The following is a 101,347-nucleotide window of genomic DNA, read 5'->3' on the forward strand; positions in this document are numbered from 1 at the left end:
CGGAGCATAGTGTGCCTTGGTTTACCGCATGGTGGTGCGGTTAGATCGGGATTCCATCCACACGTTTTGTCCTATAACCCGCTTCAGAAGCGAACTGTGACCGGGGCTGATCCACCCCGCCGCGGCCGCATGTCCTGGCCCAGATTGGTACCCTAAACGTATGAACCTCACTTCGGAGCACCGGGCCAACCGCCCGGCCGGCTCCCGGCTCGACCGAGAGCCGGCCGAGGGGGCCGCGAGCAGCACAGCACCCGGCCGCACCGATGCCGGCGAGAGCCGCAAAGCCCTCGCCGCCCGCATCAGACAAGAACACCAGCGCGGCAGCGGCAAGAAGGGCCTCGGCGTGAAAGCACTCGTCGCAGGGCTCGTCATCGCAGCCTGTGCCGCACTTGTCTGGTTCCAACTCCTCTCGTCCGAACGCTCGGCCGACAACGTCGCGGTGCCGCAGCATGCGACCGACAGCTACGGGTTCGTGCTCACCGCAGAGAATACGGACGCCGACAGCACGGCGGCTGAGGCGAGTCTCGTTCCCGTCGTGCTCTACGAGGACTTCCTGTGCGCATCGTGCGGCTTCTTCCACGAGCAAGCCGACACACTGCTCTCTTCACAGGTTGCCGACGGCACGATCAGCCTCGAGTACCGCCCATTCGCCTTTCTCGCCAGCGCTTCAGGTGACGAGTACTCGCAGCGCGCCGCAAACGCCGCGGTGTGCGTGGCTGACCTCGCGGGGGTACCGGCCTTCGTGACGATGCACGACCTCCTGTTTGAGCATCAGCCGGCGCCGGGCGCTACCGGCCCGAATGACGCTGAGCTCACCGCGTTCGCAGAGACCGCCGGAGCCGCGGACGCTGCGAGCTGCATCACCGAACGCACGTTCGACGGCTGGGTCGCGCAGGCGCTCAACGCGGCAGTCAACGCGGGCGTTTCGTCCACACCGACTGTCTGGGTCGACGGCGTACCGATCGTGAAGAGCACAGACGGCCGGGAGTCGATGCCGGGCCCCGAAGAGCTACAGTTCATGATCGAGAAGGCGACCGGATGAGTCCGCACGATAGTTCCTCAGACTCCCGCGTCTCATGGGAGACCGAGCGAGAGGGGATACCTGAGCGCCCAGGATTCGCCTGGGGTCTGCCCGTCGAGGAACGCATCGCACGCCCGCGCAGGCTCGTCGTTGCCATGGTGCTTGCGTGCGTCGACGTTCTGCTCGTCGCCGCAGCGGTGCTGGTAGGCGCGCTGCAGTTCGAGACGCTCGGCAGCGCACCCATCGAAGCGCTCCCCGAGGACCTCTCGGCGGAGTATTCAGCCGAGGATATCGACAAGGCCGTGCTGGTGCTGTTCGGGGCGCTCGCTGGGCTCTCCCTGGTGCTCGCGCTGCTGCAGGCGCTGAGCATGCGAACGCTGGTGACACACCGCCGACCGGGGGCGCGGGTGACGTACCTGGTCTTCGTCGCGCTCACTGTCGCTGTGCTTGCCGTCGGGATACTCGTACGCGGAGCCGACACCCTCGACCTCGCGCTCGCAGGAGGGGCGGCGCTCAGCATGCTAGTCGCCGCAACCCTATCCTTCACCCCGAGAGCCTCGCGGTGGCTGCACCAGCCCGATGCGCGCCGCTCACTCCCGATCGCTGCCCCCTAACAAGGCTCAGGCAGCCCGCCGCAAGGCTCAGGCAGCCGCGAGGCGACTGTGGCCCATCAGGGCGAGGATGAGGCGCTCGCAGCTCTGTTCTGCGACGGCGCAGGCCCTCGCTGTCTCGCGATCGAGCAGTGGGTTGTCGAGCAGTTCGCGCCAGCGCAGGAGGTGCTTCGTTGCCTCGTCGAGCAGCTGTTCGGTGCTCGGGCGGCCACCGCCGAGCACACCGTATCTGCCTGACGCGCCTGACTTCCCGTGCACCCGATCGTCTATGAGCCCAAGCCGCACGGCAGGATCGCTCCCCCGGCCACCGAGGAGCCGCTCCAGCTCCGCCGCACGTTCGTCAGACAGCGACAGGCGACCGCTCGCGATGCGCCCGACGAGCTGCATCTCCGTGGAGGTGTGGGAGGCGGCCATGCGCTGATCCACATCGATGAGCAACTCTTCTGAGCCGGCAACAGCGCGCTGACGCAGCAGCTGGTGCAGCGCCAGCATGACCGAGTGCGCCTTGAGCTCCGCCGTCCGTTGCGTGAAGTGCACATCGATCACTCGCCGCAGCTCTTCGAGGCCGCTGCGGCGCAGCAGTTCCGCCGAGAGCTCTGGTGCGTCCTTGATGCCGCCGCGCAGCAGTGCGATGGCGAGACGGATCCCGTACATCCCAAAGCGGTCGACGAGGTCGATGCGCACGCGCTCCGCAGGGAGACCCTGGTCGAGGGAGGTGATGAAACGCTCGGCGCTAATGAAGAGCCGTTCGGTCTCGGTGGAGGGCACGGCGGCGAGCGCAGCGAAGGCGGCGAAGTCAGCCTGACGCAGCATCATGGCACCCATTCCGAGGAGGCCGGCGACGGGCACGACAGTCTCGCACACGCCTTCGAGCTCCGGCGAGTTCCGCAGTCGTTGTGCGCTCTCGTTGATCGACACCATCGCCGTGAGTCTCCCCGACGCGAGCTCGTCCGCGCGCGACAGCACCGCAATCGACCCGATCGTCGCGTTGCCGTGTCGGGTACGTTCCGTGAGCGCCCGCATGTACTGCACATCAGACTCGTGCAGCGAGCGCAGCAGGTAGATCACCGCGTCCGCACCCGCCGCGCCCTCGTCCGGCAGGAGAAACCTGTCGGTCTCGCGAGACACGTCGTGGGAGGCCGATGCAATGCCCGGGGTGTCGATAAGCGTAATGTGCCCGATGCCCGGCACCGGCCAGGTCACGTCAATACGGTCGACATCATCAGAGCTCAGCCCCGCGAGGTCGAGCTCGAGGCGTTCGCGCTGCCGTTTCGCGGGCAGCGCCGCGCTCTCCCCGTTCGTGAGGTGCGCGCGCACGCGCGGTGTCGCACCGTGGTGGTACCAGGTGACAATGCGTGTGCACTCGCGAGAATCTGTCGGCGCGATCCGCTCACCGAGCAGTCCGTTCAGCAGCGTCGACTTGCCCGCCTTCACCGAGCCTACAAGGGCCACCCGCAGGGGCTCGTCGAGGCGGCGCTCGAGCACCTCAATCTGCTCGTACGCATCGGCGTGGAGGTGGTAGAGCTGCTTGGCTGCGGCAAGCAGCTCCTGCGCGGTCGCTCGCTGCTGTGTCATCGTGCACTCCGTACTGATTCGGGGGTTGGTGCGGCTAGCGCAGGATCTGGGGCCGCTGGCGTTGAAGCTGCGGTGACGGGGACTGCGGTCACGGGGCCCGCGGACGCGGCCGCTCGGGTGGGTGAGGGTGCACCGACCTCCATCGCCCGGTCGCCGAGCGCACGCAGGGCTCGCAGTTCGGAGGCGACGGCCGCCGCGCGCACGCTGCGCTCGCTCGGGGGCAGGGCCGCGCTGCGCTTCGCAGAGCGGATCGACTCGGCGAGTGACTGTTTGAAGTGCTCGGCGACGGAGACGAAGTGATCGCGCAGCACCCGCTTGACCGTGTTCAGGCGGTCACGCGATTCCTTGCTCACCTGGAAAATCGCCTCATCGATGAGTTTGCGCACCGCGACCTTCGCCTCGGCTCGGCGCTGTTCGAGACGCTGCTTTGCGTCCTGCTTGTACGCGAACCCTCCCATAATGAGGCCGGCCACGACAGAGATCGGGTTCACGAGGGCCATGCCCGCAAGGGTGGTCATGAGCCCAAACATGAGCACGCCGCCGTACGAGCCCTTGAGCCCGATCATGAGTTTTTGACCGGCGGAGAGCGAACCAGAGCGGACGTAGTCGAGGTCTCCGATCGCCCGCAGCGCACGCTCTGTGCTCGGGAGCGAGAGATCCGGCACGGACGAGCGGCCGTCGAGCACGAAGTGCTTGGAGACGACGTCGGCGAGGTGCATGCTGCGCGTGTGCGCCCACACGAAGTTGTCAGAAACTGCCTGCGTGACGGATTCGGCGAGCCACGTGCCCGTGTCCTCCCATGAACGACCGGGATCGCTCGAGTCAATGAGCTGCTCGGCCTCTCGACCGACCTGGCGAAGCCGGTCGCGAAGATCGAACTCAATGTCGTCGATGAGCTCGCTCGTACCGTCGGCGAGGGTCTGCTGCCAACGTGCCGAATGCAGGGTGAGGCGTTCAGCCGTCTCCTCGGCCTGCCTGAGGTCCTGAATGATCTCCTCGCCATTTTCGGGGTTACCGATCACCTCAAGTTCCGTGCTGAACACCATCGCGAGCAGTTCGCCGACGGTGTGGATCTCGGAGGCGATGGCGCGGTGCCGTTCAGCGAGCACATCGGCGTGCACGCGGTGCAGGTGTTTCGCGAGCGTGTGGATCCCGGCCTCCTCAATGAGCTCGTTGTCGCGCTGTTGCACAGCGAGTTCGTGCATGAGGGACGAGGTGACGAGGAGTGGGACGTCGATGCCCACGGCGGCGAGGTGTTCGGTATCGGCCGCGACAATGTTGCGCCAGTCGTGTTGCAGGTCGCTCTTGCTGACGACGAAGGTGAGGCGCGAGCAGAGCTCGGATGCCTGCCCAAGGAAGACGAGCTCGGGGTCGGTGAGCTCCTGCGTTGCATCGCTCACCATCACGAGAGCATCGGCCTGCGGGAGGAGAGCGAGGTTCGAGGAGGCGCGGACCTGCGCCCTTCCGAAGCCGGGTGTGTCGATGAGTGTCAGGCCACCGGCGAGCAGGCGCCGCGGCAACGCGACGTCGGCGTGCAGGGTACCGAAGATCCCGGAGTCACCCGCGAGCTCGGTGACGTGCGCGCGGAGCTCCCCCGGGTCGATGGCGGTGCGGATCGCCTGCTGTTCACCGGAGAGCTCCGTCACGAGCGCGGCAGTGGCCTGCTCCCCCCAGCGAACCACCGTGGGTACGGAGGTAGCGATGACATCATCAACCGGGCAGACGGGGGCCGAGACGAGGGCGTTCACGAGGGCGCTCTTGCCCTGTTTGAATTGGCCGACGACAACGACACGCACTCCCACATTGCCGAGATCCTGTCTCGCCTGCTCGAGCCGCTCAGCGAGATCGGGCCGGCTCGCGCGCTGGGCGACGTCGATCATCTGCCGGGCGATCATCTCGAGCTGCCGGGCTACGGGCTCGGGGTGGGGAGATGCCATGCGGTCCTCATTTCTCGGGGCTGTGCGGGAAGATACGCGGTGCCGGAAGCGCAGTACCGGATGTGCGGGGAGGGCACATCCGGCACTGCGCTTCAGTGGCCGCGCGGGCTACATCACAGTGATGTCGGCCGCCCCATCGGTGCCGCCCGTCTCCGCGGCGACGTCAGCGGCACCGTAGGAGTCGCCATAACCGTACGAGTGGTCGTCGTACGTGTAGCTGTAGCCGGAAATCTCCTCTGCCGGCCCCTCGGTCACGGTGTCCTCGACGGCCGGTGCCTGCGGCACCGAGACATCGCCCACGACCGAAGAGTGATCGTCGATGACATCACCGGAGTTCACAGAATGATCGTCGTAACTCGTAGCATCGCCAACGATCGATGAGTGATCGTCGATAACATCACCCGAGTTCACAGAATGATCGTCAATGACGTCACCGGAGGTCACGGAATGATCGTCGGTTACGTCACCCGAAGTCACTGAATGATCATCAACGGTTGAGTTGTCTGAGTTGTTTGACAGGTCTACCGCGACGGAGCCAACGTTGATCGACTGGTCGTTGGTCTCGGTGAGCGTGACGGTGTTGCCGGAGTCAACAGTGTTGCCCGAGTGGCGGTTGTCAGTCACTTCGTTACCAATGCCACCGACGTTTGAACCGTCTTCCCAGTAGTCGCCGCCCACTGAGTGGTCTTCCGAGAAGTCGACCGAGTTGTCGTTCCCGGTGTTCTCGGCACTGTTCTGGTTCCCACCCACGATCGTCGAGCTGTCGGAGCTCTCCGAGTTGTCGGAGTGATCAGAGTTGTCGGAGTGATCAGAGTTGTCGGAGTGGTCCGAATTGTCGGAGTTGTCAGAGTTATCCGAATGATCGGAGTTATCCGAGTTGTCGGAATTGTCATTCCCCGTGTTCTCAGCATTGTTCTGGTTACCCCCGACAGTGGTCGAGTGATCGTCGGAGTTGTCAGAATGATCCGAGTTGTCCGAGTGATCCGAGTTCTCCGAGTGATCCGAGTTGTCCGACTGATCCGAGTTGTCAGAGTGGTCCGAGTTGTCATTCCCCGTGTTCTCGGCACTGTTCTGGTTGCCCCCGACAGAGGTCGAGTGGTCGTCCGAGTTGTCAGAGTGGTCCGAGTTGTCGTTCCCGGTGTTCTCAGCGTTGTGCTGGTTTCCACCTACGGTCGTCGAATTGTCCGAGTGATCAGAGTTGTCAGAGTTGTCCGAGAGATCGACAGACACATCGCTGACGGTGATCGACTGATCGTGGGTGGTCGTGTTGCCGGTGTTCCCGGCGTTGTTCTGGTTTCCACCAACGCTCACGGACTGATCCTGCGTGGTCGTGTTGCCGCTGTTCTCGGCGTTGTTCTGATTCCCGCCGACGTGCACAGAGTTATCGTTGCCGGTGTTCTCAGCCTTGTTGTTGTTGCCGCCGACCTTGTCGCCCTGGGCGATCGCGTCGCCGCCGGCGATGACGCCGTCGTCCTGCGCGATGGTCTGGGGGCCACCGAGCGCGAGGTTACCGTCGCCCTGGTTCTGGATCGTGTCGCGGCCCGAAGCCTGCGCGGTGTCGGTTGCGACGATGTTCCCGTCACCGGTGATAATAGGGTCGTCAGTCACCAGGTCGCCACCGAGTGCGAGGCCACCCTTGCCCGCGAAGGCCTGCTGCACATCGCCGTCGCTCCAGATGTTCTGAATGACGCCACTGTTGTCGAAGTTCGAGACAGCCACGTTCTTCACGATGTGCTGCACCATTTCGGCTGGCGTCGCGCCACCACCAGCAATGGCGACCGCTCCGCCCGCTGCGTTCGCGATAACGGGGGTGATGGCGTCGACGTCTGCGCAAGAGACGCCGCCGAGGCCAGCGGATGCCATCACTGCGGAGGGATCCGCCATGAAGTCTTCGGCCTTCGTCGGATCGCCGAGCAGACTCAGAATGAAACGGAGAAGCTCCGTCGAGGTTACAGCCATGAATAGCTCCTAGAGACACAGCTCACCGAGGGTCGACGAGCGTTACATTCACCGTAAGTTCCAGGCCCACCCCCATGCGACGGGGCGGATCCCCCTGATGCGTGCCCTAGTTGCCGTTTCCAGAGGTGCCCTTCGGCCGGGGGCGATTAGGGGATGGATTAGGGGATTTGGCGTCGGGTATCGGCGATCTCCCCTATGAACTCCGGAGTAGGGTGGGGAAGGAAATTCCCGTGGTTGCGGTGTGATCACGGTACAGAAGACAGCGGGGAATCAATGACCATCAGTGCGGGAGCGACCGGTGCCGGAATCGTCGGCATCGAAGCCGGCGCGACTGGGCTCGAGTTCAGCTCCGGGGAGCGCGTCGACTTCGATCCCGCCGGAGCCCCAGCGGATTTGCTGCAGCGCATCGCCGACGGGGTTCCGTATGTACGCGTGGTCGACGGCACAAGCGAGGTCATCGAATCAGTCGGGCTGTACGCGTCGATGGTCGCAGAGGCAATTCGAGGTCGCGGGGTCACCGAACCGGTCGCACTCGCGGTGCCTGGGTGGTGGCCACCGCAGGTCGTGGCTGAGCTCGCGAACGCCCTCGCTGGGCTCGGCGTCTACGCGGACCTCGTAAACGATGCCGAGGCCGCGGTCGCTGGTTATCAGGCGAGCATCGAACCCCTTCCCGACACCGTGGCCGTCGTGAGCCTGCGCAGCCGGCTCACGAGCCTGGTCGTCGTGCGCGATTGCGCGACACGCCCGCGCGCCGTGCCAAGCCCGCGGCTGGTGAGTAGTGAGGGTGGTGAGCACCTCGATGCCGCCGTGCTGCAACACCTCGTGCGGGGGCTCACTGATCTCGGGGATGAGATCGACGTGACGAGTCCCGAGACGCTTCGGGCCGCCCGCGAGGCGCTCGAGCAGTGCCGTAACTTGCGCGAGACGCTCTCTCGCAGCGCCATGGCCTCGGTTCAGCCCAGATTGCCGGGGGCGGAGCGGAAGCTCCTGCTCGTGCGCAGCGAACTCGACGAACTCGCCGATCCGTGGCTCGAGACAATACTGCGGATGCTGCGCACCGCGATCGAGCAGTCCGATGAGGAGATCGGTGCGGTGCTCCTCACCGGTGGGCTCGCCGTCATGCCAGTGATCAGCCAACGGCTCTCAGCTGACCTCGGGCTCGCGGTCCACGTCCCAGATGATCTGCGCCTCACCGCAGCAAGGGGTGCAATCTCGCTGCGCCCCGGCCCTCGACGGCGACCCTCGGGGCTGCGGAGCTGGTGGCACAAACTGCGACCGCCGCACAGCGCTCACGGCGCGGAAGCGCCTCCTGGCTCGGGGATTCCGACAAGGGCCAGTGCGCTGGTGCAGCGATGAGCGCGGGGGGCACGGACACGACCGCGGTGGATCGCGAACGCGAGTTCCGCACGCTGCTCCTGCACATCGCGGTGAGCTGCCCGTACGACGCGGGCGAACTCTCGACCCGCATCTCACGGCCGCAGCAGGCGATCCACGAGGACCTGACCGCGCTCATGCAGGAGGGCTCGGTGCACCTGTACGACGGCGTGCTGCGCACCTCGGCGGCGGCCCGCCTGGTCGCAGAGTCTGCGGGCACGGAGCTGCGCGAGGTGCAGGAGCAGGTGCTTGCGGAGCTCAGGACCGGTGTGGCCGTTCGCCCGACAACGCTCATCGCCCTCGCTGAGTCCGGGTGCGCAGCGGAGGCGCTCATTGACCTGCTCATCCGCGCGACCAGCACGCACCCCGACGAGGCCGGCCTCGCCGCAGCACTCGGGATGGTCGCGCGTGCTCGTGGCGAGAGCGACGACACGCTCATGCTGCGCCGCGCAGCTGATGCGGCCGCTCGGAGCCGGCCAGACGAGGTGCTCGCACTCACTGAGAAGCTCCTCGACTCTCCGTCTTCGGATACCGCGACCCAAACCAGCGCAGCTCTCCTCGCTGCCGCCGCCCATATTCAGAGCAACCGCCTCGAGCGCGCGCTCGCGCTGTATCGCCACGTCGGCGAGGAGCGGATCGGAGTCGACGCAGCCTGGGCCGTAGTCGCAGCCATCGGCCGCGGCGACCTTCCCGCGGCCCGACAGTGGCGTGAGGCGATGGCGCAGAACGGCCTCACGAACAGGGCTGCGGGACTCACCGATTTCGCTGATGGCCTGATCGCGAGCACTGAGGGCTTTGGGGACCGCGCACTCGAGCTCCTCGCCGGGTCAGTGTCAACGCTTGCGTCCCTCGGCGACGAGGTGCTGCTGCCGGAGACCCCGGCCGCGATCGCGGCCATCGTCGCGTTCGGTCGCGGGGAGCCTGCCGCCGCCGAGATCGTGCTCGAGCGCGCCCTGCGCCTTGAGCTCGGCGGTGAGCCAGGTCGCCGCAGGCACCTGCTGCTCATCGCCTGGGGGCTCATGATGCGCGGCGGGCTCGATACGGCAGAACGCAGGATCGCCGAGCTCCAAGATCCCCGCGAGCTGTGCGACCGTGACCTCCTGCTCTACTGGTGCCTGCGCGGCGGGCTTGCGCGACGGCGCAGCGATCTGCCAGCGATGCGGGAGGCCTGGCGAGAGATTCGCAGACACAGTTTCGGGCTGCAGATCACCCTGTACGACCTGCTCCCGTTCGGGGAAATGCTGGTGCTCGCCGCAAGGCTCAGGGATTCCGCGCACATCGCCCGCATGCTGCAGGCGGCGACCGAACTGCTCGCGACGATGGGCGAGCCGGTCGTGTGGTCGACGCCGCTGCACTGGCACGGCGTACAGGCAGCGTTTCAGGCTGAGGACCCCGCCGCGCTCATCCCCTACGCGAACGCGCTCGTACGTGCGGGCGAAGCCAGCCGCTACGCGGCGACACTTGCGGTGGCTGGGGGCACCTGGCTCGACGTGCTTAGGGGGGAGGTCGATTTCGACTCCGTGGCAGCGAGTGCCCGCGCCCTCGCTGGCAGCGGGCACACCTGGGAGGCATCGCGGCTCGCGGGGCAGGCCGCGCTGCAGCACCCCGAGCGCGAGAGCGCGCTCTCGATGATGCAGCTCGCCCGCGAGATCATCAAGGAGCAGGGTGGCAGCGAGGGACGACCCGCTACGTCGCCCTCGGTGCTCACTGCGCGCGAGGTTGAGGTCGCGAGTCTCGTGCTCGAGGGGCAGGGCTACCGCGCGATCGGCGAGCAGCTATTCATCTCGCCGAAGACTGTCGAACACCACATCGCACGCATCCGCACGCGGATCGGCGCGTCAAGCCGGGCGGATCTCCTCGAGAAGCTGCACGATCTGCTGAGCGAGCGCGGCTGAGCGCGGCTAGACCTGCGGATCCGCCGCCTCCCGCATAAGCCTGACGACCTCGCCGCGGGAGGAGAGCCTGAGCTTGCGCAGCACGTTTGAAACGTGCGAACGCACCGTCGCGACCGACACGACGAACGACTCGGCGATCTGATTGTTCGAGCGCCCCTTCACGAGCTGCGCGACGATCTGCCGCTCGCGTTCGGTGAGGCTCCCGAGCAGGGCCGCGCCCGATCCACCGTGTGCTTCGGCAGTCTGCTGGAGCAGTGTGCGTGCACGAGGGAGGTATCCGTCGGCTCCGATCCGCTCAAATTCGCGCACGGCCTCGTCGAGCCGCTCGGCGGCCTGGGTGCGCCGCCCCGCCTGCAGCAGGAGGTTTCCGTAGTCCGTGAGTGCGAGGCCGAGCGCGAGCGGGAACGCCCGGTTCCGCACCGCGGCCTCGTAGTGCCACATCGCTACCTGAGTGTCGCCCTGGGCCTCAGCGAGCCGGGCCTGCAGCCAGTCGAGCGTGCCCCAGTATTCGAGCCAGCGCGTGCCTCGCCACTCGGCGAGCTGGTCGACGAGTTCTTTCGCCTCGTCGAGCTTGCTCGTGTGGATCAGTGCCTCGGCGCGATAGGTGAGGAACCCGTGTCGGGTGTTGCGAACCCGATCCGCCCACTGCCCCGAACTCGCCGCGAGCACTCCCTCGTCGTCGCCGCGAGCCCGCGAGGCCTCGCAGTCGGCAATGAGTGTGAGGTCGGGCTCGTAGCCCTCCCAGTTCATCTCACGCTGGCGTCGCGCCTGCTCAACGTGCGCGCTCGCATCATTCTCGTTGGTGATCGCGGATACCCACACGCGCAGTGCGGACATGCTCAGCCGCGCCTCGACATCCATCGTGATGTAGGCGAGCTCCTCGGTGAGATCCATGAACTCGATGGCAGCGTCGTAGTCGCCCTGCAGCATCATGCAGTTCAGGAGAATGATGCGAGCCGTACCCGCGGCCCAGGGCAGACTGACGTGTTCGAGCAGGTCAACGGACCGCTGCGCGCGATCACGCGCGGTGTCGAGCGCACCGATCGAGACTTCGGCCCCAGCGATGGCGACGAACGCATCAACCTTTGAGGCGCTGTCCGCGAGCCCCTCGGCCCGCTCGATGAGACCGGGCAGTGCCTGCCGCACCGCGGCGGAGTCGGCGTGTGCCTGGTTGTGCACCATCTGATAGCAATCGAGCAGCAGCAGTTGGCCGGTCTTGTCGAGCATCCAGCCGATGCGGGGGTTCGAGAGCTCGGCCGGGTCGTCGGGCATGCGCGCGACAAGCATCTGTGCGAGTGCGATGAATTGCGGCAGCTCGTCGTGCTCTGAGCTGCGCATCGTCAGGATCACGACCATGAACGCGAAGTAGGCGAGCACGACCCGCTCGTCGGCCGTCGCCGGTTGCATTGCGAGGAGCTGCTGTACCCGGGCGGCGGGGAGTTCTCGCCCGACCTCGTGCGCAGCGAGCACGATCCCGAGCACTTCGTGCAAAATGCTCAGCGGGAGCCCCTCAACCTCGGCGAGCAGATCGAGGGCGAAGTAGCTCGTCTTCGCCTGCATGTGCACGAGAAGCAGGTCTTCGATGAGCCGGGTGCGTGCGTCCGAGGTGGTGGCGAGCGCGAGGGCCTCGCGCAGGATTTCAGCAGCGTTCGCGAGGCGGCCCTGATCGACTGCGGCGTCAACATAGGTGTCGACTGCTGCGTGCAGCGCAGCTTCCCAGTGGTCCGCTCCGCGGATGAGGTGGAGCAGCGAACGGTGCCCGCTCGTCACCGCGGCGAGCGCCAGGTGCATCGGTTTCGCCCGCTCGGTCGGCACGGTGTCCGCGATCGCCTCCGCGAGCAGCGCGTGGCGGGGCATAATCGTGTCGCCGTACCCCGATTCGACGAGCACTTGGGCGGTGAGGGCCTCCTCGAGTGACAACTCCGATCCGAGCATCTCGGAAGCTTCGCGCAGGCTCGCCCGCGGCAGCTCGTGCCCCGCGAGGCAGACGAGCTCACTGGTGACCTGCGCTCCGGGGCTCAGCTGCGCGAACCGGTGGAGCAGCGGGCTGTCGCTCTCCATGGTGACGTGAATCGTCGTATCCCAGGTGAGGTGCTGGCGCGCGATCTCGCGTTCCGAGATCGATGAGAGCACGCTGTCGACGCCAAGAAATGTGCCGCCGGTGGCTTCGAGGATGCGTCTGGCGGACCGGTCGGAAATGCCAACACCGTGGAGTTCCAGCGTGAGCGCGGAGATCTCGGGTGCCGTGAGCGGGTCGAGGTGGTGCGACACGTCGAGGGGGCTGTCGATCGCGAGGCCCGTAAGAAACTCCCCGAAGGAGCCAGGAAGGTTCGGGCTCCGCACGCCGAACACGAGCAGCGTGCCTCTGCGAATGAGGCGGGGGATCATGTAGCGCAGCACCCTCTCGGACTCCGCATCGACCCAATGAGCGTCATCAATCACGAGCACACGGCCGCCGCTGTGCCCATCGCCCTCGGCGAGGAGGCGCTGCACACACTCACGGGCGAGTTCGACAGGGTTGGTGTGCGAATCTGGCACAAAATGCCAGTCGGATACCGGCCCGCTTGCGATGAAGCGCTCCATGAAGCTGTATGGCTCGTTGCGCTCAATCTCGTCGGCTCTTGCGAAGGTCGCCTGCCAGTCGTCGTCCGCCACCGCAGCGCTCACGAGCTCCCGGAGCAGTACGGTCTTACCCATGCCCGCGTCGCCATCGACAACGAGCAGCATGCCGTTCTGCTGTTTCGCGCGCTCGAGCGTGTTTCCGACGAAAGCCTGTCGCCTCACACGCGGAGACATACGCCTGGCTCGACGCAGGTTCTTCTCTGTCTCCATGCGCGCTTTCGTCCTCCTGCGTAGGGGCGGACCGGCTCGTCAGCAGCAGAGAGTGGCCCGACCCAAAAATCCTCACCAAACACAGTACCGCTGTCGCGCGGCGGGTGGTTCCGTGCCGGGTCCGAAACTCACAGGTTGGGCGATCCACATCGCGCTACGCGATCTGGACGTGACACCCGACCCGGAGAGCAGCCTAGGTGCTCAGGAGCACCGCAGCCGCGGCCCGCACCTGCGATGAGAACGATCATTCTCTACGCCAGCAGACCAGACGAGAACGTTGTTTCTGGAGGATCCCAGGAGCATCATGAAGCGGCTGATCCCGCCGCCCAAGGCCCCGCGCGTCCACCCCTGCGCGCAGCACTTGCAGCGACGCTTACCTCGACCGCCGCTCTCACGGCACTCGTTGCCCTCAGGACAGTGAGCGGCCGCCTCTTCTTCGTTCCGTCGATGGCCGCCATCGGGGCAACCCCGACCGAAGCCCAACTGGGCCTCGTCGTGTGCGCCGGGCTCGCAGCCGTGGTGCTCGTGCTCTCCGGGGTGGTTAGGGCAGCCGGAATGAGCGCAACGTATCCCTCGTATTGGGATGAGCCGGCTAAGCGCTCCGGGACTGCCCAGCCGGCTCTGAGCTCCAGCTAGCGCCCGGCCGCTGCGGCCCGCTCCCGCTCGCGGGCGCGAAGATCCTTGCGGAGGATCTTGCCAGCGCTCGACTTCGGGATCACATCCGTGAACTCGACCTGCCGCACCTTCTTGTAGGGCGCGACGCGCTCCGCGACGAAGGCCATGAGATCGTCCGCGGAGAGCTCGCTGCCCGCGGCGCGCACCGCGAACGCCTTCGGAACCTCCTCGCCGTCCTCGATCAGCACCCCGATCACGGCGGCGTCCGCGATCTCCGGATGGGTGAGCAGCAGCGCCTCAAGCTCCGCCGGCGCGATCTGGTAGCCCTTGTACTTGATGAGCTCCTTCGCGCGATCCACGATCGAGTACCAGCCCTCCTCCGAGCGCACCGCGATGTCGCCCGTGCGCAGGTAGCCGTCCTCGGTGAAGGTCTCGGCCGTCGCGTCCGGTCGCCCGAGGTAGCCGACCATCACGTTCGGCCCCTTGAGCCACAGCTCACCCGGGCGGATGAGCCCCTGCTCGTCGTACTCGGTGATCTCCTCGCCGGTCTCCAGGTCAACGAGCCTGCACGTGATATTCGGAAGCGACAGCCCGATCGAGGAGCGCGGAATATCGTCGCGGCCTGCCGGAATCATGTGCGACACGGGCGACAGCTCGCTCATGCCGAAGCCCTGCAGCACCTGCGTGCCGAGTCGCTTCGCCGCGCGTTCCGCGGTCGCCCCGTCGAGCGGCGCGGCCCCCGAGAGCAGCGTGCGGACGCTCGAGATGTCGTACTGATCCACGACAGGGTGCTTGGAGAGCGCGACCATGATCGGCGGGGCGACGAACACGTACGTGCACGCGTAGGTCTGGATGTACTCGAGGAACTGGACGAGGTCAAACCTCGGCATCGTCACGAGCGATGCGCGGGTGTGCAGTGCGATGTTCAGCAGCACCGTCATTCCATAGATGTGGAAGAACGGCAGCACGGCGAGCACGCGGTCGTCACGCGTGAGGTCCATCACGTGCCGGCTCTGCGCCACGTTTGCGACGAGGTTGCGGTGCGTGAGCATCACGCCCTTCGGCACGCCCGTCGTGCCCGATGAGTACGGGAACACCGCGATCGTCTCGGCCGGGTCGATCTCGAGCGTCGGTGCCGCCTCGCCCGCGCCGAGCAGCTCGCCGAGGCTCGTGTGCCCCTCCGCGCCATCGATCACGACGAGCTTGTCCGTGCCGATCCCCGCGCCCTCGGCACCGGCGGTCGCCTGCGGGAGCAGCGGCGAGATCGTGAACAGCCACGTCGCCTTCGCGTCGACGAGCTGCTTCTCGATCTCACCCGCCGTGTACAGCGCGTTGAGCGTCGTCACGGTCGCGCCCGCCCGCAGCGCCCCGTGGAACACTGTCGCGAACTCGGGGATGTTCGGGCTGAGGAGCCCAACGACCGAGCCGGGCCCAACGCCGCGTGCTGCGAGCGCACCGGCGAACGCCTCGATGTCGTCACGGAGCTTCCCGTACGACGTCTCGACGCCTGTCGCCGGGTTGATGAGCGCCACGCGGTCGAGATCCTCGGGCGCGAGGCTGCCAAACAGGTAGTCGAAGATTGTGAGATTCGGGATCTCGACGTCTGGGTAGTGGCTCGGGAACATGCGTCTTTCTCCTTTGAATTACAGTTCACGCAGGCCAGCACGCGCGGGGCGCTCGCTGGAATAGCCGTCGGCGGAGCAACCGCTCACCTCTGACAGCGTCGTACCCACGACCTGCCCGCTCGTTGAGCTGCTCCTCCGCCGGACGCCACCTGTGTTCCTGCACAGTCTGGCCCGCACCCCAGGCCCTTCGCTAGAGGCGAGTGCTCAAGGATTCAACGCTTTCACTGTGCAGGCTCACAAATTCGCAGATCAGCGCGGGCTAGAATCGGCGCATGGTCACAATGGAGTCGCCCACCCAGCCGTCAACGCAAGCGGTCGATACCCCGTGGTTTCTGCTGCAAATATCCGCGCGCCGCGACCTTCTCGTCACACGCGTCGTCGACGAGATCGTCGCCAACGACCCTGCCTACCGCGAGCATCGTGTGAGCTTGGAGCTGCCGGAGATCGTTGCGGCGAACGTCACTGCGCTGTTGTCCGAACTCTGCGGCGGTGCCGAGGAGGCGGAGCCGGCACGCTGGGCGGGCCGCACCAAGGCCGAGAGCGAGGTCTCGATGGCCAGCCTTCTCCACGCATACCGACTGGCGGGGCTCGCAATTCTCGATGAGATCCGCGAGGTCACTGCCGGCACATCGGAGACCGATGCAGCCTTCGGCGCCGTCGCTGCGCTGTGGCAAGTACTCGACCGTTATTCAATGGTGGCCGTCGAGGCCTATAAAGAGGTCACCGATGCGCGGGAGCGGCGCACGGGGCAGTCGAGCCGCGTACACCTGCTCGCGCTGCTCTCGGGAACCGCGCATCCGGCGCACACGGAACGTCTGCTCGGTCTACCAGACGCCGGCTGGTACGCCGTGGTCGTTGCCGCGCTCGGAAGCTCCGGCGAAGACCCAGAACCCGACTGTGGATCGGCGCATCGCATCGCACGGGTCGCCTGGACACAAGACGCCGGTATGCACACGGGCATGGTCGGAGCGAGAACCCGAGAAGACCTTGAGCTCGCTCTCACGGAGATCGGTGACTGTGCAACTACGCGCACGGGGGCCAGCGCACCCTTCGAACGCCTCTCCGAAGCCCCGACCGGTGCGATCGAGGCCCGCCGCGCACTGCGCTGCCTCCCGCCAGGTGCCCAGACCCTGAGCAGGTATGGCGATAGACCGCTTGAGCTCGCCATCTCTTCGGGCCCCGACGTCGCACAGCAGCTCACCGATTCGGTGCTCGGCGGGATCCTCGCCCTCGGCCCCGCGGCCGCCGGGCCTCTGCTCGCAACGCTCGGCGCGTGGATCGAGGCCGGCGGCTCAACCCCCAAGTCCGCGAAGCTGCTGCACTGCCACCGCAACACGGTGCTCTACCGTATGCAGCGCATCACCGAACTCACCGGTCGCACCTTCTCGCACCCAGCTGCAGCCGCCGAACTTGTCGTCGCATTTCGGGCACTTCAGCTGCAGGGCGACGTGCGCAGCGAGCCGGGCGCCAACGGCTCAACCGGGTGAGGGCTGCGGCCAAGACCGATCACGCAGTCACGCAGTCGGCCTCGCTGAGCACGTCGGCGCCGAAGAGATCCGCCATCGTGACCGCGCCGAGCGTCGGCTGCTCGGTCGCCCTGACTGCGGCGAGCGCGGCGAACTCGCCCGTCGCCCGCGATTGCCCGAAGCCCGCGGCCTCGAGCATGCGGCTGGTTCGCCTGTTCGTTGCGGCAACCCGCCACCTGTCGTCGCCCCAGTGGGGCGCGGCCGCGAGAATTCCCCTGAGCGCTGGCACCGCGCCGACGAGGGCAAGGCCAGCGGTCGCGAGCGGGCTACCGAGGGTGAGGTAGGTCCTGATCGTTGCGCCTGTCGCGTCGAGCAGCACGTGGTCGGGGAAGTCCGTGCGCAGGTGCATGCGCGGGCGGCCGTCGACGTCCATGCGGCGACGCTCGCGGTAGTTCGCGATGGGTTCGCCCTCCGGGGCCCGGTGGAGGGAGCGGCCGGCGAGGTCGGCTGTCCAGGCAACCGCGGCTGGGCCGTGTGCCTCGCCGGTTCCAAGCAGCACGGAAATGTCGATCTCGTCGCCGGGTTGCGGGTCGAGGGCCGCCGCGAGCACCGTGCTCACGCCAGGGGCGATCCCGGCGCCGACCACCCGTGTCGCTGAGCCGGGGAGGTGGCGCAGCCCATCGAGGTAGGCCGTGCCTGCGGACGTGTCGACGTAGGGAGTGCCGGCGACGGCGAGGGCGCGCGCGAGCTCAAGGTCCTCGCGGCCCGACGCGTTGATCACCACGTCGCAGCCGCTGGCCGTGTCGACCATGCGGTCTCGCCCCGCGGCTGTGGTGAGATCGAGCTGCACGCTGCCCGGTTCGGCGGCGGCCCTGCGGCTCCCCTTCAGCACCTCGTGCCCCCGCGCTGCAAGTGCCGCACCGGTGGCAAGCCCGACCGCTCCGGTGCCGCCGAGGATCAAGGCCCTCACGCGGTGGCCGCCGCAGCTGCTTCAGGCGGCGTTGTGGACTGGATGTGGATCATGGTTTCTCCAAACGATCGTTTGGGGTTGAGCATATTGCGCGCAGGTACCCAAAAACAAACGCTCGTTTGGAATTGGGCTACGATGGACGCATGGCCTGGGATACCGAGCAGACACAGCGGCAACTCCTCGACGCTGGAGCGACGCTCTTCGCACGCCACGGCTTCGCGGGAACGACGATGGATGCCATCGGCCGAGAGTCCGGCATCAACAAGGAGCGGGTCTACTCCTACTTCGGCTCGAAGAGCGGGTTCTTTACCGCTGTACTCGACGACCAGCTCGCCGAGCTCCTCGAGCAGCTCCCCGTCGAGGGCACCGGCCCGGAGGCCGTCGGCGGCTACGCCGTCGCGCTCTTCGATCGGCTCGAGTCGCGCCCCGAGCTCGCGAGGCTGCTCGCGTGGGAAAGCCTCGAACTCACCGAGGCCGTCGCCGTCGACTGCCGCTCGCTGAGCTGCGCGAGCATCGCAACGGGCATCGTCGCCGCTCTCCCAGACACTACGCGCGAGGGCGCCGAGCAGCTCCTCCTCTCGGTCATCACGCTCGTCGTCGGCTGGTGGACCCTCTCCCGGGTTGCCGACACCGTACTCACTGGCCACATCACGCCCGACACCCGGCGCGAGACGATCCGCGCCGACGCCGAGGCCCTCGCCGCCGCGCGCAGCTAGAGCTGGCACTGGCCCTGCGGATCCCGAGCCAGATCCGCCTGTGTCTGCCGCGCCAGCTAGGCTTGTCACATGCGCATCGCTACCTGGAACGTGAACTCGATCCGCACTCGATTCGGTCGCGTCGTCGACTGGCTGCAGCGCGAGGATATTGATGTCCTCGCCATGCAGGAAATCAAGTGCCGCCCCGACCAGTTCCCCATTGAGGCCTTCGAGCAGGCGGGCTACCATCTCGAGATCAATGGGCTGAACCAGTGGAACGGGGTCGCGTTCGCCAGCCGCCACGAGATGACCGACGTCGCACGCGGCTTCGACGGCATGCCCGGCTTCGGCAAGCGCATCAAGGGCCAGGAAGAGGTGCAGGGCACGGGGCCGAACGGCCTCCCGCTCGAGGCGCGCGCACTCGGCGTCACCGTCGGCGACCTGCGACTCTGGAGCCTGTATGTTCCCAATGGTCGCTCGCTTGAGGATCCGCACCTCGAATACAAGCTCGACTGGCTCGCCGCACTCCGCAACAACACGGAGGCGTGGCTCGACGAGGATCCCGAGCTCGCGCTCGCCCTCATGGGCGACTGGAACGTCGCCCCGCTCGACGCCGACATGGGCGACCCGTCGTTCGTGCTCGGCCGTTCCACCCACGTCTCCCCCGCCGAGCGCGCCGCATTTGAGGCGTTCGCACCACACGTCGCCGACGTCGTGCGGCCCATCGTTCCCGAGGGCTACACATTCTGGGATTACAAGGCCGGCCGCTTCCAGAAGGACGAGGGCATGCGCATCGACTTCATCCTGGGGTCCGAGGCGTTTGCCGACACTGTGACGGGCGCGAGCATCCACCGCGACGAGCGACGCGGCGACGCCCCCAGCGACCACGTCCCGGTCGTCGTCGACATCGATCCGAGCCTGCTCGGCGGCACGTTCGAGGACGAGTACGACCGCCCGATGGTGTTCTAGCGGGGCCCTCCCCGCCCTGATCCACCCCTTCCGGTCAGGACCCCCACCCCTCCGCGCGCCGCAACCGCGGGGTGTTACGAACGCGCGCGAAACCCCGGGAATAGTTCTCAGCTTTTCCCGTTACATTTATATGCAAGCGCATATAAATGTATGGATCGGGGCGCAGCCCAAGGTTCGCGCCGGCGCACAGCACGCACAGACCGCACCACACGCAACAACCCCAGGAGCACACAATGGAATTCGGGATCTTCTCCGTCTCCGACGTCACGCGCGACCCCGTGAGCGGAGACACCCCAAGCGAGGCCGCACGCATCAAGGGCCTCGCCAAGATTGCAACGCACGCCGAGGAGGTGGGCTTCGACGTCTTCGCCATCGGCGAGCACCACAACCCCCCGTTCTTCTCCTCGAGTCCCACGACGTTCCTCGCGCACATCGCGGCGCTCACGAAAACGTTGAAGCTCTCGACGAGCACGACGCTCATCACCACGAACGACCCCGTGCGCATCGCCGAAGAGTACGCGATGCTGCAGCACCTCGCCGACGGCCGCATGGACCTCATGCTCGGCCGCGGCAACACCGCGCCCGTCTACCCGTGGTTCGGCAAGGACATCCGCTCGGCACTGCCGCTCGCGCTCGAAAACTACAACCTGCTGCACCGCCTGTGGCGCGAGGACGTCGTCGACTACGAGGGCAACTTCCGTACCCCGCTGCAGGGCTTCACCTCGACGCCCCGCCCGCTCGACGACGTGCCGCCCTTCGTCTGGCACGGCTCGATCCGCACCCCCGAAATCGCCGAGCAAGCAGCCTTCCACGGCGACGGCTTCTTCTCGAACCACATCTTCGCCCCGTCGGCACACTCGCTGCGCCTCGTGAACTTCTACCGCCAGCGCTACGAGCACTACGGGCACGGCAAGGCGAAGCAGGCGATCGTCGGCCTCGGCGGGCAGGCGTACGTCGCGAAGAATTCGCAGGATGCGGCGCGCGAGTTCCGCCCCTACTTCAACGAGGCGCCCGTCTACGGCCACGGCCCCTCGATGGAAGACTTCACGAGCCAGACGCCGCTGAGCGTCGGCAGCCCGCAGGAGATCATCGATAAGACCCTCTCGTTCCGCGACATGTTCGGCGACTACCAGCGCCAGATGTTCCTCGTGGATCACGCGGGCCTGCCGACCGACACCGTGCTCAAGCAGCTCGATCTGCTCGGCTCAGAGGTGCTCCCGGTGCTGCGCGCCGAGCTCGCCAAGCTGCGCGACCCCGAGGTGCCAGAGTCGCCGTCACACGCAGACCTCGTGAAGGCGAAGTACGGTGATGGTGAAGTGCGGCAGCCCCGCCCGAACCCGAACCGCGGCGACAACGTCACCGGCGGCTCGCCCTACCAGGACAGCCCGGCGGCCGCAGGCGCCGCGTTCGGCCTCTAACATCCATCCACCGCAGTCGTCCGAGAGGAGCTTCCCGTGAGCACGAACAGAACCGATATCCGGCTCGCCATCGAGGTGTGGGAGTCGATCATGACCGCGCACGCGCGACTCTCGGGCGACTTCGGCGCCCGCCCGATCTGGAGCGAGGCGAGCATGCGTGAGTACGATGTGCTCTACACGCTCGTCAAGCGAGGCGAGGCAATGCGGCTCTGCGATCTCCAGGAGGATGTGCTCCTCAGCCAGCCCGCACTCTCGCGCATGGTGGATCGGCTGGTCACGCGAGGCCTGCTCGTGCGCAAGCCCGACCCGGAGGACGGCCGCGCCGTCCTCGTTGAGCTCAGCACCGAGGGAGCCCGCGTACAGCGCGAGGTGGGGCGCGCGCATGGCCGCGACATCGGCCAGGCCATGCGCGCCCTCTCCCCAGAGGAACTCCGCGAGGCGAAGCGTCTCATGCACAAACTTCTCGCGGCCAGGCCCGAGTAACCCCGTCAGTCTTCTCTGAGAAAGCAGCACCATGTCAGACATCAAGCAGCTCGTCATCGTCAACGCCGGGACGAGTGACCCCTCGACCACGCGCCTCCTCGCGGATCGCGCAACGACGAAGGCCCTCTCCGGGGCGAAGCGACGCGGCATTGAGATGGAGGCGCGCGTCATCGATCTGCGCCCACTCGCTGGCGACATCATGGCGGCACTCACCACACAGCTTGTCTCCGCAGAGCTTGAGCGGGCAACCGAGATCCTCCGCGACGCAGACGCCATCATTGCGGCGACGCCGGTGTACAAGGCCGCGGCAAGCGGGCTCTTTACCGCCTTCTTCCAGGCGCTCGACAACGATCTCCTCATTGGCACGCCGGTGCTGCTCGCCGCCACAGCAGGAAGTCCGCGACACTCACTCGTCGTAGACGATCAGCTTCGTGGGTTCTTTGCGTACCTGCGCACGGTCACGGCCCCCACGTCGCTCGTGAGCTCGCCAGATGATTGGACGAGCAGTGAGTTCGGCAAGCGGGTGGATCGGGCCGCAACGGAGCTCGTCGCACTCGTCGCCAGCGGGTTCCGCGAGAACGCACGCGGCGAGGGCTGGGATGCCTACCAGCACTCGTACGGCAGCGCGGGCGGCACCGAGCTCGGGATCAATCTCGATTCGGATCTCATGCGCCTCGCGGCCGGCGGAAAGTAGCTCCCCGCCTCACACAAAGCGGGAGCGCACGCTTGCTCTCGCTAACTGGCGTCACCAGCGGCAATCGCACTCGCTTCAGCGATGCCCTCGGGTGCCAGTGTTGGGTGATTGTCGGCGCCGATGTGTGCCAGGGGCTTGCCGCGCACCGCCAGCACGAGGATCGCCGTCAGCACGGCGCAGGCGCCGAGCCAGTAGGGGGCCGCCGCTCCAAGCGACGCGGCCAGCGGTCCGGCTACGGCTGGTGCGATCGCGCCCCCGATGAACCGCACGCCCGAATAGGTCGAAGAGGCGACACTTCGCGGCAGGTCAGTGGCCTCCATCACCGCTTCGGTGAGCGCCGTGTTCATGACGCCCAGCAGTAGGCCACTGACGATGACAAGCGTGATGAGCGTCGGCAGCGACGCGACACCGACAGCGAGGGCGGCGAGACAGAGCGCAAATAGCGCCAGCATGGTGAACAGCACCGGACGCAACCCACAGCGGCGGGTGAGCAGCGGCGCGACGACCACCGAGGTGACTGCGAGCGCGAGCCCCCATCCAAAGAAGACGAGCCCAAGCTCACGCGCACCGAAGTGCTGCCCCGCGGCGCCCGCGGCAGCTTCGATCGGGTATGGACTGTAGGCCAGGAGCGTAAAGAAGCCGAAGTTGTAGCAGACGGCCACGAGCGACAGTGACAGCAGCGCCGGATGCCGCAACGCACGGAACCCTGCCAGCACGTCCGGTCGTTCAGTGCGGGCCGCGGCACGCTCTGCCGCGCTGAGCCTCGGAAGCCGAAGCAACACGAGGATCGCAACGAGGGCGACTGCCATGAGCGCGGCGGTGCCGAAGAACGGTCCACGCCACGAGAGCTCCCCGAGTGCGCCACCGACGAGCGGCCCGACGGCCATACCCACCCCAAGCGCTGCCTCGTAGAGCACGATGGCCTGCCGTGAACCGCCCGATGCGGCGCCGACGATTGCGGCGAGCGCAGTCGAGAGGAAGAGCGCGTTGCCGAGGCCCCAGCCGGCCCTGAATCCGATGATCGCGTCCACCGATCCAGCGAAACCCGCAAGGCCCGCGAACACCACGATGAGGACAAGGCCGGCGATGAGCGTCCACTTCACCCCGATCCGACCTGACACCCAGCTGGTGAAGAACATGGCGATGCCAGTCACAAACAGGTAGCTGGTGAACAGCAGCATCGTCTCGCTCGGGGTGGCGTTGAGGTCAGCGCTGATCTTTGTCAGAATCGGATCGACGAGCCCGATCCCCATGAAGGAGATTGCGCAGGCGAACGCGATCGCCCACACTGCGGTGGGTTGACGGAATATTGACGGGCGTGGCTCGGCAGTGTTCGTAAGCGTTCCTTTGTTCGGTGCGGGCGAAGCCCTGGGGCTACACGGCGTTGGCGATGCTCAGCATGAGTTCTGCGGCACGAGCGAGCGCAGCGCGGTCTGCCGCGTCGAGCTCCGCGAGCTTCGGGGTGATGAGGTTCGCTGCACCCCTGCGGTACGCGGCGAGCGCAGCGACGCCACGGGCGGTGATGCCGACAAGCGTTGCGCGCCGGTCAGCCGGGTCGACTACTCGATCCACCCAGCCTTCGCCCTCGAGCCGCTGCACGAGGGTCGTCATCGTGGGTTGGGCGACCCGCTGGGCTGCCGCAAGGTCGGTCACTCGCGTCGCCCCCTCGCGTTCGATGTCTGCGAGCACGCGCCACGCGATCGAGGAGTAGGTGACGCCGGAGATTGTGCTGGCGGCACGCGTCAATCTCGCAGCAGAACGCACGAGGTCGAGCGCGAGCTCGGAGTGCGCGTGTGCTGCCGACGATTGCTGCGTGAGATCACTCATGGATACCACCGTACCAGAATTACATAGCATGGCTATGTAATTTCGAGTCAATAGCTCCAGGCACCCGCCAAGCCCCATCGCCTACGATCGCACTATGAGCGAACGCATCGACGCATCGGAGCCAGGCCTCCTCATCAGCGCCCGCGAGCTGCAGGCGGTGCTCGCCGCAGAGGCGGGAACCACCGACGGGCCGCGCACCCGGGTACTCGATGTCCGCTGGACGCTCACCGAACCTGCCGGCCATCGGGCGTATCTCGCGGGCCATATCCCCGGCGCCGTGTATGTCGATCTCGAATCCGAACTCTCGGATCACGGCCCCGCGACACTCGGGCGGCACCCGCTCCCCGGCGGCGAGGCGCTCACCCACTCCGCACGCAGGTGGGGGCTCCACCCCGATGACACCGTCATCGCCTACGACGGCGGCGGAAACTTCGCGGCGCGCGACTCTGGTGGCTACTGCGCGACGCAGGTTTCACCCGGGTCCGCCTGCTCGACGGCGCGCTCCCCGCGTGGGAGGCCGCAGGGTTCCCCCTTGAGCAGGCGGAGCCAACGCCAGCGCCCGGTTCAGTCACCTTCTTTCCCGGCCAGTCACCCACGCTCGACCTTGCTGACGCAGGCCGCTTCGCGCGCGAGCACACGCTGCTCGACGCCCGCGCCGCCGAGCGTTACTCGGGCGAAACCGAGCCCATGGACCCCGTCGCCGGCCATATCCCGGGTGCCAAGAACCTGCCAACCTCAGGCAACCTCGACGCACACGGCCACTTCCTGCCAGCGGAGGCACTGCGCGAACGATTCGCAGCGGTCACCTCCGATGGGCCGCATGTTGGTTTCTACTGCGGATCCGGCATCACCGCGAGCCACGCGCTCTTCGCGTTCGCGCTCACCGGCGGCGAGGGTGCGCTGTTCCCGGGCTCCTGGTCGCAGTGGTCGAATCACCCGGACATGCCGGTTGCGACGGGGCCCACCCCGTAGCCGACGGATCAGCCGAGCAGCACCGTCGCGAGAAACAGGATCGGCACGCATCCGATGGTCGTGATCAGCACGGTGTCGCGCGCCACCGCCTCACCGACCCCGAAGTGTTGGGCGTAGTTGAAGACGTTCTGGGCCGAGGGCAACGCGGCGAGCACGACGACGATCAGCACTTCCCCCGGTACGAGCCCGAAGACGTATGTCGCACTCAGCCAAGCAATGGCTGGCATCACGAGAAGCTTCAGCCCGCTGGCGAGCATCACCTCGCCCCGGTGCGGGCCCGCGCTGAGCACACGGCGCCCATGGAGCGACACCCCGAAGCTGATGAGCAGCACCGGAACGCACGCGTTGGCGATGAACTCGATCGGCGCAAACACGATCGTCGGAAGGGTCATGCCGCTCACCGAGACCGCAACCCCGAGTGCCGAGCCCACGATGATGGGGTTGCGCAGCGCACGCCAAATCGCACCGATCTGGAAGCGACCACCGGCCGCCGCTTCAAGGATGGAGAGCGAGACCGGGGTGAGGATGAGCAACTGGAACAGCACAATCGGGGCTGGGTAGGCCGCGCTTCCCAAAATGTACAGCGAGAGCGGGATGCCGATGTTGTTCGCGTTCACTTGCCCTGCCGCCAGTGCCCCGATGAGGGTCTCGGCTGCAGACCGCTTCCACACCAGCTTCGTCACCAGCGCGTACACGCCAATGACGGCGAGCGCGGCAACAGCAGAAACCGGCAGCAGCGAGGAGAACAGCATGTCGACCTCGGCCTGCGACAGCACGACGAAGAGCAGCGCAGGCGAGAGCACCCAGAACACGAGTTGGCTCATCGTTGCGCGCGAGGACGCGTCGAGCACGCCCGTTCGGCCGAGGATCCACCCGACGAAGATGGCGAACCCAACCACGACAAAGCCTGTCAGCGCGTCAAGCAACGGTGCCTCTCTGGGGTGCGTTCTCTCCCAGCCTACCCTTCGCGCCCCGCGCCCCGCTCAGTCCATATCGACTCAGCACAAGAGTTGGGCCAGCAGGGGGCTCGGCCAGCAAAGGGCTGGGGCAGCAGGGGCTGCGCGAGCTAGCCTCCGAAGACTCCGAGCTTGCCGTAGTGCGCCGCCAGGAGGTAGTAGACGGTCAGGCGCTGCTTGTGGCCTGGTACCTGGTCCCCGACCGTGGCAATCGCTTCGTCGATGGACGCGTCGGAGTCGGTGACACCAAGCTTGCCCTTCACGAAGCTCTCGCGCACGCGGGCGAGCTCCGCGGGGTCGCTGTAGGAGACGAGACGAGCGTCGGCGTTCGTCAGCGCAAGCGCGTACGTCTTCTCCATATTCGCAACGACTGCTTCGCTCGCGTCCGGGGCGTACTTCTGAATGTCTTCGAGAGCGCTCATGAGAACGGATCCTTCCTTGGAAACCTATCCCCCGTCTTTGGGGTGCCTTTCCCATTCTGGCGCGGCTCTCGAAAAAGATATAGAGGGGAGCACAAGAGGGGCCTGGTTTTGTCAACCAGACCCCTCTTGAGAACAGAACTACTTGCCGGTGTAGTAGCTATCCGCAACGTCGAGCGCCGCATCAATGATGTCGAGCCCCCGCACGAGATCGGCTTCGCTGATCACCAGCGGCGGTGCGATCTGCAGCCGGTTGCCGGCCGCGAACGGCCAGAGCCCAGCCGACTTGCACGCAGCAACGACTGCGTTAAACGGGGCCGCAGCCTCGCCCGCAGCGTTGAATGGCACGAGCGGCTCGTGGGTCTCGCGATCCACGACGAGCTCAAGAGCCCAGAAGAGACCCTTGCCGCGGTACTCGCCAACCGACTTGTGCTTCTCAGCGAACTCGCGCAGCCGCGGCTCGATGACACGCGAGCCGAGATCGCGCACGCGCTCGATGATGCCCTCTTCTTCAAAGATGTCGAAGGTGGCAACGCCGGCAGCACACGCGAGTGGGTGACCCGAGTAGGTGAGACCGCCGGGGAATGCGCGGTCAACGAACGCGTTGTGCACGTCTTCCGAGATCACGACGCCGCCGAGCGGCACGTAGCCCGAGTTCACGCCCTTCGCGAAGGTCACCAGGTCGGGCTTCACGTCGAAGCCCTGGTATGCGAACCACTCACCGGTGCGGCCGAAGCCGACCATCACCTCGTCGCAGATCAGCAGGATCCCGTACTTATCGCAGAGCTCGCGGACGCCGGGAAGGTACCCGGGCGGCGGCACGAGCACGCCGTTGGTGCCAGTGACGGTCTCGAGCACGATCGCCGCGATGGTGCTCGCACCCTCGAGCTGAATCTGCTGCTCGAGGTGCGCGAGTGCACGCTCGGTCTCTTCCTCCGGCGTGGTCGCCCAGAAGGCGCTGCGGTAGAGGAAGGGGCCGAAGAAGTGTACGACCTCGCCGTCGATGACGTCGTTCGCCCAGCGGCGCGGTTCACCGGTCATGGTGATCGCGGTGCCGGTCGAGCCGTGGTACGAGCGGTAGCGCGAGAGGATCTTGCGCTTGCCCGTCGACTGCCGCGCCATGCGCACGGCGTACTCGATCGCCTCGGCGCCGCCGTTCGTGAAGAACACCGAGCGGGCACCCTCGAAAGAGTGCTCGACGATGCGCTTCGCAAGCTCGCCGCGCACGTCGTTTGCCATCGCGGGCTGGATCGTCGCGAGACGTCCCGCCTGCTCCTGGATGGCCTTGACGAGTCCGGGGTGCTGGTGCCCGAGGTTCAGGTTCACGAGCTGCGACGAGAAGTCGAGGAACTCGTTGCCGTCGTAGTCCCAGAAGGTTGCGCCCTCGCCCTTGGCGATGGGCAGCGGGTTGATCGCGCCCTGTGCCGACCACGAGTGGAAGACGTAGTCGCGGTCGTTTGCGCGCACCTCGCGCTGGGCGTCGGTGTCGCCGAAGCTCTGCTCGCCGCCATTGAGGTCGATGTAATCAGCCATGTTCGTAATGCTCCTTTGCTCGTGCAGTGAGGTTAGCTGTTGCTCGGGAAGCCGAGGTCAACCTTCGACGGCTCTGCGTTCGGCCAGCGGGTCGTAACGACCTTCGAACGAGTGTAGAAGTGGATCGACTCGGGGCCGTAAATGTGGGAGTCGCCGAAGAGCGAATCCTTCCAGCCACCGAAGGAGAACGAGCCGACGGGAACGGGGATCGGCACGTTGATGCCTACCATGCCGGCCTCAACCTCGAACTCGAACTGGCGCGCGACGCCACCGTCGCGGGTGAAGATCGCGGTGCCGTTGCCGAACTGGTGGTCGTTGATGAGCTGCAGCCCGTCCTCGTAGCTGTCGACGCGGACGACCGCGAGGACCGGCCCGAAGATCTCGTCGCGGTACACCTTGCTGTTCGTCTGCACGTGATCGATGAGCGAGACGCCCGTGAAGAATCCGCCGCCTGCGAACTCAGCCTCACGGCCATCGACGACGACGGTTGCGCCCTCGGCTGCCGCGCCTGCGACGTACGACTCGACGCGATCCTTCGCGTCCTGCGTGATGAGCGGGCCCATCTCGGATGCGGGGTCGGTGCCGTCACCGATCTTCAGGTCTGCCATGCGGTCAGCGATCTTCTGCACGAGCGCGTCGCCGACGTCGCCGACTGCGACGACAACCGAGACCGCCATGCAGCGCTCGCCTGCCGAGCCGTATGCTGCCGAGACTGCGGCGTCTGCCGTCATGTCGAGGTCTGCGTCGGGCATCACGAGCATGTGGTTCTTCGCGCCACCGAGCGCCTGTACGCGCTTGCCGTTGCCGGCCGCGCGCTCGTAGATGTACTTCGCAATTGGGGTGGATCCGACGAAGCTGATCGCCTTGACCTCGGGGGCGTCGAGGAGGGTGTCGACAGCGACCTTGTCGCCGTGGACCACGTTGAGTACGCCGTCGGGCAGGCCTGCCTCGCGGAAGAGGTCAGCGATGAAGACCGATGCGGAGGGATCGCGCTCCGAAGGCTTGAGCACAACCGTGTTGCCGCAGGCGATTGCCGAGGCGATCATCCACAGCGGCACCATGACCGGGAAGTTGAAGGGGGTGATGCAGGCGACAACGCCGACCGGCTGCTTCACGGAGTGCACGTCGACGCCGGTCGAGACCTGCTCGTCGCGCTCTCCCTTGAGGAGGTGCAGCAGTCCTGAGGCGAACTCGACGTTCTCGAGGCCGCGGGCGATCTCGCCTGCCGCGTCCGAGAGCACCTTGCCGTGCTCGCTCGTGACGATTGCCGCGAGCTCTGGGGTGCGCTGCTTGAGCAGCTGGCGGAGGTTGAAGAAGACATCCGCACGCTTGGTGAGGCTGGTCTTGCGCCACATCGGCAGGGCTGCCTGCGCGGCGGCGACTGCGCGCTCGACGGTCTCGACCGAGGCGATGCCGAGCTCGTGCTGCTGTTCGCCGGTTGCCGGGTTAAAGATGGGCTGGGTCCGCTCAGCGGCCTCGATCTTCTCGCCGCCGATGACATGGGGGATGTGCGCCATTGTTGCTCTACCTCTCGAGTTGCTGTGTTCAAGCAATATGTTCGGGCGTCAATGCCCGCGTTGTTCCCAGTATTTCAGGGGTCTTTGCCCGCAGCACCCGGCAAACCATCGCAACTTCACGCATTTTCCGTACACTTTGTATGTGAGCGAAACTCTTGAGCCGTACCCCAGCATCAGCGACGTCCTCGGGATCGCCGAGCTCACGGCCGGCGCCCCCGAGCTTGTGACGGGCGACACGGGGCTCGAGCGTCGCGTCCGATGGGCGCACGTCGTGGCTGGCCGCGAAGCACCCGCACTGCTCGACGGTGGCGAACTCGTCCTCACGACCGGTGCGGGCTGGCCCGCAGGCCCCGGGGAGGCCGCCGAACTCAACACGCTCATGCGCACCCTCGTCGCCACCGACCCCGCCGGAATCGTGTTTGAGTTGGGCACCCACTTCGACGCGACGCCCCCAGCGCTGACCGAGGCGTGCATCGCACACGGCATCCCGCTCATCGTGCTGCACCGCGTTGTCCGCTTCGTGCAGATCACCCAGCGCGTGCACCAACGTGTCCTTGCAGCGCAGAATGAGGCGCTCGAAGCACGCGCCGAGGTCCACGCGATGCTCACCGAGCTCGGCCTCAACCGCAGCCCGGTGGACTACGTTGTGGATCGCATCGCTGCGACGCTCGGCTCCGAGGTCGTACTCGAGGACGCCGGCTACCGGGTCGTCGCCTGGTCAGGGGCCGATGCCTCTGTGCTCGATCACTGGGCAGCGCCGGAACACCTTGTGCGCGGCGCTGCGCCCGAGCTGCCGGACGGCGCGACCCGCGTCCCGGTCGAGGCGCAGGGTACGAAATGGGGCTCACTGACAGCCCTCCCCGGCCCGCCCCACCCGGCCGGACGCGCGACGGTGCTCGAGCTCGGCGCGTTCGCGCTCGCACTCGCGCGGCTTGCTGACGCCGACGGCGACACCTGGCTCGATCTCGGCTCGAAACGGCTCTTCGACGCGGTACTCTCAGGCCGTTACACCGGAGAGCGCGAGCTCGCCAGCCAGCTGGCGGCGGGCGGCCTCCCACTCGAGGGGCGAGTGCTGCTCGGCGCGACGCTCACCGGCACCGGGGATTTCGGCGCGCACGAGTCGCTTGAGGCGGCGATCCTGCAGACGGCGCTCCGCCGCGCCGTCGCCCCAGAGGCCCGCGTCGTGCTCGCACCGGCCCCCGAGGCGTTCGCGGGCCAACGCACGCTCCTCGCGCTCGTCTCGTTCCCGCCAGACGATCCGCGCCTCGCACCGGGGCCAACCCCGCAGCAGCATCCCCTCGCCGCCCGCCTCTCCCACGAGCTCAGCATGATGCTGCCTGAGACGACGCCCCAGTCGTGGCGTGCGCACCTGAGCATCGGGGTGAGCGCGACCCGACCGCGCGCACTGATCTCATCACTCGAACGCGTCGCGGCAGTCGGGATCGCCCCGGGCAGCGCTTCCCAGGGCCACCGGAATGCGCGGGTGACCGTGCAGGTCGCGGAGGAACGGCCGCTGGCATACCTCATTCGCGGGCTCGCCGGGGTGCCTGAACTCCAGGAGTTCGCTGAGGCCATGCTCGATCCGCTGTTCGCGCACGATCGCGCGAGCGGCACCGGTCACAGCGGCGACCTCGTGCTCGTGCTCGCCGCGTATCTTGCCTACCCCACGAACCGCTCACTCGCCGCGCAACAGGCGCGGCTCTCCCGCTCAGTGTTCTATCAGCGCATCGCGCTCATCGAGGAGCTCATCGGGGTGGATCTCGCGGACGGTGAGACCATCGCCGCCCTCACGGTCGCACTGCTCGCGCGCGGGGAGATGTAACGCCGAACCCCTCACCCTACTCCGGGAGCCTCTCAACGCACACACCCGTGATCGGCAGGATGGGGCCATGGAAGACGCAGACATGCAGCTCGACACCCTCGCGGTGCACGCGGGCAGAGCAGACCTCGCACGCCTCGGGGTGCACGCGCTCCCCATCGACCTGTCGACGACCAACCCGTTGCCGGATCTGCTCAGCGGTGGTGACTCTTACGAGGCCCTCGCCTCGGGCGGCACGATCCCTGAGGGCGGCAGCGCCGTCTACGGCCGGCTCTGGAACCCGACCGTAGCGCGATTCGAGTCGGGGCTCGCTGCGCTTGAGCACGCAGAGACCGCCGTGGCGTTTGCGAGCGGCATGGCGGCGCTTTCGGCAGCGCTGCTCGCGTTCGCAGGCAGCGATGGGAGCCGGCATGTCGTCGCGGTCAGGCCGCTCTACGGCGGCTCCGACCATCTGCTCGCCACGGGCCTGCTCGGCACGGAGGTGACCTTTTGCGATCCGGACGGGGTGCGCGACGCCTGCCGCGACGACACCGGGCTCGTGCTGCTCGAAACGCCGGCGAATCCCACGCTCGAACTCGTGAATATCGCGGATGTCGTCGAGCAGGCTGGCGACGTACCGGTGCTCGTCGACAACACCTTCGCGACCCCCGTGCTGCAGAACCCGCTCGATCACGGCGCCGCACTTGTCATGCACAGCGCAACGAAGTACTTGGGAGGTCACGGCGACGTCTTGGGCGGGGTCATCGCCTGCTCTGAGGCCCATGCAAACCGACTCCGCCCGATCCGAGCGATCACGGGCGCGGTACTGCACCCGCTCGCCGCGTACCTGCTACACCGCGGCCTCACGACGCTCCCGCTCAGGGTGCGCGCGCAGCAGGCATCAGCGCGCGCGGTCGCTGAGTGGCTCACGACACAAACTGACGTGTCCGAGGTGTTCTACCCCGGCCTGCGGGAAGACCCGTCAGGGGCGCTCGGCACCCAGTTCACCGGAACCGGCGCCATGCTCGCGGTGCGTCTGGGCGGCGGCGCCGCGGCGGTCGAGGCACTCACGAAGCGAGTGCGGATCTTCACCCACGCCGTCTCGCTCGGCGGCGTGGACTCGCTCATCGAGAGCCCTGCCGCTCTCACCCACCGCCCGGTCAGCGCGGATGCGAAGCCAGACGCCGGCATCGTGCGAATGTCGATCGGGCTCGAGGATCCACGCGACCTCATCGCCGATCTCGCGCAAGCGCTCGGCGCGGACGCCACCGCGCGCTAAGCGGTTACCGGAGAGCCCGATCTTTTCCTACCCCCGCTCCCATTGAGGAGACCCCCGCAAAAACCATTTGCGGGGGTCTCCTCAATCGGAACAGGACTTTCTACTGGACAGCTACAAACACCTTGTCACCCAACATATGGGCGGTTACTGCGAGGACACCTTCGCCCGCGGTTGCAGTAGGAACCTCGAAGGCATAGTTGCCTGTCGTCGATGCCCCTGCGTAGAGAACCCCAAGGGAATCGAACTGCTCGGGCGGGATGATCATCTTGTCGTAACTGTTGATCGTATTTCCCTCAGAGGTGACGTATGCAATTCCCGGCACTGGCATCTCTCCGTCTGCGTTGTCGCCGTTGTACGTTACCGTGACATTCGCCATGAGGTACTGGGATCCCTCAGCCGGTGCATCATTGAACATGTTCTCACTGGTGAGTGCTTCGGTTGCGTCGAGGGTAACGCTGTTAACAACAAGCGTCCAGTCTCCGTCAGTGATGACCGACCCAATCGGGTACGGTGCGTCGCGCGTGCCTTCTTCGGCAGGTTTCGTATCTTCAGCTGGCTTGGATCCATCTGTCGTTTCTGCGACGTCACCTGACGGCGTATCGACAGTGGGTGCGGAGCTACAGCCCGTCATAACAAAGAGGCCGACCAACGCGGCAACAAGCAGTTTCTTCATAGTTGAATGATCTCAGTTAGGTGTGACATTTCCGTTAACTATGAAGAATTCGTGATTGATATGTTGTGCAGGGGGTTATAGGCCCCCGCGCGCTAAGCGGTTACCGGCGAACCGCCGCTCCACAGCGCGGTGTAGTCGTGCCCGAGTTCGCGCACGAGGCGTCGCAGCTCAGGCAACGACAGGCCGATGACGCAGCTCGGCGCGCCCTCGATGCGCTCGATGAAGGCGCCGGCAAGGCCGTCGATCGCGAATCCACCTGCGAGCTTCAACGGCTCGCCGGTCTCGACGTACGCTGCAAGCTCCGCGTCTGTGACGTCAGCCGCGAGCGTCACCGTCGCCGTGTCGACTCCGCCGACGGCTGGCGCGACAGCGGCGAGGCCAGTGCAGTCGATAAGCCAGTGCCCCGAGTGCAGCACACCGGTCTTGCCCCGGTGCTGCTTCGACCGCTCGAGGGCAACATCTGGGACGTGCGGCTTGCCGAGCACCTCGCCGTCGAGCAGAAACATCGAGTCGCCGCCGAGCACAAGCCCGCCTCCGAGCTCAGCGATGTCGGCAGCGTGGCGGCGCACGACGTCCTCAGCCTTCAACCGGCCCAGATACTCGGTGAGCTCCGGCGCCGTGAGCGCCCGTCCGATCTCGGTCTCGCGCGCACGCACTTCCGCATCCTCGTCGACCTCCGGGGCAAAGCACACTGGCTCGATGCCAGCTCCCCTGAGCACTGAGAGTCGAGCGGGCGAGGTCGAGGCAAGGATCAAACGCATAGTCGCAAGCCTATGCAATTTGCGCCGCGGACTCGTGCTGCGGGCGCAGGTTCGTTACCGTTAGAGCATGAAGCTCTCACGTACAGCCTCCGTTACCGCCTCCCTTCTCCTCGCAGGCGGGCTCGTGCTCACCGGCTGCAGTTCCCCGGGCGCGACAAGTGAGGGCAACGCTGGCGGCTCATCGTCGAACGTCGCTGAGGCGCAGGGAGCCCTCACGAAGGAGAACTTCGCTGACCGCATGTCCAAGGCACAGCTCGAAGCTGGCTCCGTGCACATCACGATGGACATGGGTGACTCGGTGGAAGGCACGATCGAGGCCGACATGGTCGTGAATGAGGATCCGCAAAAGGTGCAGATGCAGATGCAGATGAACGCGGGCGGCATGGACGCAGATATTCGCCTCGTCGACGGCAAGATGTTCATGAACATGGGCGAGCTCTCGCAGGGCAAGTTCTTCGATCTGTCCACCATGCCCGGCGGCGCAGGTGATATTAGCGCGATGCTCGACCAGATGAACCCGGGCGCTCAGGTCGCCGGGTTCGGCGATGCGCTCACCGATTTCAAGGCGGATCCCAAGGGACCGGAGATCGACGGCGTTGCAACCACGCAGCTCACGCTGACACTCGATACGAAGAAGATGTTCGAAGCCCAGCCGCAGGAGGGTGTCAACATCGACGACATCGTCGCCGCGCTCGGCGAGACCACCGTCTACGACATGTTCGTCGGCCCGGATGACCTGCCACGTCGCATCGTTATGCCGAACGTCGGCGGGGTGGGCACCCTCTCGCAGGAGTTCACTGCGTGGGGCGAACCCGTCACGGTACAGGCTCCCGCCGCTGACGAGATCGCTGACGCTTCGGCCCTCCAGGGTTAGCCACAGTTTTTCTCTCACGGCTGCACAGCCCAGCCGTGGGAGAATAGTGGGTATGTCTGAACAGCGCGAAAGCACGCCCCTCGAAATCGGCTCCGAGATCGAGCTCGAAATCACCGGTATGGCCCACGGCGGGGTGAGTGTTGCACGCCACGACGGGCGTGTGGTGTTCGTCGCCGACGCGATCCCTGGCGAGCGCGTGCTCGCCAGGATCACCGACCAGAAGAAGAAGTCGTTCGCTCGCGCCGCGGTCACCCGCGTGCTCGAGGCATCGGCGGATCGCCGCGACCACGTCTGGGATGAGGCGTCAGTCGCGCGGGATCCGGCCGATCGTGCGGGCGGCGCCGAGTTCGGTCACATCGACCTCGCGCGCCAGCGCGTGCTCAAGGCCGAGGTGCTCGTCGATTCGATGGCCCGCTTCGGCGACATCGAGCTCGCGAGCGAGGAGGGCGAGGACTTCGCCGAGACCCTCGCCGAGCTCGTCGAGGCAGCACCGGGCGACGACGAGGCGAACGGCCTCGGCTACCGCACCCGCGTGCGCTTGCACGTCGATCCCGAGACCGGCGCGGCTGGCCCGTACGCTGCGCGCAGTCGCACCGTGATCCCCGTCTCCTCGCTGCCGCTCGCAACCGAGGGCGTGAACCAGATTGCTCCGCTGTTCGAGGCGATGCGCGGCCTGCAGACCATCGACCTCATTGATCCCTCGAACGACGACCCCCGCATGCTCTTCACCGAGGTGGGGGCGAAGGAGCGGCGCGGCGAGAAGGATCTCGTCGGCGAGCTCGTCGAGGATCGCGGCTTCATGGTGCGCGCCGGCGGCTTTTGGCAGGTCCACCGTGAGGCACCCTCGATGCTGTTCGGCGCGGTGCACGACGCAATCGCAGAGCTCATCGAGGCCGGCGAGTTCGATCCGGCTGCGGCCAACCTTGACCTGTACGGCGGCGCCGGTCTCCTCGCGGCCGCCATGGCTGAGGCCGCAGGCCCCGGCCTGAAGATCACCTCGGTCGAGTCCGACCCGGCAGCGACCGATAACGCCGCAGAGAATCTCTCGGAGATCGTCGGCGCACGCGCCATCACCGCCCGCGTAGATCGTCACCTGGCTGAGCTGCTCGACGCTGCCGCGCCCGTGCGCGACAGGCTGCGTCGCGGCACCGTCGTGCTCGATCCGCCCCGCTCGGGCGCTGGCGGAGATGTCACCGCGCAGCTCGCCCAGCTCTCGCCCGCGAACATCGTCTACGTCGCCTGTGATCCGGTAGCGCTCGCACGCGACACGAAGTCGCTGCTCGACTCAGGCTACGACCTGCTCGAGCTGCGGGCGTTCGACATCTTCCCGCACACGCACCACTTCGAGTCACTCGCGGTGTTTAGCCGCGGCGAGTAGCGCGCACACACAACAGCGCCGCTGGAGGGATTCCCTCCAGCGGCGCTGTTGTGTGTGCGGCGCGAATCGACATGGCCGGCGCTAGCCGAAAAGATCCTTGCGGCTTTCAATGCCGAGCTTCTGCAGCACGTTCGAGACGTGGGTCTTTACTGTCGGGATACCAACGAAGAGCTCACGTGCGATCTCGGCGTTTGTGTAGCGCTGCAGCATGAAGCCGAGCACCTCCTGCTCGCGTGCGGTGAGTGCAGAGCCCTGCACGCGCTCCTCAATGTTGCGGGCACTCGCCCCGGTATCGGTCGTGACATTCCAGACCCGGCTCCCGCGCGCGGTCGCGCGCACTGTCTCGACGAGGCGGCCCTCGGGGTGGTCCTTGGTGAGGAAGCTGTCGGCGCCCGAGAGGAACGCGAGTGTGGCGTCCGTGTGCCCCGTGTACGACGTGTACATCATGACCCGCGGGCCCTGGTGGAGCGACTTGATCTCCCGGCAGAGCTCAAGCCCGTCGCGCACTCCCCCGAGCCGCAACGGCAGAATCACCAGGTCCGGCATGGTCTCAGCAATGGCAGCCAACGCCCCGACCGAGTCGGCGGCTTCGGCGACGACACCGAGATCGTCGTGGGCGCCAAGCACCGTCGACAGGCCGAGCCGCACGATCGGGTGATCCTCAACGAGTACGATCTTCAGCGCCTCAGTCACACTGTGCCTGTTCGAACAGCACCGTTGGGCACCACTCCCGCGGAATCGTGAGCCGTGCAGTGACCAACGGGTTCACCGCCTGGCTCACCTCGGTTCGCACGATGAGACTCGACAGCCGATAGGCGTCGTCCCAGCTGAGCGCTCGCCAGCCGCGCACGAGATCGACGATCTCAGCAAACCCGAGCCGCACGGCGACGTCGAGCGTCCCGGCGCTCGCGAGGACGCTGAGCCCGTCTGCGTGCAGCAACACGGGAAAATGACCCAGGGCTGCCAGAGCACCCTCACCAGCAGCATCGCTCACGCGCTCGATCCGCAGCCGAACACGGCCGGAGATCTCGACGCCAGTCCCGCCAAGCTCGCCGTCGCCCTGCACCGCGTGGAGATCACCAACTGCGAGGAGTGCGCCGTCGTGTCTCGCGCGCAGCACCAGCGAGGTTCCAGCCTGCAGCAGCCGTGTGTCGAGGTTGCCACCGTGTTCGCCCGGCCACGACGAGCTCACTGGATCCCCTGCTGGAGCAACCCCCAGCACACCAATCATCGGCGCGATCGGGACCGGAGTCTCCGGGGTGACCCAGGCCCTCCCGTCTCGTACGGGGACAATGCGCGTATCCGGGGTCGAGATCCGGTCACCAAGCACGCCGAGACCCGGAGAGAGCGCCATGACGCCCGCCTCACCGATCTCGATCGCCTCGATCTCAACCCGGATCACGTCACCAGCACGCACGCCCTCGACTCGCACCGGGCCAGTAGCCCGATTGAAGTGCGCCATGTCGATGTGCGGGCGCAGTACAGTTTCAGAGGTGATTTGCCCTGCGTAACAGTCCTGAGTTTCACACTCGAATGCTTCGCCAAGCGCGACCACGGCGACCGGCTCGTGCTGAGCCGAGAACGCCGTGATCGCGGAGCTCGCGGGAATGCGAAGCATTACGCCCAACCGTCGGGGACGAGGCCGAAGGCGGAAACGAGGGAGTACACGAAGGCAAGTCCAAACACCGTGATGAGAAGGCCCTGAATAATCGGGTGAGACACCCATCCGGCCTTCCAAGCAGGCTCCTGGTCACCAAACTTGCGGGCGCGGTGCAGCATCAGGACGGGGATGATGGACATAATCGCACCGGCAAACCCACCGGCGTAGCCCAGCGCCGACACGAAGCCGGCAAGCTTGAAGACTCCGATGAGGAATGCGGGGACAGCGACAAGTACGATCGCGGCGACACGGTAACCGGGCGCACCCTCAGAAGGCCACTTGAAGCGGTCGAAAATGTTCGACATGAGAGTGAGCGCGATCGCCCAGAATGAGGTCATCATCGCGAGTACAGCGAAGATGTTTGCGAGGTAGTACGCGGCCGAGCCGAGCTGTTGGCCCCAGGCCACCGTCACAACTTCGGTGATGCCGTCGGGGCCCATCATGCCGAGGGCAGCGAGCGGAACAAGCGCGAGCAGGAACCCGGTGGCGCACATGCCGACGATGATCGAGCGAGGCAACGCACGGGGGCTGCTCGCGGCCAGACCGCGTGCGAGCTCAGGGACGGTGTACTGCGCGATGAAGGCGAATACTGCCAGGTTCACAATCGGGATGATGAAGTACGGCTGAACGTATGTGAGGTTCGTCACGTCGATGCCGGGGCCGACGAAGGTCCAGCCGCAGAGCACCAAGATGAGCACGAGCATCGCGATAGTAATCGCCTGCTCAGAACGGCCAGTTGCTTTGAGTCCCAGCCACACAACGAGCACGCCGGGAATGAAGAAGAGCAAGCTTCCTACTGCTTCGGGAAGACCCAGCAGCTCTGACAAGATCCTGCCGCTACCTGAGGTGTAGGCAATCAGTGCACCAAGTCCGTTTACGGCGACACCGGCGAAAACCAGCCACGATCCGGTATTGCCCAGGTATTTCTTTGCGAGCCCGGCAAGCTGCAACGGTTCCTTCGTACGGAGCGCCACCTCAGCTACGTAGAGCATGGATGCGGTGGTGAGAAAGCCAGCGACGACGAGCGCGATGAGTAGGGCGGGGAAGCCACCGCTGCGGGCACCGTACGGCAGCGCCAGAATTCCAGCACCGATGTTTGCGCCGAAGATGATGGCGACGCCCTGCCAAAACGTGATCGTGGTGCTGTGCGGCTTGGCCGTCACCGTCTGGGCGGCTGCGCCCTGGTGGGAAGCGGTTGTCATTTCGTGTCTTTCTTCGTGAGTTCTCGAGCCCCAGGCGCATGGCTATCACCATGAGTGGGCGCAGCGATGCGCACACAAGAGGGCCCTGCCCATGCAGCTCCGCCGGGCACAGTTCACCATATGGGCTGCGTTGCTACGCCTTCTCATACCAAGAGGATGATTTCAGGCGAGAACTCATCCCCCAGGATGGATCTGCTATCAAACGAACAATCCTAGCCTGTGCTGAGGGGCAGATATCGCCAGAGCGCGGTCCCGCACACCACGAGTTTGAGAGCGCAGCACAGCACATCATGAGCGATTCCGCACGACGGTCACACATCCTTACCGGGGCCCTGGAGCAGGGCCTTCTGCACGCAGAGCACGCACCGCTCGTCGCTTTCCTCGACTGGGAGCGGGTTCGGCTCAATGTTGCTCACCTCATGCGCGCGTTCCCGGCTGACATCCCGGTGCTCCACGCATTCGCGGTGAAGGCAAATCCGCTGGTTCCTGTCCTCGAACGCCTGGGCGAACTTGGCATGGGCGCCGAGGTCGCGAGTGACGGGGAATTCACCGCTGCCATCAGCGCTGGGATCGACCCGAGCCGGCTCGTCTTTGACTCCCCCGCCAAGTCGTGGGGCGAGCTCCGCCGTGCGCTCGGCCACGGAGCGGCACTCAATGTCGACAACTTTCAGGAGCTCGCACGCGTGCGATCGATACTCGCCGAGACCGGATCGGAATCCGAGATCGGGATCCGGCTCAACCCGCAGGTCGGGGCCGGCGCGATTGCGGCGATGAGCACGGCGAGCGCACACTCGAAATTTGGTGTCCCGCTCCGCGATCCTGGCATGCGCGAGCAGCTCATCGAGGCCTACCTTGCCTCGCCCTGGCTCCGTCGCGCGCACACTCACGTCGGCTCACAGGGCTGCCCGCTGCCGCTCATTGCAGAGGGAGTGCATGAGCTGGTGCGCTTCGCCGACGAGGTCAACACGCGTGCGGGGTACGCGCAGATCCGCACCCTCGACATCGGCGGCGGGCTGCCGGTCGACTTCGAGACCGACAACCCGGTCTCAGCCTTTGGCGACTACGTTGCTGCCCTTGAGGAGGGTGCGCCGCGGTTGTTCTCGGGCGACTATGAGCTCGTGACCGAGTTCGGCCGGAGCATCCTCGCGAAGCACGGCTTCATCGCCGCACACGTCGAGTACACCAAGGAGGTCGGTGGCCGCCGCGTCGCGATCACCCACGCCGGTGCACAGATCGCCACGCGCACCGTCTTCATGCCAGATGCCTGGCCGCTCAGGGTCGAGGGCTTCGGACCGGGCGGGGCGGTGAAGACCACCGCGCAGACCGCAGTGCACGATGTTGCGGGGCCCTGCTGTTTTGCCGGCGACCTCGTTGCTCGCGGGCGGGAGCTCCCGCTGCTCGAACAGGGCGATATCGTCGCGCTGCTCGATACCGGGGCGTACTACGCGAGCAATCCGTTTCACTACAACTCACTGCCGGTGCCGCCGGTGTACGGCGTCGAGCTCGATGGCGCGGTCGCCGAGTTCTCGACCATCCGGGCGGCGGACTTCGCCACGGTGTAGCCCCGACATGCGATGCCGTGAACCGGCCGCCGCAGGTATGTCCCTGCGGCGGCCGGTTCACGAGATGCCGTTGCTGGCTATCTGAGCGAGGTGTGGCGATCCACCGAGCGCGCGCCCCACCACCAGAGCAGCACCGCCGCGATGAGCGGCATGATAACCACACCGAGGCCGATCACGTTGGGCGTCGCGTTCGGGTCGGCGATCGCGGCCATGAAGTCCGTGAGCATCCCCTCGGCAACCAGGCTGCCCGCGTCCGGCCCCGTCAATCGAACACCGAGCGGGATGAACAGCAGCGCCGCGAGGTTCACGAGCTGCATGACGAAGTACAGGATGATGGTGCCGATCACCGGGGCACCGAAGCCCAGGTGGTTAAAGCGCCCCTCGGCGCCGACCGACATCATGGTTGCTCCCGCGATCACCGAGAACACGAGTTGCAGCACGAGTGCCCCGCCGATGAACCAACCCATCTGTGGATCCAACGTCGTCACCGCCTCCCGCAGGAACTCGAGGGCGCCCTGGCCCTTCATGAGCGCAAACGCGATCGCTGCGAGCACCAGGCCGCCAAGGGTGATGGCGAGCGCTGCGAGACTCACAACGAGCCCGTGCAGCACCTTCGCCGCGTAGAGCGTGCGGCCGCGCACCGGCAGCGTCAGCGTGAAGTAGCCCTCGGCGCCGTACATCGTGCGCCAGTAGTTCGCGACGAGCACGGCGAGCACGACCGGGGTGAACACGAGCGTCACGCCGATCCCGAGTCCGAAGGCGAAGCCATCGACGAACGGCACGCGGAGCGCCGCGGCGCCGAAGCACACGAGGATTGCGACAAGCATGATGCCGACCGCGGGCAGCAGGGTCCGCCGACTCGTGCGGAACTCCTGCGCGAAGAGCGTGCCGATCATGCTGCGTACACCTTTCTAAAGAGGGCGTCGAGGCTGACGCCGTGTTCTGCGCGCAGCTCGTCTGCGTCGCCCTGCAGCAGTACCTGGCCGCCGCGGAGGAAGACGACCGAGTCGACGATCGACTCGACGTCTTGGATGAGGTGGGTGGAGACGAACATGAGTGCGTCGTCGGCGAAGTTCGAGATGATCCCGCGGAGGATCACGTCGCGCGACGCCGGGTCGACGCCCGAGATCGGCTCATCGAGGAGGTAGACGTGCGCGCGGCGGCTCATCGCGAGCGACACCTGGAGCTTCTCGCGCATGCCCTTCGACATCTCCTTCAGGCTGCGATCCCACGGCAGGCCGAAGAAGTCGACCATCTCGCGAGCCTTCGCCTCGTCGAAGTCGGTGAAGAACCTCGCGTACTGCGCGATCGAGTCCTGCGGCTTGTGGTAGTCGGGCAGGAACGAGGCGTCGGGCAGGAACGACACGAGTGCCTTGGATTCGGCTCCCGGCACGTGGCCCGCGATGCGCGCTTCACCCTCCCAGTCGGCGAGCACGCCGGCGAGGATCTTCAACAGCGTCGTCTTCCCGGAGCCGTTGTCGCCCATGAGGCCGACGATCTGGCCCGCTGCGAGGCTGAGGTCGAGGTTGTGCAGGGCCGGGCGGCCGCGATAGGCCTTCGTGAGGCCGCGCACCTCGATGGCAGGCGGGGCCGCCAGCAGTTGCTCCTCGGTCATCAGGTGTCCTTTCGGTCTGCGCCGGGTGCGGTGTGCGCGGTCTGCGCCGCCCAGCGTGCTGCAAGTAGTTGGGTGGTTTCAGTGAGACTCATGCCGAGCCCGCTCGCGGTGTCGACGAGGGTGTCGGCGGTGGCTGCGGCGAGCGCGACGCGTGCCGCCTCGATCGCGAGGAGGTCGCTCGTCACGAAGCGGCCGGCGGTGCGCTCGGGCACCGTGAGGCCGAGCCGGTCGACCTCGCCGAGCGCCTTCTGCACGGTGTTCGGGTTCACGCCGAGCTCAAGCGCGAGCTCGCGCACCGACGGCACCTTCAGGCCACTGAGCCACTCGCCGGACGCGATCCGCCGCCGGAACTCGTCGACGAGCTGCGCCCAGATGGGCCGGGAATCGTCGAGCTGCATAGTGCGGTCCTTTCCTGCGGGGTGTGGATCACGACCCCCGTCATGTATCACTGTATTGCGACAGTGATACAGTTTGCAAGTGCCGATTCGGATACGGTGGATCCGTGAGCAGCTCAGACCTCGACGCAACGATCCCCTGCCCCTGCGGGCTCGGGAGCCCCTACGCGGCGTGCTGCGGCCCGATCCACGACGGTAGGCCGGCCCCGACGGCGAGCCAGCTCATGCGCTCCCGCTACAGCGCCTTCGCGCTCGGTCTGAGCGACTATCTGCTCCGCAGCTGGCACGCGAGCACGCGCCCGAGCGAACTCGAGCTCGACGCCGACACCAGGTGGCTGCGGCTCATCATCGAGTCCGCCGAGCACGGCGGCCCCTTCGACGCCGCAGGCACGGTCACGTTCGCCGCGATCGGCCGGACACCCGAGGGCAGATTCGAGCAGCGCGAGCGCAGCCGCTTCGTGCGCGAGGGCGGCAACTGGTTCTACGTCGACGGCGACGAGCCGCAGGCATAACGCCGTAAACCCTCAAGAAGCGCACAGAGACCCTAGCCAGGCCCCATCGATCCACCTAGGCTCGTTCCATGGCAACGATCAGTGATCTCATTGCGACCTGGGGCGACACGTTCTGGACCTGGCTCGTTCTCCCCGTAGTAGTCCTGCTCGGCCTGTACCTCACGGTGCGCTCGGGAGTCGTGCAGTTCCGACTCATCCCGGACATGTTCCGCACGCTCACCGACAAGACCCCGAAGGGCGAAGACGGTAAGCCGCAGTCGGTCTCCGCGTTCCAGGCCTTCACGATCTCCGCGGCCTCCCGCGTCGGCGCCGGCAACATCGCAGGCGTCGGCACCGCGATTGCCGTCGGCGGCCCCGGAGCCGTCTTCTGGATGTGGCTCATGGCTTTCATTGGCGGTGCCTCCTCCTTCGTCGAGTCCTCGCTCGCGCAGCTCTACAAAACGAAGGACGCGACGGGCTTCCGTGGCGGCCCCGCGTACTACATGGAGCGCGGCCTCGGTGCCCGCTGGATGGGCGTGCTCTTCTCGGCGGTCCTCATCGTCTGCTTCCCCATCGCGTTCTCGTCGCTCCAGGCCAACACGATCCAGGCGACGCTCTCAGGCAGCTTCGGCGGCGAGACCCCCTCCTGGCTGCCGCTCGTCACGGGCGCCACCCTCGCGATCCTCATGGCGGCAGTGATCTTCGGCGGCGTCAGGCGTATCGCGTCGGTTACCCAGACTCTCGTACCGCTCATGGCCCTGCTCTACCTCCTCCTCGGCCTCATCATTGTTGGCCTGAACATTCAGGAGATCCCCGGCGTCTTCGCGACCATCTTCACCTCGGCGTTCGGCGCACAGCAGGTGACGGGCGCTGCGCTCGGCTACGTGATCCTCACCGGCATCAAGCGCGGTATGTTCTCGAACGAGGCTGGCCTCGGCTCGGCCCCGAATGCGGGTGCGTCTGCCGCGGTGACGCACCCGGTGAAGCAGGGACTCGTGCAGACCCTCGGCGTCTACTGCGACACCTTCTTGATCTGCTCGATCACCGCGTTCATCGTGCTTGTCGGCACCCCCGACCTCGCGGGAGCAGCGAAGGGGATCGTGCTCACGCAAAACGCGATCTCGGGGGCACTCGGGCCGTGGGCGAACGTGCTCCTCACGGTGATCATCTTCCTGCTCGCGTTCTCATCGATCCTCGGCAACTACTACTACGGTGAGTCGAACATCGAGTTCCTCAGCGCCGGCAAGCGCGTGCTCACCGGGTATCGCGTCTTCGCTGTTGCCGCGGTATTCGCCGGCGCGATCGTCTCGGCCGACATCGTCTGGAACCTTGCGGACGGCATCATGGGGGTCATGGCGCTCATCAACCTCGTCGCGATCGCGCTGCTCTCGGGCGTCGCGTTCAAGCTGCTGCGCGACTACACGCAGCAGCGGCGGGGGGGCAAGGATCCCGTGTTCACTCGCGACAGGCTCCCCGAGCTGCGCGGCGTCGAGCAGTGGGCAGACGAGCGCTCGGTCACCGGCCGCGTCGATCTCCCATCGCCCGGGCGGGCACCCGGGTCCGCTCACTGAGCTCCTGCCCGAGCGGGAACTACATGTCGCGGACGGCGTTCCGCAGGGTGCCAAGCAGCCGGCACAGAGCAGCGTAGTCCTCGTCCGAAAGCTCGATCGAGCTCGCGATGTCGAGCGGCACGAGCAGCACCTGTTCCTTGAGGTGCTGGCCGCGTTCCGTGCAGAACACGCGCACCTGACGACCGTCCGTCCCGACGCGCTCACGGGCGATGAATCCCTCCGCTTCAAGGCGGGCGAGGATCGGAGACACCGTGCCGGAATCAAGGTCGAGCTCCGCACACAGCTCAGAGACGGTGCGGCCGTCGAGCTCCCACACAGCGTGCATCGTCAGGTACTGCGGGTACGTGAGATCAAACTCGAGGAGCTTTCTTCGGTACGCACCGACCATGGCGCGTGAGGCCACGTACAACTGAAAACTCAGTCGGTCTGCCAGCGCAGCCGGCACCTGGATCTGGTCTGCTTTCTTCACAGCGTTCCCCCTTCAGCAGTACGTTAGCTGACTGCGGTTTCCCCAAACCACTGCCAGCACACGTTTGCGTGTGTCACTGAGACTATCGGGTGCCGCCCGAACGCGTTAGCCGTGCAGCGCCTCTCGCGTGGTCACCTCGGGTCTGAGATCCAGCCGCCGGAGCAGCTGCGCATTCAGTGCGACCACCACCGTCGAGAGCGACATGAGGATCGCACCGACCGACATCGGCAATACGAAGCCGACCGGGGCCAGCACCCCGGCTGCCAACGGCACGGCGAGCAGGTTGTATCCGGCCGCCCACCACAGGTTCTGGCGCATCTTTCGGTATGTCGCCTTCGAGAGCTCGATCACCGACACGACTGAACGCGGGTCGTCACTCGCAAGGATCACACCCGCCGACGCAATCGCGACATCAGTTCCCGCACCAATCGCAAGCCCGACGTCTGCCTGCGCGAGCGCTGGCGCGTCGTTCACGCCATCGCCAACCATCGCGACCCGCCGCCCCTCGGTCTGCAGCTTGAGCACCTCCGCGGCCTTGTCCTCGGGCCGCACGCCCGCGAGCACCCGGTCGATGCCAAGCTCTTGCGCGACCGTGTTCGCAACCGCCTCAGCGTCCCCCGTGATCATCACGACCTGGACACCGAGGGCGTGCAGTGCACGAACCGCGTCGCGGGACTCCTCGCGGATCTCATCGCTGAGCGCGAGCGCACCGATGACCTCGCCGTCGCGCAGCACGTGCAGGATGATCGCGCCCCGCTCGCGCCAGCTGTCTGCCACGCCAAGCTCGCCGGCGCCCTCCTCCTCGAGCAGGTACGGACCGCCAACGCGCACGACGTCGCCTCCGACAGTTGCGGTGACGCCAACCGCCGGCGAGGAGCCGAAGTCCGTCGACGCCGGCACCTCGAGGCCACGATCACGCGCGGCGCGCACGATGGCCTGGGCCAGCGGGTGCTCGCTGTCCTGCTCCGCGGCAGCGGCAAGCGCGAGCACCTGGTCCTCGCTGTGGCCTCCCGAGGTCTCGACCTGAGTGACAACGGGCTCACCCTTCGTGAGGGTGCCGGTCTTGTCAAACAACACGGAGTCGACGAGTCGCATGCTCTCCAGCGCGAGCCGATCCTTCACGAGAATGCCGGCGCGTGCAGCACGCTCGGTCGCGATCGACACGACGAGAGGGATCGCGAGCCCGAGCGCGTGCGGGCAGGCAATCACGAGCACGGTGATGGTGCGCACGATGGCGTCGTCGGGGTTGCCCACGAGCGTCCACACGATCGCCGTGATCACGGCGGCCCCGAGCGCAAACCAGAACAGCCAGCCCGCTGCCGTGTCGGCAAGGCGCTGCGCGCGCGACGACGAGTTCTGTGCCTCGGTGACGAGCCGCTGAATTCCGGCGAGCGCGGTATCGTCACCGATCGCTGTTACCTCGATGCGCACACCCGAATCGGTCGCAACGGTGCCGGCGGACACCGCGTCGCCGACCGAGCGACCGACGGTGCGCGACTCACCGGTCACCATCGATTCGTCGAACGAGGCGCGCCCGTCAACGACCCGCCCGTCTGCAGGCACGCTGCCGCCCGGCCGCACAACGACAACGTCGCCGACCCGAAGATCACTCGGTGAGATCTTCACGATCTCGCCGTGTTCGACCCGCTCAGCCTCGTCCGGCAGCAGCGCCGCGAGGGAGTCGAGTGCCGAGGTCGTCTGCGCGAGCGAGCGCATCTCAATCCAGTGGCCGAGCAGCATGATCACGACCAGGAGCGCGAGCTCCCACCAGAAGTCGAGCTCGTGGCTGATGATCCCGAGGGTCGCCGCCCACGAGGCGAAGAACGCCACCGTGATCGCAAGCGCGATGAGGAGCATCATGCCTGGCTTGCGCGCCTTGATCTCGTCAACGGCGCCCGTCAGGAACGGCTTGCCACCCCAGACATACATGACCGTGCCGAGCGCAGGCGAGACCCACGCGAGCCACGCGACGTCGGGCAGCTGGTATCCGACGATCGACGCGAACATGCCGGAGAGCGCAACCGTGGGGATCGCAAGCACGAGCATGATCCAGAACATCCGGCGATACTCTGCGACGTGCCCCTCGTGGCCGCCGTGCCCCGCGTGGTCATCGTGCCCCGCGTGGTCATCGTGGCCAGCGCCGTGTCCGGCGTGAGTGTCGTGAGCGTCGTGAGCGTCGCGGCTGGAGGCGTGCTCCGGGTGCGCTGCGTGCTGGGCATGGCCGTCGTGGTCCGCGTGCCCATCGTGTCCTGTCGTCATGGTTCCCCCTCGCGATGCTGTCGACACCCCCACCGTACCCCCTGGGGGTATTATTCGCGAGAGTCGCCCTGCCCCGAGGCTATTCCTATGCGCTGGCTTCGGCTAGCCCTAGGATCAAAGAATGGAGACTTCTGCGTTTAGCTGCATCCTCTGGGACGTCGATGGAACGATCGCCGATGCCTCCAAGGGCATGTTCGCCCGACTCACTGCCGTGCTCGAGACGTTCGGCCACGACACCCCGTCGACCGCGGAGCTGTCCCTGTGGATGGGCCCGCCCATGCTCGAGTCCTTCCAGGTCCGTGCAGGCATGAACCCCGAAGACGCGCAGACAGCACTCACGCAGTACCGCGAGCTCGCCTCCCGCGAGGGCTACGCGAGCTCGGTCGAGCTGTACGCTGGCGTCCCCGAGATCGTGCGCGCGGTCGCCGCGGCCGACATCCCCCAGTCGACCGCGAGCACCAAGCCGGAGGTGCAGGTGCGGGCGATTCTCGACCACTTCGGCTTGCTCCCGGAATTCACTGCCATTTCAGGCGCCCGCTCCGGGCCCGAGGGGCAGCTCGACAGCAAAGCGTTCGTGATCGAGCGCGCCCTTGAGCGCCTCGCAGCAGCGGGTGCAGACATCTCACGGCCCGTACTCATCGGCGACAGGCACCACGACGTGGAGGGCGGTGCAGCACACGGTATCCCCGTCATCTTCGCCGACTGGGGCTTCGGCCTCAACGAGGAGGCCGAAGCGGCCGCGCATCACGCGATGACCCCGGCAGAGCTGCGCGGCCTCATTCTCACCGCAGCCCAGGCAGCCAGTTAACCGTCGACTGTTGCCCCGAAGTGGGCCGCGAAGGTCTCCGCGAGGAGCGCGACCTGTTCGTGACTGAGTAGCGCCCCGCGCAGCCCCTCGAGCCCCTCGATCTCGTGAAACTCGAGCCCCCGCAGATCCAGGGCGCCCGACTTCGACTTCGTCAGGTTGAGCTTCTCAGCGACGCAGCCCTCGAACGCTACCCGAGCGGTTGTTGCGCCACCGAAATCGATCTCATCGAACGTGCAGTTGCGAAACAGCACGTCCTGGAGGTTCGCGCCGCGTAGGTTCACCCAGCCGAGCTTTGACCCCTCAACGACAACCCGGCGAAGCTCGGAGTCGCTGAGCTCAAGTGCCCCAATCCGCGATTCAATGACCTCCGCGTCGCGCCAGGTGCTGCCGTGCGCGGAAACGCTCGGAGCAGAGCAGCGCGAAACCCTGCTCTCGAGCAGTCGTGCACCGCGCAATTCCAGTCGGTCCTCAGTGACCTCGGTCAGCTCGCACTCGAGCAGCGTGACGCCGGCGAGCGAGCGCGGCAGCACGGGTCGCTCGAATCGCAGCCCGTCGAGATCCGCCCCGGGCAGTAGATCCCCCGACTCCCCCTCGGCAAGGTTCCGCAGCACCAGCGGGTCGATTCTCGGAGCGGTCGCGGACTGTCGTTTTGCCATGCGGCCACCCTACGGGGCTCCCCCGACAGCGCACCGGCGGAACCCCAAGCGCACTCTGCTACCCGCTCCTGGCCGCTCGGAATCCCAAAACCTCGGGCACGGAAGTTTCACGTAAAACATACTGTTCGGCATGCCGAACATTATTTGTTCGGCGTGTCGTACATTCTTTCACCCGGCGAGTGTCAATACTAGATCTGGGCCGCCACACCGATCGCGGCACTGCATCTAGTGGTCGGAATTGTCTTGACCACGCGCTACCCGGGAGGCGGTTTCCCCCAATGCCAGCACACCCACAGGCTCCGCAGTTCAGCACAACCGTGCTCAGCGGCGACGATTCGCCCGATCTTGTGTATTTTTCGAGCGTGTCTGAGAACACCAGACGCTTCGTCGAACGACTCGACCGTCCGGCAGCACGCATCCCGCTCCGGCCGCGGCTTGAGGGCACCATTCAGGTCACGCGCCCCTACGCGCTCGTCCTCCCAACCTACGGCGGCGGTGAGCGGGCGGGCGCGATCCCCAAGCAGGTCAAAACGTTCCTCAACGACCCGGCGAACCGGGCCCTCCTCCGCGGCGTCATCACCGCGGGCAACACCAACTTCGGCGAGCACTACTGCATCGCCGGTCCGATCATTGCCGCGAAGTGTGCGGTGCCAGAGCTCTACCGCTTCGAGCTCCTCGGCACCGAGCGCGACGTGGATCAGGTTCGCAACGGCCTCGCCCAGTTCTGGGATGACGCTTCAGAGAGAAGGAAGACAGCATGACACTCACCGACACCCTCAGTGCCGCGCCAGCCGGCATCGGCACCCGCAGGGAAGACCACGCACTGAACGCCGGACTCAACCTCTACGCGCCAGACGGCACGATCCAGTTCGAGAAGGATCGCGAGGCCGTGCGCGAGTACCTGAGCCAGCACGTCGCACCCAACACCAAGCACTTCGACAGCGTCACCGATCGCCTGAACTGGCTGATTGCCAACGACTACTACGAGGCCGAGTTCCTTGCCGCCTACACGCCAGACTTCGTCGTCGATCTGCATGAGCGCGCACACCGCGCAGGCCACAGCTTCGAGACCTTCCTCGGCGCGTTCAAGTTCTTCTCCGCCTACGCGCTGAAGACCTTCGACGGCGACACCTATCTCGAGGGCTTCGAGGAGCGAGTCGCTGCGACCGCACTCTTCCTCGGCCGCGGCGATGAGCGGCTCGCGCAGCGACTCCTTGAGGAGATGCTGACCGGACGTTTCCAGCCAGCCACTCCCACCTTCCTCAACGCCGGCAAGGCGCAGCGCGGGGAGCTCGTCTCCTGTTTCCTGCTGCGTCTCGAGGACAACCTCGAATCGATCGGCCGCAGCGTGAACTCGGCGCTGCAGCTCTCGAAGCGGGGCGGCGGGGTCGCACTCCTCCTCACTAACCTCCGCGAAACCGGCGCCCCGATCAAGCGCATCGAGAACCAGGCCTCCGGGGTCGTTCCAGTGATGAAGATTCTCGAGGACTCGTTCTCCTACGCGAACCAGCTCGGCGCCAGGCAGGGCGCCGGCGCCGTCTACCTGCACGCGCACCACCCTGACATCCTCCGGTTCCTCGACACGAAGCGGGAGAACGCCGACGAGAAAATCCGCATCAAGACACTCTCCCTCGGCGTCGTCATCCCCGACATCACGTTCCAGCTCGCCAGGGACAACCTCGACATGCAGCTCTTCAGCCCGTACGACGTCGAACGGGAGTACGGTGTGCCGCTCTCGGACATCGCCGTCAACGACCGCTACGACGAGCTCGTCGCGAACCCCAGGGTGCGCAAGACCGCGATCAGTGCCCGCGGCTTTTTCAAGACGCTCGCCGAGCTGCAGTTCGAGTCGGGCTACCCGTACGTGATGTTCGAGGACACCGTGAACCGCGCGAACCCGCTGAGCGGACACATCAACATGTCGAACCTGTGCAGCGAGATCCTGCAGGTGAATACGCCCTCCCGCTACGACGCAGCGATCGGCTACGAGATCGTCGGCCGCGACATCTCGTGCAATCTCGGCTCGCTGAACATCGCGCGCGCGATGGCATCCCCCGATTTCGGCCGCACCATCGAAACCGCGGTGCGGGCGCTCACGAGCGTCTCCGACCAAACCGATGTCGCCGCTGTCCCCTCGGTCGCGGCGGGCAACGACGCGTCGCACGCGATCGGACTCGGGCAGATGAATCTGCACGGCTATCTGGGCTCCGAGCGGATCCACTACGGCAGCGCCGAAGGCATCGATTTCACGGACATCTACTTCCTTACCGTGAGCTACCACGCGCTGCGCGCTTCGAACCGGATCGCGCGCGAGCGCGGGGCGCGCTTCGCAGGGTTCGAGACTTCCGCGTACGCTGACGGTTCATACTTCGACCGCTACGTCGAACGTGACTGGCAGCCGGCCACCGAGCGAGTGCGCGAGCTGTTCGCGCGCGCCGGCATCCCGATCCCCTCGCAACAGGATTGGGCGAAGCTCCGGGACGACATCCGCGAGCACGGCATCTACAACGCCTACCTGCAGGCGGTCCCACCGACCGGTTCGATCTCGTACGTCAACAACGCGACGGCCTCGATCCACCCGATCGCCGCGAAGATCGAGATCCGCAAGGAGGGCAAGCTCGGCCTGGTGTACTACCCCGCGCCGCACATGACCGACGAGAACGTCGAGTTCTTCGCCGACGCCTACGAGATCGGCTACGAGAAGATCATCGACACCTACGCTGCCGCAACACAGCATGTCGACCAGGGGCTGTCGCTCACGCTGTTCTTCCACGACGCCGCGACCACCCGCGACATCAACCGGGCGCAGATCTACGCGTGGCGTGCCGGCATCAAATCCCTCTATTACATCCGACTCCGCCAGCCCGCGCTTGAGGGCACCGAGATTGAGGGCTGCGTCTCGTGCGCGCTCTAACCCACCCACCGTTCAACGCAGAAAGCAGCAGCATGACTCTTCTCGACCGCTCAGTCACCCCACCCGCATTCCGCCACGACCCCACCGCGCCCCTCCGCCCGATCAACTGGAACCGAGTCGGCACGACAAGGATCTTGAGGTGTGGAACCGGCTTACCGCGAACTTCTGGCTCCCCGAGAAGGTGCCGCTGTCGAACGATATCCCCTCGTGGGCGAAGCTCACGCAGGAGGAGCGCACGCTCACCATGCGCGTGTTCACCGGCCTCACCATGCTCGACACGGTACAGGCGAGCGTCGGGGAGATCAGTCAGATCCAAGACGCGCACACCGAGCACGAGGAGGCCGTCTATACCAATATCGCGTTCATGCAGGCCGTGCACGCCCGCTCGTACTCATCCGTGTTCTCGACGCTCACGAGCACCCCAGAGATCGATGACGCCTACCGCTGGGCCGTGGGCAACGAACTGCTGCAGGAGCGCGCGAAGAAAGTGCTGGCCCACTACTTCGGCAACGACCCGCTCAAGCGGAAGGTCGCGTCCACGCTGCTGTCGTCACTGCTGCTGTACGCCGGGTTCTACCTGCCGTTGCACTTCTCCGTGCACGCGACGCTCACGAACACGGCAGACATGATCCGGCTCATTCTTCGCGACAAGGCCGTGCACGGCTACTACTCGGGCTACAAGTACCAGCGCGGCCTCGAAACCCAATCCCACAAGACGCAGGAGCACATGCGCGAGTTCACGTACGCGCTACTCGAAGAGCTCTACGAGCTCGAGCTCGCCTACTCGGGAGAGCTCTACGAGCCGCTCGGGCTCATGGACGACGTTGCCGTGTTCGTGCGCTACAACGCGAACAAGGCGCTCATGAACCTTGGCTACCCGGCACGCTTCTCCGCCGAGGAGACCGAGGTCAACCCCGAGATCCTCGCCGCGCTCTCCCCCGGCTCCGATGAGAACCACGACTTCTTCTCCGGCTCGGGATCCTCATACGTCATCGGCAAGGCTGAGGACACGAGCGATGCCGACTGGGATTTCTAGACCGTATCGAAGAAAGGACACCACGTGATTCACCGGATTTCAGTACTCGTCGGAAGCCTGCGCAGGCACTCAACCGCGCGCAAGATCGCCATCAATGCGATCGGCTCATTCCCCGACGACTTCGACGCCAGGCTCGTCGAAATCCGTAAGCTTCCGCTCTACGATTTCGACTTCGACGACCCATCGGTCACCGATAAACAGACGCCGCCCGAGTACACGCGCTTCCGCGAGACCATCAAGGCATCAGCGGGCGTGCTCTTCGTGACCCCGGAGAATAACCGTACGGTCCCCGCCTGCCTGAAGAACGCCGTTGACATCGGCTCGAAACCCAACGCGGACGTCGCCTGGACGGGGCTGCCCGCCGGGATCATCAGCCATTCAGTAGGCAGAATGGGCGGGTACAGCTCGCAGAAGAACCTGCGACTGGCGCTCTCCTACTTCGACATGCCTGCCCCTGGCCAACCAGAGGTGCACATCGGCCGGTCACACGAGGTGGTGGCTGCCAACGGGCTCTTCGTCGACGAGTCGACTGACGCATTCGTCAGTGACTACGTGACGCGGTTCGCGGATCTCGTGCGCGCGAGCGCGCGCGGCTGAGCGGCCCCATAACCGCGTGAGGGGTGAGGATCGGTATCATTTCCGATCCTCACCCCTCACGCGGTTTGCGTCAGCCTCGCGCGGCTACTCGTTCGTCACGCGTCGCGCGCGCAGCACGACCAGTACCGCGCCGAGGAGCACGAGGCCACCACCGGCGAACAGCCAGCCGAGCGGGAGCTCGCCACCGGTGCCCGGAAGCTTCGGCTTGTCGCCGTCACCCGGCTTCTCGCCGCCCTCGTCTACCGGCGGAACCGGCGGATCGAGCGGGAACTCGTTGACAACCGTGAGCTCGATGACCTCGTCAGCGACCACCGTCGCGGTGCCGACTGTCGCATCACCAGAGTTCCGCGTGATCGTGACGCTGGCTGCGCCAGCAGCCTCGGCCTCGCGGAGCTCACACTCTGCGCCAACCGGGAGGCCCTCGTAGCTGGCTACGAGCCCGCCTTCAAGCGACAGTTCGCGGTCCGCGCCGCCCGGGATGAGGAGCTCGGTTGCGCCACCGTCGACGGAGCAGGCGAGCGCGACGGTGAAGGTCTTGTCTGCGGCGAGGCTTGCCCCGTCTCCGACGATCTCCTTTGTCACCTGCAGCGCACCGGCGTCGTAGGTGTTCACGGCGGTGAAGCGGACAGGCTCGGTCAGCGAACCAGCAAGCACCGGCTCCTCCGACGTATCAGGCGTCACAACCGAACTCGTCGCACCACCCGTACCCGTCTCCGTCACACCACACTTGGCACCAGCCGGCAGCGTATCCACGCGCACAACCTTGCCCTCGAGCGCCTCAGCCTTCGTGATCTCGAACGTGTCCGTGAACACATCCTCGCCCTCGAACGTACACAGCACATCAAACGTGAACGTCGTGTCATCGGCAAGCGCCGCAACACCATCGCCCTCGAGCTGCTTCACGATCTCAAACGCAGCCAGCGTGAACGTGTTCACAGCGGTGAACGTGGCCTTCGCGCCGTCCTCAACAACGACCGGCTGCTCCGGTGTCATCGTGGCAGACGTTGCGCCGCCGTCGTCAGTTTCAGTGAAGCCGCACTCAGCGCCCGCAGGCAGCTTGGTGATCGTGTGCTTCTTGCCTGCGACAACATCAGCCTTTGTGAGCTGAACGGTGTCTTCGTACACGGTCTCGCCCTCGAACGTGCACAGCACGTCGAAGGTGAACTTCGTGTCGTCAGCCAGCGCTGCTACGCCGTCGCCCTCGAGCTTCTTCGTCAGCTCGATCGCGCCGGTAGCGAAGGTGTTCTCGAGCTGGAGCTGAAGATCGGGTGCATCATTCGTGATCTCAAACGTCCACGACCCATCCTCGTTCTCTTCCAACGGTGTCCCGCCGCTCGTGAGCTGCGCAGCGGCACCGTTCGAGTTTGTCTCGGTGAAGGTACAGATCGCCCCGATCGGCAGGTTGTTCACGAGCCATGCCGGGCCGCCGGCGGTGAGCTCGGTCTCGGTAACTGGGAGATCGAGCGGTTCACCCTGGAAGGTGCATGCTGTTGCAACGCTGAAGCTTCCGTAATCCTGCGGATCCCCTGCAGCGTTCACCGCACCGTCAACCGTCTTCGCGACGGTGAATGAGCCGAGATCGTAGCGGTTCTCGAGCTCGAGCAATGCTACGGGCTCGCCGTCACGTCCGGCGGCGACTGTTCCTCCTAGGATCTCCGACGAGCTTTCACCGTTTGCGCCTGGCTTGTCCTGCACGGTGCACCTCGCACCGAATGGCAACGGCTGCTCCAGCGTGTAGGTCTCATCGGCCTGCACGGTGATCCCGATCGGATCGAGTGCAACCTTGAGCTCGGGGTTATCGGGGCTCTGCACCGTACACAGCACCTCGAGGTCGAAAGTGTCGGGAGCGAAGCCTTCCGCCCCCTCGCCCACGACCGTCTTCAACACCGAGAGCGGCCCGGTCGCGAGCGCTACGCCCACGCGCAGTCCCTCGGTCGGGAGCACACTGGCGCGCTTCTGTCCGTCAGACGACACCGTCTGCGCTCCGACGCCGATCGAGTTCCACGCGACGGTGTCGGCGGTCATCTTCGGAGCCTGCGCTGGCGTGCGGGTTTCGAAGGTGTAGGCGAGCCGCTCGCCCGGCTGCAACTCCTTGCCCTTCGGGAACTCGAAGACCATCTTTACGTGGCGCACATCCTTCGGGTCAATGCCTGCAGCGTTCAGATCGTCTGGGAGTGGCTGCCAGTAACCGGCGTCGCACTGCTGCTCGGTCGGCTTCAAATCGGCGACACACGCTGGATCCTCAGAATTCGAGTAGTAGCGCGTCGGCATGACGTCGTCACGGTACTTCGCTCCGTCGGGAGCGGTGTCCGTCACCACGCCAATGTTGCCTTCCCAGCTCGGTCGCCACTCTGACTTGCGTGGCAGGAGCACAATTGCACCCTGATCGCCCACATCGGGGAGCGAATCGATGGTGACGACCTTGTCCATCGCGAGCGTGCCAGTGTTCTGCATCTCCTCGCGCCACGTCTCTTTGCCAAGCGGCTTCGTGATCGGCACGGAGTTGCCCGCAAAATAGCCGGTGTCCGTGTCCCCAAAGTGCGGAACGTGTGGCAGGCCCGCGTTCGGGTTCGGAACGTCAGCGAGGCCGAGTTCGTTGTCGTTCGCTCGCACGTACTTCTTACCGCGCAGCGCGCCCGCCTCGGTCGGGTAAACCTCAGTGGTCGTTCCACACTCATCGACCTGCGGGTCAAGTTCGGTCTCGAAATTACAGCCCGCAAACTTCTCACCGAGTCCCGAAGAGACACCAAACTGGTTGGTCAGGCCGTTCTCGGAGCCGGCAAGCACACCGGGGCGGAACATCATGTTCGCCGTGATCGTGTAGACCTCTCCCGGATACAGGTTCGTGCCCTTGGGGAACTCGAACTTGATCATCACGGGCTCAGCACCGTCGACGACCGGCTTCTCGTCCTTGTCGAGGTAGCTGACTGTGACGCCTGTGGGGTTTGTCGGCAACACTGATGTCGCGGGGGCCATGCGGTTCTCGAGCTCGTATGAGAATCGCTTCGACTCTTCCATATCGGGGTCGAACACCAGCTGCGGTTTGCCATTTGTGCCGACAGGGAGCCGGTCGATGATCACGGGCTGGCCGATAGCATTCGCGCTGTTGATCTCGTTGTCTTCAACGCGCACCACGGTGTTCGTGGTCTTCAGTTTGAAGGGGATCACCGATCCGGGGGCCTGAGCACCGAGCGGAGTCTTCTCGACGGCGACCTCAATGCCAGCATCCACATAGTAGATCTTCGTGGTCGCTTGGGTCGATGCGACGAGCGGCAGCAGGTCGTCGGAGCCCGCGACCGGGAACTTCATAAAGCTCTCGACGTTGGCATCCACGGTGTTCGTGAACACGCCACCGTTCCCATCTGCAGGCTCGCCCGGTGCAACCGGAAGCGCGGTGTACGGCACAGGGGTGTCCGTAGGCGTCACGAGGAACGCGCGGCGCTTCATGTGCAGGTCGATCTTCGCATGCGGGTTCGCAGGGTTCTCGAATGCGATTGCCTCGCCTTCGCTGTCGACCGCAGTGTAGGTGAAGCGAATGCCGCGCACCTTGTCAAAGTCCTGAGGAACAATATCCGCGAGTAGGGTAGCCGCAGCATTTTCCACCTTGCCACCCTTGACGGTGACAGGGGAAGCGGTGCCGGCCTTCCAGCCCTCGACGCCGGCGGAGACATCCGCCGTGAAATCGAGCGTGTTCGCTTCTTCGTCAAAGGTGTACTCGCCGAAGAGCAGCTCAACCTGTACTCGGTTAATCGGGTTCGGCACGGCGAGCGTGTCTCCCGTGAAGCCCTCGAAACGGTAGGCGTTCCAGAAGCTCTCGGCGGAGCCAGCGTCTGCCGAGCGATTCGCACCGGAGTCGGTGACGACGAGCTTGTCTGCTCGGGCTGTACCGGTCGGGCGACCGGTCAGCTCCATGCTGATTGCAGCCCAATCTTCCTCAGCGTAGCTTTCCTCTCCCGGCAAGATCTCAGCGACCTGCGTATCGGGGGTGAACTTCTTCGTCGTGAGCACACCGAGTTCGAAGGTGTCGACCTTGATCTGCGCGTCATCGGAGGAGTCAACCGAGTGCTCCTGCTCGAGGCCAAGCAGGTCGGTGACGGACGCGGTGGTGCCGTTCTTGACGGGTGAATCAACGACGGTCACGGGCTTGGACGGATCGCTGCGGTGCGTCTTGCGCAGCTGCAGATCGAGCTGGCGGGTTGCGGTTGCGGTTGCGCCGGAGACGATACGGCCCTCGTGGCGCAGCTCGATCTTCACAACGTCGGCGAGCTCGGCGGGGGTCATCGCGATGGCCTGGCCAGGCGTTGCGCCGCCCTTGCCGGTCGGATTGATGATGCTGCCATCGCTCTTCGTCAACACGACGAGCGTCTTGTCGGCGTCGCCGCCCTCAACGGGGTGCGGTGCCTTCACGATGCTCCGCAGCGTGAAGATCTCGAACGGGCTCGCCTTCCCCTCACCGGGGTCGACGATCGTGAGCTGATCAACCTTCTGCTGCGACGTGTTCTTAGCGCTGATGGTGACGCGGCTCGTCGGGTACGACGAGGCTGGTACGTCGAGCGCGGGCACACCCAGCGGGCCGCCCGACCAACCCTTCGACACAGTGACGCCCAGCGGGCGCGGCACGATCGTGATGTCGTCGTCTTCCTGGTCGTGCTCGACGCCGCCACCTGGCTGCTCGCCGGTGGCGCTGCCCCAGTTCTTTACCAAGCCTTCTTCGCCTGCGACGTTGAAGATCTCGCTGGCGATGACTGCCTTCGCGGGGTTGCTGCGACGCACATCGCGCAGCTCCCACTCAAGGTCGACCTTGCGGTCGCGACCCATCGATTTGGTGAGCCCGGTGCCGGGGGCGGGGGCATCTGAGGAGGTGCGACCCTCGCGGTTCTCTTCGAGTACGATCCGCACAGCCGTAGCGTCCCGCTGCTCGTCGGCAGTGAGTTCGATGTCGCTCATCGTCTTCGTGAAGGGCAGGCCGGTCGCGTTCGCTGCGGGTACCCATGCTCCATCGATCCACAGATCGATCGCGGTGATCATATCCCAGCCCTTGGTGAAGCCGGTGTCCTTCGTGACAGCCTTCACTGCCACGAGGTTGAATGCTTCGAAGGTGGTGTCAGCCACGGCGTCAGCCGGTCCTGCTCCGGGGATCTTGCCCAGGCGGGTCTCACCGAGCGTCATCCGGTCGAAGGCGAGGTTCTCGGTCGACCAGTGCAGGCGTGTGGTGGCGTGATCGCCCGAGCGCTGCACGATCTGCGCGGGATTGCCCGCGTCGACCCAGGTCTTGTCGAAGAGGTCGTACTCGCCTGGAACCGGGGCGTTCACCGTGATGTCATCGCACGAGGGCGCGTCTGTGACGTCCTCGATCGGGTTGCCCTCAGTGGTTGCGGAGTCCGAGGAGGTCGCGCAGTTTGCGAGCTCGAGCGGCTTGTCACCCTCATACTTCTCGTCGAGGGTTGCGGTGAAGCTCGGGTTGACGTTGAACTCGCCGGCCTCGTGCGGCTCGAAGCCTGGGTCCGGCTTCGTGAACGCAAACTGGATGCCGCCCATCTTCTTGCGGATCTCTTCAGGGATGTCCTTGGTGACTACGCCAGTCAGCGCGTCGAAACCGGGGATCGTGCGCCACTCCTCCGCCTCGGTGTCCCAGTAGCGCACGGTGAGCGTGGCCCCCGCGGGCACATCCGTGTTCGTGACTGCCTGGGGAGTGAAATGATCCCAGAAGCCTGAGGAGTCAACGGGTTTGCCGTCTGAGTACTGTGCGGGGTCGCTCACGATGATCTCGTTCGCTGGCACATTCGAGCCGGGCTTTACCACGGTGGTGGGCAGCTGAACGAGCACGCCCTCGCCCGGGTAGCCCCAGATCTCCCCTGGGGAAAGCTTCTTCTCCGTAACGATCTCGAGCTTCTTCTCGCTAAAGGTGACGTCGGCTTCTGCGGTGTCATTGGCAGGCTTCGAGCCTGCAGTGCCGTCGACACCAACGACGTTGGTCACCTTCTTGGAAGGTTCTGCCTGCTCGTTTGCCTCGGCGGTGAACTTGATCTCGCTCGAACTGCCGGGCTCCACTGGGCCGGTGAAGTCGAGCTGGAAGTGCTTCAGTGATCCGAAGTCTGCGGGGAGCGCGGGGAAGTCGCTCCCGTCTGTAAGGTCGGCGGTGAACGTCTGCTCCGCGCCGGTCTTGTCAAGGTAGACAAAGGTGATCTCGCCGCTCTGAGCGGTCTTAGGGAACTGCACCTTCGAGGTGAACTTCTTGAAGTCGAGCTCGGCAGCGAAGTCGCCGCTCGCGGGCTCACGAATCGAGAAGGTGTCGAGGTTCAGTGCGCTCGTATTGGTGCCTTTGAGGGTGACCGTGGTCTGTTGTCCCTCGATTAGTTCGTTCGGGGAGAATGACTTCTCCGCCTGCACGGAAAGCGCCTCCGTGAGAATCGTGTAATCGGCCTCGTCGTCGGCGACCGCGGTGTCCCCACCGAGCCCTACTTCACTCTCGACGGTGTTGTTCACGACCGTCTTTTCCTTAAGCTCTTCAACATCATTGCGCTGCTCGAGGTTCAGCACAAAACCACCACCGGCGTTGGTGGGGATCTTTGAACCGTCTGCAGCGGTGAACGTGACGCGCACGCCCTTGGCGTCGCCGGGCGGTGCGTGTGGCATAGCACTGGCAGACAGCACCTCTGAGACCCATTCGCCGTCGATGAAGTACTCGACCGTTGCGGTGTCCTGCGCACCTTCGGGGAAGGTGAGGGAATCGATTGTCGCGATCTTGAGCAGGTCAAACGGGTTCGGTGAGGCGGTCGGATCGGTGGGGTCCGTGAGCGTGAGCGTCCCGCCGCCCGCGTTCGCCTTGTTCGTGCCGTTCACGGTGAGTTGCGTCTTCGAGCCGGGCTCAGCCTGGCCGGAGGTGGGGTTGTAGAACTTCTCAGCCTCGGTGACGAGCTTCTTCTCCACTACTGGGACGACCTCGACGACATCCGAAACCTCGACAGCATTTTCTGCATCAGCCGTCGCGGTGTTCACGATTGGCTTGCCATTTGCCTCATAAGGGAGGTCTTCGCGCAGGCGCACCTGAATGGTCACCACCGCGTCGGCGTTCTCAACCAGACCGACACTGCCATCACCGAGTGGGTCGGTGAACTCGACGGTGACCTGGTTGCCTTCGACAACCGGAGGATTTGACTTCGCGTTACTCACCGACACGCTGTCGGGAATGATCTCGAACTCGGCAGGGATCAGATCGGAAAGCGTCGCGCCGCGGCAGCCGAGATCTGAAATCGTCGAACAGCCGAGTTCAATGCGGTACTCCATGACCTCGCCGGGCTTGAGCGATTCCTTCGAAGCGGACTTCGTGATCTCGAGCACCGAGGTGGTTTCGGCCGCGAGTCCCGCTTGCGGCGTGGTGATAACCATGCCCAATCCGAGGGCAACGCCCACTGTGAGCGCGATGCTCCGCGCACCGGATTTCGTAAGTTTTCCTAAGCGGCCCACGTTAGTCCCCATCCCTCATGAGCATGTCGTCACACCAAAACCCCCGAACGACACATTTTGGCTCCACAGAAATCTATGAACCGCTTTTGCGCACCCTGAGCTTGGGAGACTTCGGTATTTCCACCCGTTCCACGCCATTTCCCTGCCAGAAACGCATACAGGGCCCGCACCTTTCGGTACGGGCCCTGTATGGGGTGCGACTAGTAACTTAGCCGCAAGGCGTCAGCCTTAGGCGTTCTGCCCGTTGCGGCGACGTGCCAGCAGCAGTGCGCCAGCGCCAAGCACCAGCAGGCCTGCTGCACCAGCAGCGTAGCCCCACTCAAACGAGCCACCCGTTGCGGGGAGCTTGCCGAGCGGCACGGAGCCTTCCGGCTGCTCAGGCGTCACGCCCGGCACGACCGGCGTGGTCTCGTTGACGATGACGCCAGCGTCCCACGTCGGGTCGATGCCCTGCGTTGCCTTGATGCCGCCGACGAGATCGCCGTACTGGTAGTCAAGCGTGAGCTCAGCGTTGGAATCGTCAAGGACGATCCAGGTGCTGAAGCCCTGTGCTCCGGCGTTCGAGTCAAGCGAGGTGTCGCCACCGTCGGTCTTCGTGAACGAGTAGAGCTTCGCCTGAGCAGGAGTCAGCTCGAACTGCACACGGTACTTGCCCGCGCGAAGCTCGTCGAAGACGTACAGCCCATTCTCATCGGTGGTGGTTTCTGCGACCAGGGTGCCCTGCTCGTCGAAGAGGCGCACAATGACGTCCTTGAGCGTGTGCTCAGTTTCGCTCTGCAGGCCATCCTTGTTGCATCAATCCAAACAACGTCGCCAATCGCGTAGGTCTTCGGCTTGAACCCGAAGTCGAGCGACGGATCACGATCCCCGTCGTTCACGAGATCGGTGCGCGACTCAGCGGTCCACCCCGACGAATCAAGCTCACGGTCGTCCGTGCCCTCAACCTTCGTGGGGATGAGCCCCTCGAGTGCCTTCTGGGTGCCCTCATCGTCCTGATCGATGGTGACCGTGTAGGTCTCGCCATCCTTCAGAGCGGGGAGGTCAGTGAACTCGTAGAAGCCGTTCTCGTCGGTGACGACAGGCTTCACCTCGTTGCCGAACACGTCAGTAACGGGCTTGCCGTTCGGACCGGTCACGACCAGCTTTACGCCGGGGAGCGGCTTCTCGTCGGGGCTGGTGCCCTGCACGCCGTCGCCGTCCACGTCAAGCCAGACGTAGTCGCCAACGGAGACCTTCTTCGAGTGGAACCCGAAATCGAGCGAGTAATCCTTGTCGCCGTCGTTGACGAGATCGTCACGCGAGACAGCGGTCCACTTCGAGGAATCCTTCTCGCGGTCATCGGTGCCCTCGGTCTTGGTCGGAACCAAGCCCTCAAGCGCCTTCTGCGTGCCCTTGTCCTCGCGGTCGATCGAAACCGTGTAGGTCTCGCCAGCCTTCAGAGCGGGGAGGTCGGTGAACTCGTAGAAGCCATCGTCGTTCGTCACGACCGGCGCTACCTCGTTGCCGAACACATCGGTCACGGGCTTGCCATCGGGGCCGGTGAGCACGAGCTTGACACCCTCAATAGGAGTCTCGCCCTTGTCAGTGCCCTGGATGCCGTCACCGTCGATGTCGAGCCAGACGTAGTCACCCACAGAGACCGACTTCGAGTGGAAGCCGAAGTCGAGCGTCGGGTCACGATCGCCGTCGTTGACGAGATCATCACGCGAAACAGCCGTCCAGGTCGAGGAGTCAAGTGCACGATCATCGGTGCCGTTCTCCTTGGTGGGAACGAGGCCCTCGAGCGCCTTCACGGTGCTCTTATCGTCCTGCACGATCGAAACCGTGTAGGTCTGGCCCTCTTCAAGCGCCGGCAGGTCCGTGAACTCGTAGAATCCGTTGGCGTCCGTAACCGTCGGCTCGACAGCATTGCCGTCGATGTCGCTCACTGGCTGGCCGTTCGGGCCGGTCAGCTTGAGCTTGACACCCTCGATGGGGGTCTCGCCCGCATCCTGGATACCGTCACGGTTTGCATCGAGCCACACGTAGTCGCCGACAGATACCTTCTTCACCGCGCTGCGCGGGGTGTTGAAGAACTTGGTCTCCTGCGAGGTGCCGTCCTCGTCAACGACGAGCACAACCGGTTCGGTCTTCTTCACGAAGTCCTTGGGCGCCTTGAGCTCGTGCACGGTGTACGTGCCCGCGGTCTTCACCGTCGGCACCGCGTCGAACTTCTTGCCATCCTTCTCGCCTGCAAGACGGAGCTTGCCACCGACGATGTACATGTCCTCGATGACGACCTTGCCGGCAGCGTCACGCAGCTCGAAGCGCGCGTCACGGTCGGTGATGGGGTCGCCCGTCGGATCCATCTCGTTGATCTTGGAGATATCGAGCGGCATGTCGTTTGTCGGGGTGATCGTGACCTTCTCGGGGCCGATGGCGTTCTCCACGCCCTCGCCGTCGACGAAGTCCTTGATCTTCACCTTGAAGAACAGCACGGTGATCTTGCCGCCTTCGATCTTCTGATCCTTGGCGACAGTGATGCGGTTGTCTGCTTCGCTGAACTTCGCGGTCAGTTCCGTACCGGGGATCCGGTAGTCGCCCTTGCCCGCGGTCGCGCCGTCCTCAACCTGATCAGGATTCACGAATCCAACGAACTCAAGGTTGTCGACGAGCTGGTCGTTGATGTCGTAGAGCATCTTCGAGTAGCCGAGCGTCGGAATGAACTCGATACGGTACACAAACTCATCGGTGACGAGCGAACCGTCCGAGGCGAGTTCGGCACGGAGGTTCGTAGTGAACTTGCCCTTTGCCGGGTTGTACACGGTTTTCTTGACGTCAATCTCGCGGCCACCGATGCCTGCCGAAGACTGCGTCTTCGACGTAAACACGGTCTCCGAGTCCTCGCCCAGGTAGGACGCAGAGTTCTTCACGACTACTGCTTCATTGCCTTCGAGCGGCTTCGTCGGGAATGTAACCGTGAACTTGTAGCCCTTGTCGAGCGGCTGCGAGGCGGGCCCAGAGCCCTTGGGCAGCGGGAAAGCATCCGTCGGGGTGAACACCAGGTCATTCGCCTCGTTCAGAGACAGCTCGAAGCTGGTGCCGTCAAGGTCGTACGACTCGTCGTACTTTCCGGTGATCGACGCCTTGATGTCCGCCAGCGTTCCCGCCCGGACGTCGAGGAGATTGTGGTCGATGTGATCGACAACGGCCGACTTCGCCGCGTCGCCCAGGCCGTAGCCCACGGTAAACGTGAACGGGATCTCCGCGACCTTCTGGCCTTCTTCAAGAACGATGGGCTGGGTGCTGCCCTCCTTCTTGAACTTGGTCTTGTCGTTGACGCTTTCGCCGGGCTTCTTGCCGGTGCCGACCTTGTGTTCGACACCGCTCCAGTAACCGTCACCCTTCGCGTAGTCGAAGCGCGCGTTGTTCTTGATCCCCGTGAACAGCGCGGAGAAGTACGGGTTGTTCTCAGGGTCGTCAGTCTTAACCGCATCTTCGACGTGGACAAGCTGCGCCTTCACCTTGATGGCGTGCTTCTGCTCGGTGTCCTTGCCAACGTTGATCCGCAGGGTTTGTCCGTCGAGCATGTACTTGCCGACGTACGCGTCGCCCGCGAACTCTTCGGGAGTCACACCAGCAACGGGTGCGTACGGTGCCGAGATGAAATCCTCGTCGCTTACGAGCCACTCAAGGTTCTTTGGCAGGTCGTCAGTGATGACAACGTTACGCTTCAGCTCGTGTTTCGTACCGACAAAATCCTTGAACTGCGTCAGGTCAGCGCGGAAGTTGTAGGTCACCGGAAGGGCGGGATCGAGCGTGACACCGTCTTCCTTGAGCGTGATCTTGGTGTTCTCCGGAAGGTCGGTGCCCTTGTTGAACGCGTCCCCGATGCCGGGTGAGGGCGCAGTGGGTGTCTCCCCCGCGATGTAGTAGCTCTTCCAACTCTCAGCACCGGCAATCGTCGCAGTGTTCTTGAGTTCGATGCTGTAGGTCTTGCCCTCGGTGAGCTCGCCGTTATCTTCCTTGAATTTGTCGAGCTCAATCTGAAGCGCGTCGCGGAGCTTCGCGAGTGCGCGCTCATCAGCGATCTTGGCCTTGTACCTCAGCGTGTACATCGAGTTCTGCTCAGCGTTGATGGTGTGCTCGAAAGAGGTGCCCTCATAGCCAGCGATCTCCACGGCCTCAGACTGCTTAGGCGGATTCAACTGGTCGTCGCAACACCTCGAACACGGAGGTGTGGAATGGCCCGAAGACAACAGGACGCGGACCGGGCGGTCCGTCCGAAGCTCAGGTCCCCAGGGCATCCGAAGTTTCAGCGACAGGTTGAGGCTGGGTTCTGGGTGGAGATCGCGAAAGGGCTGCTGCCTGCAGAAGCTGCCATAGCGGTTGGTGTGTCGCAGCCGGTGGGGCAACGCTGGTTCCATAATGCTGGAGGAATGCCACCATTTGATCTGACACATCAACTCTCGGGCCGATATTTGTCGTTTGTGGAACGTGAGGAGATCGCGTTGCTTCGCGTGCAAGGCAGAGGGGTACGTGAGATTGCTCGCGCGATCGGTCGCGATCCTGGAACGATCTCCAGGGAGCTGCGCCGTAATACTGCAACTCGCAACACGAATAGTGGGTATCGGGCATCTGTTGCCCAATGGAAAGCAGACATGGTCGCGAAGCGACCCAAGGTTGCGAAGCTCGTTGCGAACCCGCGACTACATGCGTATGTGCAAGAACGGCTCGCGGGGCAGATCCAGCACCCGGAAGGTGCGGTTATAGCCCGTCCGCAGTCGCCGAGGTTTACTGGCAACAACAAGCCACATCGGAAGGATCGGGCGTGGGTATGGGCGTGGAGCCCGGAGCAGATCGCGAACCGGCTCCGGGTTGATTTCCCCGATGATGAGAGTATGCGAATCAGTCACGAAGCGATCTACCAGTCGCTGTATATCGAGGGGCGTGGCGCGCTGAAGCGTGAGCTGGTGTGGTGTTTGCGGACTGGGAGAGCGTTGCGGGTGCCGCGGGAGCGGTCGCGTCGGAAGACGTGGGCGCATGTCACCCCGGAAACGCTGATCAGTGAGCGTCCTGCAGAGGTGGCTGACCGCGCGGTTCCTGGTCATTGGGAGGGTGATTTGCTTATCGGTCTGGAACGTTCGGCGATTGGCACTGTGGTCGAGCGGAAGACGAGATACACCAAGCTGGTGCACCTGCCGCGCGAAGAGGGATACCGGCATAAGGAGACCCCGAAGAATGGGCCAGCGCTTGGCGGGTACGGGGCAATCACGATGAAGAACGCCCTCGCGGACAGTATGTCGGTACTGCCGACTGAGCTGGTGAGGTCGCTTACCTGGGATCGTGGGAAGGAGATGTCGGCGCATGCCCAGTTCAGGGTGGAAACTGGGATTCCGGTATTTTTCGCTGACCCGCAGTCGCCGTGGCAGCGCGGCACGAATGAGAACACGAACGGGCTCCTGAGACAGTACTTCCCGAAAGGGACGAATCTCTCCAGGTGGGGTGCTGAAGCTCTTGAGGCGGTGGCTCATGCGTTGAACAGCAGGCCTCGGAAATCTCTTGGGTGGAAGACACCGACAGAAGCATTCAACGAGCAGCTACTCTTGGTTCAACAAGCCGGTGTTGCATCGACCGGTTGAACCTGGTCATTTACACCTACGTGGTCTGCGGCGGACTCTTGGGTGTGGCCAGCGTCGCGCAGCGCGAGGTACTCAGATTTCCGTTCGTGGGGAAGCCGGCGCGAGGTGATCCCGGATTGCCGGGCCCAAGTATGCCCGGTGTGGCGATTGATGCCGAGTTCTCAGGCGACGGCGGTTACTGACCCAATCTCGGACATCCGGTCGAGGAACAGGGGTTTGAGTGCCGCGAGTTCTTTCCTGGTAAACGACATGATGGCCGCAACTCCCTAAATGGTTAGGGTGTTGCGACCATCACTAGAACCCAAGCTTATTCAGGCCCTTCGCGTCCCACCAGATTTTGCTCAGCGAGAATGAGCCGGAAACGAGCGTCATTCCTTCGGCGAGGGTGTCTGTGATGACAACGTCCCGAGCATCCTTGCTGTTCACTGAGATTGCGTATGCAATTTCCTTGCCCAAGAATGCCTCAGGGTCGAGAACGACGATGCCGTCCTTACCAATGACCGGGCGAGGGAAGGGATATGTGTCATCCTTCTCGAGCCCACTCTTCCAGCCCTTATCATCGACCTCGCGGATCTCGTCAGCGCTGTCCTTGAAGATGATGGTCTGCGAGGTCTCGTTGCCGTTGACCCCCCACGTGATCGTCTGTTCAGACGATTCCGTGATCGTGTCAACAGTGAACTTCAGGTCGATCGCGCCGTTTGCGACCGGGATCGGGTCCTTGAACTTGATCGTCAGGGTGCCGTTGCCGAGCGTGAACTCCTGCACCGCGGTATTCGCAGCGGGAGCTTCCTTGATGGTGAAGCCCTTGGGCACCGAGATAACGGCGACGTGACCCGCCGGAATCTGGTCGCGGTTGTACTTGATCGTGAGAGTGTACGACTCCCCTTCGATGTACACGGGCTGCCCGTTATGGTTCGCACTGCCGGTCGGGAACTCAATGTCCACCGTGCCGTTCGCGGCCATCGCGGGCGTGGCATTGAAGCCAGTCACCACTAATAGTGCAGTTAATAGGCCCGCGAGCAGGGCAGAAAACCCGCTCCAGCGCCTTTTGGGCGCAGCAATGACGCCCGGATATGCCGTAGGCATAGATCCCCCAAATATTTTGTTCCGGCGCACCAAATAGACCGGCGCACCGGATACCCCTTTGTGTGTGCGAGAAACTGGGTTCGTTATCCGAACACCTCTGCTGCGCGATCCCCCCGGCGCACAGCGAGTAACCCCCACGGGCGTAATTGCCCATTGAAACCCTAGCAGAGTCGGGTAGCACACATTGGCTCGCTCGGGCAGAGTTCGCCGAGGGCGATGACGGCGGGCCAGAACAGCCCCTCAACACCGCAGAAACGACGGCAGAAACACCGTTGGCCGGACCCTTTCGGATCCGGCCAACTGTGACTACTCGTGCGCAAGGGGGGACTTGAACCCCCACGCCCTTGCGGGCACTGGCACCTGAAGCCAGCGCGTCTACCATTCCGCCACTTGCGCGAGTCTGTTCCCTGCGCAGCAATCACGCGGACAACTCGTATAGCTTAGCAGCACTCGGTTATCTAAAACAAAGCGAGTAAACTTGCACAGAAATAGCAGCATGATACGTTCGCTATATTTTGCGGTTTCGCGGGCCTCCCGCGGAGCGAGGTTGACAGAAAGGAGCGGGACATGGGTTTTCTCGACAGCGTCGAACGGTCTCTCGAACGCGCCGTGAATGGGGCCTTCGCTCGCACATTCCGTTCCGGGGTGCAGCCCGTAGAGATTGGTTCGGCACTCAAACGAGAGCTCGATATCGGGGCCGTGGTCGTCGACCGCGACCGAGTACTCACCCCGAATCGCTTCGTGGTGCGAGTGGCCCCGCAGGATGCGGATCGGCTACTCAAGCTGGGTGATGCACTCGAGAGCGAGCTTCGCGACATTGTTCGCAAGCATGCGACCCGACAGAATTATCAGTTCCTCGGCGAGCCCGACGTCGAGATCCGCTCCGATGATTCCCTCACCGGTGGGGTGCTGCAGGTCGACGCCACCCAGGTAGAGGGCGGGGTGTCCTGGGTCGCGGCAATCGATGTCGACGGTTACCGACACGAGCTGCCCCGCGGCGTGACGCTCGTCGGTCGCGGATCAGATTGCGGTATCCGCATCACTGACAACGCCGCTTCCCGTAAACATCTGGAGATCGTGTGGGACGGCACGAATGCGCTCGCGCGCGATCTCGGATCGACGAACGGCTCCAAGATCGAAGGCCAACGATTCCGAGAAGCACGCCTCCAAACAGGCACCGTCATCATGATTGGGCAGACTGCGCTACGCTTCCAACTGGTGCCTGGACGTACCAAGGCGCCGAGGCAGAGCACTTCAGCGGGGTCATCGACGCGCGGCTCCGCCAGTGTCGACCAAGATTTCTGGGGGGCCAATTGAGCGAAACAACGTTGCTCATCGTGCGCATCGGCTTTCTGCTGCTGCTTTGGTTTTTCATCTTCTCGATTGTGTACGCGTTGCGGAGCGACCTGTTCGGCGCACCGGCTCGGAAGCTACGGAGCGAGGGCCCGACCGTTCAACCGGCCGCCGCGGTCGCTCAGCAGTCAGCCACGGCACCCCAGACGGCCCGTCCGCCGGTCATCACCCCGTCGGGAGGTGCCCTCCCCACAGCGGGAGCGACTGGCCCCGCACGATCCCTCGTGATCACGTCCGGCGTTGCGACCGGAACCTCCATCCCGCTCGATGAAGACTTCGTCACGATCGGCCGGAGCTCAGATTCGACACTCGTCATTGTTGATGAGTACACCTCCACCTACCACGCCCGCCTCGCCCGATCGGGCGGCGAATGGGTGCTCACTGATCTTGATTCAACCAACGGCACGCTGCTCGACGGCACGAAGGTTCGTAACCCCATCACGGTGCCACTTTTCACGCCCGTCACAATCGGCAAAACCACCTTCGAGCTGAGGCCTTAGCCGTGTCATACGGATACGCGAGTGCGGTCGCCTCGCACGTCGGCATGGTTCGCGCGAACAACCAGGATTCGGGCTACGCCGGCGATTATCTTTTCCTCGTAGCTGACGGCATGGGCGGCCACGCGGGCGGCGACGTTGCCTCCGCACTCGTCACCCGCGACCTCGCAAAGCTCGACGAAGCCCCGGTCGGCTCCCCCGAGCAGGCCGCAGAGCGCCTCCGTGAGTCCCTCTTGGCAGCGAACACGATGCTACGGGACACGGTGAAGGATCACCACGAGCTTGCGGGTCTCGGCACCACGTTTGTCGGCTTTCTCACCGTGGGCGAACGGCTGGCCCTCGCCCACATCGGAGACTCACGGCTGTACCTCTTTCGCGACGGCGCCCTCAGGCAGGTCACGAAGGATCACACCTTCGTGCAGCGGCTCGTCGATAGCGGCAGAATCACTGAGGAAGAAGCGCAGTTCCACCCGCGCCGGTCCGTGCTGATGCGCGTGTTGGGCGACGTCGAGTCAGCCCCAGAGGTCGACACGATGGTGCTCGACACTCAACCCGATGACATCTGGCTGCTGTGCTCGGATGGGCTCTGCGGCTACGTCGACGACGACGACATTGAGAAGATACTGCGCCGACGCCGCTCCCTGCAGGGGGCAGTTGACGACCTCATCGACAAGAGCCTCTCCCACGGCGCCCCCGATAACGTCACGGTTGTCCTCGTAGAAACCACCACTGCCGCCGAAGCGGAAGAGCTTGAGCTTGACGCTCCGCCTTCGGCGCAGCGCCCGGGTGACACGCTTGAAATCGGCGGTCGGTTGTTCGAGGACGACGATCCGCTCCCCGCGCACGCAGACACCGGCGTCCCGCTTCAGGGTCCGCGCAATCCCCGGTTTGTCGGCTCCGCAGCGAATGCGCCGCTGCTGCGCGACGGCACGACAAACACCGCGCGCACCCGGCTCGCGAGCCGCCGCCGCATCCGCCGGCTCCCCGCCGTCGAGGAAAGCCACTTCGAGGCGCGCGCCGACGAGTACCTGGCCGAGCTCCTCGCCGAGACCCGCCGAAGCAACCGTAGGCGTCGGGTGATGTGGCTCCTGGGCGTCATCGCTGTGCTCGCTGCGATCGGCAGCGCGCTGCTGTTCGGCTACCAGTGGACCCAAACCCGCTACTTCGTCGGCACCGACGGCGACACTGTGGTGATCTACCAGGGCGTCCATCAGGATCTGGGCTCATTCTCATTGTATTCGGACGCCGAACACACCGGGATTCCGCTCGACGCGCTTGATGGCCTGGAGCGCCGGGCGATCGAGCGAACGATCGGGGCGAGTTCGCTCCAGGAAGCACGCGAGATCGTCGAGCGACTGGGGGATACGCCAGATGCCGAATAAAGCCAAGGGGCCGAAGCCACGCAGCTTCGAGGACAACCGAACCAGCGAAACCGTACTGCACCGCATCACGGCCATCCGCGCGCCGCGCAAGCTGCGTTCGTTGGAAACCGCGCTCCTCATTTTCGCACTCGCGATCGGCGTAGCAGCGGTCGTCATTATTGATTTGACGGTGCAGCAGGAGATCACACCAGCGCTGCTCCCCACTGGCATTCCGTTTGTGCTCGCAGTCTTCGGACTGCACCTGCTCGTCAGGCGCATCGCTCCCGACTCCGATCCCCTCATCATGCCCATCGCGGTCATGCTGAACTCCATCGGGGTCGCCATGATCTACCGGATCGATCTCGCAAACGGCACGAGCGGATGGGGCGCCACGAGCGTGCGTCAGCTGCTCTGGTCGACGATTGCGATCGTCGTCGCCGGCGTCGTGCTCTTCTTCGTGAAGAATCACCTCGTGCTCTACCGCTACACCTACCTGTTTGGGCTCGGCGCGCTCGTCCTGCTACTCCTCCCGATGCTGCCGTTCATCGGGCACGAGGAGTGGGGTGCCCGTGTGTGGATCAAGCTGGGGAGCTTCTCCTTCCAGCCCGGGGAGATCGCGAAGATTTTCCTCTCGATCTTCTTCGCCGGGTATTTGGTTCGGAACCGCGACGCGCTCTCGATGGTGGGCAAGAAGTTCGCCGGGATCCGCTTCCCGCGTGGCCGCGACCTCGGGCCACTGCTCGCATTCTGGCTCGTCGCCATGGCTGTCCTCGTCTTCCAGCGCGACCTCGGCACCTCCCTGCTCTACTTCGGGCTGTTCCTCTCGATGCTGTACCTGGCGACCGGTCGCATCGGGTGGATCGTGTTGGGCGTCGGCCTGTTCCTCGTCGGCGGTATCGCCGCGAGTCAGACGCTCTCGTACGTGCAGCGCCGCTTCGAAAACTGGCTCGACCCCTTCGCTGACCCGTTCGACACGGGTCTCCAGATGGTGTCTGGCCTGTTCGGGATGGCGAACGGCGGTATGACCGGCACCGGCCTCGGCCAGGGGTATCCCCAGGACCCCCCCGTCGCCCAGAGCGACTACATTCTGCCGAGCATCGGCGAGGAACTCGGACTCATCGGTCTGTTTGTCGTCCTCGCGGCGTATTTGCTGCTCGTTGGCCGCGCCCTGCGCATCGGCTTCGCGGGTCAGGACGACTTTGGAAAGCTTCTCGCAGCCGGATTGGGCTTTGCGATCGCACTCCAGGTCTTCGTTGTCGCTGGCGGAGTCACCCGAGTGATCCCGCTCACCGGCCTCACCGCCCCGTTCCTGGCGGCGGGTGGTTCATCGCTTGTCTCGAACTGGATCATCGTCGTGCTCCTCTTACTTCTCTCGAACTCGGTGCGCAACCGGCCTAAGTTGGTGATCCGTTCATGAACAAACAGTTGAAGTTCCTCTCGCGTACGGTGTTTGCGATGTTCATCGTGCTGTTCTTCTCGGTCACGATGATCCAGTTCGTGAGCGCCGATGAGCTCCGAAATAATCCGCTTAACCAGCGCACGATCAAGAACGGCTACAAGGTTGAGCGCGGGTCGATCATCATCGATGGCGATCCGATTGCGTTCTCGACACCGACGAATGATTCGTTTAAGTATCTGCGCAGCTACGATCCCGGCACGATGTATGCGCCGGTGACCGGTCACTACTCACGCCAGCAGGGCATGACGGGCCTCGAAGCGGCGATGAACAAGGAGCTGTCCGGCAACGCCGACGCTCAGTTCTTCACCCGCATCCAGAACACGCTCAACGGGGTCAAGCCACAGGGGAGCTCGGTCGACACCACCATCAACCCGAAAGCCCAGCGGGCTGCGTACGAGGCGATGCAGGAGTTCTCGTTTGAGGGCGCCGTGGTCGCGCTCGAGCCGGGAACGGGCAATATCCTTGCGCTCGTTTCTACGCCGACCTACGACCCGAACCTGCTGTCCTCGAACGACGACAGCGAGATCATCGCGAACTACGATGCGCTCAACGCAGATGAGCTGCAGCCACTCGTCAACCGCGCAATCGCCGGAGATCTCTACGCACCGGGCTCCGTCTACAAACTCGTCACTGCCGCCGCGGCGATCGAGAGCGGCGCCGCGAAGCCGTCGACCGAGTTCTCCAACCCGGCGAGCCTGACGCTCCCGCAGTCGAGCCACGTCATGCGCAACTCCGACCAGCAGACGTGCGGATCGGGCGCGAAGGCCTCGCTCGAGACCGCGATCATCTATTCCTGCAACATTCCTTTTGCCGAGATGGCGATGGATATGGATAAAGATGAGGTGCCAAAGATGGCTCGCGCCTTCGGGTTCGACCAGGAACTCGCAATTCCCACCGAAGTGACCCCGAGCGTCGCACCAGCTCCGCTGGACCAGGCACAGGTCGCTCTCTCGTCGATTGGGCAGCTCGATGTGCGAACCACCCCGTTGCAGGTCGCGATGGTCTCTGCCGCGATCGCAAACGGCGGAAAGCTCATGAAGCCGGAGCTGGTGGATCGTGTCATCGCCCCAGATCTGCGCGTGGAGCACGAGACCAAGCCCGAAGAGATGAGCCAGCCCATTTCTCCAGAAACCGCAAAGGCAATCACTGGGATGATGGAGAAGGGCGTGTCCGATTCAACGGGCTTCGCGCACCTCTCCGCCATCGACGGCGTGCGCGTCGCCGGGAAAACCGGTACGGCACAAAACGGAATCGACACCAACGGGAACGATCTTCCCTATACCCTTTGGTATACAGGCTTTGCGCCAGTCGACGACCCCAAGGTTGCCGTAGCTGTCGTCATCGCTAATGGGGGCGGGGCAAGCTTTGATTATCAGGGGGGTTCGTATGAACTCCCGACAGCAGTTGGAAAACGAGTCATGGAAGCGGTGTTGAACGGATGAGGCCAGCGGCAGGGATCACATTCGGCGGGCGCTACGAGCTGAGCTCCCGCATCGCCGTCGGAGGCATGGGCGAGGTCTGGAAGGCGAGCGACAGCATTATTGGTCGCACCGTCGCCATCAAAATCCTCAAAGACGAGTACATGGGCGACCCCGGCTTCCTCGAGCGCTTCCGCGCGGAAGCGCGACACGCCGCACTCGTCAATCACGAGGGCATCGCGAACGTGTTCGATTACGGCGAAGAGCAGGGCTCTGCGTACATCGTCATGGAGCTCGTTCCCGGTGAAGCCCTCTCAGCGATCATTGACCGCGAGGGCCGCCTGCCGGCGAACCGCGTGGTCGGGATTGTTGCGCAGGTCGCGACCTCGCTGCAGGCAGCCCACGACGCTGGACTCGTGCACCGCGACATCAAGCCAGGCAACCTACTCATCACCCCCGAAGGTCGGGTGAAGATCACCGACTTCGGCATCGCCCGCATCGCCGACCAGGTCCCGCTCACCGCGACCGGCCAGGTCATGGGCACCGTGCAGTACCTCGCGCCCGAGCAGGCAAGCGGTCACGCTGCCACGCCGTCGACCGATATTTACTCGCTCGGCATTGTTGCTTACGAGTGCCTTGCGGGCAAGCGTCCGTTCACCGGCGAGTCGCAGGTCGCCATCGCGATGGCGCAGATCAATGACACGCCGCCCGAGCTTCCCGCGGATGTTCCGGAGCCGGTGCGCAACCTCGTCATGGCGTGCCTCTCGAAGGACGCAGCGAGCCGGCCAGAGTCGTCGGCAAAGCTCGCGCAGGCTGCAGCAGCGCTGCACCGTGGGAACATCGAGCTCGCGGCAAGCTACGTCCCGCAGATCCTCGGGGACGCTGTCGACCCCACCGCAACCGTCGTTATGCCGCAGCAGCCGGGATCGGACGCCGCAACGACCGCGCTCCCGCGCACCCAGGCGATGGATCCGACCATGGCGCTCACCGACACGGAGCTCGAGGGCGATGAGCTTGAGGAAGACGAGAAGAAGCGTAGCCGGTGGAAGTGGCCGCTCATCACGCTCCTCGCGCTGCTGCTGCTCATCGGTGGCGGCACCGCCTTCGCGCTACTCAGCGGGAACGGCGATGACGCTAAGCCGACCGAAAGCAGCAAGACCTCGTCGAAGACCACGAAGCCCCCGACGACGCCGACCACTTCCTCGCCCGCACCTGTCACCAGTGCGACCATCGATGCGAGTCAGGTCGTCGGGAAGAGCTTCGAAGAGGCCAAGGGGTACCTCGAGGGACTGAAGTTCACCAATGTCGCTCGCAAGGACGGCTCAGCAGTACCTGACGATCAGGTTGGCCTCGTCTCAGACGTCTCGCCGCAGGGGAACACCGAGTTCAACGAGCTCATCACCCTCACCGTGAACATCAGCTACGGCTCGATCGCCGCTCCGGGGGCACCTTCCACCGCGAACTCCACGGTGACCGTGGGCGACCCAATCGTTCTCCAGGGCTTCGCATCCGCGTGCCCCGCGGGCCTGCAGCTCGGCGCATACGAGGTCCAGCTCAGCGATTCGAAGCTCGCACAGCTCACGAATAACGCTTCCGCAAGCGGTGTGACCCTCCGGGCAACCGCCGAGGGAACGCTGAATGTCACTTATAGCTACCGCTGCGAGGGACCCCAGCAGCGCATCTCCGAGGTTTCCGCTCCGGTCACCATCACGATTCAGCCACAAGCACCGGCAGAAGAGGACGAAAGCTAGTCGTTCGGGCCTTTGATCAGGGGCTCAAGCAATAGACTTTGACTCAGTTATGTCGGCGAGTGCGGAAGAGGTGAACATGTCGGAAGACGCGGGCGCGGGAAACTCGCGGGTTCTTGCGGGGCGCTACGCCATCGGCGAGTTCATCGGGCAGGGTGGCATGGCCACCGTATACCGAGGCACCGATATCAAACTCGGGCGCCAGGTCGCCATCAAGGTGATGAAGTCCGAGCTGTCGAACGACGAGTCGTTTCGCTCTCGCTTCCGCCAGGAGGCCCAGTCGGCCTCCCGAATGGCTCACCCGACGGTCGTCCGTGTCTTTGACGCCGGCGACGACCTCATCCAGACAGCAGAGGGCGCGAAGCGACTCCCGTTCATTGTGATGGAGTACGTCGAGGGGACCAACCTTCGGCAGTTCATCGAGGAGAACGAACTCTCACAGACCGAGGCGGCTCGCATCGTCGAGTCGGTGCTGACCGCACTCGAGTACTCGCATCGAGCTGGCATCGTGCACCGCGACATTAAGCCCGCGAACATCATGATCACCAAGTCCGGCCAGGTCAAGGTGATGGACTTCGGTATCGCGCGTGCCGTGTCAGAAACTTCCTCAACGCTGCAGCAGACCACCGCGATTCTCGGCACTGCCGCGTATTTTTCGCCGGAGCAGGCAAAGGGCGAGTCGGTTGACGCGCGCACCGACCTGTATTCGACCGCCGTCCTGCTGTATGAACTCCTCGCGCGGGAGGTCCCGTTCCGCGGAGACACTGCGGTGGCGGTGGCCTATCAGCACGTCAGCGAACGCCCGACCCCGCCGAGTGAGCGCAATCCCGAGATTCCGCCGGAGCTCGATCGCGTTGTGCTCTACGGGCTCGGCAAGGATCGCGCGCGTCGCTTCCAGACAGCCGCTGAGTTTCGCGATGCGCTCAGCATCGCCGCGAGTGGCAAGATGCCCGATCTACCGACCCACGACACCCAGAACACGGTGCTGTTTTCTGGCGGCGAAGAGGTTTCAGAGTCCGATCTCGCGCTCCGGCAGCTCGCCGAGGGCGGCGGAAGCCGCACACAGAGCCGCCCGCCGGTGATGTGGACGTGGGCAGCGATCCTCACGATCGCCGCAATTGTGATCGCCGTGGTGTTTTGGCTCGTGAACCTCGTTCCGAACGAGATTTCGCCGTCGAACGTGCGCGAGATCCCCGAGCTTACGAACAAGACGCGTGCTGAGGCCGTCGAGATCCTCACGGAGCTCGATCTTGAGATCATCCAGGTTGAACAAACAGACGAGAAGGTGGCCGAGGACCACGTGATTTCGTCGGATCCTGAGGCTGGGACGACGGTGAATATCGGTGAGGAAGTGACCCTGCTCATCTCGTCCGGCCCGGTGCAGGCGGTTGTGCCTGACTTCGCCGGTCAATCACAGGCGAAGTACACGGCAACCCTCGAAGATCTGGGGCTTACGGTCGGCAAGGTGACGTCCAAGGACGACCCGGTGGCCCCGGCGGACCGCGTCATTAGCATTTCCCCCGAGGTTGGTTCGAAGATTCCTTCCGGAGGGGCCGTGAGCGTCACGGTCGCCACCGGCAAAGTCGATATCCCTGACGTCATCGGGCAGGCGCTCGACACCGCTCAGAACGCGCTGAGCGGACTTGGGCTCGACCTCACAATCGATGCACAGATGACGTCGGTCACCGGCTGCGTCTTCAACGAGCAGCTACTCATTAGCGGTCAGACCCTCGTGGGTTCCAACCCGCAGGGCTCACAGCTCACGCTGAGCTACTGCGCCGGCTAACGTCGCCGTTCCACCCAGACGAGACTCTCAGCCTGGTCAGTCCGTCACGATAAGCGGAGAGAGCGTCGCAGCGACTGCCGCGGCGTTCTCGAGCCCCACCACGCGCAGCCAGTTGCCGAGCTGCTGGTAGCCGCCCTCGGTGAGTACGGACTCCGGGTGGTACTGCACGCCAAAGATTGGCAGCTCACGGTGCCGAAGGCCCATGACCACGCCTCCGGCGGTCTCGGCGGTGATGGTGAGGCTGTCAGGCACTGTGCTCCGCACAACGGCTAGCGAGTGGTACCTGGTGGCATCGAACTCTTCGGGTACACCGGTGAAGAACTCATCGTGTGAGTGCCGCACGCGCGATACCTTGCCGTGCATGAGTTCGGCAGCGTGGGTGACGGTGCCTCCCAGGGCCTCTGCGATCGCCTGATGTCCGAGGCACACGCCCAATAGCGGCACCCCGTGCTTGATGGCGATGCCGACCATGGGAATAGAGACTCCGGCCGCGGCGGGCGTTCCGGGCCCTGGCGAGATGAGCACGCCGTCGAATTCCCGCACGAGGTGTTCGAGCTCGCCGACGCTCACGTCGTCGTTGCGGATCACCCGGGTCTCTGCCCCGAGCTGCTGCAAGTAGCCGTTTAGCGTGTAGACAAAGCTGTCGTAGTTGTCGATCACGAGTACACGGGTCATGTTCCCACCGTCGATTCTTGTTCGGGCAGCATTTCGAGCGCCCACGGATAGACATAGGTAATGAGCGCCCAGACGAGCGCAACCGCTGCGCCCAGCAGCACGATGACGCGAAGCCAGGCCGGGCCCGGAAAGAACCGCCAGATGAGTGAAAACACTATGCCGCTCCTTCGACGATCGCAGGATTGAGTTCGATGAGTTCCGCGGGAGGTCCGTCAGACCTCGGCTGGAAGCTTTCAAAGATGGAATAGGCGATCGCCCGCTCATCGGTGCCCCAGTTTTTCGGGTGGCACGTGGTGAGCGTCATCACCTGATCCGTGGGGTCTATGCCGTCCATGCGGGGGAAGGCGTTCAGCACCTCTCCCTCGGTCGGCCAGACGTATTCGAGGGAGCGGAAGCGATAGGTGTACCACCCGTCAGCCGTTTCGAAGAAGAGCGGGTCTCCGACGCGGAGGTTCATGACCTCCTTGAACGGCGTGATGTAGCCTCCCGAGCGATGGGCAGCAAGGGCGAAGTTGCCGGCTTCACCCGGCATGGAGCTGTCGGGGTACCGGCCGATGCCCTTGTCCTCGTAGTTCAGCGTCTCCCACCAGCCAGTGCCTTCCGCAACGCTGTTGGCAAATGTGGTGCCAAATGCAGGAACGTGTAGCTGTCCGAAGACCTCTCCGATGGCCGGAACCTCCGGGATCGGGACGGTGCCGTCGAACGGTGGCCGCTCGGCTGCCTGCGCGTCCCAGTCAGCCGACGCGGACTGGGTCAGTTCAAGCTGTTTGCCCGTCACGACGAAGCCGGTGTGCCAGGGCTGCCACACGATGTATCCGAACACGGCAAGCCCACCCACGATGAGCAGCTCACCGATGACGGTCAGCGGACTCAATCGTGCGCGACGTCGGCGGCCTCGAGGCGAGTGTGCTTGGTTCATTTGTAGCCATTCTAGGACGAGCACACTGGGCACACACTACGAACTGGGTAGACTGTAGGCATGGCAGCAGCTGGTAAAGACGTGAGCAAGCGCAACGCGGCAGAGATCGCGGCACAACGCGAGCAGAGAGAAGCCGCCCGGAGGGACGCACCCAACCCGGTGTGGTTCAAGCCGGTGATGTTCGGCTTCATGCTTCTCGGACTCATTTGGATCGTACTGTTCTACATCACGAGCTCGAACTTGCAGCTCCCGATTCCGCAGCTGGGTCAGGCGAATATCTTCGTCGGCTTCGGCTTCGTGCTCATCGGGTTCCTCATGACTCCGTGGTGGAAGTAATCCACAGGCTCCCCCGAACTACATCGGTGTAATTCTCCCCAGGTGGGGAGAACCCTGTGGATAACTTTTCACAGGCGGGTGGATCGCGACAGGGGTGTTCACCGAGCCGGTTTCACCCCGCATTGTGACGCCGCTTTGCTGTGCCCGCGCGAGTTACAGCGGCGACACCACGAGGTATGCGCAGGACAGTGCAATGAGCACTGCCGCGACGACGGACATCGAAACGATCTGCCGCGTCTTGAGTCGCGGACCGCGGGTCTGCACGACGATCCACATGGTGAGCGCGCCCACAATCATGCCCCCGAGGTGCGCCTGCCAAGAGATGTTGGCCCCCGGCATGAATCCGATACCAAAGTTGATGCCGAGCAGCACGATGAGTGACGTGACGTTCGCGTTCATCGACCGGGAAGGCGACGACCGTGGCGGCCATGACCCCGAAGATCGCACCTGATGCGCCAACGGTCGGAGTAAAGATCGTGCTCGTGTCTGCGTACCCCCAGAGCATGACGCCCAGGGAGCCGCCGATGCCGGCGAACACGTAGAGCGCGAGGAATCGCCACTTGCCGATGATCTGTTCAAGGTTGCGCCCGAACATGTACAGGGCGAGCATGTTGAACAGAATGTGCGGCAGGAATCCCACCGAGTGCGTGAACATCACCGTGAGCATGCGCCACGGCTGGAACTCGGCGCTGAGCAGCGCACCCTCGGGATACCCAGGCAGCGTACCGGGGGCAACCTGGTGCACGCCGTCTGCAAGGGAGTACGTCGGGACGTACCAGAGCGCGCCAGTCACCCCGTTGCTGCCGAAGTAATTGCTCAGCAGCTGCAGCGCGAAGACAACGACGTTGATCGCAATGATCGACATCGTCACCGGGTAGTCCAGCGCCGCAAATCGGCGCCCGGCAACCCGAGCTGAACGACCGACGCGCGCGACCCCCTTGGGGCCCCCGCTCGTCTGCTTCACGCAGTCACGGCACAGCACTCCAACCGGCGACTCGATCTGGCATTCCGCGCAGATCGTTCGCCCGCAGCGCTGACACAGCGTGAAGCTCTGTCGTCCGGGGTGGCGGTAGCAGACATCGCTCTCGCCATACTCAGCCCGCTCCCCAAAGCTCGGGCCGCTCGACACCAAGGTTAGACCGTGACGATGTCGACGCCGGTCATCACGACGTCCTCGACGGGACGGTCGGCTGCGCCGGTCTGTACTGCGGAGATCGTGTCGACGACAGCCTTCGACCCATCGTCAGCGACCTCACCGAAGATGGTGTGCTTGCCGTTGAGCCAGTCGGGAGCGATCGTGGTGACGAAGAACTGCGAGCCGTTGGTGCCCGCCATGCGGCCAGTCATGTCCGGGCGCTTGCCAGCGTTCGCCATTGCGAGCTGGTACGGCTTCGAGAAGGTGAGCTCTGGGTGGATCTCATCGTCGAAGTTGTAGCCGGGGCCGCCGGTGCCGGTGCCGGTGGGGTCGCCACCCTGGATCATGAAGTTCGGGATGATGCGGTGGAAGATCACCCCGTCGTAGAATCCCTTCTCTGCGAGGTCAACGAAGTTCTTCACCGTCTTGGGTGCATGGTCACCAAAGAGGTTGATAACGATGTCGCCGTGGTTGGTGTGGATAGTCGCTACTGCGGTGTGAATGGTCATGTCACAAGTGTACGGTGTAGCGTGGGAAGCCAAGTGGGCGCGTCCCGTGCTACTTGAAGGAGGATCCGAATGAAACTCTCACGCAAGCGTCGTCGCGAGCTCCGTGGCCTGCGCTCTGACGCTCAGGAACTGCTGGATCAGCAGTTGTTTGTGCTCGGAAACGCAGGTGCGGTAATCAAGGACGCAGGTCACCAGGCCTGGCTGCTGAGCGATGAGCACGTCGCTCCTCGCGTGGATCAGGCCGTCGATCGTGTCCGTCCGGTTGTGGATCGCGGCGTCGCCTCAGCACGCAATGCGGCGCGCACCGTGAAGCGCGCAACCGCTCCGGCGGGCGCGAATGCACTCGCGTCAACCATTCGCACGCTCGACGAGATCGAGAACCCGAAGGCTGCCGCGCAGGTGCGCGACTTCGGTGTGCGCACCGGCTACCTCGAGCCAGTGAAGAAGAAGCGCAATGTTGGCGGCATCGTCGCTATTGCGCTGGGCGCCGCTGCCGCCGTTGGCGTCGGCTATGCACTGTGGCAGGCGTTCCGCACCGACGACGAGCTCTGGGTCGCCCCGGAGGTTTAGTCTTCTCCGGCTTTTCGAGCCGGGCGGCTAGCGCCGCGTGACTTTGAGCGTCCTGAGCTCGAGCGCGTGGCGCTAGCCTTTGGCGTGCCACCGGACTGCGCGCCGCCACCCTTGGCGCTATTAGGTTTCTGCGCACCCTGCTTCGCACCGCCCGACTTCGCACCGCCCGAACGCCCTTGCCCGCCCCGGCCCGATCCGCTGTTCCCGCGGCGAGCAATGCCCGCCATCCGCAGACCGGTCTGGACGAGCGACAGCGTCTTCAGCGAGTTCACGTCTTTGAGCGAGACCCACCGCGCCTCATCCGAGGAGCCATCGACCTCGTTCTGCAGCGGTCCGTCCTGCACTGTCGCTCGATACACGATGCGGATCGTATGCATTTCCGGGTCGGTCCCCTCGGGAACCTCCTCGCGCACCATCACCCGGGAGTCGACGCCGAGGAGCTTGCCAACGCGAGCGTTGAGCCCGGTTTCTTCGAGCACTTCCCGGACCACCGCGTCCTTGGGATCCTCGCCTGCCTCGAGACCGCCGCCGGGCAGCGTCCAGCCGTGCAAGTGCCCGCGGCGCCAATGGGTCAGCAGGATCTTGCCGCGGCGCTCAATGACCGCGTAGGCCGCTACCCGAAGATCCATACAGTGAGCCTACCGCGCGGCTCAGTCAATCGCTCTGCGCCACCCCTTGCCCCAGCGGTCGAGCCGAGCGTATGCGTCAGCACGCGGTCCGCTGGCCGACATGAAGATGTCGTGCAGGGCGCCGTCAATCCGTTCGAGCGTCACTGACGAGCCAAGTCGCAGCGCGGCACGTGCGATGTCGTCGACGTCGAGCACTGAGTCTGCCCGGGTGAGCTCGTCGCTCCATCGTGCGGGAAGCGCGGAACGTGCCGAGAGCATCCCGCAGACGGGCACATCGATGTGCAGCCCACGGTAGACCAGGTCATGCCCAGCGAGGATGGCCCGCAGCCAACCGTTGTGCACAGGATGACTCTTTTCCGGTTTCCACTCGGTGTTGATTCGGGCGACCTCATCCGGCGGCCCAACCTCCTGCACCGCACGCGCGTAGAATCCGTAGTCGAGCTGCGGGATACCCTCAAGCGGGCTATACCGCGCACCGAGGTTCACGATGGGCGCGATCACCTGTCTGCCACGGGCGGAGAGCTGGAGTTCGAGCCACGGGCTGTTGAGCACGAGCGCGTCTGCAACACCGGGGTGCCTGTTCGCCCACAGGCTCAGCACAAGCCCGCCAGTGGAGTGGCCGAGGAGCACAAGCTTGCGTTCTGTCTCGTTGCGCGGCACCGAGGAGCGCATCTCAGCGAGCGCGAACTCGATCTCGGCGTCGTAGTCGCCGAGATCGGCGATGTAGCCCGGCGTCTGTCCCGGGCGCAGGCTTCGCCCATACCGCCTGAGATCGATCGCAAAGAAGCGCGCGCCACGGTCCGTCCAGAACTTCGCGAGCTCTGTCTGGAAGAAGTAGTCCGACCAGCCATGCACGTAGAGGACATCGACATCTTCACAGTCACGCTGCTGCGACGTGAGTCGTTGCCAGAACGTCAGTGGATTGGGCAGCGATCTCACGAGGGTCGCGACGAGCCTACGGGCGTCGAGTGGCCCCTCCTGGTTGTCAGCAGCGGGCGCCGCCAGCCCCGGGTCGTCGTCGGCCCCGAGTTCGAACGTGAGGTACTCAAAGCCTTCGCCGAGCACATCGGCGCGCCACTGGATCATGCTGCCAGTCTACGAGCGGAGGCGCAGTTTTGTGCGGAGGTGCGGGGCAGCACGGTAGTGCAGGTCAGCGACGCACCCGCACTGCATTCGTTGAGGTGACGAGCACATTGCTGACGACGACGAGGGCGATGCCCAGCATCTCGTTCACAGCAAGCTGCTGCCCAAGTATCACGAGCCCGACGAGCGCCGCCCACACCGGGTGCATGCTCTGCAGCGTGCTGAAGAGCCCTGCCGGCAACAGCCGGAGCGCAATCACATCGACCGAGAACGGCAACACCGAGGAAGCGAGCGCACAGAGCACCGCGAGCCCCAGTGCCCACAGTGGCAGCGGGTGGTGTGAGAACCACGCGATCGCGATCGGGATCCATATGACCCCCGAGATGAGACTCGCTGTTGCGGTGCCCTGCACCCCCGGGAGGCGCTGGCCGATATGGCGATTGAGCAGGATGTACGCTGCCCACGCCCCGGCTGACACGAGACCGATCGCAACACCGAGAAGATCCGAGCTCGGCCCCGGGTTCACGAGGATGACCACTCCCACGACGGCAAGCAGGCCACCCAGCAGATCGACGAGCCTGCGCGCACTCAGGATCACCAGCGCGAGCGGGCCGAGGAATTCCAGGGTGATAGCGAGGCCAAGGCCGAGCCGGTCGATCGCGACGTACACCGAGGTGTTCATGATGCTGAACACAAGCGCGAGGGCCGTCACAGCTATCCAGTCCCCGCGCTGCATCGTGCGGAAGTTTGGGCGCCCGATCGGCACGAGCACGGCCGCTGCGACCAACTGCCGCACCGCCACCACGCCAATCGGACCGATCGCAGGGAAGGCGAGCGCACCCGTCGCCGCGCCGAGCTGATTCCCGAGGGAGGCAACCTGTGTGAGTGCAATGCCGCGCCCGAGCGACGCACCGGTCGCGGCATGCACTGTGGCGCCCTGCACGGGGATATTCTGTGTGGTCACGGCTCCACCATAGGCCGATTCCTGGATTTCACATTGTGCAAGTTTCGTCCTTTACATACGCTTACCGTATGGAATGGTCACTGCGGGAAATGCGCTGCTTTGTGCTGGCTGCAAGCTTCGGCACGATTACTGATGCGGCCATCGAACTCCACATCTCACAGGCCTCCGCTTCGCGGGCAATTTCGAGCCTGGAGCGGGCGCTCGGGCAACGGGTACTCAGGCGGGGGCGACACGGCTGCGAACCCACAGCGTTTGGGGAAGCGCTACTGCCACAGGCGCGTAGGCTTCTCGCGCAGGTCGACACCGTCAATACGCTGGCAGAGCGCGAACACGACCGGCTTCGCCTCGGCTATGCCTGGTCTGCGCTCGGCAAGCACACCACAAGCGTGCTGCGCGAATGGCGGGCGCAGTACCCCAACACCGAACTGCACTTCTCGCAGCACAGCACACCGACCTCGGGCCTCGCCGAGGGACGTTGCGACGTCGCCATCATGCGCATCCCGCCCGATGCTGCGCGGTTCTCAAGCGCCGTCATAGGTCTCGAACGACGCTTCGCAGTGTTCTCGGCCGACGACCCCCAGTGGGCCAAGCGCCGGACACTGCGCATGCGCGAATTTGCCGGGCGCACAGTCGCCGCAGAACCCCGTTCGGGCACCACCAAGCGCGAACTCTGGGACGGCGGCCCCGCGCCAGACACATTCATTGCGGTCACCGATACGGAGGACTGGCTGAACACCCTCTCCGCAGGAGAGGCCGTCGGTGTGACCGCAGAGGCGACATCGGTGCACCACGCCCGCAGCGGTATCCGGTTCATCCCCATCACAGACGCCCCGCGCATCGCGGTTCGGCTGGTCTGGTGGCGCGACGAGGCCCCGAACGGAATCGAGGCGCTCGTCGAGCTCGCAACGCGGCTCTACGCCCGCAACTAGCGTTGAGGCCTCTTACGCGTCGACGTTCGCGTCGCGAATCGTGTTGATGATCCCCGAGAAATCCTGATGGGCGCCCGGGCCCGAAGCAAACTCCGCATACCGGCTCTGTGCGAGCAGCCCGAGCTGAGCGTCAACGCCGGTGAGCGCGATCATCTGCTCGGCGAGGCCGAGATCCTTCGCCATGAGCGCGCCGGCAAAGCCCGGCTCGTAGTCGTTGTTCGCGGGGCTTGTCGGCACCGGCCCGGGCACCGGGCAGTTCGTGGTGAGCGCCCAGCACTGGCCCGAGGCATTGCTCGCGACGTCGAACAGCGCCTGGTGAGATAGCCCGAGGCGCTCACCCAGCACAAAGGCCTCTGCCACCGCGATCTGCGTCACACCCAGAATCATGTTGTTACACACCTTCGCGGCCTGCCCGAGGCCGGCGCTGCCGCAGTGCACAATGCGCCCGCCCATCGCTTCGAGGGCAGGTTTAGCGGCGGCAAAGTCTGCTGCCTCTCCCCCGACCATGAAGGCGAGCGTGCCGTTCTCCGCACCGACCACACCGCCCGAGACGGGCGCGTCCAACGCGCGGTGGCCCGCGGCAACCGCAAGCGCAGCTGCGCTCCGCGCTTCATCTACGGCGATCGTCGAGCAGTCGAGGAACAGCGTGCCTGGTCGAGCTGCGCCGAGCAGGCCAGGTGAATCCCCGCCCTCGTACGCTGCGAGCACGTGTTTCCCTGCCGGCAGCATCGTGATGACGATGTCCGCATCCGTCACCGCGTCGGCGGCTGACGGCGCGATCTCCACCCCGGCCGCCCGTGCCGCGTCGCAGAGCTCCGGGACCAGGTCGAACCCGCGGACGGCAAAGCCCGCGGTCGCGAGGTTCGCCGCCATTGGCCGCCCCATGTGTCCGAGCCCGATGAACGCAATCGTTGTCATGTTCTCTCCTTCGCTTGCCGCAGCGGTCACCGCGGGCCGTGAGCTATCGCTTGCCACCCTGCAGCAGCCCACGCCCGATGATCGTGCGCATAATTTCGTTGGTTCCTTCAAGGATCTGGTGCACCCGCAGGTCGCGAACCACCCGCTCGATCCCGTACTCGTGCAGGTAGCCATAGCCGCCGTGCAACTGCAACGCCTTGTTCGCAGCGTCAAACGCCGCGTCCGTTGCGAAGCGTTTCGCGAGCGCGCACGCGACGGCGGTGTCGCTCGCATTACTGTCCATCTTCGTCGCGGCTCGTTCGAGCAGCGCGCGTGCGGCCTGCAGGTCGGTTTCGATGTCCGCGAGCGCGAACACGATCGACTGGTTCGCCGCAAGTGGGGCACCAAACGCGTGCCGTTCCTGCACGTAGGCCGTCGCGCGCTCGAGCGCCCACTGGGCTCCTCCGACCGAACACGCGCCGATGTTGACCCGGCCACCGTTCAGGCCCTTCATCGCGATCCGGAAGCCGTCGCCCTCCTCGCTCAGCCGGTTACCGACCGGGACTCGAACGTCCTCGAAAATCACCTGGCGAGTGGGCTGCGCGTTCCAGCCCATCTTGTGCTCGTTCGGTCCGAAGCTCAGCCCGGGGGTATCCTTCTCGACGACCACGGTGCTGATCCCACTGGCCCCGGGGCCACCGGTGCGCACCATCACGACGTACACTGCCGCGGCGCCCGCGCCCGAGATGAACTGCTTGGTGCCGTTGATGACGTACTCGTCGCCCTCACGGCGCGCGCTCGTGGTGATCGCGGCCGCATCGGACCCGGCGCCGGGCTCCGTGAGACAGTAGGCGCCGAGATCCCGCATCGATGTCATCCCAGGCAGCCACCGTGCCCGCTGTTCAGCCGACCCGAAGGTGTCGATCATCCACGCGGTCATGTTGTGGATCGAGATGTACGCCGCGACCGCGGTGTCACCCTTCGCAAGCTCCTCGAAGATCGCGACAGCATCGAGGCGCGACAGGCCAGAGCCGTACTCGTCTCCGACATAGATGCCGCCGAGACCGAGCTCGCCCGCTGCGGCCAGCGCTTCGACGGGGAAGATCTTCCCCGCGTCGCGCTCGGCCGCAAACGGGGCGAGCTCAGCATTCGCAAAATCGCGAACGGCCTCAACCAGCGCTGCCCGCTCTTCCATAGCTGTGTCATTCATGGCGTGTTAGTCCATCGTCGGAATGACGAAGCTTGCTCCCTCTTTGGTGCCGGACGGCCAACGGCTCGTGACGGTCTTCGTCTTCGTGTAGAACCTAAACGAATCGGGCCCATGCTGGTTGAGGTCGCCGAAGCCCGAACGCTTCCAGCCGCCAAACGTGTGGTACGCGATCGGCACCGGAATCGGCACGTTCACGCCGACCATGCCAACGTTCACGCGCGCGGTGAAGTCCCGTGCGGTGTCGCCGTCTCGGGTAAAGATCGCAACACCGTTGCCGTACTCGTGGTCACTCGCAAGCGCCAGCGCCTCTTCGTAAGTCTCGGCCCGGGTAATCACGAGCACCGGTCCGAAGACCTCCTCGAGGTAGATCTTCATCGTGGGGGTGACGTGGTCGAACAGCGTTGGGCCGAGGTAGTAGCCATTCTCGTAGCCCTCAACAACGTGGCCGCGTCCGTCAGCGAGCAGCGTCGCGCCCTCGTCGACACCGAGCTGAATGTAGTGTTCGACGCGCGCCTTCGCATCGGCGGAGACGAGCGGTCCGTAATCGGCGGTCTCGTCGAGCGCCGGTCCGATCTTGAGCTCCTTCACGCGCTCGCTGAGCTTCGCTGCCAGCGCTTCCGCGGTGGCCTCGCCGACCGGCACCGCGACGGAGATCGCCATGCAGCGCTCCCCCGCCGAGCCGTAGCCCGCGCCGATGAGCGCATCAGCGACCTGATCGAGATCAGCGTCGGGCATGACAATCATGTGGTTCTTAGCGCCGCCAAAGCACTGTGCCCGCTTGCCCTGCATCGCAGCGGTTTCGTAGATGTACTGTGCGATCGGGGTGGATCCAACGAACCCGATTGCGCGAACGCGATCGTCGTGGAGCAGCGCGTCGACGGCCTCCTTGTCGCCGTTGACGACGTTGAAGACCCCTGGCGGCAGGCCCGCCTCGAGCAGCAGCTCGGCAATGCGCAGCGGCACCGACGGATCGCGCTCAGACGGCTTCAGAATGAATGAGTTGCCGGCGGCAAGCGCGGGGCCTGCCTTCCAGAGCGGGATCATGGCCGGGAAGTTAAACGGGGTGATCCCAGCGACCACGCCGAGCGGCTGCCGCATCGAGTAGACGTCGACGCCGGTGCCAACACCGTTGGAGTATTCACCCTTGAGCAGGTGCGGGCCGCCAACCGCAAACTCGATGACCTCGACGCCGCGCTGGATATCACCGATCGCGTCGGGAACGGTCTTTCCGTGCTCGCGGGAGAGCATCTTCGCGAGTTCCGGCGTATCCCGTGCGATGAGGTCGAGGAAACGCAGGAGCACGCGCGCGCGCCGCTGCGGGTTGAGCGCCGCCCAGGCCACCTGCGCTTCGGCAGCGTTATCGATCACCGCGGTGACCTCGGCGGTGGTTGCGAGCGGCACCCTCGCCTGAACGATTCCGACGCTCGGGTCGTAGACGTCGCCAAAGCGTCCCGAGGTTCCCGCAACGTGTTCCCCACCGACAAAGTGAGTGAGTTCCCGTACTTCCCCGGGGTGGTGTGGGTGTGCAGCAGCAGTCATGTGGGCGCTCCTTCGGGCCATTCGACGAAAACCGCAGGAGGCATTCTGGTGATTCGCGCTCCCCGGCTGCTTCGAGCGTAAACGAACGATCGTTCAAATACAACCGGCCGCCCCTCAGGCCGAGCGCGCTAGGCTCCGCGAGCTACGCTCGGATTGCCACCGCGCCGACCATGTCGAGCGACATCCGCGCGTAGCGTTCGGCGAGGCCGTGCGGCGTAATGTCCCCATCAAGCCGGTACCAGGTGGCAACCGCGATGCCCATGTTGATGATCGCGCGCGCCGCCTCCCGCGGGTACGGCGTCGTAAACACGCCGAGGCGCGTTCCTCGCTCGACAACCTCGACAAACAGGTCCTCTTGCTCGTCGCGCAGGGCGATGACCCGTTCACGGCCGTCGCCCTCAAGACAGTGCACCGCAGAAGCGCCGACGCGGGCCTCCTCCTGGCGAACGGTGTGGAACTCGACCCACGCTCGCACGAGACCGGCGAGCTGCTCGACCGGGTCGCCGTCGGGCGCTGCGGCAACGCGTGCTCGGGTGCTCGCGAGCACATCCTGCAGCGTCATCGTCATCACAGCCTGCAACAGCTCCTGTTTACTGGCGAAGTGGTGGTAGATTCCCGCGATCGCAATATCGGCCTCAGCGGCAATGTCGCGCATGGACGCGCCAAAGTAGCCACGTGCGGCAAAGCTCTTCAGGGCTGCCGCGATGACCGCTCCCCGAGCGTCCCCATTGCGTGGCCGACCGCGCTGCGGCCGCTTCTCTGCGGTGATATCTTCGGCGCTACTCACGCACACACACTATCGCGGCGAAGGTTTTGCGCTAGTGAGTGTCCCGTGAATCCTCTCGCAAGACGCGACGAAGGATCTTCCCGGTCACCGTTTTCGGCAGCTCGTCGGGCACCTCAACGAGCCGGGGGTATTTGTAGGCGGCCATCCGCTGCCTCGCGTATTCGATGAGCTCACCCGGTTCGAGACTCGATCCTGCGGTGATGGACACGTATGCCTTCACGGTCTCACCGCGGTACGCATCGGGCACACCAACCACGGCGGCCTCGCGCACCGGGGGGTGTTGATAGAGCACGTCTTCGACCTCCCGCGGCCACACTTTGTAGCCGGAGACATTAATCATGTCCTTCTTGCGGTCGACAATAAACAACCATCCTGCGTCGTTCACGAAGCCGACATCGCCCGTGCGCAGCTCGCCGCCTGGGAGCGCGGCTCGGCTCGATTGCGGATCGTGCCAGTAGCCGGGGACGACCTGCGGGCCCGCGATCGCGATCTCCCCGATCTCGCCCGGTGGGAGTGGCTCCCCCGAGTCGTCGAGGATACGCGTCGTCGTGTTGAACACGGCGACCCCGACAGATAGCGCGCCGCTGTCCGGATCGACGGGGGCCCGCACCCCGCCCGGCACGCAGTGGGCCGGGGAATTAGTCTCCGTCAGCCCGTAGGCGTTGTGCGGATACTGCCCTGTCGCCCGCTCAAACTGCTCGGCGATCGCCGGCGCAATCGGCGCCCCGCCTGAGAACACCGCGCGGAACGACTCCCAGTCGGCCCGCGAGGCGCTCGGATGAAGCATCAGTGCCATGAGCGCGGTGATCGCCGCGACAACGTAGGTGGGACGATGTTCACGCATCACATCGAGTACCGTCCCCGGCTCGAAGCGGTGGGCAAGTAGCAGCGGGCAGCCGATGAGCAGAGAGGCGGCAACGTGGCCGATAATGCCGGTGATGTGAAAGAGCGGTGCGATCCCTAAGATTCGGTCGGCCGGGGTCAGGCCCATCCAATCCCGGTACACCTGCGCGGTTCATGCCATGTTGCCGTGACTACTCATCGACCCTTTCGGCATGCCGGTCGTGCCCGACGTGTAGACGAGCATCGCAGTGTCAGACGCGGCAAGCGGTTCCGGCGTCGGTCGACGCCCGGGGAACCCTGCGACGAGCGCCGAAAGATCGCACCTCTCGTGCGTGAGGGCGCCACGCCCGCTGAGAGCACTCGTCACCTCGGGCGGGAATACTCGCGCGTCCCCACGCGTCTGGTCATCCCGCGGCGAACAGGTAATGACGGTCGCCACCGTACTGCCGTCCCGTTCGACGACCGAGCGAGCGACCCGCTCGTACAGCTCATCGAGGCACAGCAGCACGCGGGCTCCAGAGTCACCGAGGACGTGTGCGAGCTCCCGTTCCAGGTTCATCGGGTTGACCGCGACGGCAATTCCACCGGCTTTCCAGGCAGCGATCAGCCCGACGACGAACGCGGGATTGTTCTGCAGGTAGAGCGCGAGCCGATCGCCGCGGCTGAAGCCCCGCTCCTGCAATGCAACCGCGAGCGCATCAGAGCGCTCGTCGAGGTCGCGAAAACTCAGTGCGCCATCGAAATAGTGAATGGCGGTGGCGGCTGGATTCCGCTCCACGGTTGCTGCAAACGCGGCGAGTACCGATGCATACTCAACTGAGATCTCGTGCGGCAGTCCTTCGGAGTCACTCCCCCGCCACGGCTGTGCTGCGGTCGCCATGACGTCACCTACAGAATTGCGATCGGGTTGACAGGAGCACCCGTCGCCCCGTGTATCTTGAGCGGCGCAGCCACATAGAGGAACGTGTATTGGCCGTGCTCTGCACAAGCATCAGCGAGGGCCTCCAGGTCACAGAGTTCGGTGAGAGTCACGCCTAGATTGCGCATGAGTGCGCTGTGCAGCGGGAGCGCGATCCCCGACTCCGGATCAATCGTCACCTCGTTAGCAATCGTGTCGGTGACAAGATTCGGAAGCTCTATCTCGTGAAACCACCGAACGAGTTCGGTGCTGTGCGTCAACCCTGGTTCGCAGAAGTCCTCATAGAACGCGTCGCCCAAGTCAAAAAAGCGCTGGAGAAAATTCGTCCGGATGATGAGGATGTCGTGTTTCTCGATGGTGACGCCCTGCGCAGCAGCGCACGCGAGCAGGTCTTCATGCGTAAACGTCTCCGCAGGCTCGAGGGCGGCCTTCGAACGGAATCGCGCCATATCCAGCAGAATCCCTCGGCCGACGATGCCCCGATCCGCAATGGGTCGAATGCTCGCCCGATCGAGGCCACCGATGGTCGTTCTGGCGTCGTAGCCGTTCCACAACTGGCCGTCGTACCAGGCGTGACCGAGCGCGTCGTACTGCGTCGACCCCTGCAGAAATGCCTCGAGCTTGTCGTCAGCGTAATGAGCGCCTCCCGGATACTGTGGCGCATCCGCTGAGTCCCAGGTCGATTCGTCGGAGACCATCGTGCGCACCGCTGGCGTGCGCGACGGCCAGACCGGGTCGCCCTTCGGGTCACCGATGAGCCGCTGCAGCGTCACCACGTTCCCGGACACCACGTGCCCGATGCCGCGAAGCACTTCGTCGCGGGTGAGGTAGTTGAGCGAGCCGACTTCGTCGTCCGGCCCCCACTTTCCCCAGTTGGATGGCGAGTCGCGCAGATATTCCGTGAGCTCGGGTACGGGGTGGGGTGTCGACGTTGACATGGTTTGTCCCTCGGTCTGCAAGCGTGGTCTCGGGGCGCCGGGCCCGACGTCCCTCTCCCTTCGAGTATGAAATCACAAAGCAACACCTGTCAACCAATAGATTGTTGAGCTCCGGTCACAGCCGTCCGCCGGCACACTGTGCACTTCTGCCCTGCCCAGACGCCACGCAATCTGAGATGCTGGGGTCGAGATTGATCACGCAACGGAGCCCTGTGATGCATCACGCGTTCCTTGCACACCACTGTGAGGAGACACCACCGTGAATACTTCTGAGAGAGTCGCAATTATTGCGGGAGCTCGCACGCCTATCGGGAGCTTCGGAAAGGCGTTTCGCGATACCGAAGCGCACGAACTGGGCGCGTTCGCGGTGCGGGAAGCGCTCATCCGGGCCGGCATCTCCGGCGATGAGGTCGGCGAGGTCGTCATGGGCAATATCGGTCAGATCGGAGCAGACGCCTACAATGCTCGGCGGGTCGCGCTCGGGGCCGGCCTGCACACCCGCGTGCCAGCGTTCACGGTGAACCGGCTGTGCGGATCGGGGCTGCAGGCGATCTGGTCAGGTGCACAACAACTCCTCTGGGGCGGCGTGGACGTCGTCGTTGCCGGCGGCGACGAGAACATGACGAGGCTCCCGTTCTACGACTACAACGCCCGGTTCAACGACCGGCTCGGCGACCGCACCCTAGTTGACGGGACGTTGCAGATGCTCAGCGATCCGTTCACCGGAAAGCACATGGGCACCACCGCCGAGAACGTCGCAGAACGCTTCGGCGTGAGCCGCGAGGATCAGGACGCGTTCGCGGTTGAGAGCCAGCGCCGCGCCGCGCTTCCCGAGTCCCAGGCGGTGTTCGCGGAAGAGATCGTGCCGGTCACCACCTCGGGCCGCAAGCCCGTGACGGTCTCCGTCGATGAGCACCCCAAGCCAGGAACAACGCAGGAGGTGCTCGCTGGGCTGCGCCCCGCCTTCCGCGAGGGCGGATCGGTGACCGCAGGCAACGCTTCAGGCATCAACGACGGCGCAGGCGCGGTCGTGCTTATGCGCGAATCCGATGCCCGTGAGCGCGGGCTCTCGCCGCTCGCGACCATCGAGGCGGTCACCACTGCCGGGATCGAGCCTGAGATCATGGGCTACGCACCGACGCTCGCGCTCGCGAAACTGTTCGAGCAGACTGGGCTGTCGCCCGACGAGATCGGACACACCGAGATGAACGAGGCGTTCGCATCGCAGGCCCTCGCGGTGATCCGCGATTCCGGCCTCGATCCGGCCCGGACGAACCCGTACGGCGGCGCAATCGCGCTCGGTCACCCGGTCGGCGCCACCGGCGCGATCCTCTCACTACGCGCGGCGATGGATCTGCAGCGCCGCGGGCATGACCACGCGATCGTGTCGATGTGCATCGGCGGGGGTCAGGCGCTCGCTGCGCTGTTCCGCCGCTGGGAGGCGTAACCTTCGCAGGCCGATGGACGCGGGCGCGGGTCTCCTTGCACGCGTCCATCGGCGTCAGTATGTCGTCCGCGTATCGAAAACCGTGAACGCTCTCGCAACAGCGTCCGCCGTTGACTGGGATCATGCTCGACACGACTCACACCCAGCATCGCGCCCTGCCCCACCTCCCCGCGACAACGCCTGGCAACGCCACGCCGGTGATCGCGACGGCGTTCGTCAGCTATCTTTTCCTCTTGACGTGGGCCATCGTCTGGAAGCTCAGCGTTCCACACGCGGGGACTGGGTTCGGGCCCGTGAAGCTCGTCCCGTTTGTCGCGAGCGCAGAGTTCGGTCCGAGCGCACCCGGCGAGGTCGCTGCGAACTTCCTCGCCTTTGTTCCCTATGGGATGATCCTCGCGGCCCTCGTTCCGCGTCGGCCCTGGACGCTCGGGCTCTGCATCATCGCGGGCACCAGCCTGAGCTACGAACTTCTCCAGTTTGTGCTCGGCGTTGGAGCAGCAGACACCACCGACGTCCTCGTCAACACTGCGGGCGGCATGATCGGGGTCGCCCTGTACGTGGCGTCACGCACACGCAGCCGCTTCGGCTACGGCGGCGTGCTGTCGCGGGCCGGAGTCTTCGGGGTGCTGCTCTCGATCGTTATCGGCTCAGCGATGGTGTTACTCGGCGATTTCGCCTGAGGCAGCCGGCAGATCCGCCGTCGCCGTGATCCCGCCGTCGGGCCGTGCGGTGAGCGTGAGCGTTCCGTCGTGCGCGTGAGTGATGCTCTGCACGATCGCCAACCCCAACCCGACCCCTGAATCGTCGCTGCGGATGCGTTCGACGCCACGCTGAAACGGTTCGGTGAGCGTCGACACGAGCTCCTGTGGCAGCCGCCGCCCACTATTCTCGACGCACAGAACGGCGCGACCGTCGGCTTCCCAGGTCGTGGCAGTGACCCACCCACCGTCCGTGAGGTTGTGCACAATCGCGTTGAGGACGAGGTTGCTGGTGAGTTGCAGGAGCAGTGCCGAAGATCCGCTCGCGGCGGCCGGCTCCCCCGCGACCGTCATCGTCACTCCGCGCGACTCGGCTCGGGGCAGCAGTGCCTCGACGGCCTCGTCTACAAGGAGGGAGATATCCACTGGTGTGCGGGCGAAGGATCGCCGGCCGCTCTTCCCCAGCGTAAGCATCGACTCCGTCAGATCGATCGCCCTGGCATTCACCGTCCACAGTCGTTCGATGAGTCCGGTCGTCTGCACTTGCGGGTCCTTTCGCGCCACGTCGAGCATCGTCTGCGTGATCGAGAGCGGTGTGCGCAACTCGTGAGAGGCGTTCGCGGCGAACCGTTCCTGCTCAGCCACATGCGCTTCGAGCCGGTCAAGCATGCCGTCGAAGGCATCAGCGAGTTCCCGGAACTCGTCGTCAGAGCCCGCCAACGCGATCCGGGTTCCGTAGGCGCCCGCGCTCACCTGCCTGGTGACAGCCGTCATCCGCGCAAGCGGTGCGAGCATGCGGCCCGCGAGCAGCCAGCCGCCGCCGATACCGATCGCGAGCAGCGCAAGCAGCGCCCAGAGCGCCGGCGGCAGAAACGCCCGAATGAGGTCGTTCCGTCCGGGGAAGAACTGCTGCTCATCTATGAGCGCCGCCCGATCCGGGACGTACCGCAGTAGGAATACCCAGACGACCGCGAGGATCAACACCTCAGCGATGAGCAAGAACCCCGCGTAGCTGAAGGTGAGCCGCAGTCGCGCGCTCACTCCCCGCCGGCTACTGCGCCGCGGCATGAGTGGGATCCACACCGGTCTCAATGCGGTAGCCAACGCCGGGAACCGTCACGATAATCCCCGGTTCCCCAATCCGTTTCCGCAGTGCCGACATGGTGATCCGCACCGCGTTCGTGAACGGGTCGGCGTTCTCGTCCCACGCCCGCTCGAGGAGTTCTTCAGCGCTCACGACGCCGCCCTCCGCGGACACCAACACCTCGAGCACGGCGAACTGTTTCCGTGTGAGCGCGACGTACTTGCCGTCACGGTACACCTCACGGCGAAACGGATCCACCTTCAGCCCAGCGAGCTCCCGCACGGGCGGCCGGTGGTGCGCACGGCGGCGATCAAGGGCCCGCAATCTGAGAACGAGCTCTTGGAGTTCGAAGGGCTTCGTGAGGTAATCGTCGGCGCCGAGTTCAAACCCCGAGGCCTTATCGTCGAGCCGGTCGGCCGCCGTCAGCATGAGAATGGGCATCCCCGTGCCAGAGGCGACGATCGTCGCGGCAACCTCGTCACCTGACGGGCCAGGGATATCCCGGTCGAGCACGGCAATGTCGTACTCGTTCACGCTCAGCAGCTCAAGGGCTTGGTCTCCGTCGCCAGCGATGTCCGCGGCGATGGCCTCCAGCCGCAAACCATCACGGATGGCCTCAGCCAGGAATGGCTCGTCTTCGACGATTAGTACGCGCATACCCCCATCGTACGAAGGCACCCATATGCGGAACGTATGAAATTTGCGATTCGTGTTCGTGTTCCCGAGCTTGCGGCCACCCGTTCCCCGGCTCGCCCCGAGTCGGGTGCTCGCTGCGGCTCCCGCTTAGAGGGACCTCACTGCCGTCGTCGCGTTTGTCGTTCCGCAGTAGACCATTCGACCAGGTTGCTTGCGTTCAAAGCTGGCGTTCGTTAGGAATGAAAGAGGGGCCACACCAACGGCGGTGTGGCAACCAACGCAGAGGAGTGGCAATGATGCCGAGAGAATACCTGTGGAATCAGGCTGCCGAATTACTCGCCGAGCGCCGAGCGCACTGGCCAGCTGATGTCCCGCGCGAGTACGTGGATCCTGCGCCAACGGCCGGGCTCAACGATTACCTCCAGGGGTGGGCACGCGAGCGCCCCGATACCACCGCGATCCACTTCTACGGCCGCGATATTTCGTATGCGGAGCTCGAACGCAGCGCCGGGGCCTTTGCCGGCTGGCTCCGCGAACGTGGCGTACACGCGGGCGACCGCGTCGGAGTGTTTCTCGGAAACTGCCCCCAGCTCACCATCGCGCTCCTCGGAATCCTGCGCATCGGGGCGGTGTACGTGCCAATCAACCCGATGTTCAAGGCTCGCGAGCTCGCCTACGAACTCGCTGACGCCGGGGTGACACTCTTGCTCACCCACCCGTCTCTCGCCCCCATCGTCGCCGAGGCGCGCGAAACCGCCCCCGAACACTTCGAAGGCGCGTCGTTGTCAGCGGTCACCCCGGCACTCGATGTCGCGTTCACCGCTCCAGGCGACATGCTCACCGCCCCGCCGGTACCGCCCGCGCCCTTCCCTGCAGTCACGGCCGGCGAGGGATCCGACTGGGCCGACATCATGCGCGCCGAGCCCGTGCGCCCGATCCGCTGCGACCGGGACGCGCTCGCCGCGCTGAACTACACGGGCGGCACGACGGGCATGCCGAAGGGCTGCGAGCACACCGAGGGCCACATGATCTACACCGCGCAGAGCACGCTACTGGGCCAGGGGCGTGTCCCCGGTACACCGCTCGACGACAGTGGACGCGTCCACGTCTCGCTCGGGTTCCTCCCCATGTTCTGGATCGCGGGCGAGGACATGTGTCTCCTGAATCCGCTGATTGACGGTGCGACAGTGGTGATCATGAGCAGGTGGGACGCGTCGACCGCGCTCGCGCTCATTGAGAGTCAGCGCGTGACCTGGGTCGCCGCCCAAGCGGATAACTATGTTGAGCTGCTCGAGTCGCCGGAGTTCGCCCACACCGACACGTCATCACTGCAGGAATGCGTTGCGATCTCGTTCGTACGCAAGCTCGACGTTGCGCTCAGGCGCGAGTGGCAGCAGGCGACAGGAGTACTGCTCCACGAGGCCTCTTACGGCATGACCGAGACGCACACCGCTGACACCTTCACGTATGGCCTCCACGCCGATGACCATGACTTGCTCGCTGAGCCAACCTACTGCGGCTATCCGGTGCCCGGCACTTCGATCATCGTCGTCGATGATGACCTCCTCCCCGTGAGCATCGGCGAACCGGGGCAGATTCTCGTGAAGTCTCCGTCGGTACTCAAGGCGTATTACAACAAGCCGGAAGCATCGCGGGAGGCACTGGTGGATGGCTGGCTACTCACCGGTGACACCGGCCAATTCAACGAGCATGGCGGGCTCTCGTACCTGTTCCGTTCGAAGGAAATGATCAAGGTGAACGGGATGAGCGTGTTCCCGACCGAAGTTGAGGCGTACTTCAAGTCCCACCCCGAGGTTGTCAGAGTCGCAGTGGCGCCACGGGAGGATCCCGTTGTCGGCCAACGCCCCATCGCCTTCGTTGAACTTTCCCCGGGCGCAACGGCAACCGCGGAGAGTCTCCGCGAGTGGGCGACCACCCAGATGGCTACGTACAAAGTCCCCGTGATTGTCCTCGTCGACGCCATGCCGATGACCGCAACAGGAAAAATCCGCAAGGTCGAACTTATGAAGGAGCTCACTACACCGTGACCACGCTGCTTGTCGCTAACCGCGGCGAAATCGCCGTTCGCATCATCCGCACCGCACGCGACATGGGGATCCGCACGGTGGCGGTGTTCCCCGCCGACGACGCCAGCAGCCTGCACGTGCGGCTGGCGGCTCACGCAGTAGAGCTGGAGGGGATCGGCCCGAGCGCGTACCTCAACGCTGCCCACATCGTGGCTGCCGCTGTGGAATCGGGGGTCGACCTCGTGCACCCGGGGTACGGGTTCCTTGCGGAGTCCCCCGACTTCGCGAGGGCCTGTGCTGCAGCCGGGCTGATATTTCTCGGCCCGTCACCCGAGGCGTTGGAGCGTGCCGGAGCGAAGACTGAGACCCAGGCGCTCGCGCGCAGTCTCGGCATCCCGCTGCCGCAAGCGACCGGCGTGCTCGAGTCAGCGGACCCCGCTCTTGAGCTGCTCGCCACGTACCCCACTGGCATCGCCCTTAAAGCCGTGGCAGGCGGCGGCGGCCGTGGCATCTCGCTCGTCAGCGATGCCGCCGATGTCCCCGCTGCGCTCGCCCGTTGCCAAGCCGAGGCACGACACGGATTCAGTGATGCGCGAGTGTTCGCGGAACGGCTCATTCCCGCTGCCCGGCACATTGAAGTACAGGGCATCGGCGGGCCCGACGGCGTGCGGATCTTGGGTGACCGCGACTGCTCCCTGCAGCGGCGGCGGCAGAAAGTCATCGAGATTGCGCCGGCCCCCGGCCTCGATCCACAACTCAGGGGCGAGCTGCATGACGCTGCCAGGAGCCTCCTCACCTCCCTCGACTACGTGTCGCTCGCGACCGTCGAGTTTCTCGTGAGCGGATCCGAGTGGGTGCTCCTCGAAATCAACCCTCGCATTCAGGTCGAGCACACGGTGACGGAGTCCGTGACGGGACTCGATCTGGTGGCCTGCCAGATCGAGATCGGCCTCGGCAGATCACTGGCGGAGCTTGGTATTCATGAGGATCTCCCGCTGCCCGTGACGGGCGCGAGCGGGAGCTCAATCCAATTGCGAATCTCTGCCGAAACCTTCGATGCACACGGAACTCTGCACCCGGCTGTCGGCACTATTCACCACCTCGATCTCCCCACGGGTCGCGGCGTACGCATCGACACCTGGGTGCAGTCGGGCTCGGAGGTTGGCGCACTCTACGACACACTGCTCGCGAAACTCATCGTCGATGGCCCCGATCTTGCGGCCGCCTCCCGCCGCGCGGTGGCTGCCCTCACCGAATTCTCCTGCAGTGGTATCGCGACGAATGCGAGCTTCATTCGGGCACTCCTGGGTCTCGCAGAGCTCGGATCGGTCGACACCCGGTGGATTGACGAGCATCTCGAACGCGTTCTCGCCGAGGCCGGGAACGTTTCACGGGAAACATTTTCATTGAGCGACCCCGCAAACGGCCTGAACAGGGCTGAGCAGCAGCGGGTCGAGGACGCATTACCTGATCTTGCCCCAGGCGAGGAGCTTGTTCTCGCACCCCTCAGCGGAACCATCGTGTCGCTCGAGAGCGCACATGGCGAACTGGGTCTCATCGAGGCCATGAAGATGCATCATCCGATTCTTGCACCGCCGCACGCCGCAGCACGGGCACTCGTGTCTGTCGGCACGACGGTCACTGCCGGGCAGCCGGTGTTTGCGGTCCAGCCACGCGAGACGGCTCAGTCGGACACGTCCGCGACGCGCTCCACCGTTCACCCCGGAGTCGCAGAAGTCACCGCGCGACACCTGGCGGCACTCGACGGTGCGCGCCCCGATGCCGTGGCGAAGGTCCACGCCCGCGACCGGCGCACCGCACGAGAAAACCTCGGGGATCTCCTCGTCCCGGGATCCTTCGTCGAATACGGCCCGCTGGTGATCGCTGCACAAACCGCCCGCAGATCGGTTGCCGATCTCATCGCGAACACCAGCGGAGACGGCTTGATCGGGGGCGTCGGGCTCGTTCGCACTCCGGATGGCCCCCGCCGGGCCGTCGTGATGAGCTACGACTACATGGTGCTCGCCGGCACCCAGGGGGCCAGGAATCATGCGAAGACAGACAGGCTCATTCAGCTCGCCACCTCGAAACGACTCCCGATCGTGTTGTTTGCCGAGGGCGGCGGCGGCCGCCCGGGCGACACCGACGTCGCCCCGGGGGCACATCTCAATGTGCACACGTTTGCGTCGCTTGCGGCCCTGAAGGGGGTCGTGCCCATCGTCTCGATCGTGTCGGGTCGATGCTTTGCGGGCAATGCCGCACTCGCGGGTGTCGGAGATGTGATCATTGCGACTGCGGATGCCAATCTCGGCATGGGCGGGCCTGCCATGATCGAGGGCGGTGGGCTGGGCAAGTGGGCACCTGAGGACATCGGTCCGGCGAAGCTGCACGCGAGCACCGGCGCGGTTGACATCGTGGTTGCCGATGACGCTGCCGCGGTTACTGCGGCTCAGGCATTCTTGGCCCTCGTCACCCCCCGCTCCCCCGATGAGTCGGAGGGCGAAGTACACGAAGCCGCGGTCATCATTCCCGAGCCCGAGCTCGCACAGCGGGCGGTTCCGGGCGATCGACTCCGGGCGTACAGCATGCGTGCGGCGATTGACAGTGTCGTCGACGTTGACTCGTTCCTGGAATTGCGCCGCGCATTCGCGCCAGGAGCGATCACCGGGTTTGCGCGCGTAGGGGGTCGGGCCGTGGCGGTCATGGCGAATGACAACCATCATCTGGGCGGCGCCATCGATGTCGATGCGGCATGCTCGTTCGTTGAACTCCTCGAGGTCGCGAATGCTCACGGGGTGCCCGTGGTGTCATTTGTCGACACCCCCGGATTCATGGTCGGCCCAGAAGCGGAGCACGAGCCTGGAGTGAAGGCCTTCGGGAAGCTCTTTGCGGCCGGCGCGAAGCTGACCGTGCCGCTCGGCGCTGTGATTATTCGCAAGGGATACGGACTTGGCGCCATGGCGATGACAGCCGGGTCTCTGGCCGCGAGCCAATTTATTGTCGCCTGGCCGAGCGGCGAGCTCGGCCCGATGGGGCTGGAGGGTGCCGTTCGCCTGGGGTACGCCAAGGAACTTGCCGCCATCGAGGATGAGGAGGCGAGAGCTACGCGCTACGACGAGCTCGTCGCGGAATCATACGAGCAAGGTCGCGCGATGACCGCGGCAATGCTCTTCGACGTCGACGATGTCATAGATCCAGCGGACACTCGAACGTGGATCAGCACCCTGCACCTCTAAGAAGCTCCGTGCGCGCCCGTACGGCCCGCTAGCGAGCGTTCGGGCGGCGCGGGTGGGGTGGGGGCGCTTGGCCCCAGAACGCCGCACAGGAGCCCTCCTGGGGTTATAGGACAAAACGTGTGGATGGAATCCCGATCTAACCGCACCACCATGCGGTAAACCAAGGCACACTATGCTCCG

General features: G+C 65.0%; 80 protein-coding genes, 1 tRNA gene and 4 pseudogenes. 40 read left to right on the forward strand and 45 right to left on the reverse strand.

Annotated features, from left to right (window positions below; translation table 11 throughout):
* Positions 1-160 precede the first annotated feature (160 nt).
* Complete coding sequence (locus AUL38_RS06905; protein WP_059060472.1) at positions 161-1,042, forward strand: thioredoxin domain-containing protein; 882 nt, start codon at positions 161-163, stop codon at positions 1,040-1,042.
* On the forward strand, positions 1,039-1,635 hold the full coding sequence (locus AUL38_RS06910) for a hypothetical protein (RefSeq protein ID WP_059060474.1): 597 nt from the start codon (positions 1,039-1,041) through the stop codon (positions 1,633-1,635). The genes AUL38_RS06905 and AUL38_RS06910 overlap by 4 nt, the downstream gene beginning before the upstream one ends.
* Positions 1,636-1,662: 27 nt before the next feature.
* On the opposite strand, the gene AUL38_RS06915 is transcribed toward AUL38_RS06910, so the two are convergent.
* From AUL38_RS06915 to AUL38_RS06925, 3 genes are all read right to left on the reverse strand, one after another.
* Entirely contained in the window at positions 1,663-3,207 is a 1,545-nt protein-coding gene (locus AUL38_RS06915) for a dynamin family protein (protein ID WP_059060476.1), read from the reverse strand.
* The gene (locus AUL38_RS06920) at positions 3,204-5,144 is read right to left on the reverse strand and encodes a dynamin family protein (RefSeq protein WP_059060479.1); all 1,941 of its coding nucleotides are present in this window, start codon (positions 5,142-5,144) and stop codon (positions 3,204-3,206) included. Before AUL38_RS06920 ends, AUL38_RS06915 begins: the two co-directional genes overlap by 4 nt.
* A 108-nt stretch (positions 5,145-5,252) precedes the next feature.
* Positions 5,253-7,103, reverse strand: a complete 1,851-nt coding sequence (locus tag AUL38_RS06925) for an IniB N-terminal domain-containing protein (protein ID WP_059060481.1) — start codon at positions 7,101-7,103, stop codon at positions 5,253-5,255.
* Between the two features lie 273 nt (positions 7,104-7,376).
* Between AUL38_RS06925 and AUL38_RS06930 the strand changes: the two genes are divergently transcribed.
* Positions 7,377-8,459, forward strand: a complete 1,083-nt coding sequence (locus AUL38_RS06930) for an Hsp70 family protein (RefSeq protein ID WP_059060483.1) — start codon at positions 7,377-7,379, stop codon at positions 8,457-8,459.
* A complete protein-coding gene (locus AUL38_RS06935; RefSeq protein WP_059060485.1) occupies positions 8,456-10,372 on the forward strand; it encodes a LuxR C-terminal-related transcriptional regulator in 1,917 nt (638 codons plus the stop codon). Before AUL38_RS06930 ends, AUL38_RS06935 begins: the two co-directional genes overlap by 4 nt.
* Before the next feature lie 6 nt (positions 10,373-10,378).
* On the opposite strand, the gene AUL38_RS06940 is transcribed toward AUL38_RS06935, so the two are convergent.
* Entirely contained in the window at positions 10,379-13,156 is a 2,778-nt protein-coding gene (locus tag AUL38_RS06940; RefSeq protein WP_059060487.1) for a LuxR family transcriptional regulator, read from the reverse strand.
* Positions 13,157-13,438: 282 nt separating this feature from the next.
* On the opposite strand from AUL38_RS06940, the gene AUL38_RS06945 reads away from it, so the two are divergent.
* Positions 13,439-13,840 carry a hypothetical protein gene (locus AUL38_RS06945; RefSeq protein WP_059060490.1) on the forward strand — a complete coding sequence of 134 codons (402 nt, stop codon included), beginning with the start codon at positions 13,439-13,441 and terminating at the stop codon, positions 13,838-13,840.
* On the opposite strand, the gene AUL38_RS06950 is transcribed toward AUL38_RS06945, so the two are convergent.
* On the reverse strand, positions 13,837-15,444 hold the full coding sequence (locus AUL38_RS06950) for an AMP-binding protein (protein ID WP_059060492.1): 1,608 nt from the start codon (positions 15,442-15,444) through the stop codon (positions 13,837-13,839). The genes AUL38_RS06945 and AUL38_RS06950 overlap by 4 nt on opposite strands.
* 272 nt (positions 15,445-15,716) lie before the next feature.
* On the opposite strand from AUL38_RS06950, the gene AUL38_RS06955 reads away from it, so the two are divergent.
* Positions 15,717-16,931 (forward strand): CdaR family transcriptional regulator, encoded by a 1,215-nt coding sequence (locus tag AUL38_RS06955; protein ID WP_059060494.1) that lies wholly within the window; start codon positions 15,717-15,719, stop codon positions 16,929-16,931.
* A 19-nt stretch (positions 16,932-16,950) separates the two neighbouring features.
* On the opposite strand, the gene AUL38_RS06960 is transcribed toward AUL38_RS06955, so the two are convergent.
* The gene (locus AUL38_RS06960) at positions 16,951-17,880 is read right to left on the reverse strand and encodes an NAD-dependent epimerase/dehydratase family protein (protein ID WP_059060496.1); all 930 of its coding nucleotides are present in this window, start codon (positions 17,878-17,880) and stop codon (positions 16,951-16,953) included.
* Positions 17,881-18,023: 143 nt separating this feature from the next.
* Here AUL38_RS06960 and AUL38_RS06965 point away from each other — a divergent pair, with 143 nt between their 5' ends.
* The 5 genes from AUL38_RS06965 to AUL38_RS06985 all read left to right on the forward strand — a co-directional run bounded on the left by AUL38_RS06965 (position 18,024) and on the right by AUL38_RS06985 (position 22,139).
* Positions 18,024-18,596 (forward strand): TetR/AcrR family transcriptional regulator, encoded by a 573-nt coding sequence (locus tag AUL38_RS06965; protein ID WP_059060498.1) that lies wholly within the window; start codon positions 18,024-18,026, stop codon positions 18,594-18,596.
* A 69-nt stretch (positions 18,597-18,665) separates the two neighbouring features.
* Positions 18,666-19,544 carry an exodeoxyribonuclease III gene (locus AUL38_RS06970; RefSeq protein WP_059060503.1) on the forward strand — a complete coding sequence of 293 codons (879 nt, stop codon included), beginning with the start codon at positions 18,666-18,668 and terminating at the stop codon, positions 19,542-19,544.
* A 233-nt stretch (positions 19,545-19,777) separates the two neighbouring features.
* On the forward strand, positions 19,778-20,962 hold the full coding sequence (locus AUL38_RS06975) for a CE1758 family FMN-dependent luciferase-like monooxygenase (RefSeq protein ID WP_059060505.1): 1,185 nt from the start codon (positions 19,778-19,780) through the stop codon (positions 20,960-20,962).
* Positions 20,963-20,998: 36 nt separating this feature from the next.
* Complete coding sequence (locus AUL38_RS06980; RefSeq protein WP_235590641.1) at positions 20,999-21,445, forward strand: MarR family winged helix-turn-helix transcriptional regulator; 447 nt, start codon at positions 20,999-21,001, stop codon at positions 21,443-21,445.
* Between the two features lie 31 nt (positions 21,446-21,476).
* Positions 21,477-22,139 (forward strand): CE1759 family FMN reductase, encoded by a 663-nt coding sequence (locus tag AUL38_RS06985; protein ID WP_059060507.1) that lies wholly within the window; start codon positions 21,477-21,479, stop codon positions 22,137-22,139.
* A 41-nt stretch (positions 22,140-22,180) separates the two neighbouring features.
* On the opposite strand, the gene AUL38_RS06990 is transcribed toward AUL38_RS06985, so the two are convergent.
* Positions 22,181-23,392 carry an MFS transporter gene (locus AUL38_RS06990; protein ID WP_083506684.1) on the reverse strand — a complete coding sequence of 404 codons (1,212 nt, stop codon included), beginning with the start codon at positions 23,390-23,392 and terminating at the stop codon, positions 22,181-22,183.
* Positions 23,393-23,513: 121 nt separating this feature from the next.
* Positions 23,514-23,966 carry a MarR family winged helix-turn-helix transcriptional regulator gene (locus AUL38_RS06995; RefSeq protein ID WP_059060510.1) on the reverse strand — a complete coding sequence of 151 codons (453 nt, stop codon included), beginning with the start codon at positions 23,964-23,966 and terminating at the stop codon, positions 23,514-23,516.
* Positions 23,967-24,060: 94 nt separating this feature from the next.
* Between AUL38_RS06995 and AUL38_RS17970 the strand changes: the two are divergent.
* Together AUL38_RS17970 and AUL38_RS17975 are read left to right on the forward strand one after the other, a co-directional pair.
* Positions 24,061-24,345: pseudogene (locus AUL38_RS17970) on the forward strand (sulfurtransferase); the annotation flags it as partial.
* A gap of 308 nt (positions 24,346-24,653) precedes the next feature.
* Positions 24,654-24,938 (forward strand): sulfurtransferase, encoded by a 285-nt coding sequence (locus AUL38_RS17975; RefSeq protein WP_369795297.1) that lies wholly within the window; start codon positions 24,654-24,656, stop codon positions 24,936-24,938.
* 8 nt (positions 24,939-24,946) lie between these two features.
* On the opposite strand, the gene AUL38_RS07005 is transcribed toward AUL38_RS17975, so the two are convergent.
* The 4 genes from AUL38_RS07005 to AUL38_RS07020 form a co-directional block, all read right to left on the reverse strand.
* Positions 24,947-25,837, reverse strand: a complete 891-nt coding sequence (locus AUL38_RS07005; protein WP_235590642.1) for an AEC family transporter — start codon at positions 25,835-25,837, stop codon at positions 24,947-24,949.
* A 167-nt stretch (positions 25,838-26,004) separates the two neighbouring features.
* Positions 26,005-26,316 (reverse strand): DUF2853 family protein, encoded by a 312-nt coding sequence (locus AUL38_RS07010; RefSeq protein WP_059060514.1) that lies wholly within the window; start codon positions 26,314-26,316, stop codon positions 26,005-26,007.
* 138 nt (positions 26,317-26,454) lie between these two features.
* Positions 26,455-27,846, reverse strand: a complete 1,392-nt coding sequence (locus AUL38_RS07015; protein WP_153006499.1) for an aspartate aminotransferase family protein — start codon at positions 27,844-27,846, stop codon at positions 26,455-26,457.
* Between the two features lie 32 nt (positions 27,847-27,878).
* Positions 27,879-29,363: a CoA-acylating methylmalonate-semialdehyde dehydrogenase gene (locus tag AUL38_RS07020; protein WP_059060518.1), complete on the reverse strand. Its 1,485-nt coding sequence runs from the start codon at positions 29,361-29,363 to the stop codon at positions 27,879-27,881.
* A 142-nt stretch (positions 29,364-29,505) separates the two neighbouring features.
* On the opposite strand from AUL38_RS07020, the gene AUL38_RS07025 reads away from it, so the two are divergent.
* On the forward strand, positions 29,506-31,185 hold the full coding sequence (locus AUL38_RS07025; RefSeq protein WP_059060520.1) for a PucR family transcriptional regulator: 1,680 nt from the start codon (positions 29,506-29,508) through the stop codon (positions 31,183-31,185).
* A gap of 67 nt (positions 31,186-31,252) precedes the next feature.
* A complete protein-coding gene (locus tag AUL38_RS07030) occupies positions 31,253-32,440 on the forward strand; it encodes a PLP-dependent aspartate aminotransferase family protein (protein WP_059060522.1) in 1,188 nt (395 codons plus the stop codon).
* 100 nt (positions 32,441-32,540) lie between these two features.
* On the opposite strand, the gene AUL38_RS07035 is transcribed toward AUL38_RS07030, so the two are convergent.
* Together AUL38_RS07035 and AUL38_RS07040 are read right to left on the reverse strand one after the other, a co-directional pair.
* Positions 32,541-33,113, reverse strand: coding sequence for a DUF4352 domain-containing protein (locus AUL38_RS07035; RefSeq protein ID WP_059060524.1), 573 nt, complete (start codon positions 33,111-33,113; stop codon positions 32,541-32,543).
* A gap of 92 nt (positions 33,114-33,205) precedes the next feature.
* Positions 33,206-33,874, reverse strand: a complete 669-nt coding sequence (locus AUL38_RS07040) for a nucleoside triphosphate pyrophosphatase (protein WP_059060526.1) — start codon at positions 33,872-33,874, stop codon at positions 33,206-33,208.
* A gap of 67 nt (positions 33,875-33,941) precedes the next feature.
* On the opposite strand from AUL38_RS07040, the gene AUL38_RS07045 reads away from it, so the two are divergent.
* Positions 33,942-34,748: a hypothetical protein gene (locus AUL38_RS07045; RefSeq protein WP_059060528.1), complete on the forward strand. Its 807-nt coding sequence runs from the start codon at positions 33,942-33,944 to the stop codon at positions 34,746-34,748.
* A gap of 52 nt (positions 34,749-34,800) precedes the next feature.
* Complete coding sequence (locus AUL38_RS07050; RefSeq protein ID WP_059060530.1) at positions 34,801-36,126, forward strand: class I SAM-dependent RNA methyltransferase; 1,326 nt, start codon at positions 34,801-34,803, stop codon at positions 36,124-36,126.
* An 81-nt stretch (positions 36,127-36,207) separates the two neighbouring features.
* Here AUL38_RS07050 and AUL38_RS17550 read toward each other — a convergent pair whose 3' ends face one another.
* The 3 genes from AUL38_RS17550 to AUL38_RS07065 are packed head-to-tail and all read right to left on the reverse strand — an operon-like array spanning position 36,208 to position 38,988.
* On the reverse strand, positions 36,208-36,819 hold the full coding sequence (locus AUL38_RS17550; RefSeq protein ID WP_059060532.1) for a response regulator transcription factor: 612 nt from the start codon (positions 36,817-36,819) through the stop codon (positions 36,208-36,210).
* Positions 36,812-37,744 (reverse strand): acetamidase/formamidase family protein, encoded by a 933-nt coding sequence (locus AUL38_RS07060; RefSeq protein WP_059060534.1) that lies wholly within the window; start codon positions 37,742-37,744, stop codon positions 36,812-36,814. Before AUL38_RS07060 ends, AUL38_RS17550 begins: the two co-directional genes overlap by 8 nt.
* Positions 37,744-38,988, reverse strand: coding sequence for an aromatic amino acid transport family protein (locus AUL38_RS07065; RefSeq protein WP_059060536.1), 1,245 nt, complete (start codon positions 38,986-38,988; stop codon positions 37,744-37,746). Before AUL38_RS07065 ends, AUL38_RS07060 begins: the two co-directional genes overlap by 1 nt.
* A 290-nt stretch (positions 38,989-39,278) precedes the next feature.
* On the opposite strand from AUL38_RS07065, the gene AUL38_RS07070 reads away from it, so the two are divergent.
* Entirely contained in the window at positions 39,279-40,550 is a 1,272-nt protein-coding gene (locus AUL38_RS07070; RefSeq protein ID WP_059060538.1) for a diaminopimelate decarboxylase, read from the forward strand.
* A 77-nt stretch (positions 40,551-40,627) separates the two neighbouring features.
* Here the strand turns inward: AUL38_RS07070 and AUL38_RS07075 are convergent, their stop codons facing one another.
* From AUL38_RS07075 to AUL38_RS07085, 3 genes are read right to left on the reverse strand one after another with little or no spacing between them, the layout of a single operon-like run.
* Positions 40,628-41,446 (reverse strand): hypothetical protein, encoded by an 819-nt coding sequence (locus tag AUL38_RS07075; protein ID WP_059060541.1) that lies wholly within the window; start codon positions 41,444-41,446, stop codon positions 40,628-40,630.
* Positions 41,443-42,165, reverse strand: a complete 723-nt coding sequence (locus tag AUL38_RS07080; protein ID WP_059060543.1) for an ABC transporter ATP-binding protein — start codon at positions 42,163-42,165, stop codon at positions 41,443-41,445. Before AUL38_RS07080 ends, AUL38_RS07075 begins: the two co-directional genes overlap by 4 nt.
* Positions 42,165-42,563, reverse strand: a complete 399-nt coding sequence (locus AUL38_RS07085; protein ID WP_059060545.1) for a GntR family transcriptional regulator — start codon at positions 42,561-42,563, stop codon at positions 42,165-42,167. The genes AUL38_RS07080 and AUL38_RS07085 overlap by 1 nt, the downstream gene beginning before the upstream one ends.
* 104 nt (positions 42,564-42,667) lie before the next feature.
* Between AUL38_RS07085 and AUL38_RS07090 the strand changes: the two genes are divergently transcribed.
* The gene (locus AUL38_RS07090) at positions 42,668-43,072 is read left to right on the forward strand and encodes a YchJ family protein (RefSeq protein ID WP_059060546.1); all 405 of its coding nucleotides are present in this window, start codon (positions 42,668-42,670) and stop codon (positions 43,070-43,072) included.
* Positions 43,073-43,140: 68 nt separating this feature from the next.
* Positions 43,141-44,622: an alanine/glycine:cation symporter family protein gene (locus tag AUL38_RS07095; protein WP_059060548.1), complete on the forward strand. Its 1,482-nt coding sequence runs from the start codon at positions 43,141-43,143 to the stop codon at positions 44,620-44,622.
* A gap of 19 nt (positions 44,623-44,641) precedes the next feature.
* On the opposite strand, the gene AUL38_RS07100 is transcribed toward AUL38_RS07095, so the two are convergent.
* Together AUL38_RS07100 and AUL38_RS07105 are read right to left on the reverse strand one after the other, a co-directional pair.
* Entirely contained in the window at positions 44,642-45,091 is a 450-nt protein-coding gene (locus AUL38_RS07100) for a MarR family winged helix-turn-helix transcriptional regulator (RefSeq protein ID WP_201023705.1), read from the reverse strand.
* A gap of 105 nt (positions 45,092-45,196) precedes the next feature.
* Positions 45,197-47,350, reverse strand: a complete 2,154-nt coding sequence (locus AUL38_RS07105) for a heavy metal translocating P-type ATPase (RefSeq protein ID WP_059060550.1) — start codon at positions 47,348-47,350, stop codon at positions 45,197-45,199.
* Positions 47,351-47,471: 121 nt separating this feature from the next.
* On the opposite strand from AUL38_RS07105, the gene AUL38_RS07110 reads away from it, so the two are divergent.
* Positions 47,472-48,158, forward strand: coding sequence for an HAD hydrolase-like protein (locus tag AUL38_RS07110; protein ID WP_059060552.1), 687 nt, complete (start codon positions 47,472-47,474; stop codon positions 48,156-48,158).
* On the opposite strand, the gene AUL38_RS07115 is transcribed toward AUL38_RS07110, so the two are convergent.
* Entirely contained in the window at positions 48,155-48,814 is a 660-nt protein-coding gene (locus AUL38_RS07115; protein ID WP_059060555.1) for a pentapeptide repeat-containing protein, read from the reverse strand. The two genes, AUL38_RS07110 and AUL38_RS07115, sit on opposite strands and share 4 nt — an antisense overlap.
* Positions 48,815-49,092: 278 nt before the next feature.
* On the opposite strand from AUL38_RS07115, the gene nrdI reads away from it, so the two are divergent.
* The 4 genes and pseudogenes from nrdI to AUL38_RS07135 all read left to right on the forward strand — a co-directional run bounded on the left by nrdI (position 49,093) and on the right by AUL38_RS07135 (position 53,361).
* Positions 49,093-49,575, forward strand: a complete 483-nt coding sequence (gene nrdI / locus AUL38_RS07120; RefSeq protein WP_059060557.1) for a class Ib ribonucleoside-diphosphate reductase assembly flavoprotein NrdI — start codon at positions 49,093-49,095, stop codon at positions 49,573-49,575.
* Positions 49,572-51,728, forward strand: a complete 2,157-nt coding sequence (gene nrdE / locus AUL38_RS07125; RefSeq protein ID WP_059060558.1) for a class 1b ribonucleoside-diphosphate reductase subunit alpha — start codon at positions 49,572-49,574, stop codon at positions 51,726-51,728. The genes nrdI and nrdE overlap by 4 nt, the downstream gene beginning before the upstream one ends.
* A 32-nt stretch (positions 51,729-51,760) precedes the next feature.
* A pseudogene (gene nrdF / locus AUL38_RS07130) lies at positions 51,761-52,764 on the forward strand (class 1b ribonucleoside-diphosphate reductase subunit beta).
* Between the two features lie 24 nt (positions 52,765-52,788).
* The gene (locus AUL38_RS07135) at positions 52,789-53,361 is read left to right on the forward strand and encodes an NADPH-dependent FMN reductase (RefSeq protein WP_059060561.1); all 573 of its coding nucleotides are present in this window, start codon (positions 52,789-52,791) and stop codon (positions 53,359-53,361) included.
* Positions 53,362-53,445: 84 nt separating this feature from the next.
* Here the strand turns inward: AUL38_RS07135 and AUL38_RS07140 are convergent, their stop codons facing one another.
* The 3 genes from AUL38_RS07140 to AUL38_RS07145 all read right to left on the reverse strand — a co-directional run bounded on the left by AUL38_RS07140 (position 53,446) and on the right by AUL38_RS07145 (position 64,988).
* The gene (locus tag AUL38_RS07140) at positions 53,446-60,750 is read right to left on the reverse strand and encodes a DUF5979 domain-containing protein (protein ID WP_153006500.1); all 7,305 of its coding nucleotides are present in this window, start codon (positions 60,748-60,750) and stop codon (positions 53,446-53,448) included.
* A gap of 306 nt (positions 60,751-61,056) precedes the next feature.
* Complete coding sequence (locus AUL38_RS16815) at positions 61,057-61,569, reverse strand: SdrD B-like domain-containing protein (protein WP_083506678.1); 513 nt, start codon at positions 61,567-61,569, stop codon at positions 61,057-61,059.
* A complete protein-coding gene (locus tag AUL38_RS07145) occupies positions 61,455-64,988 on the reverse strand; it encodes an SdrD B-like domain-containing protein (protein ID WP_059060565.1) in 3,534 nt (1,177 codons plus the stop codon). Before AUL38_RS07145 ends, AUL38_RS16815 begins: the two co-directional genes overlap by 115 nt.
* A gap of 63 nt (positions 64,989-65,051) precedes the next feature.
* Here AUL38_RS07145 and AUL38_RS07150 point away from each other — a divergent pair, with 63 nt between their 5' ends.
* Positions 65,052-66,449, forward strand: a complete 1,398-nt coding sequence (locus tag AUL38_RS07150) for an IS30 family transposase (RefSeq protein ID WP_059060566.1) — start codon at positions 65,052-65,054, stop codon at positions 66,447-66,449.
* Between the two features lie 294 nt (positions 66,450-66,743).
* On the opposite strand, the gene AUL38_RS07155 is transcribed toward AUL38_RS07150, so the two are convergent.
* Together AUL38_RS07155 and AUL38_RS07160 are read right to left on the reverse strand one after the other, a co-directional pair.
* The gene (locus AUL38_RS07155) at positions 66,744-67,535 is read right to left on the reverse strand and encodes a hypothetical protein (protein WP_153006501.1); all 792 of its coding nucleotides are present in this window, start codon (positions 67,533-67,535) and stop codon (positions 66,744-66,746) included.
* A 313-nt stretch (positions 67,536-67,848) separates the two neighbouring features.
* Positions 67,849-67,931, reverse strand: a tRNA-Leu gene (locus AUL38_RS07160).
* Between the two features lie 171 nt (positions 67,932-68,102).
* Between AUL38_RS07160 and AUL38_RS07165 the strand changes: the two genes are divergently transcribed.
* The 7 genes from AUL38_RS07165 to pknB are packed head-to-tail and all read left to right on the forward strand — an operon-like array spanning position 68,103 to position 77,157.
* The gene (locus tag AUL38_RS07165; RefSeq protein WP_059060570.1) at positions 68,103-68,852 is read left to right on the forward strand and encodes a DUF3662 and FHA domain-containing protein; all 750 of its coding nucleotides are present in this window, start codon (positions 68,103-68,105) and stop codon (positions 68,850-68,852) included.
* A complete protein-coding gene (locus AUL38_RS07170; RefSeq protein WP_059060572.1) occupies positions 68,849-69,388 on the forward strand; it encodes an FHA domain-containing protein in 540 nt (179 codons plus the stop codon). Before AUL38_RS07165 ends, AUL38_RS07170 begins: the two co-directional genes overlap by 4 nt.
* A gap of 2 nt (positions 69,389-69,390) precedes the next feature.
* Positions 69,391-70,767, forward strand: a complete 1,377-nt coding sequence (locus AUL38_RS07175; protein ID WP_059060574.1) for a PP2C family serine/threonine-protein phosphatase — start codon at positions 69,391-69,393, stop codon at positions 70,765-70,767.
* Positions 70,757-72,163, forward strand: coding sequence for an FtsW/RodA/SpoVE family cell cycle protein (locus AUL38_RS07180; protein ID WP_059060576.1), 1,407 nt, complete (start codon positions 70,757-70,759; stop codon positions 72,161-72,163). Before AUL38_RS07175 ends, AUL38_RS07180 begins: the two co-directional genes overlap by 11 nt.
* Complete coding sequence (locus AUL38_RS07185; protein WP_059060579.1) at positions 72,160-73,647, forward strand: penicillin-binding protein 2; 1,488 nt, start codon at positions 72,160-72,162, stop codon at positions 73,645-73,647. Before AUL38_RS07180 ends, AUL38_RS07185 begins: the two co-directional genes overlap by 4 nt.
* Positions 73,644-75,374, forward strand: a complete 1,731-nt coding sequence (locus AUL38_RS07190; protein ID WP_083506680.1) for a protein kinase — start codon at positions 73,644-73,646, stop codon at positions 75,372-75,374. The genes AUL38_RS07185 and AUL38_RS07190 overlap by 4 nt, the downstream gene beginning before the upstream one ends.
* 49 nt (positions 75,375-75,423) lie before the next feature.
* Positions 75,424-77,157 (forward strand): Stk1 family PASTA domain-containing Ser/Thr kinase, encoded by a 1,734-nt coding sequence (gene pknB, locus AUL38_RS07195; RefSeq protein WP_235590643.1) that lies wholly within the window; start codon positions 75,424-75,426, stop codon positions 77,155-77,157.
* 36 nt (positions 77,158-77,193) lie between these two features.
* On the opposite strand, the gene AUL38_RS07200 is transcribed toward pknB, so the two are convergent.
* Genes AUL38_RS07200 through AUL38_RS07205 form a run of 3 tightly spaced genes read right to left on the reverse strand, consistent with a single transcriptional unit; the run spans position 77,194 to position 78,751 of the window.
* Positions 77,194-77,832, reverse strand: a complete 639-nt coding sequence (locus AUL38_RS07200; RefSeq protein ID WP_059060581.1) for an aminodeoxychorismate/anthranilate synthase component II — start codon at positions 77,830-77,832, stop codon at positions 77,194-77,196.
* On the reverse strand, positions 77,829-77,987 hold the full coding sequence (locus AUL38_RS17555) for a hypothetical protein (protein WP_201023706.1): 159 nt from the start codon (positions 77,985-77,987) through the stop codon (positions 77,829-77,831). Before AUL38_RS17555 ends, AUL38_RS07200 begins: the two co-directional genes overlap by 4 nt.
* Positions 77,987-78,751, reverse strand: coding sequence for a class E sortase (locus AUL38_RS07205; RefSeq protein ID WP_083506681.1), 765 nt, complete (start codon positions 78,749-78,751; stop codon positions 77,987-77,989). The genes AUL38_RS17555 and AUL38_RS07205 overlap by 1 nt, the downstream gene beginning before the upstream one ends.
* 60 nt (positions 78,752-78,811) lie before the next feature.
* On the opposite strand from AUL38_RS07205, the gene AUL38_RS07210 reads away from it, so the two are divergent.
* Positions 78,812-79,087 (forward strand): cell division protein CrgA, encoded by a 276-nt coding sequence (locus AUL38_RS07210; protein WP_083506682.1) that lies wholly within the window; start codon positions 78,812-78,814, stop codon positions 79,085-79,087.
* Between the two features lie 153 nt (positions 79,088-79,240).
* On the opposite strand, the pseudogene AUL38_RS17710 reads toward AUL38_RS07210, so the two are convergent.
* Positions 79,241-79,952: pseudogene (locus tag AUL38_RS17710) on the reverse strand (rhomboid family intramembrane serine protease).
* A gap of 269 nt (positions 79,953-80,221) precedes the next feature.
* Entirely contained in the window at positions 80,222-80,731 is a 510-nt protein-coding gene (locus tag AUL38_RS07220) for a peptidylprolyl isomerase (protein WP_059060583.1), read from the reverse strand.
* 69 nt (positions 80,732-80,800) lie between these two features.
* Between AUL38_RS07220 and AUL38_RS07225 the strand changes: the two genes are divergently transcribed.
* A complete protein-coding gene (locus AUL38_RS07225) occupies positions 80,801-81,301 on the forward strand; it encodes a hypothetical protein (protein ID WP_059060585.1) in 501 nt (166 codons plus the stop codon).
* On the opposite strand, the gene AUL38_RS07230 is transcribed toward AUL38_RS07225, so the two are convergent.
* The 3 genes from AUL38_RS07230 to AUL38_RS07240 all read right to left on the reverse strand — a co-directional run bounded on the left by AUL38_RS07230 (position 81,298) and on the right by AUL38_RS07240 (position 83,977).
* A complete protein-coding gene (locus tag AUL38_RS07230) occupies positions 81,298-81,930 on the reverse strand; it encodes an NUDIX hydrolase (RefSeq protein WP_083506683.1) in 633 nt (210 codons plus the stop codon). The two genes, AUL38_RS07225 and AUL38_RS07230, sit on opposite strands and share 4 nt — an antisense overlap.
* A gap of 21 nt (positions 81,931-81,951) precedes the next feature.
* Positions 81,952-83,016 (reverse strand): alpha/beta hydrolase, encoded by a 1,065-nt coding sequence (locus tag AUL38_RS07235; protein WP_059060587.1) that lies wholly within the window; start codon positions 83,014-83,016, stop codon positions 81,952-81,954.
* A gap of 64 nt (positions 83,017-83,080) precedes the next feature.
* A complete protein-coding gene (locus AUL38_RS07240; protein ID WP_235590644.1) occupies positions 83,081-83,977 on the reverse strand; it encodes a DMT family transporter in 897 nt (298 codons plus the stop codon).
* A gap of 68 nt (positions 83,978-84,045) precedes the next feature.
* On the opposite strand from AUL38_RS07240, the gene AUL38_RS07245 reads away from it, so the two are divergent.
* Positions 84,046-84,906, forward strand: coding sequence for a LysR family transcriptional regulator (locus AUL38_RS07245; protein WP_059060589.1), 861 nt, complete (start codon positions 84,046-84,048; stop codon positions 84,904-84,906).
* Positions 84,907-84,918: 12 nt separating this feature from the next.
* Here AUL38_RS07245 and mmsB read toward each other — a convergent pair whose 3' ends face one another.
* From mmsB to AUL38_RS07275, 7 genes and pseudogenes are all read right to left on the reverse strand, one after another.
* On the reverse strand, positions 84,919-85,824 hold the full coding sequence (gene mmsB, locus AUL38_RS07250; RefSeq protein ID WP_059060591.1) for a 3-hydroxyisobutyrate dehydrogenase: 906 nt from the start codon (positions 85,822-85,824) through the stop codon (positions 84,919-84,921).
* Positions 85,825-85,867: 43 nt separating this feature from the next.
* Complete coding sequence (locus AUL38_RS07255; RefSeq protein WP_059060592.1) at positions 85,868-87,013, reverse strand: acyl-CoA dehydrogenase family protein; 1,146 nt, start codon at positions 87,011-87,013, stop codon at positions 85,868-85,870.
* A 6-nt stretch (positions 87,014-87,019) separates the two neighbouring features.
* The gene (locus AUL38_RS07260; protein ID WP_059060594.1) at positions 87,020-88,552 is read right to left on the reverse strand and encodes a CoA-acylating methylmalonate-semialdehyde dehydrogenase; all 1,533 of its coding nucleotides are present in this window, start codon (positions 88,550-88,552) and stop codon (positions 87,020-87,022) included.
* Between the two features lie 142 nt (positions 88,553-88,694).
* Complete coding sequence (locus tag AUL38_RS07265) at positions 88,695-89,339, reverse strand: TetR family transcriptional regulator (RefSeq protein ID WP_201023707.1); 645 nt, start codon at positions 89,337-89,339, stop codon at positions 88,695-88,697.
* A gap of 31 nt (positions 89,340-89,370) precedes the next feature.
* A complete protein-coding gene (locus AUL38_RS17715) occupies positions 89,371-89,679 on the reverse strand; it encodes a hypothetical protein (protein WP_235590646.1) in 309 nt (102 codons plus the stop codon).
* A gap of 123 nt (positions 89,680-89,802) precedes the next feature.
* A pseudogene (locus AUL38_RS07270) lies at positions 89,803-91,062 on the reverse strand (class I adenylate-forming enzyme family protein); the annotation flags it as partial.
* 8 nt (positions 91,063-91,070) lie between these two features.
* Positions 91,071-92,039 carry a cyclase family protein gene (locus tag AUL38_RS07275; protein ID WP_059060596.1) on the reverse strand — a complete coding sequence of 323 codons (969 nt, stop codon included), beginning with the start codon at positions 92,037-92,039 and terminating at the stop codon, positions 91,071-91,073.
* Between the two features lie 259 nt (positions 92,040-92,298).
* On the opposite strand from AUL38_RS07275, the gene AUL38_RS07280 reads away from it, so the two are divergent.
* Together AUL38_RS07280 and AUL38_RS07285 are read left to right on the forward strand one after the other, a co-directional pair.
* Positions 92,299-93,486: a thiolase family protein gene (locus AUL38_RS07280; protein WP_059060599.1), complete on the forward strand. Its 1,188-nt coding sequence runs from the start codon at positions 92,299-92,301 to the stop codon at positions 93,484-93,486.
* A 122-nt stretch (positions 93,487-93,608) separates the two neighbouring features.
* Positions 93,609-94,166 carry a VanZ family protein gene (locus AUL38_RS07285; RefSeq protein ID WP_153006502.1) on the forward strand — a complete coding sequence of 186 codons (558 nt, stop codon included), beginning with the start codon at positions 93,609-93,611 and terminating at the stop codon, positions 94,164-94,166.
* Here AUL38_RS07285 and AUL38_RS07290 read toward each other — a convergent pair.
* Both AUL38_RS07290 and AUL38_RS07295 read right to left on the reverse strand, forming a co-directional pair.
* Positions 94,146-95,225 (reverse strand): HAMP domain-containing sensor histidine kinase, encoded by a 1,080-nt coding sequence (locus AUL38_RS07290; RefSeq protein WP_304438375.1) that lies wholly within the window; start codon positions 95,223-95,225, stop codon positions 94,146-94,148. The two genes, AUL38_RS07285 and AUL38_RS07290, sit on opposite strands and share 21 nt — an antisense overlap.
* Before the next feature lie 10 nt (positions 95,226-95,235).
* Positions 95,236-95,925: a response regulator transcription factor gene (locus tag AUL38_RS07295; RefSeq protein WP_059060605.1), complete on the reverse strand. Its 690-nt coding sequence runs from the start codon at positions 95,923-95,925 to the stop codon at positions 95,236-95,238.
* Positions 95,926-96,197: 272 nt separating this feature from the next.
* Here AUL38_RS07295 and AUL38_RS07300 point away from each other — a divergent pair, with 272 nt between their 5' ends.
* On the forward strand, positions 96,198-97,952 hold the full coding sequence (locus AUL38_RS07300; protein ID WP_059060607.1) for an AMP-binding protein: 1,755 nt from the start codon (positions 96,198-96,200) through the stop codon (positions 97,950-97,952).
* Positions 97,949-101,167 (forward strand): carboxyl transferase domain-containing protein, encoded by a 3,219-nt coding sequence (locus AUL38_RS07305; protein WP_059060609.1) that lies wholly within the window; start codon positions 97,949-97,951, stop codon positions 101,165-101,167. The genes AUL38_RS07300 and AUL38_RS07305 overlap by 4 nt, the downstream gene beginning before the upstream one ends.
* Positions 101,168-101,347 lie beyond the last annotated feature (180 nt).

It is taken from the genome of Leucobacter sp. G161, from assembly GCF_001482305.1.
Taxonomy (GTDB): domain Bacteria; phylum Actinomycetota; class Actinomycetes; order Actinomycetales; family Microbacteriaceae; genus Leucobacter.

Excerpts from the sequence above, each read along its gene's own strand:
- AUL38_RS06905 (WP_059060472.1), top strand. The coding sequence starts at position 161 with ATGAACCTCACTTCGGAGCACCGGGCCAACCGCCCGGCCGGCTCCCGG.
- AUL38_RS06910 (WP_059060474.1), top strand. The coding sequence starts at position 1,039 with ATGAGTCCGCACGATAGTTCCTCAGACTCCCGCGTCTCATGGGAGACC.
- AUL38_RS06915 (WP_059060476.1), bottom strand. The coding sequence starts at position 3,207 with ATGACACAGCAGCGAGCGACCGCGCAGGAGCTGCTTGCCGCAGCCAAG.
- AUL38_RS06920 (WP_059060479.1), bottom strand. The coding sequence starts at position 5,144 with ATGGCATCTCCCCACCCCGAGCCCGTAGCCCGGCAGCTCGAGATGATC.
- AUL38_RS06925 (WP_059060481.1), bottom strand. The coding sequence starts at position 7,103 with ATGGCTGTAACCTCGACGGAGCTTCTCCGTTTCATTCTGAGTCTGCTC.
- AUL38_RS06930 (WP_059060483.1), top strand. The coding sequence starts at position 7,377 with ATGACCATCAGTGCGGGAGCGACCGGTGCCGGAATCGTCGGCATCGAA.
- AUL38_RS06935 (WP_059060485.1), top strand. The coding sequence starts at position 8,456 with ATGAGCGCGGGGGGCACGGACACGACCGCGGTGGATCGCGAACGCGAG.
- AUL38_RS06945 (WP_059060490.1), top strand. The coding sequence starts at position 13,439 with ATGAGAACGATCATTCTCTACGCCAGCAGACCAGACGAGAACGTTGTT.
- AUL38_RS06950 (WP_059060492.1), bottom strand. The coding sequence starts at position 15,444 with ATGTTCCCGAGCCACTACCCAGACGTCGAGATCCCGAATCTCACAATC.
- AUL38_RS06955 (WP_059060494.1), top strand. The coding sequence starts at position 15,717 with ATGGTCACAATGGAGTCGCCCACCCAGCCGTCAACGCAAGCGGTCGAT.
- AUL38_RS06965 (WP_059060498.1), top strand. The coding sequence starts at position 18,024 with ATGGCCTGGGATACCGAGCAGACACAGCGGCAACTCCTCGACGCTGGA.
- AUL38_RS06970 (WP_059060503.1), top strand. The coding sequence starts at position 18,666 with ATGCGCATCGCTACCTGGAACGTGAACTCGATCCGCACTCGATTCGGT.
- AUL38_RS06975 (WP_059060505.1), top strand. The coding sequence starts at position 19,778 with ATGGAATTCGGGATCTTCTCCGTCTCCGACGTCACGCGCGACCCCGTG.
- AUL38_RS06985 (WP_059060507.1), top strand. The coding sequence starts at position 21,477 with ATGTCAGACATCAAGCAGCTCGTCATCGTCAACGCCGGGACGAGTGAC.
- AUL38_RS06990 (WP_083506684.1), bottom strand. The coding sequence starts at position 23,392 with ATGGGGATCGGGCTCGTCGATCCGATTCTGACAAAGATCAGCGCTGAC.
- AUL38_RS06995 (WP_059060510.1), bottom strand. The coding sequence starts at position 23,966 with ATGAGTGATCTCACGCAGCAATCGTCGGCAGCACACGCGCACTCCGAG.
- AUL38_RS17975 (WP_369795297.1), top strand. The coding sequence starts at position 24,654 with ATGGACCCCGTCGCCGGCCATATCCCGGGTGCCAAGAACCTGCCAACC.
- AUL38_RS07010 (WP_059060514.1), bottom strand. The coding sequence starts at position 26,316 with ATGAGCGCTCTCGAAGACATTCAGAAGTACGCCCCGGACGCGAGCGAA.
- AUL38_RS07015 (WP_153006499.1), bottom strand. The coding sequence starts at position 27,846 with ATGGCTGATTACATCGACCTCAATGGCGGCGAGCAGAGCTTCGGCGAC.
- AUL38_RS07020 (WP_059060518.1), bottom strand. The coding sequence starts at position 29,363 with ATGGCGCACATCCCCCATGTCATCGGCGGCGAGAAGATCGAGGCCGCT.
- AUL38_RS07030 (WP_059060522.1), top strand. The coding sequence starts at position 31,253 with ATGGAAGACGCAGACATGCAGCTCGACACCCTCGCGGTGCACGCGGGC.
- AUL38_RS07035 (WP_059060524.1), bottom strand. The coding sequence starts at position 33,113 with ATGAAGAAACTGCTTGTTGCCGCGTTGGTCGGCCTCTTTGTTATGACG.
- AUL38_RS07040 (WP_059060526.1), bottom strand. The coding sequence starts at position 33,874 with ATGCGTTTGATCCTTGCCTCGACCTCGCCCGCTCGACTCTCAGTGCTC.
- AUL38_RS07045 (WP_059060528.1), top strand. The coding sequence starts at position 33,942 with ATGAAGCTCTCACGTACAGCCTCCGTTACCGCCTCCCTTCTCCTCGCA.
- AUL38_RS07050 (WP_059060530.1), top strand. The coding sequence starts at position 34,801 with ATGTCTGAACAGCGCGAAAGCACGCCCCTCGAAATCGGCTCCGAGATC.
- AUL38_RS07060 (WP_059060534.1), bottom strand. The coding sequence starts at position 37,744 with ATGCTTCGCATTCCCGCGAGCTCCGCGATCACGGCGTTCTCGGCTCAG.
- AUL38_RS07065 (WP_059060536.1), bottom strand. The coding sequence starts at position 38,988 with ATGACAACCGCTTCCCACCAGGGCGCAGCCGCCCAGACGGTGACGGCC.
- AUL38_RS07070 (WP_059060538.1), top strand. The coding sequence starts at position 39,279 with ATGAGCGATTCCGCACGACGGTCACACATCCTTACCGGGGCCCTGGAG.
- AUL38_RS07075 (WP_059060541.1), bottom strand. The coding sequence starts at position 41,446 with ATGATCGGCACGCTCTTCGCGCAGGAGTTCCGCACGAGTCGGCGGACC.
- AUL38_RS07080 (WP_059060543.1), bottom strand. The coding sequence starts at position 42,165 with ATGACCGAGGAGCAACTGCTGGCGGCCCCGCCTGCCATCGAGGTGCGC.
- AUL38_RS07085 (WP_059060545.1), bottom strand. The coding sequence starts at position 42,563 with ATGCAGCTCGACGATTCCCGGCCCATCTGGGCGCAGCTCGTCGACGAG.
- AUL38_RS07095 (WP_059060548.1), top strand. The coding sequence starts at position 43,141 with ATGGCAACGATCAGTGATCTCATTGCGACCTGGGGCGACACGTTCTGG.
- AUL38_RS07105 (WP_059060550.1), bottom strand. The coding sequence starts at position 47,350 with ATGACGACAGGACACGATGGGCACGCGGACCACGACGGCCATGCCCAG.
- AUL38_RS07110 (WP_059060552.1), top strand. The coding sequence starts at position 47,472 with ATGGAGACTTCTGCGTTTAGCTGCATCCTCTGGGACGTCGATGGAACG.
- AUL38_RS07115 (WP_059060555.1), bottom strand. The coding sequence starts at position 48,814 with ATGGCAAAACGACAGTCCGCGACCGCTCCGAGAATCGACCCGCTGGTG.
- nrdI (WP_059060557.1), top strand. The coding sequence starts at position 49,093 with ATGCCAGCACACCCACAGGCTCCGCAGTTCAGCACAACCGTGCTCAGC.
- nrdE (WP_059060558.1), top strand. The coding sequence starts at position 49,572 with ATGACACTCACCGACACCCTCAGTGCCGCGCCAGCCGGCATCGGCACC.
- AUL38_RS07140 (WP_153006500.1), bottom strand. The coding sequence starts at position 60,750 with ATGGTTATCACCACGCCGCAAGCGGGACTCGCGGCCGAAACCACCTCG.
- AUL38_RS07150 (WP_059060566.1), top strand. The coding sequence starts at position 65,052 with ATGGCCCGAAGACAACAGGACGCGGACCGGGCGGTCCGTCCGAAGCTC.
- AUL38_RS07155 (WP_153006501.1), bottom strand. The coding sequence starts at position 67,535 with ATGCCTACGGCATATCCGGGCGTCATTGCTGCGCCCAAAAGGCGCTGG.
- AUL38_RS07165 (WP_059060570.1), top strand. The coding sequence starts at position 68,103 with ATGGGTTTTCTCGACAGCGTCGAACGGTCTCTCGAACGCGCCGTGAAT.
- AUL38_RS07180 (WP_059060576.1), top strand. The coding sequence starts at position 70,757 with ATGCCGAATAAAGCCAAGGGGCCGAAGCCACGCAGCTTCGAGGACAAC.
- AUL38_RS07185 (WP_059060579.1), top strand. The coding sequence starts at position 72,160 with ATGAACAAACAGTTGAAGTTCCTCTCGCGTACGGTGTTTGCGATGTTC.
- AUL38_RS07190 (WP_083506680.1), top strand. The coding sequence starts at position 73,644 with ATGAGGCCAGCGGCAGGGATCACATTCGGCGGGCGCTACGAGCTGAGC.
- pknB (WP_235590643.1), top strand. The coding sequence starts at position 75,424 with ATGTCGGCGAGTGCGGAAGAGGTGAACATGTCGGAAGACGCGGGCGCG.
- AUL38_RS07200 (WP_059060581.1), bottom strand. The coding sequence starts at position 77,832 with ATGACCCGTGTACTCGTGATCGACAACTACGACAGCTTTGTCTACACG.
- AUL38_RS07205 (WP_083506681.1), bottom strand. The coding sequence starts at position 78,751 with ATGAACCAAGCACACTCGCCTCGAGGCCGCCGACGTCGCGCACGATTG.
- AUL38_RS07210 (WP_083506682.1), top strand. The coding sequence starts at position 78,812 with ATGGCAGCAGCTGGTAAAGACGTGAGCAAGCGCAACGCGGCAGAGATC.
- AUL38_RS07220 (WP_059060583.1), bottom strand. The coding sequence starts at position 80,731 with ATGACCATTCACACCGCAGTAGCGACTATCCACACCAACCACGGCGAC.
- AUL38_RS07225 (WP_059060585.1), top strand. The coding sequence starts at position 80,801 with ATGAAACTCTCACGCAAGCGTCGTCGCGAGCTCCGTGGCCTGCGCTCT.
- AUL38_RS07230 (WP_083506683.1), bottom strand. The coding sequence starts at position 81,930 with ATGGATCTTCGGGTAGCGGCCTACGCGGTCATTGAGCGCCGCGGCAAG.
- AUL38_RS07235 (WP_059060587.1), bottom strand. The coding sequence starts at position 83,016 with ATGATCCAGTGGCGCGCCGATGTGCTCGGCGAAGGCTTTGAGTACCTC.
- AUL38_RS07245 (WP_059060589.1), top strand. The coding sequence starts at position 84,046 with ATGGAATGGTCACTGCGGGAAATGCGCTGCTTTGTGCTGGCTGCAAGC.
- mmsB (WP_059060591.1), bottom strand. The coding sequence starts at position 85,824 with ATGACAACGATTGCGTTCATCGGGCTCGGACACATGGGGCGGCCAATG.
- AUL38_RS07255 (WP_059060592.1), bottom strand. The coding sequence starts at position 87,013 with ATGAATGACACAGCTATGGAAGAGCGGGCAGCGCTGGTTGAGGCCGTT.
- AUL38_RS07260 (WP_059060594.1), bottom strand. The coding sequence starts at position 88,552 with ATGACTGCTGCTGCACACCCACACCACCCCGGGGAAGTACGGGAACTC.
- AUL38_RS17715 (WP_235590646.1), bottom strand. The coding sequence starts at position 89,679 with ATGATTAATGTCTCCGGCTACAAAGTGTGGCCGCGGGAGGTCGAAGAC.
- AUL38_RS07275 (WP_059060596.1), bottom strand. The coding sequence starts at position 92,039 with ATGTCAACGTCGACACCCCACCCCGTACCCGAGCTCACGGAATATCTG.
- AUL38_RS07285 (WP_153006502.1), top strand. The coding sequence starts at position 93,609 with ATGCTCGACACGACTCACACCCAGCATCGCGCCCTGCCCCACCTCCCC.
- AUL38_RS07295 (WP_059060605.1), bottom strand. The coding sequence starts at position 95,925 with ATGCGCGTACTAATCGTCGAAGACGAGCCATTCCTGGCTGAGGCCATC.
- AUL38_RS07300 (WP_059060607.1), top strand. The coding sequence starts at position 96,198 with ATGATGCCGAGAGAATACCTGTGGAATCAGGCTGCCGAATTACTCGCC.